This window comes from Streptomyces sp. NPDC001270 (assembly GCF_042896695.1).
Classification (GTDB): Bacteria; Actinomycetota; Actinomycetes; order Streptomycetales; family Streptomycetaceae; genus Streptomyces.
This window is the reverse complement of the sequence record NZ_JBIAXM010000011.1, coordinates 173,015-288,357: the sequence shown is the minus strand read 5'-3', so window position 1 is coordinate 288,357 and position 115,343 is coordinate 173,015. Positions and strand designations below refer to the sequence as shown.

Sequence of the window (115,343 nt, the reverse complement as noted above, 5' to 3'; positions counted from 1 at the left end):
AGACCGGTCCCCTGGCCGGTCAGGGCTGGGGGTATACCGGGATCTTCGCCAGAGGCAACGGCGGTGGCTTCCTCACCGAGCAGTTTCCCGACGCCTACAAGGCCGTATGGGACTTCTCCGGCGGCGTGGCCACATCCCGGCACGTACCCCACGTCTCCTTCACCGGAATCGTCCATCCCGGCCTCATGGGAACAGCGCCGAGCAAGTCACTCCTGGCCTCCTGGAACACCCGCGAGGCTGCGCTCATCGCGACCGACCCGGACCGGGTACCCCCGCTCGCACTGCCGCCACAGCCCGACTCCGCCATCCTCGGCAGCGTCCCTGCAGGCGAGTTCGACCGCATCGCCGCCGAAGCCGCGCGCACGGCACCGCCCCGCGAGAACGGCGGCAACCAGGACATCAAGAACCTGTCCAAGGGCACCCGGGTCTTCTACCCGGTGTACGTCGACGGTGCTCACCTGTCCGTCGGCGACCTGCACTTCTCGCAGGGCGACGGCGAGATCACTTTCTGCGGCGCCATCGAGATGGGCGGCTACCTCGATCTGCGCGTCGACATCATCCCCGGCGGCATGGAGACCTACGGCGTCGCCGAGAACGCCATCTTCCTGCCCGGCAACACGGACCCGCAGTACTCCCAATGGATCGCGTTCTCCGGGACCTCCGTCACCCTCGACGGAGAACAGAAGTACCTCGACTCTCATCTCGCCTACCAGCGGGCATGCCTGCACGCGATCGACTACCTGACAACGTTCGGCTACGCCCCCGAGCAGGCATACCTCCTGCTCGGCGCAGCCCCCATCGAGGGCCGGCTCTCCGGCGTCGTGGACATCCCCAACTCCTGTGCGACGGTGTACATCCCCACGGCCATCTTCGACTTCCCCATCGCCCCCAGCAGTGACGGACCCGTGAGGATCGACCCGGGACAAGGAGCGCCAAAAGCCTCATTCTGAACGCGACGTCGAACTCTCCGCTCGGGCTGGTTCGAAAGATGCCTCCGTGGCCGCAGCATCTAGTGCCTCGGCAGGCAACGTTTGCCCGTCAAGGAGCGGCGTTCGGTGCGTGCTCTGGGGGTCCCCCCTGCTCGAAGAGCTTGGGGGAGTGCCGGCCGGAAGTCCTCGTACTGGACGTACTTGGGCTTTCGGCCGGTGCGGCGAGTGGGGGTCCCCCCTGCTCGAAGAGCTTGGGGGAGCGTGCCTGGGGGTACCTCCCGGCCGAAGGCTGGGGGAGCGTCGCGACGGGGCGAACGTTGCCTGTCGGGGCACTAGGCTTGGCCGGTTCCGAGGGCGTTGCGCCCGAGTCGTCCTTGCGCGACCACGAGCGTATCGTCAGTGGTCAACTCGCCCCTCGGACACAACCACTGACGATACGCGGATGAGGGTCTCGACCTTACGGTCGCGGCCCTTGTTGTGTGTTCGTAGGTGATGGTGATCCCGAGGGCTTCGTAGAGTGGGTCTTTCTAGTCGGGGTCGGCCGTGTGGATGCGCTGTGCAATGTCTCCAAGACTGTCAGTGATCTTTCGGATCTGCTGGGCGTCGAGTGGGGATTCTTTCTTCCGGTTGAGGGCGGGGAGCGCGTCGAGTTTCTTCTGTGCTGCCTCTTTGTCTTGCTGTGCTGCGTTGATCCACTGGGTGACGTGCGGGTCCCGAAAACCCCATCCATGGCCTGTGACCTGCAGATCCTCCCGATCGTCACCACCGGCATCCGCGTGCCCCGCATGAACTCGATCACGGAACGCTGGATACAAACCTGCCGACACGGACCGCTCGACCGCACCTTGATCTGGAACCAGGCCCACCTGCTCCACGCGCTCGGCGAGTTCGAGTTCTTTTACAACCAGCATCGGCCTCACCGCACCCTGCACGGCGCGGCACCCCTGCGGCCGCTCCGCGAACCGATCACCGAACCGGACCGATTCGACCGCCTCGACATCCGCCGACATGACCGACTCGGCGGCCTCCTCCACGAGTACACACATGCGGCCTGACCAGCACGGACGTAATAATCGGCACCCGCACAATCCCGGTGACGAGTAGAACACCGGTACGAAGCCCAAACCAGGCGTTCACGAGAACTTACGAGCCTGGTGCGGGCCCCGGCACCGGACACAGTTGGGGGGACAGGCGCTTTTGACAGCCGCGAATGCCCTCACGACGGCCTCGGCGTGCTCTGCCGGCCAGCTGCGGATCAGGGCCATCAGGTCGAGGGCAGGCTGACAAGGCTCTGGAGCGAGTTCATCATCGCGCTCCGCGTAATCCTCCAGCTCCTGGATCAAGCAGGAGGTCAGCGCGAACATCGTGTACCACGTGTGGTCGACGACTGTGCCCCGCAGGAGGGCGAACAAGAGGAATCGCTGTTCGAATGTCAGTCCCGCTTCGCGCAGGATTTCTTGGATGCCTCGGACCCGTCGCAGCGCCTCGGTGAAATCCATGCGTGGGTACCGTTTCATCACCCGCCGCGCTTCACTCCGCATGGCAGTTTTGCCATGCCTCATAGTGAACCCATCAGTAGCGCGTGCCCACGCCTCGCGCCTGCAATCGGACACGACAAACGGTCTAGCATTTTGCTAGACGTGTGCGCGTCCTCTCGATGGGATCGCTTGGCCGGCAAACACCGTGACGGCGTGGGCGTCATATCGGCCCGGCTCAGGTAGGCACCGCTACCAGACGCGATGATACAGGGTCACGTTGGGCTGCGGGGCTCATTTTCCTCGGCAGCGGTGACTGGGGCGGGGAGTGATACATCGGAATCAAAACCGGCTGGCAACCGCTCACTGTTGCCCCTCCGCCGTCACCGTCCGATCCTCCCTGGTTGTCGCAGGATTGCGCGCTGCCATTTGGTCCCATTACGCCGGAACGAGAGCTGTGAGCATCAAGAGTGCGGTCAGGACAAATGACCAGGGGTAGTGCCTACAGCCGACCACCACACCGAATCCGACCGCGTCAAGGCCCGAACCCGCGTCGTAGGCGACATTCCCCAGGGCGCTCGCCGTCCCGTATCCGGAGGCCGGAACCGGGGAGTACGTCAGCCTGATGGTGGCGCTCTGGGTGACGCCGAAGCCAGCCCCGAACACGGCCGCACCCACAACGACCGGGACGGGGGAGGCCAGAGAGGGCAACACCGAAACGCGTTGCCGAGGAGGAACGCGTGAGGCTTGCCAGTCTCACCGGTGACGGGTTCGCCGCGGAGTGGAGGCGCTGGCAAACCCGGCGGTGCCCCCGGAGACCTGTACGTCACCGTGCACGTTCACGGCCGCCGCGCGGTATTCGGCCAGGTCCGATGGCTTTGTGCCATTCGTCGGCAACCCGTCTCCCACATCACTGGGGCGCGGCTACACAAGAAGGCTGGGGCAGTGCTCTGCTGTCCCGGTGGTCCGTCGGTGGGGGAGGTCTGGAGGGTTGCTGACCATCAACGTGGCGGTGCTGCTCGCGGTCATCGTCGTCTGGCGGCTGCGGCGGCGTACGGAGGCCCGCAGCCGCTTCGACGAGAAGCTGACCGTTGTCATCGTCCTGGCGCTGGGGGTCCTGATCGCACCCACCCCGGCGGGCCAGGGAATCCTGAACATCCTGGGGCAGCTCGCGAGCGGCGTCACGCAGGCCAGCCGGTGAGCCCCCGCGGGCGCAAGAGCAGTGCGGCGGCGACCAGGCGGCCGCCGGCACGGCGGCGCACCCGCAGGCCGGGCAGGCGGCAGCGCGCCGACGACCGACTGATCGGCCTCCTGGTGGCCGCCGTCTTCGCCGTCGCCCTGGTGGTGACCGCCGTCAACTGGCTGCTGGCTCACTGGTGGATCCTGGCCGTTGTCGGCGCGCTCGCGGTGTTGGCCGGTGGCGGCTGGCTGTACCACAGGCAGCAGGAGGCACGGTGGGAAGCGGTCCGCGTGCAGAGCCTGCGTTACGGCCTGTCCCAGCTGGACGCCCTCCATCACTCGCGGTTCGAAGACGCGGTGCGCGACCTGATGCGTCGCGACGGCTGCCAGGACGCGATCCGCGTCGGAGGTGGCGGCGACCTGGGCGCCGACGTGAAGGCCACCGACCCCTACGGGCGGCGCTGGGTGATTCAGTGCAAACACCGGCGCAACGGCCTCGCCGGCTCGCCCGTGGGCACGCCGGACCTCCAGGTCCTCAACGGCACGGCCCGCCAGGTGCACGGCGCCGACGTCGCGGTCATCGTGACCAACGGACGGGTCACCGCACCCGCCGTGAACTTCGCCAAGCAGCAGCGCCTCCATGTGGTCGACCGTCACACCCTCGGAGTCTGGGCATCCGGCTCACGCCCTCTGTGGGACCTGCTCCGTGCCGTCCCTCCGGCCTCGTAAGCCGGCGGCCGTTGCTATCTGCCCTTCGCGAGTTGGTCGACGCGGCCGACGGACAGCCCGAGTTGCTCAGCGGCCTTGGCCAGGGTGAGGGTCTGGCGGAGTTCGAGCACGGCCTGCTGCCTCAGTGCCTTGGTCCGGGTGAGGGGTTCGGCGATCGCCTCGGTCAGGGCTGCCTGCAGAGCGCGGGCGGCCTTGTCCCGGGCCACGGGGTCCTCGATTGCCTCGACGTCGGCGAGGGCCTGGTCGAACGCCTCGCTGTTGATGAGGTCTGCCGGTTGCGTGGTCATGGGCCGACTGTAGGGGACTCCAAGACTCATTTCTAGGGCACCCTTGACACTTTATAGGGCCCCCTATGAATTCGTGGGGCGCCGTCAGCTCCAGAGTGGTGGCCCGGCCCGAACCCCCGGCCCCGCCGGGAGTCGAACCGGGCTGCTGGCCTGACTGCTCGTCGGACAAGACCGATCACCACCCCCACCCACCCAGAGGAAGGCAGCATGACCGACCAGACAGCTACCGAAGCGACCGAGGCGACGGCCTGGCAGCAGAAGGTCTCCGACGCGATCGGCCCCGTCATGCTCCTGGGCCTCCAGGACGCTGAACTTCACGACGGGCCGGGTAGGCAGCGGATTCAGGATTGGGTGGGCTGGATCTCGAAGACTGTGGTCGGCGTCCGGGACGAGGAGCTGGCGCAGGCCCGCGCCGAGGTGGCCGCGGCCCGTCAGTTCGCCGTCAATATGCGGGAGTTCTGCTCTCCGCACGGCACACCGGTGCGTACCGCTTCCCGGTCGAGCCGGACCCGATTCGACTGGTCCGATCTCGACACCTGGGATGCAGCCTTGCGTGATGTGGCTGTCGTCTACGTGGTGCCCCGCGCGTGCCGGGCCCGGTGCACGAATTCGCGGTACGGGCCGAAGCCGCCGGCGTGCGTCAGCTGGTCCTGCTCTCCGGGCGCGGCGCGGACACCTGGGGCGACTCCACGTTCGGGCTGGACATGCGGTCGGCCGAGGACGCCGTGCGCGGCTCGTCACTGGAGAGGACCGTCCTGCGGGCGTCGAACTTCGCTCAGAACTTCGACGAGGACGTCTTCCACGCGCCGCTGCTCGCCCGGGAGCTGGCACTTCCGGCCGGGGAGGCCCTCGAGCCGTTCATTGACATCGAGGACGTCGCCGACGTCGTGGTCGCGGTGTTGACCGAGGGCGGCCGGCACGCCGGACGGGTCTACGAGCTGAGCGGACCGCGTGCGCTCAGCTTCGCTGAGGCCGTCGAGCAGATCTCCCGGGCGTCCGGCGGTCCCTCACCTACCAGCAGATCACGCCGGTCAGTGGAAAGACAACATCTCTGGTGGACCTTCGGTGTTCGCTTCAGACGCGAAGGCTTCACGTCTGAGGCGAACACGATCCGGCTGTCGAGGCGACTGGACAGCCGGCCGGCATGGCCGGTCCCGCGTGCCAGGCCGCGAGCGTCAGGACCAGGCCCCAGCCCTCGTTTGTCATCCGCACCTCATCCTCGACGGACACCCGGTAGTACGCCCTACTTCGGTGCCTGGAAGCCGCCGATCCTCTGCTCGAGCAATTCGGCCAGCCGCAGCGGGGTGCGGTCCTCGAACATCGGACCGATGAGTTGCACTCCCACCGGCAGGCCGTCGGGGGACAGGCCCGCTGGTACGGCGGTGGCGGGCAGGCCGGGCATGGTGGCCAGACCGGCCCAGACAAGCTGGTCGAGGTACGGGCACTCGACGCCATCGATGTCGATCCGGCGTTCCAACAGATCGGGGTTGTGGTCGTGCGGGAACGCGGGGGTCGGCGTGATCGGGCACACCACGGCGTCGAACTCGGCGAAGAGCTGCCGCCAGCCGTAACGGTGGAGCTCGCGACGGTCGTTCGCCTCGATCCAGTCACGGTGGCTGAACACCATCCCGCGCAGCCGTGCCGCGTCGAGACTGTGGTCGTCCGCGCTCAGTCCGGCGCCGCGGGTCCGAAGCTGCTCGTACGCTTCGACGGGAAAACGCGCAACGGAGCCCGAGAACAGCAACTGCGTGTAGAGCGTCGCGGCTTCGGCCAGGTCGGGCAGCAACGGAGTGTGCCGTTCGACGTGGGCGCCGCCGTCGACAAGTGCGTCGGCCACCCGGTTCACGCCGGCCCGCACAGCGGACCCGGTCGGAATGTACGGATGCTCGTCGAGGACCAGGACCCGGAAGTCGCTCAGCCGCTGGTGGCGTGCGAGCGGCAGCGTCAGGTCGTGCGCCACGCCGAGCGTCAGCGGGTCCGGCCCGGCCATGACGTCGAGCAGGAGCGTGAGGTCGCGGGCGGTGCGCGCCATCGGGCCGACGACGGCGAGGTCGAGGTCGACCGGCAATGCCTGCGTGGTTGGCGGGACCATACCGCGGTTCGCCACCAGCCCGAGTGTCGGCTTGTGCGCGTAGACACCGCAGAAATGCGCGGGGGTGCGCAATGAACCGCCGATATCGGAGCCGATGGACAACGCGCCGAATCCAGCCGCCAGGGCCGCCGCCGATCCACCGGACGATCCGCCCGACGTGCGAGCATGATCCCACGGGTTGTTGGTGGTGCCATAGATCTCGTTGAAGCTCTGCAGATCCCGCAGCCCCAAGGGCACATTGGTCTTACCGAGCACCACCGCGCCGGCGGCCCGGAGCCGCGACACCTGTACCGCATCCTCGGCCGGCACAAAGTCCCGGTACATCGGCATGCCCCAGGTCGTGGGCAGCCCGGCGATGTTGTAGGACTCCTTGACCGTCACCGGAATACCGAGCAGTGGCCGGTCCTCGCCGCGGGCGCGCGCATGGTCGGCACCGCACGCGGCGGCCCGCGCACGGTCGAAGTCCGGCACGCAGATCGCGTTGATCACCTTGTCGTCCCGCTCGATACGAGCGATTGCCTCGTCGGTCAGCTCCACCGATGTCACTTCACCGGCACGCAAGGCGGCCGCGAGTTCTTCTGCAGTCTGAAAGTTCCACTCCATGAATCCGACCGTACTGACCTCTGGAAGAGGTCATAAAATGCCGATTCGCACAACGGGATAGATGCCTCGATCCCGGCAGGGGACTCTGCGATGAGACCTCGTCGTCTTCGGGGGACAGACATGAATCCCCCTTCCGCCCGGAATTCGCTGTAGCTGCTGGTTGAGCGCTGCGCGACGCGGACCGGTGCGAACGAAGTCGAAGGCGGATCGCAGGTCGGTCCAGAGCGAGAGGGCCGCTATCAGGGCGGCGGTTTCCACGGTGCGGCCCTTCCATGCCAACTGCCAGATTCCTTGCCGTGCTGGAGCCGATCGCGCTCATGGACTGGCGGACGCCGGCCTGGCGGCAGGCGTCCGCGAAGGCCCGGCTGGTGTACTGCCCGGACTCAAGGGGTCGTTGCAACACCGGCTTGAAGGATCTCCCAGCGCATCGGGTCGCCGAGCGCTGCACACACGACGGGGAGAGTGGCCGGGGCCGCGTCGTTCAGGTGACGTGTGCTGGTTGATCACATGATGCCGAGGGTGATCAGTGGACGGTTGGCGTCGCGGGCGTGGTGGCGGAGTCCAGCGGCGATGTTCGTCTGGTCGATGAGTCGGAGAGCGCCGATGGCGAGGTTGCGCGGGGATGCCATGGCACGTGGAGCGGTGCCGGTGCGTATGCGGGAGGCGTCCTCGGCGTAGGTGGTGTCCCTGACGTGGTGGATCTTGTTTTCGATGCCCCAGTGGTCGCGGACGAGGCGGGCGATCTCGGTTGCGTCGGCCTGCTCCGTGGTCAGGTCGGTCACCCCGTAGACGCGTTCCAGGGTGACCTTGCCGGTGGTGATGATCCGTCGGCGGCGCACGGTCTGGACGGCCTGCACCGCGTGTGGGAACGCGATCCTGGTGACGGCGGCGGCTTTGATCCGGCGGATCTCGTCGCGGCCGTGAGCGGTGGCCCGCGTCTTGTCCAGGGCGGCACTTCCTGCCATGGCAGGGCCTTCAGCCACCCATGCAGGGTGGGCTGGTTGCCCTTGGTCAGCGCGATGTAGTGGGCGTGCTTGTCCTCGACGAGGAAGCGCGCGTGGGAGGTCTGCGAGTGGAGGGCGTCGAAGGTGTCCACCGTGCCGTGCAGGTCGAGCGGGGCGAGCAGGGGCTGGAAGACGGTGATCTCGTTGGTCTTGCCGTCCACCTCGCGTTGGGCGGTGACCATGCCTGTCCCTGTCATCGCGGCGAGCAGGTGGACCTGGGTGCCGTCGGTGCGGCGGGCACCGCGCACGGTCTTGCCGTCCACGGCGAGGGAGGGCAGGGGCCGGTCACTGTCGTTCTCCTCCTGGCCGGCGGCGCGTTCGCGCCCGGCGAGCCGGCTTCCGACGGCGGTGTCCAGTGCGTCGCCGTCGATGCGCTGGAGGACACGGCGCACGGTGGCCTCGGCCGGGGCGACGGGGCCGCGGTCCGGCTCCCGGCATGGGCCACCGAGCCGGGCCAGGACGTGCGGCGGGGCGTCGGCGGCCCACTCCGCGATCGCGGCCGAGGACTTCGCTCCGGCCAGGACCGCGTACGCGGCCAGGGACAGGACGAAGGCGAGAGGGCGGCGTCGGCCCTGGTCCCGTTGCGGATCGGGCACCTGAGCCGGGCAGGTCAGCCGGCCGGGGAGGTCGTCTGGAATGGTCGGTGCGGCGCCAAGGAGTTGGCCCAAAGGGCCCGGGATGAACAAGGATGAGCGGGCAGGCACGGTCTTCCGTCGCGGTGATCAGGGACTCGACACCTCATGATCACCGGAAGTCGTGCCTGCCTCCGCGTCAGCCCCGGCGACCACCCCGCGGTCCTGCCCCAGCTCCTAAAGCCGTATCAACCCGGACACACCGGCTGAACGACGCCGCCCTGGCTCATGGCATGTTCGAGCTTCGTGGTGTTCCGCAGGGTCTATCTCGCCTTTGCCTGCCTCCTCGGTCTGCTTCTCCTGCTCTCCCGTTCCCAACGAGCCAAGGACGTCGAGCTGCTGGCGCTGTGCCACGAAGTCGCCGTGCTGCGCCGCCGGCTCGGCACCCGGCCACAGCTGTCCTGGCCGGACAAGGCCATACCCGCCGCCCTCACCCGACACCTCCCCGCTTCGCTGCGCCGCACCAGGCTGGTCACCCCCGCCACCCCGCTCTCCTGGCACCGCCGGCCAGTCCGCCGGAAATGGAGACAGAAACCGGCGCGCACCGGCCGTCCGCCGATACCCGAGCAGCTCACCGGCCTGGTCCTGCGGCTCGCCCGCGAGAACAGCCCCTGGGGATACACCCGCATCCAGGGCGAGCCGGGCCGCCTGGGCCACTGTGTCTGCGCCTCCACCATCCGCCGCATCCTGCGTTCCGCCGGCCTCGATCCCGCACCCCGACGGTCAGGCAACGCGCCGACCCGGCGCGAGTTCCTCCGCGCCCAGGCAAGCGGACTCCCCGCGTCGGACTTCCTCCACGTCGACACGGTGACCCTGAAGCGGCTGTACGTCTTCTTCGTCATGGAGGTCGGCACCCGCACCGTCCACCTCCTCGGCGTCACCGCACACCCCACCACCGCCCGGGCCACCCAGCTCGCCCGCAACCTGCCGTCCGGCCTCGGCGAGCACGCCACCGCCTTCCGCTACCTGCTGCGCGCCCGGGACGCGAAGTACAGCGACACCTTCGACGCCGTCTTCACGAGCGAGAACATATCGATCTTGAAGAGCGCGCCGCAGGCAAGGAAGATGAACGCCCACGCCGAGAGATTCATGCGCAGCGTCCGCGCCGAGTGCACCGATCGGGTCCTGATCTGCAACGAGCACCACGCCCGGCGGGTCCTCACCGAGTACGCCGAGCACTACAACTCCCGGAGGCCGCACCTTGCCCTGCAACTACGTGTCCCTGCCGACGACCCGAACGTCATCCCGTTCCCGGCGCAGCGCGTCCAGCGTCACGAAGCCCTCGGCGGACTCATCCACGAGTACAGCGACGCATCCTGACGGAGGTCACGGGGAACTGACGAACGCCCAGATCAGAGGACATGCGGACGTATGGCACCCCACAGGCTCCGCACGCAGGCTCCCACCTGTAGCGATGACTTTGCGAGCCCCACACGTTGCCGACTGATCGGGAACCGTATCTGCCCGAGTGCTGGATTGGTGATCGAGCCCGCTGCGAGGTGGCGCATGTCCTGGCTGATCGAAGGCCGGTCCGCCGGTCATGCGGCGGTGGCGCCCAGCAGGAGGTCGAAGGCGTCATTCGCCTCGCGGAGCACCGCCGTCGCGTCGTGGCTGCCGAGGCGCCACGCCGCCTGGTAGCAGGCGAGGGTCAACTGGGCGGCGAGGACGGCGGTGGCCGGCGGGGTGCCGTGGTCGATCAGGTGTTTCTCGAGGAGGTCGGCGTAGTGCCGGGTCTTGCGGGTGTGCCGATCTTCGAGCTCGGGGTGCTGCTTGACCAGACGGTGGTAAACCGCGTAGTGGCCGGGGTTGCGGGCGGCCTCGGCGCAGATCACGAGCAGCAGCCGCCGAGATGTGGCCAGCGCCTGCGCGAGATCCTGGAGCGGCTCGGCGGGCGCATCGCGCATGGCCGCCGTGAGCGCGCGCAGGAAGTCGTCCTCGGTAGAGAAGACGACTTCCTGCTTGTCGCCGAAGTAGCGGAAGAAGGTGGTGCGGCCGATCTCGGCCCGCTGGGCGATCTCGTCCACGGTGACGACATCGAACCCCCGCTCCATGAAGAGCGCGAAGGCCGTCTCGATGATCCGTTCCCGGGTCTGGCGGCGTTTGCGGTCCCGCAACGACTCCACCGGAACCTTGTTCGTGCTCATTCGGCCAGGATATCCGCCCGGCCCGTCCGGCGGTCAGCGTCGACGAGGCGGGCGGCCTCGCGCCACAACTCCTCCTCGCGGGCCTCGTCGTGCGACTCTGGCGACGACGGGACGTTGCGGCCGCGATCGAGGTAGGACCCGGTCCGGGAAGTCAGCCCGGTCAGGATCGTCTCAGCGAGCCGGGCGCCCGCCTGCTGCGGCGTCATGCCCCGGCCGAGGAATCGCTGAAGCTGGAAGAAGCCGTTGAGCACGCCCCGCACGGGCCCCGGAGCGTGGCGGAAGAAATCGGTGCCCGCGACGAGCGCCGGATTGTAGGAGTAGACGCCGACGCTCTCGGGCAGGCGGCGGGCCAGCGCGTGGGTCAGGTAGATGACGCCGAGTTTGCTGGTCGCGTACGCCCGCCCGGCCTCCCGCGCTCCACCGGCACGAGGCGTGGCCAGTCGTTCCGGCGTCTCCCAGCGCGGCGGCGGCGTGGCGCCGAGCGTGTAGCGGAACTGCCCGAAGTGGCAGTCGCTCGAGGTAAGCACGATCCAGCCCGGACCGGTGAACCGGGGCAGCAGCTCCCTGACGAGCAGGTAGTGGGACAGCACATTGACCCCGAAGGTCATCTCGTACCCGTCCGTGGTGCGTTTCTCGGCCGTCGTGAGCGTCAGGCCGGCGTTGCCGAGATAGCCACCGAGCGGCGGCAGGTACCCAGTGTCGAGCCCACGCAGAATCTCCGCCACCGCCCGCCTGATCTCGGCGAGCGAAGCGAGGTCACAGTCCACGCCTGTGACCTCGGAAGCGCCGGTGGCCTCGGTGAGTTCCGCAGCGAGGCGTTCGCCGCCCCGGCGAGCCAGCACGACGTAGTGATCCTGCGGCCGTTCCCGGATCAGCAACTCGACGGACTCGCGGCCGAAACCGCGGGTCACTCCGGTCAACACGATGGTCCGGCTATCCATGACAGCCCCCTTGGTATCGAGTTCCATGTGGTACTGAGTACCGTATCATGTCGTGGTTCACTTCCCATCGAGCGACGAAACCGCAGCTGACACGCTGGCTGATCGACACCACGGTGACGGCGAAACCCAGATGGGTGCGCTCCTCTGAAGGGAAAGTGAGGAAGGACAGGAACCGTCGGCTTGTGGGGAGGCGTCCGCCTCGGCATGCAAGATCGATACCTCTGTCTCGCCCGTCACGGTGAAGCCACGCCCGACGAGGGCGAGCTCACAGAGGCTGGCCGACGGCAGGCAGAGCTGCTCGGCAAGCGCCTGGGCGGCGTACCGCTGACGGCCATCCACCACGGTCCGCTGCCCCGCGCAGTACAGACGGCCCGGCTGGTAGGGCAGCAGCTGGGTGCGGTGCCGCTGCGCGAGTCCGAGGCAGCAGGCGACGATGTTCCATATCCCGGAGCGAGACGAGCCCCCCGCAGAGGTCGCCGACGCGATGTCGGCGCGTTTCGCCTCTGCGTCGGCCGAGGAGGCTGCATGCGGCGCGGAGCTCGCCCGGCAGGCGGTCACGAAGTTCACCGGGCCGGATCACGAGGGGGATGCCCCTCGTCACGACCTTGTGATCACCCACGCGTTTCTCATCGCCTGGTTGGTGCGCGCCGGGATGGACGCCCCCGTGTGGCGTTGGATGGGCCTCAACCACGGCAACGCGGCGCTCACCGTCATCCGCTGCACCCCGGCCCGGCCCGGCCGGCGAGCGTCCTGGTCTACGACGACATGAGCCATCTGCCGGAGGACCTGCGCTGGACCGGGTTCCCCTCCCAACTGCGCACACCCTGAGGGCGAAGCGGCAGGTGTCACGTGAGCCGACCACGATGCTCGGCCGTCCCGTTGGGGCTGTGTTCGGTGGCTTCTCGTCTCTGCCGTGGTGCTGGAGGAGGGCTGGCGGATGGGCTCGCTGTTCGAGGAGTCGGAAGCGCGCGAGGCGTCGTCCGGGATCGGGTGGAGGAACTGGAAGCCGAGCTTGCTGGGCTGTCGGGAAAGCTGGAGTTGGTCCGGGAGAGCCTGGAGCGGTTGCGGATCGCGCGGGAGACGGTCGCCGAGGTGCTCGCGGAGATGACGCCGCAGAAGCCGGCAGTCGCGGTCGATAGCGACCGGCCGAGCGCGGGTGATTTGGTGGCGTCGGCGTATGCAGGGGCCGAGCGGCAGGCCATCGGGGTGTTGACCGTGCCGAACTGGCAGCCTGGGATGGGGACGGAGGTCCTGCCGCAGGTGTATCGGGACATCACGGAGGCGGTGGCGGACGCTGCGCCTGCCGGAAACCTCATCCGTGCAGTTCAGGTGGTGTGCCGGTACTCGTGGATGGCTTAGCCGAGGCGGTCTGTGCGTATATGTCCAGGCGGGTGGTCTGTCCGGGGTCCAGTGGTTCGGGGGTGGCGCGCAGGGGTGCCGTCTGGTTCATCGGCTGGTGGGGCCGGTGTACGTTGTGGTGCTGCTCGAACTCGCGGAGCGCGCGGTGGAGGTGGTGCTCGTTCCAGATCAAGGTCCGGTCGGGGAGTTCGTGGCGGCAGGTCTGGACCCGGCGCTCCATGACGGCGTTCATGCGTGGCATCCGGGTGCCGGTGAGGACGACCTGGAAGACGTCCTCCAGCTACCCGACGGGACTCCCGCCACAAGTAATGCCGAGCTGATCCGGGTCGCGCATGCCATGATCCAGGCATTCGGGCAGCTCCCATAACCGACTCCGCGGTGAGCCCGCGGCCGCGGCGGCATCCACGAGCTGCTCGACATCGAAGCCGCCCGGGCTACCGCCGACACCCTCACCACCCTGCACGACGACCTAGCCGCCGGAACCGGGATCTCAGGGCCGGCCGCCCGGCGAGCGATCCACGCCGCGGCCCAGGCTCCCGTTTTCACCGGGTCCATCCGCACGCACCGCCAGACCCGGGACATCCGGGGCAACTCGGTACTGGCCGTCTACGACAACCCGCACTCGTTCGTGATGTGCGTCTACAACCGCGACCGCACCCTGTGTCATCGCATCGATGTCACCGACGCCCCGAGCCTCGACCGCCGCGAGCCGGCGTGTGCGAAAATCGCGCGCACCGACCGCCACGCCGGCGAACTCGTCCAGCACGCAAAGAAGTTGGAGTAGCAGGCCGCCTCGGAGACCGTGCCCGGCCCGCTCGCCGACCGGCTCACCCGACGCGCCGGCTATCTTCGCCGCCACAACCGCGACTGTATCCACTTCGAGGAGCCGACCGCATGAGCCCCGTCGCACACGAGCGCGACCGCATTCGTGCCGCGATGGACCGCATCCTGCGAGGCACGCCCGAGCGCTCCAACGGCGCTCTGACGATCGTCGCCCTCGCCGTCGAAGCCGGTGCACCGCGCAACGTACTCACCCAGCGTCACACCGACCTGAAGAACGAGTTCTACGACAAGGTGCGCGCCCGCGGGGGCACCCCGGACAGCGAGCAGCGCCTACGCAAGCAGGTCCGCCGGCTCAAGGAGCTGCGGGCTGCCGACGTGCAGGAGATCGCCCAGCTCAAGGCCGACGTCGAGGCCCTCGTCGGCGCACTGCACCAACGACAGTCGAGAACCAACTCCTGTACCAGCAGCTAGCAGACCGTACAGCCCCGCTCCGCCTGCTGCCTTCTCACCGCCGACCGCAGGCCCCCGTCCAGAGAGCAGGCAACCCGAAGCCGAATTCGAGCGGTGAGGAACAGCCTCCGCCCGGGAGCTCCACTCACTGCGGCCACGCCACGAGGCATTGCGTGCGCTGCCGATCCCCGGCCTCGACGGGCGGCCGGCCCGTCGCCGTCCGAGACCTAGGGTCCTACGGGAGACCGGGAGCGTTTTAGCGCACCAGGAGATCGATAGCGACCTTCAGCCGGTCGAGGTAGAACTCCCGTGATGCGGCCTGATGCTTGAGGCCGATCGATGCGCTGATCATCGTCTGTGCGACCAAGGGGGCCGCGTCTTGTCCTGACTCGACGGCGATTGCGTCTGTGATCAATTCCTCGAAACGTCGCGGCGTGGTTTCGATGATCTCTCCGAGGAGGTCGGGGTTGTCCTCGATGACCGCCGCGACGTCGCGCGTCAGCGGGCCGATGTAGCGGCCTGCCCACTGGTCGAACGCTTCGACGAGGCGCTCTGGAAGAGGGCGGTCGGTCTCGGCCAGGACGTGTTCGACCGCTGTGATGTCCCGCTCCAGGGCCTGGGTGACCGCGGCACGGAACAGAGCCTCCTTCGAGGAGAAGAGAAAGTAGAGCCCGGGCCGGGAGATGTCCGCCGCCCGCGCCACTTCCTCCATCGAAGTCTTCCGGTAACCGAATCGCGCGAACGTGACCATCGCGTAGTCCAGAACCAGGGTCCGGCGATCGGTATCGGCGACTGTCGACGGCGGGCGGCCGGCATCGGGACTGCTCATGGAACGAGCATACGAGCGAGAACCGAACTATACAAATCAAGTCTAGTACGTATAGTCGCTGCCATGACTCACGCACTCATCTCCACGCCCTTCACCGCCTCCAGCACCGCGGACGAGGTGCTGCGAGGCGTCGACCTCGCCGGCGTCCGCGCGATCGTGACGGGAGCTTCTTCCGGACTCGGGATCGAGACGGCTCGTGTGTTGGCCGCTGCGGGGGCGGAAGTGACGCTCGCTGTCCGGAACACGACTGCGGGTGACGCCGTCGCTGAGACGATCGAGAAGTCGACCGAAGGGACCCGTCCCCGAGCCGTCCGGCTCGACCTTGCCGATGGGACCTCCGTCACACGATTCGTCGACGCGTGGCGCGGCCCGCTTCACCTGCTGATCAACAACGCCGGCGTGGTCACCGGTGGCCTCGAACGGACGCATGAGGGCTGGGAGCTGCAATTCGCGACAAACCATCTTGGCCACTTCGCCCTGGCCACCGGCCTTCATGACGCCCTGGCTCTGGGAGCGGCCGACCGCGACGGAGCACGGATCGTCTCGGTCAGTTCGACGGCGCACATGCGTTCCGGCATCGACTTCGACGACCTCCACTTCGAGCGTCGCGGCTACGACCCGCAGATTGCCTACGCCCAGTCGAAGACGGCGAACTCTCTCTTCGCCGTCGAGGCGACCCGTCTCTGGGCGTCCGACGGCATCGTCGCCAATGCGGTGAACCCCGGCGGTATCGCGACAGGACTGCAGCGGAACTTCACAACAGAACAGAAGGAGTCGCTCGCCGCGGCCGAGGCCGCCGGAGTCTTCACCTATAAGACGGTCGAGCAGGGGGCCGCCACCAGCATCGTCGCGGCCGTCGCCCCCGAGTTCGCTCACTCCGGAGGCCACTACCTCGACGATGCACAAGAGGCATACACCGTGCCGAACGACGCCGACCTCGCGCAGCACCCGCACGGTGTCAAGGAATGGGCGCTCGATCCCGCCATCGCCGAGCGCCTCTGGACTGTCTCGACCGACCTACTCCGCGCCTGATCTCTCGTGGTCGCGCAGATTCTCGCCGTTGCCGAGCTCGATAGATGGGTCTGTCAAACGAACGGGTCTGGCCCGTAGTCGGTGGGGACGCCGAGCAATTGTCCTTGATCATGATCTGGTGGGTGGATATCAACTCCCTTATGACGACCGTGTTTCCGGGACTTGCGGCGGTGGTCGTCGAGGACCTGACGGACCGCGGCGACGCAGTGGTGGTCGCGGCCCGGACCCGGGACGTGGCGGTGCCGTGTCCGGTGTGCGGGACGCCGACGGCGAAGGCGCACGGGTATCACCGCCGGGCGGTGAGGGACGTGCCGGCCGACGGCCGCCAGGTCGTCGTCCACCTGCGCGTACGACGGCTGGCCTGTCCGGCCCCGGGCTGCCGGCGGCAGACCTTCCGCGAGCAGATTCCCCGACTGCTGGAGCGCCCTCAGCGCCGCGCGGTGCGTCTTGCCTGGCAGATATCCCAGGTGGCGCGGGAGTTATGCGGCCGGGCGTGCTGGCCGTGCCCGTCTCCCGAAGCACCGCGCTGCGCCATCTGCGGCGCCTGCCGCTGCCGCAGCAGGCCATCCCGCGGGTGACCGGCGTGGACGATTTCGCCCTGCGCCGCCGCCACCGCTACGCCACGATCAGCACGGATGCCGAGACCGGCCGACGCGTCGCGGTCCGCCCGACCGCGAGGCGGCCACCCTGGAGTCCTGGCTGCGCGAACGTCCTGGTGCCGAGGCCGTGTGCCGGGACGGCTCGGCCACCTACACCGAAGCCGTCCGCCAAGCCCTGCCCGACGCGGTGCAGGTCAGTGACCGATGACACCTCCGGCGCAATCTCTGCGACACAGTCCAGCCCGAGGTCCGCGCCCACGCCGGCTGCCGGACCACCGTCAACCCGCCCCGCCCCGGCAAAGTACGCGAGCAGACCACCCGCGAACGCCGGAACAAGATCCACGAGCCCCCCGGCCAGGGCATCGGCCTGCCCGACTGCTCCCGCCGCCTCAACCTGGCCCCGAACACCGTCAAACGCCACGCCCGCATGCCCGAACCCCAGGCCCTGCGCATCCCCCCGCCTACCGGCCCACCCTCCTCGACCCCTACCGCGAGCACCCGAGCCGGGCAGATGCACGGACGCGCCGGATTCGACCTCCTCCACCACCACGCATCCTCCTGCCCTGACCGCTACTCGGCGTCACCACCGACTGCGGACCAGACCCAAACGAACGGTGTAATGAGGGTGGTTGGGGTAACTGACGGGCTGCGGAGAGCCGGCCGTCGAAGGTGATGTCGAAGGCGTTCGGAACGGTCTTCCAGCGCATGGTCCAGCGGGCCTGTCCCTTGCCGGTGGGATCGAGCGACATGATCGCCGTGTAGACGCACTTCAAGGCGGCCTGCTCATTGGGGAAGTGGCCGCGGGCCTTGACCGCCCGGCGGATCCCGGCGTTCACCGATTCGATCGCGTTCATGGAGTGTTCGGGCGCGGGGGCGATCCCGGCTTCCGGGAGGATCTCCCAGACGGTGGAGGCAGCCACCCTGACTTACAGAACAAGGAGTTCGCCGTGGATGCGGCGATATCCCCAGGTGGAGTTCTCGAGGGCGAGCCGCAGCACCAGCAGCCGGATGGAGCGCACGGTCCGGGGGCGGTCCAGGTGCTTTGGCCGGGACTGGGTCGCGTGGCGGCGAGCCGGCCGGGGGCGACGGCTTTCGCGACCCAGTGGTCCAGAGCCCGGCTCATCACGTCTTGTCGGAGGTAGACGGTCCGGGGGTGTCCAGGCCGGGGTGGAGGGACTGTTCCTGTTCCTTGAACTCGCAGCGGTGGTGGACCGTGTTGCGGATTGTCGCGGGCTGCATGGTGCGCCCGCACGTTTCACATCGCACCCGGCCGCGCAGCGCGTACGCCCGTTTCCCCTGTCTTCGTTCTCGCCCGGGGCGTTCGAGGTGCTGCGGTTGCGCGGGCACGCTGCTGGCGGATCTTCTTGACGGTGTCGAAGATCTGGGTGGGGACGATTGCTTCGTGAGCGGCTTGGTCGGACCACACCCACTGTTCAGCCGGGTTGTGCGTCATGCGGGTGCGATGGCCGAGGGTGACGTCGTCGATGTCGTAGAGGTGTTCCTCCTTGCGCTGCTTGTTCCAGATCTCGTAGCCGGTGTAGCGGGGGTTGATGAGGATGGCGCGTACGGCGCCCTGCTGCCAGGCGGCCTTCGGTGATGGTCACCACTTATCTGTCAACCACTCGCTGTTTGGCCGGATCAGCCGCTGCGCAGCCGTGTTCTGTCCGATAACTTTGCGCGTTGCAGACCAGACCGGCACTTCGCCCACCAGAAGGACGGACTGCACATGGCAGATGCGAAGGACGTTTCGTACGCCAGTGATCTGGTGGACCTCGCCGGTCTCGGCCAGGACTTCACCCACGACCCGTACCCGGTTTACGCGGCGCTGCGCGCTCGGGGCCCGGTGCACCGTGTACGGATGCCCGAGGGAGCAGAAGCGTGGCTCGTCGTGGGTCACGAGGCGGGGCGTGCGGTGCTGGCGGATCCGAGCCTGTCCAAGGACTGGTCGAACGCCGCCCAGGACCTCGGTCTGCCGAACCTGGCTGCCGGCCGGCACATGCTCAACTCCGACCCGCCGCACCACACCCGACTGCGCAAGCTGGTCGCGAAGGAGTTCACCCCTGCGCGCGTGCGGGCCCTTGAGCCCCGGGTGCAGGAAATCACCGACGGACTTCTGGACGCAGCGCTGGGCGGGGCCGGTAGCCGGGCTGACCTGGTCGAGGTGCTGTCCTTCCCGTTGCCCATCGCCGTGATCTGCGAGCTGATCGGCGTTCCGGCCCTGGACCGCGAGGCGTTCCGGAAGTGGTCCAACACTGCCCTGACGTCCAGGGACGCTGATGAGCGAGTGGCTGCGGCGGGCGCCGCGAGCGAATACATTGCCCAGTTGATCGCGCGTAAGCAGCGGGAACCTCAAGATGACCTGCTGAGCGCACTGATCCGCGTCACGGACGAAGGCGGCGACCGACTGTCGGCCGATGAACTGCTGGGCACTGTCTGGCTGTTGCTGGTAGCGGGTCATGAGACCACGGTCAACCTCATCTCCAATGGCGTCCTGGCTCTGCTGACCCACCCCGAGCAGCTCGCCGCCCTGCGAGCCGACCCCTCACTGCTGGAGAACGTGGTCGAGGAGACGCTGCGCTACGACGGGCCGGTGGAGACAACGACGTACCGTTTCACCACCAAGCCCGTCGACATCGGCGGCACAGTGGTGCCGGGCGGCGGGGAACTGGTGCTTGTGGCGCTGGCCGATGCCGATCGTGATACCGCGCGTTTTCGCGATGCCGATGGCTTCGACATCCACCGTGACGCGCGGGGCCACCTGGCCTTCGGCCATGGCCTTCACTACTGCCTGGGTGCGCCGCTGGCGCGCCTGGAGGGCCGGGTCGCGATCGGTACCCTGCTGCGGCGCTGCCCCGACCTCGCGCTCGATGCCGATCCTGTCACGATCACCTGGCGGGGCGGCATGCTCATCAGGGGACCGGAGCGGCTGCCTGTCCGGCTGCGGTGACAGCCGGGCCGACCACTCCGCATGAACGGCGTGCAGTTCGGTTGGCAGGCCGCTGGGCACTCGCTGTGTGGCGATGGGCTGGGCGAGTTCTCACGAGGAGACAGCGGCGCCACCCAGTTGATCAAACTGCCTGGCGGTACTCGCTGATGAGGCCGGTGACGGCTTGTTGGCATTCGATCCGGCTGGTGGGGAAGGGGATGACGTTCGGGTCGTCGAGTGGCGCCGGTTGATCTCGGCCTTGGTGGGCCCGTGCCCGTTGAAGGGGCGGGCATAGGCAGGGAGGATCCTCTCGGCGTGGTCGCGGTCGTAGATCAAGAGTCGGTCGGTGCACTCCTCGCGTGCCGATCGCACGCATCGTTCGGCGTGCGGGTGGCAGTTGGGACTGCTCGGGGGGATCTCGACCACGGCGATGTCCTCGTCGGGCAGCCACCCCAATGGCAAACGTGTCAATTACCACATGCCCCCGCCGCGCAGGTTGGACCTTCGCTACCAGTGCCCTGATCACCGTGCCCCTCGTCCGACGAGGGACGGGCGACGGTGGCCGCTGCCGGACGGGCGAGTTCAGCCCGATGGACAAGAGCGCGCGGGCCCCGAGTACGAGAGTGTGCAAGCGGGGGGTGAGATCGTTTCCACCCCCATGGTCACCATTATTCACTTATCGCCCCATGTGTTTACTCCGGCCTCTTGACGCACACCGAAACGGAGTGCACCCTTACCTAGGGAATTTCACCCCTCCGTCGAATCATGGCGGGTTCCTAGGGTTGGCGCATGAGCGAGTCAGTGCACAAAAGAGAATGCACACTTCCTTCGGACGGCACGGCACACACATCAGAGGACTGACCAGAGCGAACGTCCCGGAATGAGCCGGTACCTTCGCGTACTCTTTCCCCACTCTTTCCCCACTCTTCTCCGTCGCGAGTTTCCATGGCCATGGCCGATCGCCATGCTCTACTGCACCATCCTGCCGATGCTGATAACGTTGTCAGGGGCGGGCTACTCTGCCGAGAATCGTTGACTCTTAGGCATCTCTTGAGTAATTCATTACGTGATCAATACTTCACGAACGTGACCGAGAGAATCTGGGGTGGGCCATGAAAGCATCCGATGTGCTGATCAGCGGTCTGGGAGCCTTTCTGCCCGACCGGGTCCCCATCGGATGGGCGGTTGAACGGGGACTGATCGACCGGACCGCCGCAGAAGAATACGGAATCACGAGTGTGACTGTCGCGGGCGATATTCCCGCCCCCGAGATGGCAGTGCGGGCATGCCGTGAGGCGCTCGAACGAGCCGACCAGAATCCAGCGTCCCTCAGCTTGTTGCTCTACGTCAGCGTTTGGTATCAAGGCCCCCACGGATGGTGTCCGCAGTACTACGTGCAGAGGAAGACGGGCGCGGGCCAGGCCACCGCGGCCGAGGTCCGACAGGGCTGCATGGGCATGTTCTCCGCTCTCGAACTCGCGGCAGGCCATCTCATGGCCTCGGCCGAGCACGAGGCCGCCCTGGTCACCTCCGGAGACAACTTCACCTCAGAACTCCTGGAACGCTGGCGTTTCAGTCCGCATTTCGTCATGGGTGACGCCGGTTCCGCCGTCGTCCTCAGCCGACGGAAGGGTTTCGCCCGGCTCAAGTCCGTCAACGCGATCACGCTCCCCGAGTACGAGGCCATGCACCGCGGGCCCGAGCCCCTGTTCCCCCCGGGAGCCGGTCTGCCGGGCAAGCTCGACTTCGGCGAGTCCAAGCACCGCTGGCTGGACGGCCCGGACCGGGACCCGGCCGGCCCTCTGAAACTCGTGGCCGCGCAGGACGAACTCATCAGCCGCACACTCGACGAAGCCGGAATCGGGATGGACGACGTCTCGCGTGTCGCTTATGCCAACGGGTCACGGGAACGTGTCGAAGGACGCGCAATGATTCCGCTGGGCCTGCCGATGTCCCTTTCGACGTGGGAACAGGGCCGCACGGTGGGTCATATCGGCGCAAGTGATCAGATGGTGGCGCTCGAACAGCTTCTGCTCTCTGGTGAACTGCAACGCGGGGACCATTTCCTGATGCTCGGTGTGGGGCCCGGACTGAATATCGCATGTGCCGTGATCGAGATCATCGAGACTCCGCACTGGTCCGCCGCCCATTCGGCGACCGCTTCATGAAAGGCGTCTCATGGATTTCAGTCTGAGCGCTGCACAGCAGGAGCGATATGCGCGAATGCGGACAGCCGCGCGGGAACTTTCCCCCGGGTCTTCCACCGCCGGATTCCATGGCGACATCTGGAAGAAACTGGCCGGCCTCGGATTATTGGGTGCGGCTGTCCCGGAGGAGCACGGTGGCGCGGGCTTCGGTGCTCTCGACACGGCCCTCCTGTACGAGGGGGCGAGCGAGGGCGGCGCGGATACGGGGCTGCTCTTCGCCGCAGCGGCCCATCTCTTCGCCTGCGTCAGGCCGGTGCTGGAGTTCGCGCTCCCGGAGACCCGGAAGGAGCTGCTTCCCGCATTGTGCTCAGGTGAACTGACAGCGGGGAACGCCATGACGGAACCGGAGGCCGGATCGGACATCTCCCGGTTGGCGACCAGGGCCACCAAGGTCGACGGCGGATATCTGCTCGACGGGACCAAGAGCTTCGTCAGCAATGGCCCGGTCGCCGATCTCTACGTCACCTATGCGACAACGGATCCCGACGGCGGCTATTTCGGTTCCACCGCGTTCGCCGTGGACCGCGATTCCCCCGGGTTGGTCGCGGGAGAGCCGATGGAGAAGTCCGGCCTGACCGCCTGCCAGGCCGGCGAGGTGCGGTTCACCCGGTGCTTCGTGCCGGACGACCGGGTGCTGGGAAGCCCCGGTCAGGGGCAACTGGTGTTCCAGACGTCGATGCAGTGGGAGCGTTCCTGCCTCTTCGCGATCTACCTGGGCCAGCAGGAACTGCTCATTCGGCGATGCGTCCAACACGTGCGGGAACGACGGCAGTTCGGAAAGCGACTCGCCGACCTCCAACCGGTCGCGGACCGGCTGGCGGACATGAGGCTGCGGCTGGAGAGCGGACGGCTCCTGCTCTACCGCGCCTGCGCCGCGATCGACGACGGCCAGGACCCCGCCCTGTGGGTCGCCATGGCGAAACTGGCCGTGTCCGAGGCCGCGGTCGCCACCTCACTCGACGCCGCCCGGATCTTCGGGGGCCGCGCCTTCCTGACGGAGTACGGAATCGAGGAACATGTGCGCAACGCCGCCCCCGCCACCACCTTCTCCGGCACATCAGACATCCAGCGTCAGCTGATCGCCCGGGAGATGGGACTGTGAGCCTCTACAGCCTGGTGGTCGACGCTGCGGCCCGGACGCCGGACGCGCTCGCGGTGTGCGACCTTTCCACCGGCCTCAGTTACGGCGAGCTGGACGCGCGCGCGGACACGTATCTGGCGGCGCTGCGCGGGCGCGGCGTCCAGCCGGGCGACCGCGTCCTGGTGTGGACGGACAAGACGGCCGAATCGGTGGCCGTGGCCCAGGCGGTGCTGCGGTGCGGCGCGATCCATGTTCCCGTCCCACGGGGCAATCCCGGAAAGCGGGTCGCCCAGATCGCCGCGGACGCCCGCCCGGCTCTGATCGTCACGGACCATGGTGATCACGTCGCCGACTCGGTCTCCGTGTCCTGCGCGGATCTCCTGGAGGAGGCTGCGTACGCTTCGGCCGCCGCCCACCATCCGGTCCGGCCGGCCGACCCGGCGTACATCCTCTACACCTCGGGGTCGACAGGGACGCCGAAGGGCGTCTGCCTGAGCCACGGGAACGCGCTTGCCTTCGTCGACTGGGCCTGCCGGGAGCTGGAGGTCACCGCGGCCGACCGGCTGGCGAATCACGCCGCGTTCAGCTTCGACCTGTCGGTCTTCGACCTCTACGGAGCCTTCCGGGCAGGCGCGTCGGTACACCTCATCGGCGAAACCCTCGCCCAGGCCGCGGAACCGCTGGTCGGCTTCCTGCTGGAACGCCGGATCACGGTCTGGTACTCGGTGCCGTCCGCACTGGTGCTGATGGCCGAGTACGGCGAGCTGCTGGAGCGCGGACCGGGAGCGCTGCGCGCGTGCGTCTTCGCCGGCGAGCGGTTTCCGCTGAAGCCGCTGAAGGACCTGCGCCGCGGCTGGCCCGGCGTCCGCATGCTCAACTGGTACGGCCCGACGGAGACCAACGTGTGCACCTCGTACGAGGTGACGGCTGCCGACCTCGCGCGCACCGCGGCCGTCCCGATCGGATCACCCGTCGCAGGCGACACGGTGTCGCTGGACGACGGCGAGATCGTGGTCAGCGGCCCGACCGTCATGCTCGGCTACTGGGGCAGTAAGCCACAGGCCGGACCGTACCGCACCGGTGACCTCGGCCGGTACGACGCCGACGGCCTGCTGGAGTACCGGGGCCGCGTCGACGACATGGTGAAGGTCCGCGGCTACCGGATCGAGCCGGCCGAGATCAACAGCGTGCTCGTCACGCACGAGGCGGTACGCGACGCGGTGGTGCTCGTCGTGGGCGCGGGTCTGGACGCCCGGTTGCACGCCTTCGTGGTCCCCGAGACCGGCTGTGCGCCCGAGTTCGCGGAACTCCGACGGCACTGCTCGGGCTTCCTGCCGCCGTACATGACCATCGACGCGTTGCACACGGTCAGCGGCTTTCCCCGTACCCCCAACGGGAAAGTCGACCGCGCCGCGCTCGGCGGCCTGGTGACGCGGGGAGCGGGCGTATGACGGGCGGAGCCTGGGAGGTCTTCTGGTCGACGCTGCCCGCCGAGCCCGGAGCCGCCCTCTGGGACTCGTCGCCCCGGCTGACCGCGGAGCGGCATCTGCCGCTGTTCCGCGGCCACGCCGACCCGTCGCTGCCCCTGCTCGACATCGGGTGCGGCAGCGGACGGCAGACACAGTGGCTGGCTCGGCACTTCCGGCGGGTCGTCGGACTGGACATCGCCGAGGCCGCGGTGGAGCTGGCCGCCGCGTCGCACCCGGCGCCCAACGTCGCCTACCGGCGCGCCGACCTGCTCGACCAGGCCACCGCGGCGGCTCTGCACGCGGAGTTCGGCGACACCAACGTCTACATGCGTGGTGTGTTGCATCAGCTCGCCCCGGACGACCGCACCAGGATGCTGACGACCATCAGGCTCCTGCTCGGCAGGGCGGGGGTCCTGTTCGCCCAGGAGCTGACCGAGCGCACCGGCTGGTACGTCGCCGAGCTGCTCGCCGACGGCGCACAGCTGCCGAAGACGGCCGGGCTGGCGGCCCAGTTCGACTTCGGCGCCCGCATCGCCCCCGCTCACGACGGGCGCCTGCGGCTGCTGTTCGAAGGAAACGGATTCGAGGTCGTCGCCGACGGCGACATCTCCCTGCACACCACGGAACGCACATCCGGCGGACCTCCGCTGGAGCTGCCGACGAGGTACATCGTGGCGCGTGCAGCGACACGGCCCTGACACCCGGAGGAACCATGACGGACCTTGATCGCTCGACGCTGCTCGACCAGTTGCTCCGCTATGTGAGAGAGGAGCTCGCGACGGGCGTGCCATCCGACCTGATCACCGCCGACAGCCAGCTGCTGGAGCTGGGGGTGCTGGACTCGGTCCGCACCGCACGCCTGTTGGCGCACATCCGCACCACGTACGGCGTGCGCGTTCCGCCGGTGCACATGACCGGCGAACACTTCCGCACACCGGCGACGATCACCGACCTGATCCTTCGCCTCGGCTCGCAGACCGCGTCCCTCTGACAGGAGAACAGATGACGTACGACTACGACATCGGCATCATCGGCGGCGGCCCGGCGGGTTCCACCGCCGCGTCCTACCTGGCCAAGGCGGGTCTGTCGGTCGCGGTCTTCGACAGTGAGTTCTTCCCGCGGGAGCACGTGGGCGAGTCCCTGGTGCCGGCGACCACGCCGGTACTGCTGGAGATCGGCGCCATGGAGAAGATCGAGGCAGCGGGCTTTCCGCGCAAGTACGGCGCCGCGTGGACGTCGGCCCACGCGGACGATGTGGACCCGCTCGGCTTCCAGGTGCACGACCACGGCCTCGGGGCCGCCGACGTGCTGTTCAACGAACGCGATCAGCTCGGCGTGGACCGCGACTACACCTTCCACGTCGACCGCGGCCAGTTCGACCACATCCTGCTCAAGCACGCGGAGAGCCTGGGAGCGAAGGTGTTCTCCGGGGTGCGGGTGCGCGGCGTGGACTTCGCCGACACCGCCCGTCCCGTGCTGCGGGTCGGACTGGGCGGGACGACCGCGGAGGTGGCCGTACGGATGGTCGTCGACGCCAGCGGACGCGGCACCCTGCTGGGACGGCAGCTCAAGGTCAAGGTGCCCGACCCGGTGTTCAACCAGTACGCCGTGCACAGCTGGTTCGAGGGACTCGACCGGGAGGCCCTGGCGAACGACGAGAACCAGGCCGAGTACATCTTCATCCACTTCCTGCCGCTCAGCGACACCTGGGTGTGGCAGATCCCCATCACCGACACGATCACCTCGGTCGGGGTCGTCACCCAGAAGGCGCGGTTCAGGGAGGGCAAGGACGATCTCGAAGGCTTCTTCTGGGACTCGGTGGCCAGCCGGCCCCTGCTGCACGACGCGCTGAAGAAGACCGAGCGGGTCCGCCCCTTCAAGGCCGAGGGCGACTACAGCTACGGCATGCGCAAGGTGTGCGACGACGGGATGGTGATGATCGGCGACGCCGCCCGGTTCGTCGACCCCATCTTCTCCAGCGGTGTCAGCGTCGCCATGAACAGCGCCCGGCTGGCCTGCGCCGACATCATCGCCGCGGCGGAGGCCGGCGATTTCAAGGCCGCCCGGTTCGAGAACTACGTGACGAAGCTGCGGCGCGGCGTGTCCAGCTGGTACGAGTTCATCTCCATCTACTACCGCCTCAACATCCTGTTCACCGCCTTCGTCCAGGATCCCCGCTACCGGATCGACGTCCTGAAACTGCTCCAGGGCGACGTCTACGACGAGCAGGAGCCGGTCGCGCTGACGAAGATGCGCGAGTTCATCGCCGCCGTGGAGGCGGACCCCACCCACCTCTGGCACCCGCTTCTGGGAAAGATGAAGGTGTCCCTCAGCTCCCGGGCGTTGTTCTGACCGCGCCGTGGGCGGTTCTGTTCGACATGGACGGAACTCTCGTCGACACCGAAGTGCTCCTGCTCGAAGCCCTGTCGGCAGTACTCGGGGCGTCGGGCGTGCCGGCCGCGGCGATCAGGCCGGAGGAGCTGCGGGGGCGCGGTGTCGCCGAGAACCTGGCCCGGTTGAACGCTCTCGCGCGAGCGCCGATGACCACACAGGAGCTGTACGCCCGTGTCAGCAGCCGCATGCTCGACCGGCTGCGTCCGGGGATCACCCCGCTGCCCGGAGCCGTCGGCCTGCTCCGGGCACTGCGGCGGGCACGCGTTCCGTGTGGGCTGGTGTCGTCCTCGTACCGGGCGATGGTGGACGCCGTCCTCCCCTCGCTCGGTGCGGCCGAGTTCGCCGTGACCGTGGCCGGTGACGAGGTGCGGTGCCCGAAACCTGACCCCGAGTCGTATCGCACCGCCGCGGCCCGGCTCGGCATCGCGCCGGGGAACTGTGTGGTCGTCGAGGACTCGTCCGCCGGGCTCCGGTCCGGACGGGCCGCGGGGTGCGTCACGGTCTCGGTCGCGCCGACAGCGGAACCGGTGGACCTCGGCGTACCGGGTCTGTCCGGACTGACCGTCGAACGGCTCGCTCGCCTGGTGGACACGGGGGCCGCGCGCACCGGCCACCGGGCCGCCGGATGAGAGGGGACAGGAGGCGATGAACCGTTGGGGCTCCTTCGGCAGCCGGCGCCGCCGGCGTGGCGACGGGCAGGGCGATGTCTGCCCCTGCGGGGTGTGCGTCGCTCGGGGCGGACCGGTGGCGCACAGCCGCGTACGGCGGCCGGCGTGCGACGCACGCTGCGGTCCCGGCACCGCCACGCCCTGAGGCAGCTCGCCCGGTTCCTGGACCCGGCGTCGTGAGACCTGCCGGGCACCGGGGTGCGGCGGACGCCGCACCCCGTCCGACTCATAGCAGAACTCGTAGTAGAACTCGTGGAAGAAAGTGGTGCATCGCCGTGAACGGACCCTGGCTCTCGCGCGTCGGGCGGGGCATGACGCCCATGCGTCTCACGTGGACACCGGCATGAAGCCGGCGAACGTGTTCCTCGCCGGCCTGGGCTGCTGGCTGCCGACCGCCTACGCGGCGTCCGAGGCGGTCGCCGCGGGCCTGTACGACGCCACGGTCTTCGCCGAGAGCGGTCTGCGCAGCGTGCTGATCGCCGGGCCCGAGTCACCGCCCGACATGGCCGTGCGGGCCGCACGCACGGCGCTGAGCCAGTCCCCGGGCGGGGCCGCCGCGATCGGTACGGTGCTGCACGGGTCGACGTTCTACCAGGGGCCCGAGATGTGGTCGCCGTCGGCGTACATCATGCGGGAGCTGGGCATCACGGGGGCCACGAGCACCGAGATCCGCAACGGGTGCAACAGCATGCTCACCGGGGTCGAGCTGGCCGCCGGCCTGCTGTCGTACCAGCCGGAGAGCCGACCGGACATCCTGCTGACCACGGCGGACAACTTCAACTCGCCGTTGTTCAACCGGTGGGACAGCGGGCCGATGGGCGTGATCGCCGCCGACGCGGCCAGCTCCGTGGTGGTCAGCCCGGCCGCCGGCTTCGCCCGTGTCGATGCGGTCGTCTCCCGGGTCTATCCGGAGTTCGAGGCGATGGCGCGCGGCAACGAGCCGCTGTTTCCCCCCACCGGGTCCGCGGGACGGCGGATCGACACCGTCGAGCGCGCCCAGCAGTTCAACGAGCGGGTGCGGGAGGTCGGCGGGATGAGCGTCGCCGACGGCTTGGCGAAAGCCTGTTCCGAGACGGCGCTCGCCGCCCTGGGCGAGGCCGGACTCGAAGCCTCCGAGCTGCGCTGGGTCCTGGTGCCCAACGGCGACGAGATGACCACCCGGAACTGCATCATGGACCCGCTGGACCTGCACGTCTCCCGCTCGCAGTGGGAGTTCGGCCGCGGGATCGGGCACGCCTCGGCCAGCGACCAGCTCATCGCCCTCGACCATCTGCTGCGCACCGGGCGGCTCGACGAGGGCGACCACGTCCTGCTGTTCGGCGGTGCTCCGGGCTGGTCGGCCGTGGCCGTGGTCCTCACCATCTCCGAACTGCCGCCCTGGACCCAGTAGTTGACGATGCCGACAGGAGGTGCCGTGTGACGGCGCAGCAGCAGCACCAGACCGCTCCGCAGCCGATCGCCATCGTGGGGATGGCGTGCGAGTTCCCCGGCGCGGACGGCGTCCCGGCGTTCTGGAGGATGCAGCTCGACGGGGTCGACGCCACGGCGGACGTCCCGGCCGACCGGTTCCCCATCGACGCGTTCTACGATCCCCGGCCGCGCACACCCGGACGGATCGTCAGCCGCCGGGGCGGTTTCCTGCCCGACATCCGGGGCTTCGACGCCCACTACTTCGGCATCTCCGGCCGCGAGGCGAGCCACATGGACCCGCAGCAGCGGCTGCTCCTGCAGACCGCCGCCGCGGCCGTGCGGGACGCCGGCCTGACGCTGGACCAGCTCGCGGGGAGCCCGACCGCCGTCGTCGTCGGACAACGGACCGCCGAGTACTGGGACATGCTGCGGGCCGCCGGGGCGCTGGACATCTACGCCAACACCGGCACATCACGCAGCGTCCTGTCCGGCCGCCTGTCGTTCTTCTTCGATCTGCGCGGCCCGAGCACTTCCGTCGACACCGCCTGCTCGTCCTCACTGGTGGCCGTGCACCAGGCGTGCGCCGCACTGCGCGGCGGGGAGGCGACCCTCGCCCTGGCCGCGGGGGTCAACCTGGTGATCACGCCGGAGGAGAGCATCACGTTCTCCCAGGCGGACATGCTGTCCGCGGACGGCCTGTGCAAGTTCGGCGCCCACGACGCCGACGGCTTCGTACGCAGCGACGGCGTCGGCGTCGTCGTCCTCAAGACGCTGGCGCAGGCCGAGGCGGACGGCGACCGCGTCCACGCGGTCATCCACGGCTCGGCGGTCGAGAACGAGGGCCGCAGCAGCGGGTATCTGATGACCCCGTCGCAGACCGCTCAGATCGACACGATGAGGCACGCCTGCTCACGCGGCGGCATCGACCCGCGCGCCGTCGGCTTCGTCGAGGCACACGGCACCGGCACGCCCACCGGCGACCCGATCGAACTGCGCAGCCTGGACGCGGTCTACGGCACCGGCGCGGGCCGCTCGACCGCGGACCCGGTGCTGGTCGGCTCCGTGAAGACGAACATCGGACACACCGAGGCCGCCGCCGGCATCGCCGCACTCATCAGGGCGGCGCTGTGCGTGGCACACGGCGTCGTCCCGCCCAGTCTGCACAGCGGCCGGCTGACCGACGCGGTGGACTGGGACAGCATGGCGCTGGAGATCCCGCAGACCGCCCGCGACTGGGGCCGGGACGGCGCCCCCCGGTACGCCGCCGTCAGCTCGTTCGGCATTTCCGGCACCAACGCCCACGTCGTCCTCGGCGAGCACCGACCCGCGGCCGTGCCGCCGCCCGCCGACGAGCCGCGGCCGCACCTGCTCGCGCTGTCCGCTCAGACGCCCGCCGCGCTGCGTGAACTCGCCGCCGCCTACGCGGACTTCCTCGGGCCCGAGGGGGAGGGCCGCCGGCACAGTCTGCGCGACGTCAGTTTCAGCACGCTGACCCGGAGCACCCATCACCGGCACCGCATGACCGTGCTCGCCACGGAGCACGACCAGGCCGCCCGACAACTGCGCAAGGGCCGGCCGATCGTCGCCGCCAAGCCCGGCGCGCGGTGGAGAACCGTCTTCGTCTTCCCCGGCCAGGGCTCCCAGTGGTCCGGGATGGGGCGCCGGCTCCTGCGTACCTCCTCGGTCTTCCGGGAGACCGTCGAGGAGTGCGACCGGCACGTCCGCGCCGAGCGCGGCTGGTCGGTGATCGAGCACCTGGCCGCCGGCGACGAGGCGGGCTGGCCGATCGACGTGGTGCAACCGCTGCTCTGGGCAGTCGAAGTCGGTCTGGCCGCGCTGTGGCGGTCGTGGGGCGTAGCGCCCGACGTGGTGATCGGCCACAGCATGGGCGAGGTCGCGGCCGCCTGCACCGCGGGCGCGCTCACCCTGGCCGACGGCGCGGCGGTGATCTGCCGCCGCAGCGCCCTGCTCAGGGAGATCGCCGGCGCCGGGTCCATGGCCGCGGTCGACCTGCCCGCCGACGAACTGCGACGGGAACTCGCCGATGTGCCGGACGTCGACGTCGCGGTGAGCAACGGCCCGCGGCGCAGCATCATCTCGGGCCGCACTCCGGCGGTGGAGAAGGTGCTGGGCGCACTGTCCGAACGGGACGTCTTCACCAAGATCGTCAAGGTGGACGTGGCCTCGCACAGCAGTCAGGTGGACCCCCTGCTGGACGCGCTGCGCGCCGCCCTGGAGCCGGTCCGGCCCCGTAGAGGTCATGTACCGCTGCGTTCGACGGTGACCGGGGAGGTCCTGACCGGCGAGGAGCTGGACGCCGACTACTGGGTGCGCAACCTCCGCGACGAGGTCCGCTTCCACGCGGCCGTCGACGCCGAGACCGCCTCTTCCCGGACGGTGGCCGTCGTCGAGATCAGCCCGCACCCCGTGCTCAGCGCGGCGGTGAAGGAGTGCCTGCCCGCGGACCGCACCGACGACCAGGTGGTGCCGTCGCTGCTGCGCGACACCGACGACCTGACCGCGCTGCTGACCTCCGTCGGCCAGCTGTACCAGGCCGGATACCCGGTGCGGTGCGACGCGCTGTTCGACAGACCGGCCGCCTACGTGGGGCTGCCCTCCTACCCCTGGCAACGCGCCGAGTTCTGGTTCGAGCCGACCGCCGGGACGGGTACGACGAGCCCCGGCTCGTACACCGCGACGCCGACGACAGGAGGCACAGGTACGCCGGCCGGGGCGGACGTCCCGGGCGGACACCCGCTGCTCGGCGCGCACACCGTCCTCAACGACGGCGCGCACCGCTGGGAGGGCCCCCTCGACCTGGCGCGCAACGCCTACCTCCTGGACCACCAGGTGCAGGGTCTGGTCATCCTGCCCGGCACCGCGTACCTGGAGCTGGCGGTGGCCGCCGCCGCCCAGGCCGTCGGTGTCGATGTCGTCGTCAAGGACGTCCGCTACGACAAGGCGCTCTTCCTCACCGCTGAGGCCCCGCCGCTGCTGCGGGTCACGCTGCGGCCGGCCGGGCGGGGGTGGGTCTTCGACGTCGCCACCGCCGACGGCACCGAATGGACCCGGCATGCCCACGGCCGGGTGGCGGAGGCGCCCGTCGGCACACGCATGCTCGAAGTCCCCGAGGACCCGCTCGGGCAGATCGCCGAACGGGTCCCCGAGCACCTCACCGGCGCCGAGTTCTACCGCCGGTTCGCGGCCCGCGGCAACGACTGGCACGGCGTCTTCCGGGGCATCGGGCAGGTGTGGCGCGGCGACGACGAGGCGCTGGCCGAGATCGTCGTCCCGGACCGCCTCTCCGGTCACGAGCCGTATTACGTCCATCCCGCGGTCCTCGACGCCTGCGGACAGGTGCTCGCGGCCACCCTGCCCGACTCGGCCGTGCCCGGCGAGCAGCATGCCTTCGTCCTGGGTTCCATCGACGCGTTCCGCCGGTACGGGCCGCTGCCGCTGACCGGCACCCTGTACAGCCACGTGGTGCGGCACGACCTGACCGCCGAGTCGTTCAGCGGTGATGTCGTCATCCGCGACGAGCGGGGCACGCTGCTGGCCGAGTTCCGCGGCCTGCGGATCCGCTGGCTCATGCGGCGGGAGGAACCCGGCCCGCTGACCGACTGGTTCTACCGGCCGAGGTGGATACCGACCCCCGCACCCGGGGCACTGCCACAGGCGGCGGCCGGAGCCTGGCTGGTGTTCGAGGACGCGGACTACGGGCCGCGGCTCGCACCGGCACACGGCGCGCGGATCGCCGTACGGCCCGGGGACAGGTACGAGCGCGGTGACGACGGGACGTATCGCGTCGACCCGTCCCGTCTCGACGACTACGCCCGGCTGCTGTACGAGGTCGGACGTGACCACCCGGAGGGCATCGCCGCCGTGGTGCACCTGTGGAGCCTGCGGGCGCCGCGGCCGGTGGGAGAGGTCCCGCTGGGCCTTGGCAGCGCGCTGCTCCTGGACCAGGCGTTGTCCATGGCACGGTGGGACGGCCCTCTTCCCCGGCTCGCCCTTGTCACCCGGGGCGCCGAGACGGTCACGGACGCGGACGGGGCGCCGGATCCGGAGCAGTACGCGGTGTGGGGCTTCGGACGTACGGCGGCGAGCGAACTGTCCGTCGTCCGGCACCTCCTCATCGATCTGGACCCGGCCCACGGCGCGGAGCAGACCGAGGCGCTGGCCCAGGAGATCGCGGCCGCCGACGGCGCCGAGGACCAGATCGCCCTGCGGGCGGGCACCCGGTACGTCCTGCGGCTGCACCGCACCTCACCGGCGTCCGGCCCCGATGACGGCACCGAGACCGAGCCGGCCCACGACCGCCGCATGGGCCCGGTGCGCGCGGCGACCGCGGCGCGGCCCCCGGCCGCCGACGAGGTGCAGATCGCCGCGGCGTACGGCGGAGTCGGCTTCAGCGACGTGCTCCAGGCGGCCGGGGCCCACCCGGACCGGGACGACGACGGCCTGCCGGGCTGGGAGACCGCCGGTGTGGTGACGGCCGTCGGCACCGATGTGCGGGGACTGGTCGTGGGCGACCACGTCGTCGCCGTCGCCCGTCCGGGAGCGGCCACGCGGGTCCTCGCCGACCGCAGGCTGACCCACCGCCTGCCCGACGGACTCTCTCTCGCCGAGGCCGCCACCGTACCGATCCCCTACCTGACCGCCTGGTACGGCCTGATGGAGCTGGCCGCGCTCCGCGAAGGGGAAAAAGTCCTCATCCACTCGGCCACCGGCGGCGTGGGGCTCGCCGCGATCCAGGTGGCCCGGCGCCGCGGCGCCGAGATCCACGCCACCGCAGGCAGCGAGCAGCAGCGGGCTCTGTTGCGAGCGATGGGCGTCACCCATGTCGCCGACTCCCGGGGCGACTTCGCCGGTCCGCTGCTGGCCGAGACCCGGGGCACGGGGATGGACGTCATCCTCAACTCGCTGACCGGAACCGCCGTCGACCAGAACCTCAGCATGCTCGCCCCGTACGGGCGCTACGTGGATCTGGCCGAGCAGGATCCGGTGGACGGCCACCCGGCCGGTCCTGGCGGCCTGCCGCGCAACGGTTCCTTCCATGTCCTCGACATTGCCGCCTTGTGCCGCGAGCAACCCGAGCGGGCCGGGACGCTCCTCGGCCGCCTGCTGCGCCTGATCGCGGTCGGCGAACTCGCGCCGCTGCCGGCCGAGGTGTACCCGCTGGACGCCGTCGGTCCGGCGTTCGACGACATGATCGGGGCCCGGCAGGTCGGCAAGGTGCTCATAGATCTGCGGACGGCCCCGGTGGCCCCGCCGACGCCCGCGCCGGCGGGGCCCGCGCCGACTCGGATGCGGCCGGACGCCACCTATCTGGTGACCGGCGGTGCCGGCGGCATCGGCTCCGAACTGGCCCGCTGGCTCGTCGCGCGCGGCGCCCGGCACCTGCTGCTCACCGGCCGTTCCGTGCCCGGCACGGCCTCGCCGTCGGGGGGCGACATCGCCGCCCTGTCGGAGGAGCTGCGCGGCCGGGGCGTCGAGGTGCAGTACGCCCCGGTGGACGTGGCGGACGAACGGTCGATGCGCCGACTGGTCGAAAACCGTCGCGCCGCCGGCCGTCCGGCGGTCCGGGGCGTCTTCCACACCGCCGGCGTGTTCATGTACAAGCCGATCGGCGACACCACCCTGCGCGATGTGGAAGCCGTGCTGCGGCCCAAGCTGGAGGGCGGCCGGGTCCTCGACCGTCTCTTCGAGGACGACCTCGACCACTTCGTCCTCTTCTCGTCCGGGAACGCCCTGCTGGCCTCGCCGTACGTCGCGGCGGCGGCCGCCGCCAACGCGGGCCTCGACGCGATCGCCCGCGGCCGCCGCAGCCGTGGCCGCGGGGCGCTCGCGGTGAACTGGGGTTTCTGGACCGACCGTGGCATGGCCGCGAGGGCGGGTACCGAACTCGGGCGGGATCTGATCCCGCGGGGCATGACCGGCTTCACCTCCGCGGCGGGGTTCGCGGTACTGGATCACCTGCTGGCCACAGGCGCCGGGGACACCGTGGTCATGCCGGTGGACTGGGCGCAGTGGCGGGTCACGTACCCGGTTGCGGCCGCATCCCCGTTTCTGCGGGACCTCGTCGACGACGCACCCGCACGCCGTGCCACCGCGGCCCCGCCCCCTCCGCAGGGAGCGGCGCGGGCCCGGCCGGAGCGCGCCGCACGGCCGGCCACGCCGACGTTCCCCGTCCCGCGGCCGGAACCCCTCACACCGCGCCCGCAGGCGTTGCCCACCTCCGGGACCGCGTCGGGGACCGCGTCCGGAACCGGGACGGCACGGGCCGGGGCGGGAACCGGACGGGAGGCCGACGGTACGGACCGTGCGGCCGGTGCGGCACCAGCCGCGGATCGGGCGGAGCTGTTCCGGGCCGGGATCGCCGCCATCCTGCACGTCGACTCCGAACACCTCGACCCGGACCTGGATCTGACCAGCCAGGGCCTCGACTCCCTGATGGCGGCTCAGCTACGGCAGGAGGTGCAACGCTCGCACGGGGTGTTGCTGCCGGTCGGCAAGATCCTCAGCCGGGCGACGCTGCGTGAGCTGACGGATCAGCTGCTCGCCGCGGCACGACCGGAGTGACGGTGACTCCCGGTCGTCGCCGGCGCTCCGCCGACCGGCGCGGCCCCGACCGGCGCTCCGGGCGAGCGGGAAGACCACCCGCAGGGGCGGCACGCCGGCCAGGACGCCCCGTCGGTCGACGACGGCCGGGACACCTCCTCACGACCACGCTTCCACGGCTCTGGCGCGGTCACGAATCACCCGCTCCGCGGCGTACTCCCGGTCGGGCGGGGTCCGGGGTGTGCGAGGCACGGCTTTTGCGGTCGTGGACCCCTCGCCGTCCCGTGCTCCGAGCGGGAGGCCGTGCCTGCCGACGCACCATCCGAACCTTCCACGGAACGCAGCACTTGCCGAAAAGGGGATGCCGGTGAGCACCGACTCCATGGTCACTCACGTCGTCGCAGCTCTCGCGCTGGTGATCACGGCCTCATGGGCCTTGGGGGCAGCGGCCCGCAAGCTCCGTCAGCCACCCGTCGTCGGGCAGTTGCTCGTCGGGATCGCACTCGGCCCGAGTCTGCTCGGACTGGCACCGGGCGGAATGTACGACACTCTCTTCCCGGAGCAGATCAAGCCGATTCTGACGGCGCTGGCACAAGTGGCGCTGGCGCTTTTCCTCTTCGCCGTCGGCTACGAACTCGATCTCGGCCAGCTTCGCCACCACCGCGCGGTGACCACCGTCTCGTTGAGCGCGTTCGCGCTGCCGATGCTGATGGGGGCCGGCATCGTCGTGCTCCTTCCCGGAAGCTTCCGCTCCGTCAATGGCGGTCACCCGATCGACGCGACCTTCACCCTCTATATGGCAGTCGCCCTGTCCATCACGGCGGTTCCCGTCCTGGCCAGCATCATCAGGGACCAGGGGTTGGCCGGCAGCCGGCCGGCCACGATCGCGATGGCAGCCGCCGGCGTCATCGACGCATTGAGCTGGCCCGTGCTCGCCGTCTGCCTCATCGGCGGCGAGGGCGGCTCCCTGGGGGACTGGTTCACCAGGATGGCGCTGCTGGCGGCCTATCTACTGGTAATGATCTTCGGCGTGCGGCGCGTGCTGGTGTGGTGGATGAACCGGCCCGGCGCCCTGCTGACCAACCCTGTCCCCATCGCCACCGCGTTGACACTGGCCTCGGCCTGGGCCACCAGCGCGCTCGGGCTGCACGTGATCTTCGGTGCGCTGTTGGCCGGCATCATCATGCCCCGCCAGCGCGACGGTGCTCCGGACAGCCAGGTACTGCGGCCCTTGCAGGAGACCGGGGGCCTGCTGCTGCCGGTGTTCTTCACCATCTCAGGAATGTCGGTGCAGCTCAGCGGACTGCACGCTTCCGACCTGCTGCTCCTTGTCGTGCTGTGCATCGTCGCGGTGGTCGGCAAGGTGGCCGCCGGCGCGCTGTCCGCCCGGGGCAGCGCCCGTCTGCCGTGGCGGGACTCGCTGCTGATCGGCGTGTTGCTCAACACCCGAGGTCTCACTGAACTCATCGTGCTGAACGTGGGGTTGCAGGCCGGAGTGATCGGCCCGCGGCTCTACGCGCTGCTCGTCATCATGGCACTCTTCACCACGGCGGCCGCCGGGCCGCTGATCGGCCCGCTGCACCGCCCGGCCGACGCCTCCCCTGACGCGCCCTCCGGATCCCGCGGGGACGGCGACAAGACAGCGGGTGCCCGCCCCGGCTCCGGGCAGCCTCCCATGCCGGACACCGAGCCGACGCCGCAGCCGTAGGACAGGTGCCGGGCGGCGGGCACGCGACCGGTACGGACACCTGCGCACGGTGGGGCCGAGCGGTTGGTTCCCAGCCCACTCGGCCCCGCCAGTGCGTGCTCGCGGAGGACCTACCGGCGCTCGGAGACGGCCGACGCGGGGCGCGCGGGGCTCAGCTCCGGCTCGGCGGAAGGCGCCGCGGACGTACGGCGCTTCGCATGGGCGTGGCCCGTCAGGAGCAGAGCCCCGACGGCGAGGTACGCCATGCCGATGCAGACCATCGCCGTCCAGCCACGGGCCTCGAACACGGCGATGCCGACGGCCGAACCGATCGCCCCGCCGGCGAACAGGGAGAAGATGTAGACCGTGTTCAGCCGGGCACGGATGCCGGCGGGACCCGTGAACACACGGGTCTGGTTGGCTATCTGGGCGCTCGTGGTGCCGTAGCCCAGCAGATTGCAGCCGATCATCAGGGCCGCCAAGGACTCGCCGCCGAGCAGGAAGACCACGAAGGCGGTGCCGGCGGAGGCCAGCGCCATCGCGTTGACGGCGTCGGGGCCGTAACGGTCGGAGAGCCGGCCGGAGTAGCGGGCCGCCAGAGCGCCGGGCACGCTGCTGAGGCCGAACAGTCCTGCCGCGGCCGGTCCGAGCTGGAGGGGCTTCTCGGACAGGTGGAAGGCGAGTGTGGCCCAGAACGACGAGAAGGCCGCGAAGCTCATCGAGCCGAGCAGGGCGGACAGCCGCAGCGCGGGATGGCGCAGGACGAGCGGCGGGATGGAAGCAAGCAGCTTCAGATAGCCGGTCGTTGTCGCACCGGCGGCCGGGCTGCGCTCCGGCATGTAGCGGGGCAGGACGAGCAGCAGGCAGCCTGTGGCCAGCGCGGCGGCGAAGTAGTCGACGCGCCACGTCCCGGTCACCTCCGAGAGAGCCCCGGAGACGGTACGGGAGAGCAGCGCCCCCAGCGTCAGTCCGGTGCCGATGGCACCCAGGGCCCGGCCGGTCCGGCCCTGGGCGGACATCGACGCGATGGTCGGCATGATGACCTGCGGGACCACTGTGGTGGTCGACAGGACGAAGGTCGCAAGGCCCAGCAGCGCGATCGAGGGCGCCAGTGCTCCGGCGAGCAGGGCCAGCGCGGTCACAGCGAGCAGGATGGTGGTCAGGCGGCGCAGCCGGACGCGGTCGGCGAGGGGGACGATCGCGATGATGCCCAGCGCGTAGCCGATCTGGCCGGCCGTCGCGATGATGCCGGCGGCCGAGGAGGAGATGCGCAGGTCCCGTGCGATCTGTTCGAGAAGCGGCTGGGTGAAGTAGATGTTGGCGACGGCGATGGCGGTGGCGGTCGCGAAGACGGGGACGGTGCCGCGCTTCACGCCCGGGACGGTGGACTGTGCACTCACAGCGGCTTCCTACGGAGTCGGGGAGTGGGGAAAGGGGGGAAGGAGGGAAGGGGAGAGGGGGGGAGGGAGCAGGGGCCCAGGTGGGACGGCGAATTCCAGGGGCCCCTGCGAGGTGTGGATCGGGTGGGTCAGCGGCGGGTGAGTTCGCCGTCGACGAGGCGCCACAGGTGCAGCGGGTTGGCCTCGCGCAGCGGCTCGGGCAGCAGGTCGTCGGGGAAGTTCTGGTAGGTGACGGGGCGCAGGAATCGTTCGATCGCGGTCATTCCGACGGAGGTGAAGCGGGGGTCCGATGTGGCCGGGAACGGCCCCGTGTGGACGGACGCGAAGGACACCTCCTGCGGCATCGAGAAGTTGTTGATCACGATCCGTCCTGTACGGCGCTCCAGAACCGGCAGGAGTTCCGCGGCGGCGGTGTGGTCGCTCGGGTCGGCGTGGAGAGTGGCCGACAGCTGTCCTCTGAAGGCGCGGGCCGCCTCGTGGAGTTGGTCCAGTCCGGCCAGCCGGACCAGCAGGACGGCGGGGCCGAACACCTCTTCACGCAGGGCCGGTTCGGCCAGCAACTGCTCTCCGGTCACCTCGTACAGCAGGGACTGGCCTTCCCCTGCGCGCAGTGGTGCCGGTCCGGCGCCGATCCGGGTGGCGTCGCGCTCCTGCATCCGCCGCACGTTGCCGATGTAGGCGTCGTGGATGCCGGGGGTGAGCATGGTCCGCGCGGCGGTCTTTTCCACCTCGGCCCTTGCCGCGTCCCGCAGTTCGTCGAATCCCGGCCCTTCGACGGCGAGGAGGACGGCGGGCTTCAGGCACGCCTGCCCGACGTTGTACTGGGCGCGCTGGGCGAGACCGGCACCGATCTCCGCGCCGCGGGCCGCCAGCGCGGCGGGCAGGACGAAGGTCGGGTTGACGCTGGTCATCTCGGTGAACACGGGAAGGGGTTCGGGACGCTGCTGGGCCCGTCGGTACAGGGCTATGCCGCCGCCCTCGGACCCGGTGAAGGTGACCGCCCGGACGAGGGGGTGGTCCACCAGTGCTTCGCCGATCTCGTTGCCCGCCCCTCGGATCAGCGAGAAGACACCTTCGTGCAGTCCCGCTTCGGCGACGGCCTGCTGGATGACGCGGCCCTGGATCTCGGCGGCCCCGGGGTGGGCGTTGTGCGCCTTGAGGATGACGGGGCAGCCGGCGGCCAGCGCCGACGCGGTGTCGCCGCCGGCGACCGAGTAGGAGATGGGAAAGTTGCTCGCGCCGAAGATCGCCACGGGTCCGAGGGCCACCTTCTGCAGCCGGTGGTCCATGCGTGGGGTGGGCTGCCGGTCCGGCCGGGCGGGGTCGAGGGCCGCCTGGAGGAACCGGCCCTGACGCACGACGGTCGCGAACTTGCGGAAGTTCGCAGCCGTGCGCAGGGTCTCCCCCTCGAACTGGGCGGCGGGCAGTCCGGTCTCCAGCGACGCACGTTCGGCCAGCTCGTTCCTGACCGCTTCGAGCTTGTCCGCGATGAGTTCGAGGAACGCGGCCCGCTCGGCCAGTCCGGTGTGGCTGTAACTGTCGAACGCCTCGTCGGCCAGGCGGACCGCGCGGTCGGCTTCGGCCGTGCCGCCGAAGGCGAACTCGGGCTCGATGACCTCGCCGGTGGCGGGGTTGAGTGCCTTCATCGTGCCCTCGGTGGCGGGCACCCGGGCCGCTCCGATCAGCAGGTCCCCGGTCAACAGGTCTCCGGCCGGTGTCATGACCGCGCCCCCCTGAACGCCGCGGTGATCTCGTCCGTGGTGGTGATGGCGTGGGCGAAGGTGGGGCCGTTCAGCTCATGGGCGGCGTGCATCATCTCAGGGAGGAAGGCGGCGGTGGCGTCCCGGACCAACGTCACGTGGTAGCCCAGCTCCGTGGCGAAACGCGCGGTGGCCTCGATGCAGGTGTTGGCCAGCAGGCCCACGAGCACCACGTGGGTGATGCCGTGCTGCTTGAGCTGGAAGTCCAGGTCGGTGTTGGCGAACCCGCTCGACCCCCAGTGCTCGTGGACCACCACGTCGCCCGGCTGCGGCTGGAAGTCGGGGTGGAACTCCCCGCCCCAGGAGCCCCGGGCGAAGTGGTGCATCTTCTGGATCTTGCGCTGCGAGGGGCTCGGGAAGTCCCAGGCGTCGTAGTCGCCCGGTTCCCAGCGGCGGTGCGGCACGAACATCACGCGCACACCGGTCTCCCGGGCCGAGCCGACCACCGAGCGCAGGTGGTCCAGCAGACCGACCTCGGTCGCCACGGGCTTCAGGTGCGGCCAGACCTTGCCGCCCTCGGAGATGAAGTCGTTGAAGGGGTCGATCATCAGAACCGCGGTGTGGCGGGGGTCGTAGGTCTCGGACATGGCTCCTCCGAAAGCTGGATGATAAGAAACATCTAGATTCAGGATTATCTTCATCATCCTGAAAGTCAAACGGGGAGCCGGGAAGATCTCCGGTAAGGGGTCCGCGGCATCGCGTGGCCGCCCAGTCCCTGCCGGTCGACGTGGCCGTCTGCGCCGCGAAAGGGTCGTGATGCGGCCGCAAGAGATCCGCGGAAGAAAGGGCCGCTGTCGCCCGATGCTCCGTCTGCGGGAGCCCTCACGGGGGCGGTGCCGCCCCCGTGAGGCTCGTTCACCAGGTACTGCGCGTACCGGTCGGGCCGGTTCGGGTCTTCCTCACCGGTGCGCTTCTCGTGCTCGTCGTGGGTGACGGCCGCGCGGGGGCCTCACCGGGGCGTGCGCCACGCCGGGCAGGCCGGGATTTCAGGCGCGGGGCTCGCGTTCGAGTGGCTGCGACAGAGCGGCCTTGGCCTGCTTGGTCGCCTCGTCGGCAAGGACTTCGCCCAGGTCGTGCGCCAGGGCCTGCATGGTCTGCTCGGCCACGTCGACCGCGCTGATCTTCGGATCGGTCACCCAGGCGCTTAGCTCGGTGTCCACGAAACCGGCGTGGACCCCGACCACCAGGGTGCCCTGTTCGCGCAGTGCCTGTCGCAGGGCGTCCGTCAGGGACCACTGTGCCGCCTTGGAGGCGGCGTAGCCGGGGAAGCCGGGCTGGCCGACCCAGGAGGCCAGCGACAGCATGTTCACCAGTGCGCCCCCGCCGTTCCGGGCGAGGACTGGGGCGAATGCGCGCGAAACGGTCCATGTGCCGAAGTAGTTGACCTCCATCGCCTGGCGCGCACCGTCGAACGAGCCGTCCCAGAGATTGGTGCCCGCGCCGCCGACGCCCGCGTTGTTGATCACGATGGAGACATCACCGGCGAGGGCGGCGGCCTCGGCGACCTGCTCCGGACTGGTGACGTCCAGCCGCAGCGGGGTGAGGTCCTCGTCCACGACTGCCGCTGGGTCACGGATACCCGCGTACACCTTGCTCGCACCGTGCTCGATCAGTGCACGGGCGAACGCCCGGCCGATGCCTCGATTGGCCCCCGTGACCAGCGCGACCGATCCCTTGATGTCCATCGTTCATTCCTTCGCTGTCCAGCGATCCGGCACGGCTTCCGCCTTCGGCTGCATGGGCGGCCGGCCGGATCTCGGGCGTGAGAGCGGTCATGCCTCCGCGGACAGGCGACTCGCGGTGGCTCAGCCCGTGGTGCCGACGGCGAGGGACGTTCCCACTCTGGATTAAGTTCATCATCCAGACTACGTCGACCGTCCTCCTTGTCAAGCGCGGGCCGACGGGAGCAGCGCCCAGGGCGGCGGACGGCCCGAGGGGATCCATCGGGTACGGCCTTGCCGGGTCGCTCGTCGGGGAAGGGGGTCGCTTGGCCCACGGAGGAGGGATCGCCCTCGCCGCCCTGCGGGGAGCGGGACCGTGCGGTGCGAGCGCAGTACGGTGGCGGGTCCGATGGCGCAGGGTGAGAATGTCCGCGTTCTTGGCGCGGTCGCTCATCGGTAATAGCCGCAGCGCGGCGAACGCGTTGGTGAGCGTCCGGCAGGCGGGACGAAGCAACGTGCTCATCCTGCCGCGGTACATGACAAGCCCTTGCGCTGGACGGCTGACATTCTCCGCAGGTGCAGCCCGTAACCGCAGAGCAGGCGCAGGCCGACGAGGACACCGCACGCGGCGTGCGCATGCCTCAGGAGTGAGTGACGAGTCCTGTTCCTTCGCTCCACTCGCCGTCGTCGGCCTTGGTGAAGACGAGGTAGTAAGTACCTGCGGGATATTTACCGAAGTCGGCTCGCTGACCCTTGGCGCACTTGAGGGTGGAACCCGTCATGACGTTGTCCTTGCCCCATAGCGAGCGGACCAGATTCACGTGGAACGACGCATGATTTCTACGATCGCAGGAGGTCACCGTGAAGGTCGAGGCGCCGTACTTCTGGTCCCACTTCTGACCTTCAAGACGATAGTTGAAGGTGAAATGCACCTTCTTCGTGGCGGCGGCTGCCGGGGTTGCCTGGGCCACGGCGATGGTTGCGACGCACAGTACCGTTGATCCGACGCGCCCGAGGCGACGCCAAATTTTTCCAGTTGCGAGCATTCACCTTCTCCTGGTCTCATGCGGCTGATGTCAGCTTGGCAGGAGTGTCAGAAGCGGTAAATCCCTCATTCGAGTGCGGAGGTGGCGGCTTGTCGGCCCACCCGAATTCATGCCTACGGGGTTGTTGATTCGCCTTCTTGGCCTCTTCCGCGTGCGACAGCGGCATGAGCAGCCCAAGGAGTCGGAGGAGGGGCGGGCAGATCATGCGCGCGGGCCCGGCACATTGGTGTGTGTGCCGGGCCCGGTCATCTGGTAGTCGATCAGCGGTCGTTGAGTCCCTTGTCCACCGCCGCCGTCAGCTCGCCGTCGGCCGTGTCGCCGTCCAGCGACCAGAACATCGCGCCGCCCAGGCCCAGCTTGCGGGTGTAGGCCGCCTTGGTCTTCAGCACCTGCGGGTCGTCGTACGTCCACAGCGTCGTGCCGTCGAAGAGCCACGCGCTGCCGTTCCGGCGGTCCCGGTGCACGGTGTACGTACCGGAGGCGGCCAGGCCCTTGAGGACCTTGTAGTCCTCGGAGCCGTCCGCGTACGTGCCCTTCGCCGGACCGGTGGCCGGCTGGCCGAGACCGTCGCCGCCGCCGCTGACCCCGGTCCAGCCCTGCCCGTAGAACGGCATGCCGACCACCAGCTTGCGCGGCTGGGCGCCCCTGCGCACCCAGTCCCGGACCGTCTGGTCCACGCTGAAGTCGCCCGGCGCGAACAGAGCCGACTGCTGGGCCGTCGTGGCCTGGCCCGACACGTGGTAGTCGTACCCCTGGAGGTTCACGAAGTCGACGTCCCGCATGATGCGCGGGATGTCGAACCCGGCGTCGATCGCGCCCGGCGCGGCCGGCACGAACGCCGACAGGTCGTAGTGCTTGGCCTTCTTGCCGCGCGGCGCCCGGCTCTTGGCGTACGCGTCGAGCTGGGTGCGGAACTCGTGCACGAGGGCGGTGAAGTTCTGCTTGTCCTCGGGCCGGTGGACGGTGTCCGTGTCACCCGGCGAACCGGGCCACTCCCAGTCCAGGTCCACACCGTCGAACAGCCCGGCGGCCGAGCCCGCGCCACCGCGCGCGCCGTCGGCCGGCAGGTTGCCCTTGATGTACAGGTCGATGCAGGACGCCACGAACTTCTTGCGTGAGGCGGGGGTCAGGGCGGCGTCGGAGAAGTGGGTCGACCAGCTCCAGCCGCCCAGTGAGATCAGCACCTTGAGACCGGGGTGCTTCGCCTTGAGTTCTCGCAGCTGGTTGAAGTTGCCGGCGAGCGGCTGGGTGTCGGTGTCGGCTACGCCGTCCACGGAGTTCTCGGCGTCGAGGGGGCGGGCGTAGTCGGCCCAGGCGTCGGCCTCGCCCGGCACGTTCCCGGTGAAGCACTCGCCGTCGGCGTTCACGTTGCCGAAGGCGTAGTTGATGTGCGTGAGCCTGGCTGCCTGACCGCTCGTGTCCAGGTCCTTGACCTGGTAGTCGCGGCCGTACACGCCCCACTGCGTGAAGTAGCCCACGCGCTTGCCGTACTTGGCGGTGGCGGTGGCGGTGGCGGTGGCGGCGTGCGACTCGGCGGCGACGGCCGTGTGGGCCGCCGGGGCGAGGACGGCGAGCAGAGACAGGGAGCAGGTGGCAACGGCCAGTCTTCCCAGGGTTCTTCGCATGGGTGGGAACGTATTGGTATGGACCATTGCCGTCAAGAGTGCCGCGGCCCGGTAGTGCCTCAAAAGGGATTCAGTGGCTGTGATCTGGGGTTTTGCCGGGCCGTCAGCTTGCTCGGGGGTACTCGTTGACGGGTCCCGCCACGGCTTGGCGGTGTCGGATCCGGGTTGTCGGCAGGGCTCCGTCCGGCCCGGGTGGGGACGGGCGGACGGGGCGAGACTCGGTCCCGCCCCGTCCTGTCAGCCGTGTGTGGGTGCCGTCAGCGCAGCGTGTACACCGTGGCGATGGTCTGCCTGACGGTGTTGCCCTGGCTGTCGGTCGCGCTGACCCGCAGTCCGACGCCCTTGGCGGCCTGGTCCCGCCGGGGGTTCTTGATCGTTGTGGTGAACGTGTTCTTTCCAGCGGCCCTCGTGGTCACCGGCTGCCAGGTGCCGCCCCCGTCGAAGGTGGTCTCCGCCTTGAGGGAGGTCACCTTGGGCAGGGCGGTGAGGCGTGGCTGGTAGTGCCGACGACGGTGATCTCGTGGTTCTCCCCGGCCTTGACGGTGTTGTCCAGGGCCAGATCGAAGTCGTAGCGCAGGAAGATCAGCGGCTCCCGGCAGGCCGCTTCGTTGCTGCCGACCACGTCACCCATGCACGGGCTCAGCTCGGGGGCGTCATCCTTGGCCGCTTCGGCGGAGGTGTACTCCCAGACCGTCCTGACGTCGTTGGTCTTCGCCTCGAACGTGTACCGGGCCGACTTCGCCGGCAGGCCGTAGGAGCGCAGCAGGCCGCAGTCGAGCGCTTCGGCCGCAGCCCCCGCGAACCGCTCCTCCGGCAGCCCGGTGACCGCGCGCAGCGTCGCGTGGTCGGCCGGGCCGGACAGCACCGACACCGCGTAAAGGACAGTGCGGGTGTCGGGCCTGAGCCGCTGGACGCGTTCGAGCATGTGGTCGCGGATCGGCTGCGGAACCTCGATACGGTCCAGTCGGCGCCGTGCCCACCCGCCGTCCCGGCGGATCAGATCGGCCCGGTCGTGCATCAGCCGCACCGATTCCTCCACCGCCAGTGGTACGCCCTCGGTGCGTGCGCGCAGAAACGCCGCGAACTCGCTCGAAACATGCCCGCCGGCCAACATCGACGAGACGAACGAGGCGGTCTCACCGACATCCAGCGGCCCCAGCGTCAGCCTGACCGGACGGGCGTCGGAGGGCAGCCGGGAGGACAGCCACAACAGCAGGGAGTCCGGCGGCACTTCGTCCCGCCGGAAGGGCAGCACCACGCTGACCGGCTGCGGTCGGCGGGAGACCAGGAACAGCAGGAATTCGAGGGTCGCCTCGTCGGCCCAGTGGACGTCCTCCAGCGCGAGGACCGCCACGTCGAGCCGACCGAGGACCTCGACGAAGGCACGGCACAGCCGGTGCCGGGCAGCGGTGGCGTCCTCCAGCGCGTCCGGAGCCGGCGGCAGGTCGTCGGCCCACTCGGGGAACAGCGGCCGCAGCGCCCCGCCCGCTCAGCCGCAGCCTGGCAACGTTGTCGACGCCGTCGCGCACGGCGTCCAGCACCGCCCCGAGCGTGTACGGCACCCGCAGTTCCAGGCAGGCACCGACCAGGGCACGCCGCCCCCGCTCCGCCTGGTACGCCAGGAACTCGCGCAGCAGCCGGGTCTTGCCGATGCCCGCCTCACCGTCGACCAGGACGACCACGGGGGTGCGTCCGAACGCCGATCCGAGCGTGTCCAGCTCACCGGCCCGGCCGACGAACCGCGGCGGGGACAGCACCGGGAGCCGACCGCCATCCGTGCGGGCCCCTCCAACCACCGCCATGTCCCCTCAGCGGGCCGCCAGTACGCAAGCGCCGACTTTATCCCCGGGAGATCATGTGGGGGGAGGCGTTGTGGCTTTCACCCGTGGAAGGGAAGCCGCCCAGGACGCCGTCCTCGCGCGGCTCGCCGTGGCGGAACCGCCACGGCGACGACCGGCGCCTGCGCGCCGGGGTCGGCGCGCTGGTAGTCGTTTCATCGGCTTCCAGAACGACCTGCGGTGCCACTGCCGTTCGGTGCCTCTTCGGCCGGTCAGCGGGACGCGTTGCGGTACTTGCGCACCGACAGCCAGGAGAACAGCGCCAGGATCAGCAGTGACCAGAGAACGGATGCCGCGACCGGATGCTGCATCGGCCAGGCGTGCGCGACGTCGGCCCCGGGGTTGCCGAACAGTTTGCGGCAGGCCTGGACGGTGGCGCTGAACGGGTTCCAGTACGCGACCGCCTGCAGCCAGCCCGGCATGGTGTCGACCGGGACGAAGGCGTTGGAGATGAAGGTGAGCGGGAAGAGCCAGATCAGGCCCGCCGAGGTGGCCGCCTCCGGGCTGCGCAGCGACAGGCCGATCAGCGCCCCGATCCAGGAGAAGGCGTAGCCCAGCAGGAGCAGCAGCAGGAAAGCGCCCAGCGCCCTGAACACCCCTTGGTGCACCCGCCAGCCCACCAGAAGCGCCACCGACGCCAGCACCAGCAGGACGAAGGCGCTCTGCACCACATCGGCCAGGGTCCGCCCGGCGAGCACCGCCGAGCGCGCGATGGGCAGCGAGCGGAAGCGGTCCACCAGGCCCTTGGACATGTCGTCCGCGATGCCGGCCGAGGCCCCCTCCACCGCGAAGGCGACCGTCTGGGCGAAGATCCCGGCCATCAGGAACTCCCGGTAGCCACCGCCCGGCACCCTGATCGCGCCACCCAGCACGTACGAGAAGAGCAGCACGAACATCACCGGCTGCATCAGTCCGAAGACCACGATCTCGGGTATCCGGGTCATCCGGCGCAGGTTCCGCCGGGCGATCACCCAGGAATCGTGTGCCATCCGGACGACTCCGCCGCGGCGCTGCGGGGTCGCGTGTCCCGCCGCTCGGCTGGTGACGATCGCCATGGTCATACGTCCTTCCCAGGGTCGGCCCCCTCGGGCGCGTGGCCGGTGAGGGAGAGGAAGACGTCGTCGAGCGTCGGCCTGCGCAGGCCGATGTCGTCGATGAGGATGCCCCGCCTGTCCAGCTCGCGGATGACGTCGGCGAGCACCCGGGCGCCCCCGCTCACCGGCACCGTGATCCGCCGGGTGTGCTGCTCCACGCCGAGCGGGCCTTCGCGGTACGGGGTGAGCGCCGCCACGGCCGCGCCGATCAGCCGGCGGTCGTGGACCACCACCTCCACCCGCTCACCGCCGGTCCTGGCCTTGAGGTCGTCGGCGGAGCCGCGTGCGATCACCCGGCCGTGGTCGACGACGGCGATGCCATGGGCCAACCGGTCGGCCTCCTCGAGGTACTGGGTGGTGAGCAGCAGAGTGGTGCCCTCCACCGCCAGCGTCTCGATCAGCTCCCACAGCGCCAGACGGTTGCGCGGGTCCAGACCGGTGGTGGGTTCGTCGAGGAACATGACCGGTGGCCGCACGACCAGTGCCGCCGCCAGGTCAAGCCGGCGGCGCATACCGCCGGAGTAGGTCCTGGCCGGGCGGTCGGCTGCTTCGGCGAGGTCGAACCACTCCAGCAGCTCCCGAGCGCGCGCCTTGGCGTCCCTGGCCCGCAGTTGGTACAGCTCGCCGACCATCCGGAGGTTCTCCCGGCCGGTGAGGTACTCGTCGACCGCGGCGGACTGACCGCACAGGCCGATCAGGCCGCGCACCCGGCCGGGATGCCTGAGCACGTCGACCCCCGCGACCTGGGCGCTGCCCGCGTCGGGTCGCAGCAGCGTGGTGAGCACCCGCACCGCGGTGGTCTTGCCGGCGCCGTTGGGGCCCAGCAGGCCCAGCACCGCGCCCTCCCGCACGTCCAGATCGACCCCGTCCAGAGCCCGTATGCCGCCGAAGGACTTCGTCAGGCCCACGGCCCGGATGCCTGCCTCCATATGCGTCTTCCTTCTCCGGGTGGCCGCCGGTCGAGCGCGGTGGGTCACCGTCGGCAGCGGAACCCCCGCTCCGCTTCCCCGACGGGAGGCAGCCCACCGCCCCGGACCTCCGGGGGTCCGCCCGGCCCGCGGCGCGCGACCGGGTCGCCGACCCGCCGGCCGGCGCCGCGGTCGCGGCCGGTGGATCGCGGTGGTCCACCCCCGCCGGGATCGTGCGCCTGTGCACCGCCCGGTCGGCACCGGTGGGCCTTCGGCCCGCGGTCCCTGCGGATCACCTGACATGGTCGGCCGCCAAGGCCCGGCCACTGGACGAGTACCCCTATTGGTCATATGTGCCCGGAATGCGAACCAGTCGGGTCTGGTGAAAACATGGAAGTCCGATCGGCGGCCGTCCCGGGTCGGACGACGGAATCCACCGGATCGTCCGCGCCGCCGGCCGGACCACAAGGGCCCCGGCCCTCGACGGCTCCCCGCCCGTCGGCAGGGCACCGCCCCATCGGCCCACACATCTCGCAGCAGGATCAGCGCCGGTCGCGGTTCTCCGCCGAATCGAGGTGGCACCAGTGGATCTCAGGATGTCGATCGAAGATCGGGAAGAGTTCCTGGCAGGCATGCACATCGGAATCCTGGGGGTGGACGATCCCCGTGGCGGCGGCGGTGGTCCGTTGCTGGTCCCCCTGTGGTACTCCTACCGGCCCGGCGGGCAGGTGACGATCCAGACAGGGCGCAAGACACTGAAGGCCCGGCTCATCCGCGACGCGGGGCGGTTCAGCCTCTGCGCACAGGACGAGGCGGCCCCCTACCGCTACGTCAGTGTGGAGGGGCCGGTGACGGCCGTGACGGACCCACTGCCCCCGGCCGAACACGAAGCGCTGGCCCACCGGTACCTGGACACGGACACCGCGGCGGCGTACCTGGCCGCCAACCGCCGGCAACTGACCGACGACGTCCTCATCCGCATGCGGCCCCAGAGGTGGCGGACGGCCGACTTCTCCGCCTTCGCCGCGGAATTCGACGCGTAGTCCTCCGGGCCCGGGCGGTGCGCGCAGGACAGACGGGTTCTTCTCGATGCTCACCGACACGAAGACGTATCCGGCCGCGGCGGCCTGGAACACCGGGCCGACGTGCTACCCGCGCGATCGCTGTCTGCACGAACTGTTCGACGCCCAGGCGGAGCTCCGCGCCCGGGCCACCGCCTCCGTACAGGACGGCCGGAGCATCAGCTACGGCGAACTCAAGATCCGCTCCGACGCGCTGGCCGCCCGGATGCACGAGTCAGGGGTGCGCCACGGCGACGAGGTCGGCGTGTGCGGAGGCCGGTCCCCGGAAGCACTGGTCGCCTTCCTGGGCGTCCTCAAGGCCGGTGCCGCGTACGTGCCGCTCGACGACTCCTCACCGCCCGGGCGACTGCAGGCGATGGCCGAGGACGCGGGCGTCCACACCGTGGTGACCCTGCCGGGCAGCATCTGCCGCATCCGGCGCGTGCGCACCCGCATCGACCTGGGCGGCCTGCCGCCCATCGCCCCGGCTGTGGTCCCGCAGGTCGACGTGGACCCCACCGACTGCGCCTACGTGATGTTCACTTCGGGCTCGACCGGCCGCCCCAAACCAGTGGCGATCCCGCACCGCGGCGTGGTCCGGCTGGCCTCCTCCGACCGCGTCTGGCAGCGTCCACGACCCGGCGAACGCGTACTGCACGCCTACGGCCTCTCCTCGGACGCCTCCACGATCGAGATCTGGTCCCCGCTGCTCGCCGGCGCCTGCATCGTGATCGCCGGTCAGGAGGAGCTGCTGTCACCGGACGCCCTGGAAGCGCGGCTGCTCGCCGACCGGGTCAGCGTCGCCTATCTGACCACCGGGGTGTTCCACCACATCGCGCGCACCAGACCGGGGGCACTGCGGTCCCTGCGGTTCGCCTCGGCCGGCGGTGAGGCGATGGACCCCCAGCTGGCCCGCGCGATCCTGGCGGCCTGCCCGGACACCACCGTGGTCAACTTCTACGGTCCGACCGAGAACAGCGTGGTCTCCACCGCACACCTGGTGCACGACCTCCCGCCCGGGCAGACGGCGGTGCCGATCGGCCGTCCGCTGGAGAACTCCACCTGCTACGTGGTGCGCCCGGACGGCGGGCTCGCGGACGTCGGCGAGGAAGGTGAACTCCTGGTCGGCGGGGACGGGCTCGCCCTGGGGTACCTCGGTGACCCCGAACTGACCGCCGAGCGCTTCGTCGACAACCGCTTCGAGCCCGGAACACGCCTCTACCGCACCGGTGACCGGGTGGTCCGGCGGCCGGACGGCCTGCTGGAGTACCGGGCCCGCACGGACCGGCAGGTCAAACTGCGCGGACATCGCATCGAACCGGACGAAATAGAGGCGCGGCTGCGGGCGGACGACGCGGTGGGCGAGGCCGTCGTCCAACTGGAGGACGGCACCCTGATCGGCTACGTGACACCGGCCCGCCCGGGTCAGGTGCTACCCGCGGACCGCATCCGCGGCAGGCTCGCCCAGTGGCTGCCCGCGGCCGCGGTGCCCGCGCGGCTGGTGGAGGTCGCGCGGTTCCCGGTGACCGCGGCGGGCAAGGTGGACCGCCGCCGGCTGCGCACACCCGCGACCGCCCGAGCCGTCACCACCCCGGTGCGGGAGGAGAACTCCGGGCCGGGACCGACGGACACACTCGCGCGGGTGTGGCACGTGGTGCTGGGTACGGACCCGGCACCCGGTGACAGCTTCTTCGACATCGGCGGCGACTCCCTGCTGGCGGCCGAGGTCGTCACCCGCACGCTGGCCGCCTTCGGACTGGACGCACGACACGGCCGCACACTGATCCACAGTCTGCTGCGCTCCCCGACCCTGGAGGACTTCAGCGCTGCCGTCGCCACCCTCACCGTCGTCAAGGACCAGCAGGGTGAGGCACTCGCCGCCACCGGCCCCGTGGACTTCCGCGCCGAGGCACGGCTGGGCTTCACCCTGCGCCCGTGCCACGGGCCGCAGCCGGACTGGCAGTACCCCAGGGAGGTACTGCTGACCGGCACGTCCGGCTTCGTCGGCGCCTTCCTGCTGGACCGGCTGCTGCGCCGCACCGGCGCCCGGGTGCACTGCCCTGTGCGAAGCCGCGACCCGGCACACGCCCGGCAGAAGGTGATGCGGAACCTGGCCCGCTTCGGCCTCACCGCCGCGGAGGCCGCCGACCGCGTCGTCTGCTTCCCCGCCGACCTCGCCGAGCCCGGACTCGGCATGGAACCGGGCCGTGCCGACGAACTCGCCGTGACCCTCGACCTGGTGGTCCACGCGGCCGCACAGGTCAACTTCCTCTACCCCTACGAGGCGCTGCGCCCCGCCAACGTGGAGGGCACCAGGCAGCTCATACGCCTGGCGGCGGGGCGCCGTGTGCCCGTGCACTTCCTGTCCACCATCGCGGTGCTGGCGGGCTTCGGCACCGCGGGCGTACGGCACGTCGACGAGGATCTGCCGCTCGATCACGCCGACCGGCTCACCATGGGCTACGCCGAGAGCAAGTGGGTCGCCGAAGAGGTGCTGCGCGGCGCCGCGGCCCAGGGGCTGCCCGTGGCGGTCCACCGGCCGTACGAGATCACCGGTGACCGGCGCACCGGCGCGTGCAACACCGACACCGCGATCTGCTCGCTGTTCCGGACGATCAGCGAGACAGGGCTGGCCCCCGACATCCCGCTGCCGCTGGACTTCGTCCCGGTGGACTACCTCGCCGACGCGGTGGTGCACATCGCCACGACGCGTCGCACGACCGACCGGACGTACCACCTGACCAACCCCTGCCCGGGCAGCCTGGGCGACATGCTCGACCGGATGGACACGGCCGGCCACCGGATCCGCCGGCTCCCCTACGAGGAATGGGTGGGCGAACTCGTCCGCCACGTCGCGCGGAACCCCACGAGCCCCACAGCCCCGTTCGTCTCGCTGTGCGTGGACCGCTGCAAGCAGGCGGACATCTCCGTCAAGGAGATGTACTTCGAGGGCACCTTCCCGACCATCGGCCGGGCCAACGTCGAGCACGACCTGGCCGCCGCGGGCCTGCACTGCCCGCCTGTCGACACGGAACTGCTCGACCGCTACCTGGAGTACTTCTACGCCACCGGCTACATCGAGCGCCCGCGGCCCCGCGACCCGGAGAGGGGGCGAGCATGACCCCACAGCCACCCGGCGCGCGGGATCCCGCCCCGGAAGCGGACGCCGCGGATGTCCTGGACTTCCCGCTCCCGCCGCCCGGGACGATGGGACCGCCCGAGGAATGCGCGCGGCTGCGCGCCAGATGCCCCGTGGCCAGGGTCAGGCTGCCGATGGACGCGACCGCCTGGTACGTCACCCGGTACGCGGACGTCCGGGAAGTGATCGCGGACCCCCGCCTGATCAGGCCGGCCATCAACGACTGGCCGGCCCGCCCCGGCCCGGCCGCCGACGACGGGCCGCGCCTGGTCACCATGGCGGAACTCGAACCTCCCCGGCACCTGGCGCTGCGCAGGGCCGCGGCTTCGGCGTTCAGCTCCCGGGCCGTCCGGGACCACGTGCCGCGCATCCGGGAACTGGCCGAGCACTTGCTGGACGCGTTCCAGGAAGCCGGCCGGCCCGGCGATCTGGTGGCCGGATACACCGAGCCGTTCCCGCTGCTCGTGCTGTGCGAGCTGGTGGGCATACCGTTCGAGGACCGGGACTGGTTCCTCCCGGTCCTGGCCGCGGCCCTCGACACCATGGTGACCTCGGAGGAAGGACGCGAGGTCACCGATCTGCTGCGCGCGTACACGGCCGGGCTGATCGCACGGAAGCGGAGCCGGCCCGGCGACGACGTCCTGACCCTGCTGGTGAGCCGGTGCGAAGACGGGACACTCACCGACGACGACGTGATGGCCTTCGGGCTGTCCATGCTCACGGTCGGCTTCGGCATCAGCAGCTTCTTCCTGGCCAACTCGGTACACACCCTGCTGGCGCGGCCGGAGCGGTGGGCCCGCCTGCGGGACCACCGCGACCTCATGCCCGGTGCCGTGGAGGAACTCCTGCGCTACCTGCCGGTGATGAACGGCACCCTGCTGCTGCTGGCCACCGAGGACATCGACGTACGCGGGCGGACGGTCCGCAGGGGCGACGCCGTCATCCCCGTGCTGGCCTCCGCCAACCGCGACGGGAGCGTGTTCGCCGACGCCGCCCGGCTCGACCTGTGCCGCGCGGACAATCCCCACCTCGCCTTCGGCCGGGGAACCCACAACTGCATCGGCGCCCACCTGGCACGCGCCGAACTGACCGTAGGACTGGAGGCGTTGCTCGACCGCTTCGCCCGGCTGCGTCCGGCCGACGGGCAGGAGCCCCGCTGGGACGACCGGTCCGTCACCAAGTCACCGCTGACCCTCCCGGTCAGCTGGTGAACCGGCCCGCCGGCCCTTCGCCCCCGACCGGGCCCGGCCCACCGCCCGTGCACACGACCAGGGGAGGCTCACCCGTGAACACGACCCCGGAACCCGCCGTCGACGTGCCCGTCATCGACATGCCCCTGCCGCCTCCGGGCACCATGGGACCGCCCGAGGAGTACGGCCGCCTGCGCCGGGAATGCCCCCTGGCCAAGGTCCGGTTGCCGATCGGCGCCACCGCCTGGTACGCCACGCGGTACGACGACGTGAAGGAACTGGTCGCCGACTCCCGGCTGGTCAGGCCGAGCATCACCGACTGGCCGCCCCGCCCCGGTCGGACCCCCGGTGACGAACCGGGCCTGATCACGATGATGGAACTGGAGGGCCCCCGGCACGCCGCCCTGCGCCGGGCGCTGAGCGAGCCGTTCAGCGTCCGGTCCGTCCGGAGCCGACTGCCGCGCATCCGGCGGTCGGCCGACCGGCTGCTCGATCCGCTCGTTAGCGGCGACCAGCCCGGCGACCTGGTCGTCCGGTTCCTGGAGCCCTTCCCCGTCCTGGTGATGTGCGATCTGGTGGGGATCCCCTGCGAGGACAGCGAGTACTTCCTGCCCAGGGCGGACGCCGCGCTGGGGGCCCTGCTCACGCTGAAGGAGGGCCGCGAGGCCACCCAGCAACTGCGCGCGTACGTCATCGCGCTGCTCGACCGCAAACGGCGCGAGCCCGCAGACGACATCCTCACCGGACTGGTCCACGCGTGCGGGCGGGGCACCCTGGACCACGAGAGCGCGGTGAGCTTCGGGCTCTCCATGCTCGTCGCCGGCTACCGGACGAGCACCATGTTCCTGGCCGACGCCGTGCTGACCCTGCTGACCCTGCCCGGCGCGTACGCCCGCCTGCGGGACCACCGCGACCTCATGCCGGGCGCGGTGGAGGAACTCCTGCGCTACGTGCCGGTGATGAACGGTGTCGTGGTCCTCCAGGCCGTCCAGGACATCGAGCTGCACGGCCGGACGATCCGCGCCGGCGACGTCGTACTGCCCGTCCTCGCCTCGGCCAACCGCGACGGGAGGACGTTCGCCGACGGCGACCGGCTCGACCTGTGCCGTGCGGACAATCCCCACCTCGCCTTCGGCCGTGGAGCGCACAACTGCATCGGCTCCCACCTGGCCCGGGCCGAGATGACCGTGTGCCTGGAAGCACTGTTCGACCGGCTTCCGGGCCTGCGTCCGGCCGAAGGCCACCACCCCATCTGGGAGGACGAGTCCCCGAGCAAGTCACCGCTCACCCTCCCCGTCAACTGGTGACCCGACGACGTCACGGCTGCCTTTCCGCACGGCGGCGCCGATGTCGTCCGCGGGACGCGGACGGCGCACACCTGACGTGAGCGCCCGGTCCGTCCGAGGCCGCGGGCCGTCCGTCGTCGACCCCGGCTTCCTGGCGGATCCGGCAGCCGGTGGAGACGGCCACCGTGACTGCCCGGTTCGGCCGTCGGCGAGGAGCCGACCCGCGCTATCGCGCCTCCGAAGGCGGGCACCACGCCTGTCCCTCGTTGCTTCCCCGACGCCCGCAGAACCCCAACTGCTGCGGCCGCTGGGCGCCTTCCACACGCTGGACGGAGATGAGTTTGTCGAGCGGAACCTGTCGGCCCACCGCACCCCCGAAGTCGATCCGGCCGCTCTCCCCGTCGAGCGCGGCGGAACCGTGGATGCCGTTCAGCGCGTACCAGACCGCGGCCGGGGTCAGAGGGGTGCCCGGGGCGGTGTCCTGGAGGCGGGCGATGGCCTTGAGATAGAGGTTCGCCGCGTCGAAGGCGAGGGCCGCGTGTCCGTCCAGAGAGGTGTCCTGAACCTGACGGCATTCGTCGGGGAACAGTTCCTTCATGGTGCTGTACAGGTCGCTGGGCCCGTCGCAGGAGGCCGAGCCGACGGTGAAGTCGAGGAACTCGTACGGGACGCGCGGGAATGCCTTGCGCCGCTCCGGGTCGGCCCCGAGGCGGGCCACGTCGTCGCCGCCCAGGAACCTGGGCGGATTCGTCCCGCAGGTGTCATTGGTGGCACCGAGCACGGTCTCGAAGTCCTCCGACCTGCCCGCGAAGAACACCAGTCCCGGGTAGCCGCAGGCCTGCTCGCCGATCGTGCGCGCACCCGGTCCCGAGGGAGCGCCGACGGGCGCGGGGGAGGGCGTGTAGCCCTGCTGGTCCACCTGGAAACCCGCCTGCCGGAAAGCCGTGACGGCGTCCGCCCGCAGGTTGGCGCTGTACTCGTCGGTCGTGTCGAGGGAGTACACGACGCGTACCGTGCGCTCGTCGAGTGCCTTCTGGTCGGCGAGATGGCCGGCGTACGCGGCGGCGATCGCGGCCTCCCGTCGGTTCTGCGGTGAGACCTGGTAGTAGAGCGCGGAGTTCTCCGGGAGTGTGTCGGCGGACAGCGTGGTGGCGACCATGGGGAGTCCGACCCGGGTGAGTGCGGCGATGGTCGTGATCGTGGCCTTGCGGCTCTGGTCGAGGCCGGTGACGCCGACGATGGTCGGGTCGGTCCGCATCATCCGTTTGACCGTGCTCGCGACATCGGCGCCGAACCGCATGCCGGAACCGGCGGCGGCCGGGAAGATCCGCAGGACGGGCTCGGTCTCCCCTTGCTTGTCGAGCTGCCGCCGCTGGGCGCTCGCCGCGCCCTGCAACTGCTCACGCGCGTACGACAGCGTGTTCGACGTCTCTCCGATGGGACTGCTGAGCAGGGCGGACAGATGGACGAGGGTGACGAGCCGTCTGCCGGGGTCGGCAGCGTGCCTGCGCTCTGCCTCCTCGTTCTGGCGGGCGATGATCGAGAGGGTCTGCCGTACCCGCGGGTCGGTGGATCCGAAGGCGAATCCGTGCGGGGCGACGCCGATGCATTCGTCGGTCGACTCCCGTTGCAGGGTCCGTGCGTCCGGGTCGGAGCGGCTCAGTCCGCAGTGCTGCCACCGCCACTCACCCTCTTTCGCGAGGCCGTAGGTGATACCGCCGGCGATCAGTACGACCGCGAGGACGAGGGAGACCACGGTGGCCGTGCGTCCGGCCCAGACCGGGGGCTGGGACACCTGGAGCCGGCGGGCCACGGACGTGCGCTCGTGCTGGGCGTCGCGCCCGGGATCGTCGTCCGGCAGCGGCGCGGGCACCCTCACCGGCAGGAACCAGAAGTCCGTGTCCCGCCCGCCCGCCGCGTTCCGCAGCCGCTCGCACCAGGCGTCGTACACGCCGAGTTCGTCCGTCAGGCTCCGGACCCGGACGGATTCGACCTCCTGCTCCGGCCGGCTCGCCACGACGAGCAACGGGTCGAAGGCGCCCGTGTCGTTGCGTACCTCGGCGAGCAGACGCAGGACTTCCAGCCCGCCGTTGTGCTCGCTGACCCCCTTCAGGAACGCCACGCAGTACGCCGTACGGCGGTACGCCCGCCGTCGCCACGGCCGCCGCCGGTAGGCGTCCCGCAGGTCCGCCAGAAACGCGTTGATCATCAACTTGCTGATCTGTTCGGGGTCTTCGCGCCCCCATCGGGGCTGGGTGAGCCGTACGGCGAACCCGATGAAGTTCCCGGGGTCGGCCGGCGCCATGTAGGGCTGGTGCAGCAGCCACCTGTACTCGCGGCCCACCCCACGCCACACCCGGAACCAGATGATCGGCAGCAGGTGCAGTCCGAGCAGATACGCCCACCACGGCACGTTCCCTTGCAACGCGACCTCGGTGCTCGGGCTGCGCATGAACCCGAACAGCCGTCGCCGCTCCAACTCACGGGCGCGCAGCCGCCGCAGCACGATCTGGCCGTGCTGGCTGTCGGGCAGCCGGACCGTGTCCGTCATCTCCAGGAACCAGTTGACGAGCCCCAGCCTCCGGAAACGTACGCTCCTGTCGTGCCCGTAGGACACGGACGAGTACTCGCCGGCCAACTGGACGAGGAGGCGCCTGCACAGTTCGGCGCGCTGCCAGTCGGGGGTCAGGTGGTTCGGGGCCGAGGGGTCACCGCGCTGGGCGACGACCTCGTCCCACTTCTGGTCGAGGTCGACCAACTCCTGGGGGACGGACCGGGGCTGGGCAGCGTGCATCGCCCCTGCGATCTGCTCGGCGAGACCATCCTGCTCGTCGCCGAGCAGTTGGATGATCGGGATGCCGTCCCGTTCCGGGACCTCGCCTGGCACTTCACCCTTGCTCGGCCTGTGCACGAGCCGGTCGAGGAGGGCGAAGAGCCGGTCGGCGTGTGCGAAGACGGGTTCCACGGGCACCATGGCTTCCTCGATCACCCGGTGGTCCACCGGAAGCGGGTCATCACCCTAACCATCAGGGGAACGCGCTTTCCCGCGTGTTATCAAGCCTTCACCTTGCGCCGGTCGCAGTGGAGCGGACGGATGAGTCGCCGTCGGGAGTCATCGCCGGGACGGACGGAGCGCGCGGGTGGCCCGGTACAGCGGCGCGGTGAGCACCCGTGCAGCATCCCAGTGACTGTGACGGCTCCGCACGCACCCTCCCGCCTGAGGCGATGCCCAAGACCTGGGGCAAGATCACCGGCACCGTTCGAGCGGTCCTGCGACTTCCCTGGCCGGTCACTGACGTCCGAAGAACTCCACCTCGGCGATGGCGACCCGGCGGTCCTCCCGGGCGGCGTAGGCCGCGTTCACCGTCAGCCGCACCCGCGTCACGTCCGTCCCCCGGACGTCGAAGCTCTGCTGACCGGGCGCGTCGCTGAGGTTCAGGCTCTCGGTGGTGCGCTCGCCCTGCGAGGAGACCAGGGTGACGGTGATCCGCGACGGCCGTGCCTGGCCGAGGAACTCGTCCGGCTTCGTCGAACTCCCGGATGTGATCAGGAGTTTCTGCAAGCGCACCGGCCGTTCGAAGTCGGCCTCCAGATACTGCCCCGTGCCGGAGCCCGGGACGGCGGGCGCCCAGTAGCGGTTGCTGAGGCTGTCGAAGGCCGCCTGCGCCCGGTGGGACGGCGTCTGGCTGGAGGCGCGTACCTGCGCGGGGTGCAGCGGCTTCGGGTCACCGGCGTTGTCCTCCGCGAAGGTGAACAACTGGGTCAGCTGCGCGCGGGCGAACCAGGCCGCGACGAGGAGGACGACCAGCACCACCGGCAGCGTCAGCCGCGGCCGGCGCCACACCCGGCGCCCGGGTCTGCTTCCGGCGGCCAGCGGGCGCCGCTCGCGGCGCGGCAGGATCCGGCGCCACCAGGGCGGCCGGGGGGCCTGGACGGGGGGCCGCGCGGGATCGAGCAGTGCACCGCAGCGTACGCACAACCGCCGGTCGTGCGGATTCTCGGCACGGCAGTCCGGGCAGGGGCGGCCGGGGTGCCGCGGCGGGGTGTCCGGCCGGGGCGGTGCTTCGGGCGGTGGGTCCGCGGGGCTGCCGGTGCGATGGTCCGGTGCGTGGCCGGGCGGGTGCCGCGGCGGGTCGTCGGGCCGCCGCGGAGCGATGTCCGGGGGCGTGGCGGGCGGCGGCGGCCCCGTCCGCGCGGCGGGGGGTGCCGGCGTGGCCGGGGCGGTGGCGTCGGACGAGGGCGGGGCCGGCGGCGGCGCCTCGGGGGGCGGGGCGACGGCCGGGCCCGCGTCGGGAGCCGGCTGCCCGGTCCGCTCCTCGTCCTCCCACGCCAGAAACGCCTGGCAGGACGTGCAGAAGCGGGTACCGGGCGGATTGCGGTGGCCGCAGTCGGGACAGATCATCACGCACCCGCCCCGTCCGCCGCCACGACCTCCACCTCGTACCCGACGTGCGCGGGCACCTCGGTGGCCACCAGCCGCTCCAGCCGCGCCCGCGTCGACGCCACGGCCTGCGCGTCCGCCACTCGCAGCCGCACCCGCACCCGGGGCAGCGCCGAACCGGGCAGCGCCGACCCCGGCTCACCGGACCAGGACGTGGCGCCGCTCTCCCTGATCTCCGGTTCGATGCCCGTCTCCACCCGGATCGCCGCGGCCAGCCCCGCCCGGGTGCCCCGCTGACGGTGCCGGGCCACCGCACCGGCCACGACGGCGCGGCGCCGGCCGACCGGTCCTTCCCCGTCCGCCTCCGCCGCCACCCATCCCGCCAGCCACGCCAGCAGGTCCTCGGGCGCGGTGCGCGGATCCAGGTGTGCGGGCAGGTTGTCCAGGGTGAGCAGCACCGGCGCCAGCACCTCGTCCAGCGCGCTCAGGAACCCCTCGACGAAGGGCTGGTCCAGATAGACCGCGGGCAGCTGATGCAGCAGCGGGTGCGGCGTCGGCAGTCCGGGAAGTGGTCCGCGCACGTCATGCCTCCCTCACCCGCAGCTGGTGTTCATAGCTGAACACCAGTGCGTGCCGGTCGAGTTCGATCCTCGTGGCGGCCTCGCCGCGCTGTCCGGTGACCGGGTCCGCCGGGAACAGCCGGACGTCCTCGACCAGGTCGACCCCGGACACCCGTTGCAGCACTGCGAACACCTCCCCGGAGTGCACCGGCCGGCCGAACGGCCAGCCCGCACCCTCCGGCCCGCCGGTCAGCGGATTGAAGTAGCCGTACAGTGCGGCCAGCGCGGCGTCCCGCAACCGGTCGGCCGCCACCCCGCGGCCCGGCACCACCGAGGCGACCACGGTGACACCCTGGTAGTAGGGCGGCTCCACGACCAGCCGGGTGCCGATCGGGCGCCGCTCGTCCAGGTACGACGCGATCATCGCGAGGGTGTCCTGAGGCGGGATCAGCTCCTGGAACCTGATCCGCCCCTGCTCGTCGTTGCGACCGGCCGGCACCACCAACAGCCTTACGCCGCCCGCCTGTTCGGGTGACTCCCCGGTCCCGGCCGGGCCCGCCGGGACGCAGGCCACCCGGGCCGCGTCCGGCGCCACCTCGCGCGCCAGCAGCTCGTAGTCGCGCGGCACCACCGCCCGGTGCAGGGTGCGCAGCGTCATCGGCCCCCGCACCCGCGCGTTCTCCACCGTCTCGCCGTCCACCCCGCCCAGCGCCGGACGGCGGTTCTCCACCCGTGCCACGAACGGCAGCGAACTGCGCAGCACCCGCAGGGCACCCCGCGCCACGTTGCCCCGCCGTCCGCCGCCCGTACGGTAGGACCGCACCCGCACCGGGGCGCCCTTCGGCGGCACCGCGCCGTACAGCCGCAGCGAGCCGTCGGGCTCCCGCACGGCCGGGCCGAAGTCCACCTGGCCGGAGTTGGGGTCCAGGGTGATGTGCCGGTCGTACGGGGTGGAGTGCGCGAAGTCGTCCACCCGCGTCCACTCCGCCCAGCCGTGTCCCTCGGCCACCTCCACGATGAACGGCTCCTCGCCCGCCACCACCGGCGGCCGGGCCACCTGGAACCCCTGCCCGGCCACCCCCTCCGACAGGCCCAGAACCTCCGCCACGACGGTTTCGGCGTGCGCGGCCTCCACCGTGCCGCCGATCGTGAACGCACTCGCCCGACGGACCGTCGGGGACGCCACATAGGCGGGCTGGCCGGCCACGGCCTCCACCAGACGGCAGCGCAGCCAGCCGCCGGTGTGCGCGGCCACCACCGAGGTGGTGTGCGCGGCGGGCACGTGCAGGATGACCTCGCCGGCCTTGTTGAACCCGCCGGTGTCGTCCTTCTCGACCTCGCACACCGCCCAGGCGGCGCCGTCCCACGCCTCCCAGAGCAGCGGCGGGCGGCGCGGATCGACCCCGACGCCGTCCACCCGGCAGTCCAGGCGCAGCACCACCGCGCAGCCGGGCACCGGCTGGGACAGCCCGACGTACAGGCAGTCCCCGGGCGTGGGCGTGCTGCCAAAACACGGCACGTCGCGACCGAGGGCCAGCTCCTCCGACCGGTCGGCGGCCGTACCGCTGACCGGCCAGGTGACGAGCTGGGACAGCGCGCACGGCACGACCGACAGATCCCGGCCGGTGGTGAACACCACCGCCTCCTCGGTCTCGGTGCGCACGGTGGCCACCTCGGTCCCGGCCGCGACGCGCACGGTGTCGGGCTGCGGCGCGGACAGCCAGAACGTGGTCTGTGTGCGGGCGGCCGTCGGCGGGTACAACCGCACCCCGATGAGGTCCAGGAAGGCCAGGTAGTTCTTGTCCGGCACCCGGTTCAGCCGGTAGACGAGCTGGTCGACCATGGTGGCGAACGCCTCGATCAGCGTGACGCCCGGATCGGAGACGTTGTGGTCGGTCCACTCGGGGCAGCGCTGCTGCACCAGCCGCTTGGCCTCGTCCACCAGTTGCTGGAAGCGCCGGTCGTCCAGGTCGGGGCTGGGGAGCGTCATGGGGACCCCTCGCCGTCCGGGATCACATAGAACGGGAAGACCAGGTTGCGCGGATCGTTGGTACCGCGCACCGCGTACCCGATGTCGATGTAGAGCACCCCGTCGTCCGCCTCGTCGAACCGCACGGCGACGTCCGCCACCTCGATGCGCGGCTCCCACCGCTCCAGCGCGAGCCGTACCTCGTAGGCGAGCTGCCCTGCCGTGCCCGCGTCCGCGGGCGCGAACACGTAGTCGCCGAGCGCGCACCCGAATTCCGGGCGCATCGGCCGCTCACCGGGCGAGGTGGCCAGGATCAGCCGGATCGACTCCTCGATCTCCCGGTCGTCCCGGACCAGCGCGATGCTGCCGGTGGCGTCCGTGCGCGGCGGGAACGCCCACCCCGCGCCGATGAACTGCCGGCCCATGCCTCACCCTCCGATCTGCACGCTCGGGCACCCGGACGTGATCGGCGAGCCACAGCCCGCCGCGTCGCCCACCCGGGCGGCCGGCCGGCCGCCGATGAGCACACTGGAACTGCCGGGCGGGGCGAGGGCGGACGGGGCGTGCGCGGCGGGCGAGGAGCACTGGTGCGCGGTGCCCACCGTGGCCGCGGGCCGCCCGCCGATCAGCACCGTGGGTTCTCCGGTCGGGCCGATCACCCCGGGATGCCCGGTGGGATCGCCGACGCGTGCGGCTGCTGGCATGTGCTGAGCCCCCTGCCTGGTCCTCATCCGTCAGTGCCGTGCCGTTCAGTTGATGCGCACCATGGGCGCGTTGACGGTCAGCGTGCTGCCGCCCCTGAGTTCGGTGCGGGTGGTGCCGTCCACCGCCACCTGGTTGCCCCGCACCTCCACCGCGCCGCCGGTGGACAGCTTCACCTGGCCGGTGCCGCCGTCCACCTGGACCCCGGTGCGGGCCGTGAGCTTCACCGAGTCACCGGTCAGCTCCAGCGTGCCGCCGCCCGCGTCCAGCGCGACCCCGCTGCCCGCCTTGATCGAGACCTGCTCCTTCGCCTCGATCTCCACCGTGCCGTCGCTGTGCACCACGATGGTGGTGCCCCGGCGGTCGAGACTGATCCTCAACTTGCCGTCGCCCGTCACGAGCCGTACGCCCTGCGGGCCGTTCGCCGTGTCCAGCAGCTCCAGCTTGTTGCCGCCGCGGGAGCCGAACGCGCGCTTGTTGACGGCGCCGCTCGTGGGGTCGACGGCCTCCGCCTCCTGACCGTCCCCCTGGCCGCCCTGACCTCCGGCCTGCCCCGCCCCGCCCTGCTGCCCCGGCTTGTCCTGACCGTTGAAGAGACCGGCGAGTACATAGGGACGGTCCAGGTGCCCCTGCTCGAACCCGACCAGCACCTCGTCGCCGACCTCGGGGATGAACGCCTCCCCACCGCCGGTCCCGCCCGCCTGCGCGGTCCGCGCCCAGTCACTCGCGTACTCGTCGGACAGCCACGGGAACCGCACCTTGACCCGGCCCAGACCCTCCGGATCCTTGGTGTCCGTCACCGTGCCGTTCGCCAGCCCCGAACACCGGGAGCCCGCCCCGGTGCCGGCCCCCGGCCCGCCGCCGGTCAGCCCGAACAGCGAACGCTCCTGCTGCCCGGAGACCGTCACCCAGGTCTCGTAGCCGCGGACCGGATCGAACACGTGCCGCGAGGACGTCACCGTGTACCGGCCCGCGAAGGGCGCGCCCACCCCGGCCAGCGTGACCGCACCACCCGCCCGCACCTCGGGATTGCCCCGGATCACCGCCTCCAGTTCGGCGAACGACCCCGCGATCCGCGCGGCCAGCGACTTCGCCGCCTGGTCCACCCGGGCCTGGTTGTCGTACGGCGCGTCCGACACCACGAAGTCCGCCGCACCGAACGGCCGCGCCACCTCGGCGGCCGTCACCCCCAGCTCCAGGGTCGCCGTCCCACCCGCGTCGGCGCGGCCGACCAGCGGCTGCTTGGCCCGTACGTCCCAGCTCCGCACCTCGACCGCCGACACCTGCTCGGCGGCGGACACCCCGGCCCGGCAGCGCAGCAGGTTGTCGCCCATCTCCAGGACCAGGGGATCGCGGTCGGCCCGCGCGGACGTCTCCGGAGCGCCACCCGCCTCCGGGGGCTTGACGACGTGCAGCCGACCGTCCGTCACATGGATCTGCGCGCCCGCCTCCTCCACCAGTGCGCGCAGGAACTCCCAGTCGCTGACGTTCGGTTGGGCCACGTGCTCCAGCACCGGGCCCGCCACCTCCACCGTGCCCGGCTGCAGCCCCGCACGCCGCGCCACCCGGACGCAGATGTCGGCGAGCGTCATGTTCTGGTAGCCGGCCACCCGACGGCCGCGGAAGAGGCGGTGCGACTCGTCCAGCCCCCGCACCACCGTGAAGGTGCCCGTGTCGTCGATCTCCACCTCCAGCGCCGTCACGCTCCCGGTGAACAGCGGACGCGGCGAGGGACCGCCACCGGCGCCGGCCAGCAGCCGCACCTGGGTACCGATCCGCACGCCCGCCTGGTCCAGCAGCACCCGACCGGGGTCGCGGAAACGCAGCACGAACAGGTCCGGCAGCGTACGACTGTCGTCCACATACCCCTCGACCAGGGTGTTCGCCACAGCCGGCGGCAGCGGACGGCCGTCGAACTCCACCACCAGGACCTTGGCGACGCTCTGATTGACCATGACCGGCCTCACCGACCCCCGTCGTGTCCGTCGCCGCCCCCGCTGCGTTCCAGCTCGTCCGGCGCGGGAAGCAGCAACTCGCGCCCCTCGGGCAGACGCATCGGATCGTCGATCCCGTTCGCCTCCGCGATCGTCCGCCAGGCGGCCGGGTCGCCGTACTCGCGCCAGGCCAGCAGCGCCAGCGTGTCCCCGGCGCGCACCCGGTGCACGCGGCGCGCGTGCAGCGCTCCAGAGGTGGGGTTCTGACCCGGGGTCTCCCCGGTGATCTCCTCCATGGTGACCTGGCACACCGCCCGGATCGGCACGCCCGAGGTGGTGAACAGGGTGTACTTCGCCTGCACCTGGCTGACGTAACCGGGGAAGCCGGTGAGCCCGCCCCAGTGGAAGACCACCCAGGGCGGCGAGGCCCGCTGCTGCTGCCGCGTCTCGCTCGTCGGCACACAGCACGCGAACAGCTTCTCCACCGCGGTCACCACGCTGGTGTCCTGCGTGTCGCTCGCGTCGAAGAACATCTCCACCGTCAGCTTGCTGGGCTGCGGCCCCTGGTACTCGGGCGGTCCCGCGCTCTTCGCCCCCTTGGCCGGAGTCCGCTTCCAGGCCGCCGCCTTGGTCAGGGACAGTTCCTTGGGATTGAACTGGAAGTCGATCCGGCCGCAGGGCGCGCCCGGCGTCAGACTGCCACCCGGCGGCGGGGTGCGCAGCTCCAGGTACGCGTGCTCCAGCTTGGGCCTGGCACCGCCCTTGACGGCACTCGTCCCCGCGCCCGCCGCGCTGAACGCCACCGGAGAGCCCACCGCTCAGCCCTCCATCACATAGCCGTGGTGGGCGATCTCGATGGTCTCCGTCGCGACCTTGGGGGACTCCGGGTTGAACGCGGGACCGGTCCAGCGCACCGGCACCACCTCCAGCAGCCCCCACTGCGCCACCTTGCGGCCGTCGCCGGTACGCGCCTCGATGTGCGCCGTCCTGCGCTTGATGCCGGTGGTCATGCTCGCGAACCACTTGGCCACCTTCTCGGTGTCCCGGGTCAGCGGCCTGGACAGCTTGATGTTCGGGTACTTCAGGCGGGTGGGCAGTTGCCACAGGTGGCCGTTGTTGCCGCCCTCCTCGCGCTGTTCGAGCACCACCTCGCAGCCCAGGCCCTCACAGGTGTTGAACGAGCCCAGCTCGATGCCGTCCACGGTGACGACGAAGCAGACGCTGACCGCCGGGTCATCGGTCACGGACATGGCGTACCTCTTCTCTCCGCACTCGTCAGTGCCTGGTCTCTCGCCCCACTCGTCAGCGTCTCGTCAGTGCCAGGTGTCGATCAGCCGGCCGGCCCGTTCCCGGTCCAGCCGCAGTTCCGCCTTGAGCAGCCGGCTCAGCGGCGCGAACAGGGCCCGGACCAGTTCGTCGTCCACTTTCGGCGTGCCTCGCCCGGAGCCGCCGGACGCCGGGTCCTGAGTCTGCTCCCCGGCGGCGGTCGATGCGGTGCCCGAGCTGTCGGGAAGGGGTTCGGGCGCCGGCTCGGTGGACGCGGCCGGAGGATCGGGCGGGTCGGGCGGTTGCGGAGGCGGCGGCTCGGAACCGGACGCGTCACGCTGGACGGCCGGGGGGAGCGGCGGCGAGCCCGGCGGCGGCCCGTACGACAAGGGCCCCACGGCCGCAGCGGGCGGCGAGTGGAACACCACCGAGCCGTCCACCATGCGCTGGGCCACGCCCGCGGTGACGGCCACCGCACCGGCGTCCGGCAGCGAGCGGGACACCGTGGGGGCGGACGCCCGTGCGGCCGGCCGCACGGGAGCCGCCGCCGGAGCGACGGACCGCTGGGCGGACGGCACCGGGGAACGCGCCGGCGCCGCTCCCTCCGCAGGCGCCGGATCCGCTCCCGCCGTCACCGCCCGGCCGCCCTCCGGCCCGGACGACCACCTCAGCGGTACGACGCGCGGCCCGGCCGCTCCGGCGCGGGCATCCGGCGCGCCCTCCGCGGCCGACTCCAGCACCCCGGAGAAGAGCGGCACCGACCGCTGCGCGACGAGCGGCACCACGGGCTCCGCCGCCGGAGCCGGTTCGGCCGGCACCGGCGTTCCGTCGGCGGCGGCCCGCTGGATCCGTACGGGCAGGGCGGTGCCGGTGCCGGTGCCAGTGGTCGGCCGGCTCGGCTCCGGTGCTGGTGCTGGGCCGGGGTCCGTGGTGCGCACGACGAGCGGACCGTCGGCGAGCAGCGGCCTGGACGGCGGGTCCGCCGGCGGGGGGAACCCGGACTCGTCCGGAGGCAGGGGACCGCCGGTGCTCTCGGCGGGCTTCCGCTGGGCCGTGGGCGGCAACGCGCTCAACGGCTCGCCCAGGCCGAAGCCGTGCGGGCGCGCGGAACCCGGCTCCGTGACCCGCTGCACCGGCGGCGACGCCGACGAAGGCGCCGACGATACCGGGGGCGGGGGGCCCTCCGCTGCCGTAGCGGGCAGCGGCCCCTCGACCGGCACGCGGTCCAGCTGACGCAACGGCATGTCAGGAGACCGGGCCGAGAGCAAGGGCGCGGCCGTGCCCACGGCGTCCGTACCGCTCGCCCCGGATGCGGGGCGCGGGCCCTCGGACGCACCCGCACCCCCGGCTCGCTGCAACGGAACGACCGGGAGCCGCAGTTCACCGCCCGGACCCGACGGGCCCGACTCCCGCGTCCGGCCCGGGGCGTTCGGGCGCACCTCACGGCTCACCGTCGGCGCCCCGGCGGCCGGGCTCGGCGCCACGAGCCCGTGACCCAGCCCGGACGGCGCCTCCGGACTCACCAGATGGCCGAGCGGAGTGAAGAACGACGTGTCCCGCCAGGTGTCCAGGGAACCGCGGAACCCCACCGGATCCGTCACCAGGGCGGGCGCGCCCACCGTACGCTGCAACGGCGGCACCTCCCGCCACCCCGGGGCGCTCACCTCCGGCACGCTCGACGCGGCAGGGTTCTGCGCACCGCCGCCACGCCGGCGCCCTCCGGTCAGCCAGGCCGGCCATCCCATCCGCGTCACCGCTCGTTCAGCCGGGCGACGTGCTGGACGTACCGCAGCCGGTCCGGGTGCTCAAGGTCGAGGATCTGGTCGAGGGACCAGTGGAAGTGGTAGGCGAGGTACGCGACTTCCTCATGGAGCCGGTCGGTCGCGTACGTCATGATTCCCCCAGGCGACCACCACCGGACAGGTCCACCGCGAAGTGCTCCTGGCACGAGGGGCAGGTGACCGCGGCGCGGGTGTGCCCCTCGGCGTTGATCCGGCGGTAGAAGTCCTGGAGGAAGGCGAGGTCGGAGGCGAACAGGTCCTCGACGACGCCGGGGTGGACGTCCTCGATCGCGCCGAGCCGCACGACCACCCGCGAGATCAGCACCACCGACAGATAGGCGGAGTTCTCCCGGACCCGGTCGTCCCGCAGCGGCACCAGCTCGTCGCGCGCGGTCGCCAGCCGCATGACCCCGCTGCGGTGCACGGTCCCGGACTCGTCCACGTATCCGCGCGGCAGCTCGAAGGGGAACTCGGTGCGCAGCGTGTCGACGGACCCGCCGTGCTCCCCCTCCGTGCCGTTCTGCGCGGAAGCCGCGATCGTACGGCGCATCAGTCGACTTCCACGCTCTCGTAGGTGATCGACAGCTTCTCCGTCAGCACGGAGGTGTCACCCGCCTTGAGCGTGCTGATCTCCAGCGACTTGGGCCACGCGTTGATCAGCTTGTAGCGCTTGATCGGAATGCCCTCGTAGTCGTAGACGATGATCGAGCCGTTGCGGCGGGCGTTGACCATCTTCCCGAACCGGGAATCCTTGATCCACCGCTCGAAACTGTTGTCCTCCGTCAGACCGCGGGTGACGGTGACCTCACCGGCCTTGGGACGCCCCGGCAACTTCTTGATCGCATACTTGCCGTCGGCCGTGTTCTGCTTCAACTCGATGACGTCCTGCTCCATCTTCAGACCGCTGACCTCGGTGATCTGCTTGATGAGCACGCTGTCGAATTCGAGGCCGAAGGAATGTCCTACGGAACTGTCCAGCTCGGGGAGCGGCATGCCAGCCTCCTAGAATCCGTCCGTCGTGAGGGCCCTCGCAGCACTCACCGTCACTCGTCGATCCCGCCCGACCCCGCCGACAGCTGGGCGAGCCGGAACACCACGAACTCCGCCGGCTTGACCGGGGCCACCCCGACCTCGCAGATGACCTGGCCCGCCTCGATGGACTCCGGAGGGTTGGTCTCACGGTCGCACTTCACGTAGAACGCCTCGTCCGGGGTCAGCCCGAAGAGGGCGCCCTTGCGCCACTCGTTGACCAGGAACGCCGAGATGGTGCGCCGGATACGGGCCCACAGCGCGTCGTCGTTCGGCTCGAAGACCACCCACTGGGTGCCCGCGAGGATCGACTCCTCCAGGTAGTTGAAGAGCCGCCGGACATTGAGGTACCGCCACGACGCGTCGTCGGCGAGCGTGCGCGCACCCCATACCCGGATGCCGCGACCGGGGAAGGCACGGATGCAGTTGAGCCCGATGGGATTGAGGAGGTCGTGCTCGCCCTTGGTGATCTGCGTCTGCAACCCGACCGCGCCGCGCAGCACTTCGTTCGCCGGCGCCTTGTGCACCCCGCGCGTCTCGTCGTTGCGCGCCCAGACCCCCGCGACATGCCCGCTCGGCGGCACGAAGGAGTCGCGGCCCACAGCCGGGTCGAACACCTTGATCCACGGGTAGTAGAGCGTGGCGTACTTGGAGTCGAAACCGGTCGTCTCCTGCCGCCACGACTTGATCTGACGCGGACTCAGTCCGGGCGGCGGATCGAGGATGGCGATACGGTCACCCATCGCCTCGCAGTGGGTGATCAGCCCGCGCTGCACCGAGACGACCGTCTCAAGGTCCAGCGCCCCCCGCTGGTAGGCGCTCATCAGGTCGGGCGCGGCCACCATCGTGACCTCTTCGACGGCCTCCAGACCGCCGAACCCGGTGCGCCGGTCGGGATCGCCGACGTACGAGTCCGTCGACAACGTGCCGGGCACCGCGACGGCCCCCGCGCCCGGCCCGGCTCCGGGCGCCGCCGCCAGCGTCACGGACTGCACCTCCGGCCGGGCCGGCGCGGCCCCCTTGCCGGACTCCTCCAGCCGGATGAGCCCGGACCGGGCCCTGACCTGGGTGGCGACATTGTCCTTGCTGCGCTTGGTGGTCACGGACGGATACGTCTCGGCGACCTCCCCGTCCCGCTTGACGACCAGAGTGAAGACGTCCTGCGGCGGATCCTCGCCCTCGGGGTCGGCGACCTCGACGGTGATCTCACCGGTGACGCCGGGCAGCGCCTTGACGACATACGGTCCGAGCCGCGCCGTGGACCCCGCGGCCCCCTCCTTCGCCGCTCGCGCACCGGCCTCGTCCTGATCCTCCTCCGCGCCGCCGATCCGTACGACGTAGCAGATCCCGCCGCCGTTGGCGAAGTACCCGTAGACGGAGGAGGCGAGATAGGTCCCCTCGACGAAGTCACCGAAGACGGTAGTGAACTGCGTCCAGTTGGTGATCAGCGTCGGCTCGTGGAACGGGCCCTTCTGCGCGAACCCGATGAAGGCGGCGACCGAGGTGCCGACCCCCTCGATCGGCCGCGACCCGGACTCCACCTCTTCGACGTAGACGCCCGGGGACAGGTACGACGGCATGTGAGTCTCTCCTTGGCCGGGGAACGCCCGCAATTCTCGCCACCGGTGCGATCACCGGGAACGGACACACGGCCGCCCACCCGTGCACCGGCCACTGCCCGATGAGGCAACGCCTTCGTGCTGTTCGGCCCAGCAGGCGCTGCCCCCACCCGTGTCCTCCCGCACTGCGTACCCCGTTCACCGCCCCCGGACCCTGGTGCGACGGCAGGGCCATGCGCGTCGCGTGCCGGCTGTCCGGGGAAGTGGTGGGCCGGGAGGGCGGATGAAGGCGGTTCCGGAGAAGGACCCCGGCGCTGCCCGTGCCAGGACCACTCCTGCGAGTACGGACGTCTCCCGTACGACGGCGCCACCGGAACGCCCGCCGGGCGACCGCCCCGCCCCCGCACCCGGCCCGCGCGACCTGCAGCGGCTGCAGCGCGCGGCGGGCAATGCCGCGGTGTCGCGTCTGGTGGCACAGCGTTACACCGCCCCGGTGAAGCCGTCTCCGGCGCAGGCGGCCGGGTTCCGCAAGGTCAAGGCCGACGTGGCGGCCAAACGCGCGAAGATCGCCGTCCACGCCCCCGCCGCGGCCGAGTCGAAGTCGGCGCAGGACGCGGCGGTGGCGCCGCCGGACGACAAGGAGGCGCAGGGCAAGGCGGCGAACGCGGAGAAGATGAACGCGGCGAAGCCGGGCGAGTTCAACAAACAAGCCTTCATCGACGCCGTGAACAAGGCGATCGAGGCGCAGGCGCCGAAGAACCTCGACGACGCCGACAAGTTCTCCAAGTCCGGCAAGGCCGACAAGATCAAGGACGAGGTCGACGGCAAGGTCTCCGACGGCAAGGAGTCCTCGGCCAAGGACATCGACACGGCGACGAAGGCCCCGCCGGACACGTCGGCGGCCAAGGACAAACAGATCACCCCGATGTCCCCGGACCAGCCCCCGCCCAACCCGGGCGCGCCGTCCGCGACGGATGCGATCCCTGAGAAGCAGCCCGCTTCCGTGACCGACTTCTCCGAAGGTCCGGCGCAGAACGACCAGGCGTTGGCGGACGCGGAGGTCACCGAGGACCAGCTCGCCAAGGGCAACGAACCGGAGTTCGACCAGGCCCTGTCCGCGAAGAAGACCGCCGAAGCGGACTCCGTCAAAGCCCCCGCGAAGGGCCGGGCGGCCGAGGCCCAGCAACTCTCCAGCGCGAAGGCGGGGGCGGCGGCCTCCGGCGCCCAGGCGATGAACGCGCTGACCGCGACCCGTGCGTCGGCGGGCAAGCAGGTCGACGGCGGGAAGGGCGAGACGAAGTCGAAGGACGAAAAACGGCGGGCCGAGGTCACGGCCAAGCTGCAGAAGGTCTACGACTCCACGAAGAAGGACGTGGAGGAGACCCTGTCCGGTCTGGACAAGAAGGTCGACACCGCGTTCACGACGGGGGAGAAGGCGGCGCGGGACGCGTTCACCGCGGACCACAAACGCCGGATGAAGGCGTACAAGGACAAGCGGTATTCGGGCTGGACGGGCAAGGCCCGCTGGGTCAAGGACAAGTTCGCCGGCCTGCCGGAGGAGGCCAACAACCTCTACCAGGAGGCCCGCAAGCTCTACGTCGCGAAGATGCAGACGGTCATCTCCTCGGTCGCCGACGTCATCGGCGCCGAACTCGGCCGGGCGAAGGCCCGCATCGCCAGGGGCCGCACCGAACTGAAGGCCGAGGTCGACAAACTCCCCGCCGACCTGCGCCAGTTCGGCGAGGACGCCGCGAAGGACTTCGCCGGGAAGTTCGACGACCTCGAAGCAACGGTCAACGAGAAGTCCGAACAACTGGTGCAGGACCTGGCCCAGAAGTACACGGCGGCCCTGAACAAGGTCGACGAGGAGATCAAGAAGCTCCAGGAAGCCAACAAGGGCCTGATCGACAAGGCGAAGGACGCAATCGTCGGCGTCATCAAGACGATCAACGAACTGAAGAACCTCCTCCTCGGCATCCTCGCCAAGGCCGCCTCCGCCATCATGAAGATCATCAAGGACCCGATCGGGTTCCTCGGGAACCTGGTACACGCGGTCGGCGCGGGCCTCAACCTGTTCGTCACCAACGTCGCCGAGCACCTCAAGACCGGGGTCGTGTCCTGGCTGCTGGGCACCGCGGTCAAGGCCGGCCTCGAACTCCCGCAGAAGTTCGACCTCAAGGGCATCATCCAGCTCATCGCCTCCCTCCTGGGCCTGACCTGGGCCAACATCCGCGCCCGCATCACCCGCAAGGGCGTCCCCGACCAGGCCGTGTCCGCCGTAGAACAGTCCGTCCCAGTCGCCCAGAACCTCGCCCGCGAAGGCCCGGCGGGCGCGGTCAAGGAAATCACCGAAGAGGCCGGCGATCTCAAGGCCACCATCCTCGAAAAACTCACCAGCTATCTGATCCCCACGGTCATCATCGCGGGCATCACCTGGATCATCTCCCTCCTCAACCCCGCCTCCGCGTTCGTCCGCGCGGTCAAGGGAATCATCGACATCGTCACGTTCATCGTGAACCAGGGCGCCCAGATCGTGGAGTTCGTCAACGCGGTCCTGGACGCGGTCATCGCGATCGCCAACGGGGGTTCGGCGGGCGTCCCCAAGATGGTCGAAACGGCCCTGGCCGCTTCCGTCCCCCTCCTCATCGGCTTCTTGGCCTCACTTCTCGGCATCGGCTCGCTTGCCAACAAGGTCAAATCCGTCTTCCACGCTGTGGCTCGCCCGGTGAACCGCGCTATCGACAAGATCGTCGGCTTTATCGTCAGGGCAGGAAAAGCCCTCTGGAAAAAGATCAAGGGTAAGAATAACGGCAAAGATCAGGGCAGCCGAAAAGACGAGAGAAAGCCCGAGGAGAAACGGAAAGACCTGCAAAGTGGGCTTGATGCGGCAGACCGACTCGCAATCAAAAAACTCCCCATCGAGGAAATAGAACCCAAACTTCCGCCAATTAAACGGCAGTACAACATGGCAGAGTTGAAGGCGGTGATCGACAGCAAGTCAGAAATCGACCAGAAAATTCACTTCGAGGGGAAGGTTAACCCTGGAGGTCAATCAACCCCCAGAACTATTCCTCTCAGGGAATACAAGAAATATAACGCAAAGAGCCTCGGTGGAGATCATTTTACCGGCCTCTTCTCCGACTTCCCCGCCGCGGCAAAAAGCTTGTATGCAACCGTCACCAGTACCACGAAACACCCGGCAAATGAAGAGTACGGGCATCCCAATGGAACTGTGCCGTTCCCGGGGGTAGGTACCGGAAGTGACAGGTATACCGTCACCGACAAAAAGACTCCTGGTAACGCAAACACGAAAAAATGGCAAGGCGCCATGGATTCTCGGCGCGACAAGATAAAGAAAGAACTCAAAAAGAAGAATCCGAGTCAGTCCAAGGACTGGATAAACAAAACGGCAATGGCCCAGGTGGAAAGGGAGATTAATGCGAAGTATGGAAATAGGTACAATGGAATGCAGTGGCAGGACTTCTATCTCGTGGGGTGGAACGAGCATCACATTCACCCTGCCAACTGGGATGGTCATGAGACATCCGGGCAGAATCTCATCTACATTACGGTGACCGAGCACTATCCATTCACTACTTATTTTGCCGACCGAAAAAACGATATCACGAATGAACTGAAGTCACAGGAGGGTCAATCCACATGAACCTCGACGACTTGGTCCAGGAAGCGCAGGGGGAAGGAGTCGGTGCCACCGCCGCCGCCGAGGAAATCGGCAGAATCGGGCCACGCGCTCTCCCGTCAATCCTTGATGCCTTGGATGAGCCATGGCCCAAGGCCGGTCAACTGGGACTCGCACTTGAGAAGATTTACTCCTCGTCGAGCCTGGATGTGATTGAAGAAGCCTTGGATTCCGATATCGATTTGGCATTCGAGGCAGCTGTCAAAACTGTCTGCTCACGGGAAGGCGAACGAGAAACGCATCTGCTGATCTCGCGCTTGACGGACGCCGAAGAACTGGTGACACGACGCGCTCAAATCGCCGAAGCTTGCGGGTACTCAAAAAATTCCAACCTTATCCTCCCCTTGGAGACAACTCTCGATCAGTCACTGATTCTTGAAAGGGAGGAAGATGAACCGCCGAGGCTGATAGTAGCCTGCGTTGTCGCCCTAGCCAGACATGGACGATTCCAGTCCGGGTCTGAATTGATCCCGCTCGTGACCGATCCTTTCCCTCCTACACGTGCGCTGGCCGCAGAGGCATTTCTCATCGCAATTTCAACAGGTATGATTTCGTTGCTCTCTGGGCTGGTGACCGACGTGGATTACGACGTTCGCCTGCTAGCGATCGAGGCGCTGTCTATGATTGGCCTCCCTGCCTGCGTCGGTGCTCTGACACCCGCACTAAAGCACGAGGATAATACCGCACGGAACAATTGTCGAATTTCGATAAACGACATTCTGGGGACGGATTTTCCTGACCGGTCAGAGAGTTACGATCGTGCGATCGTTGATTATTGGCGTGAGAATGTTACACGCTTCGATCCGCGCAAGCGCTACCGCAACGGCGTTCCTGCAACCGTTTCACAACTTATCGATCGACTGGCCCCGCAAAATCCAAGATGCGCAGAGGCGTGTCGGGAGATCACGTTTCTCACTGGCTATCAATTGAATCCTGGGGAAGTGCTAGGAGAAACTGTTCAAGTTGAACTTCTCGATCATTTTAGCTCACCCGGAGTCATCTACAGATGGGGGCGCGAAGTTCACGCTGATCAGATCCTTTAAAGATCGCCCGATGTTGCACGAGCAACGTCCACGAACTCAGTTTTGGCTCGCCCAGCGGACTGTGGCGGCTCCGGCCGGCCGAGTACCTCCGGCTCCTCCGCCCGTATCGCCTGGGCTCGAAGACATCCTGGGCCGGCGCGCCCTCATGCCTCGGCGTCCGCCCGCAGGAAGTCCTCCACCACCCGGATCAGGTCCAGCGGGGTCTCGTCCATCGCGTAGTGGCCGCACGACGGCAGCTCCGCCAGTTCGGCCCGCAGGAACCAGCGCATCCAGGTGGCCCGCTGCAACTCGGCGGACAGGGCAGGGTCCAGGGCGCCCACGACGGCGAGGGCGGGCACGGGCGAACCATCGATCTGGTCGTGGAAGTCCTCGCCCGCCCAGGAATCCAGCCAGGCCCGGAACGCCTTGGCGTCGCTGCGTTCGACCGAGCGGCGCACCATGCGGTCCAGCCAGCCTGCCGGGCGCCGACCCCCGGTGGTGGTGTCGAGGATGATCCGCCGGTTCTGCGGGGTGTGTGCCGCCGCGGCGAAGAGTTCCCACTGCTCGGGCGGGAGGGGGAGGCCGGACGCGGGGACCGGCGACACTCCCACGATTCTGCGCACCCGCTCGGGCGCGGCGGCCAGCGTCCGCTGGATGACGGAGCCGCCCATCGAGTGACCGATCAGCGAGAATCGCTCCCAGCCGAGCCGGTCGGCCAGCGCGAGCACATCCTTGGCTCCCTCGGCCGTGGTGTACGAGCCGACAACGTCCCGGGCTTCGCCGTATCCGCGCAGGTCCACCACCGCGTACTGGAACGAACCGAGGTCGAGGTCCGGCAGCACGGGGGCGTAGGCGGAGCGGTCGGCGAGCCAGCCGTGCACCGCGATCACTTTGTGAGGGCCGTCGCCGTGCAGTTCATGGGGCAGGACAGACAATGCGGTCACGCTGGCTCCCGTCGCCGTACGGAGACAAACCGGTCGGTCACCGGCCGACCCTGGACCACGGTCGTGCCAACTCCGAGTCCGCGCAAGGGGCCGGGCTGAGGGTCCACCGTCTTGCCGCAGAAAGCGCGACCTTCTCCTACTTCATGTATTAGATTGATGCCATGAGTGATGACACCAGCTACGGGGTGGGTGAGGGCCCCACCGCCAACGTCTCCGTCAGCCTCCACTCGGGCAATATCGCGGCCGTCCGTGCGCGCGTAGGGAAGCGGGGCTTCTCCGCCTACGTCGACGCAGCCGTTCAGCGCCAGATCGAGCGGGACAACCTCGCAGAGCTGACCAACGCGCACGAGGAGGAACACGGGGCGTTGAGTCAAGCCGAGGTCGCCGCCGCCCGAGCGCTTCTGCGGGGCGACGCCGATGGTGCGGAGAGCGCCGCCTGATGGCTCGGTCCGGGACGCTGGTACTGGACAGTGAAGGTCTGTCCAAGGTCGTTGCTGACGACCGGCAGGTCATGGCGCTGCTCCGTGGGGCGGAGCAGGAGGACATGCGGGTGGTCGTCAGCGTTCTCACCCTCATCGAGGCCCACCACCGGAAGGTGAACGCCGCCCGGTTCAACTGGGTGGTGTCCAGGCTGACGGTTGAGCCGGTGAGCGAGGAGATCGGGCGCTCGGCCATGAAACTGCTGACCGACTCCGGGTTTCATGGGCACAAGTACGCCATCGACGCCGTCGTGGGGGCGACCGCGTTGCTGATGCCGAAACCTGCGGTGATCCTCACCTCGGACCCTGAGGATCTGGGGCTGCTGTGCGGGGACCGGGTGCGGATCATCAAAGTCTGAGCATGAGGGTCTGCGAGGCGCCGTGCCTCACGCCAGCAGCCCCAGGTACGGCCCGAACTCCGACGCCAGTGTCAGGCGGCCCAGCTTCTGGTACTCGCGCTGGACCGCGTGGATCAGGTCCGCCATCGTCACCGGGGTGCCCGACTCGGCGGCCAGGTAGGCCGCCGTCACCGCCACCGAGCGGATGTTGCCGCCCGACAGTTCGAAGGAGTCCGCGCAGAAGTCCAGGTCCAGGTCCGCGGTGCGGGGGAGGAGCGGGCCCAGGCAGCGGTCCCAGAGGGTGCGGCGTTGGGGGGCGTCGGGGACGGGGAAGTCGACGACCAGGTCCAGGCGGCGGGTGAAGGCGTCGTCGAGGTTGGCGCGGAGGTTGGTGGCGAGGATCGCCAGGCCGTCGAAGGTCTCCATGCGCTGGAGCAGGTACGCGCTCTCGACGTTCGCGTAGCGGTCGTGCGCGTCCTTGACCTCCGAGCGCTTGCCGAAGATCGCGTCGGCCTCGTCGAAGAGCAGTACGCCGTTGATGCCGGCCGCTTCGGAGAAGATCCGTTCGAGGTTCTTCTCCGTTTCGCCCACGTATTTGTCGATGACCGTGGCCAGGTCGACCGTGTAGAGGTCCAGGCCCAGGTCCGCGGCGATCACCTCGGCGGACATCGTTTTGCCTGTGCCCGAGTCGCCCGCGAACAGGGCCGTCACACCTCTGCCCCGGCCGCCGCCCGGACGCATGCCCCACTCGCCCAGGACCCGGTCGCGGTGGCGGGCGCGGGCGGTGAGTTCGCGGAGCTGGGCGAGCGTGTCCGGCGGGAGGACGAGGTCGGACCAGGTCACCGCCGGTTCGATACGGCGGGCCAGGCGGTCGAGGCCCGCCGCGTTCTGCGAGCGGGCGCCGGCGCGGATGTGGTCCGGGAGGAGGGTGCCGCCGTCCAGCGTCGCGGTCTGAGAGGCTCCTTGGGCGGCCCTGGCGATCTGGTCGGGGGCGAGGAGGAAGGGAGAGAGGAGGTGCGTGAGGTTCAGGTGCGGGGGGATGGGGGCGGGGGACGCCTGCGTCCAGAGGGCGGCCCGTGTCGTCGGTTCCACGCGGGGGGCGTGCAGGAGAAGGGGTGGGCGGGACGACCATGCCGCGTCCCACGGCACCCGGCCGATCAGGACCACGGGGACGGGGACGTCCGTCACCAGGCGGATGATCTCCGTCTTGTCCGGCTCCCGGGTCAGGGCGTCCAGTGGTGCGCACACCAGACCGGCACCGGTGAGCCGGGCCTCGCGGGCCAGGACGCGTACCGCCTCGGCGGGGTTCGGGTCGCGGGCCAGGCGGTCCAGGTCCACGCCGAGGACACCGCGGCCCGCGCGGGCCAGCGCGGAAGCGGCGAGCGCCGTCCCCGCGCCGCCCTGCTCCTCGCGCAGGTACGCGAGCGGGACCCCGGTGGTGAGGGCGCGGGCGAGCCCGGACGGGTCGCCGACGCCCGGCACGTCCTGCCAGGGGACCAGAAGGTCCACGATGCGCGGGTCGGAGGTGTCGTCCCCGAGGAGGTGGGCCGTGACCCGGTCGGGGATGCGTAGTGCGCGGGCGAGGAAGGGGCGGTCCTGGTCCTCTACGAGCAGGAGGCCGCCGGTGCGGAGCGGTGCCTGCGGGGACAGGCGTGACCTGGCTCCCGCGTCGGCCGCGGACAGGCTGCACAGGCCGAGGGCGAGGCCGGTGGTGGGGCGGCGGCGGGTGACGTCGTCGTTCAGGTAGCCGTAGAACTGCTCGAAACGGTCGTCCAGATCCGGGACGAGCGCGATCAGCAGGATCTCGGTGTCCAGTGCGGAGAGGCCGAAGTCCTGGGCGAGGGTGCGCAGCCGGGTGGGGCGGCCTGCCGCTTGCGCTGCGTCGGCCCGTGACTCCGCTGCGGCCAGGAAGGCCGCGTCGGTGTCGTCGGGAGCGGTGACCGTGAGGTGGCGGCCGTGTTCCAGGAGGCGGTGGATCGTCTCGTCGCTCAGGTACAGGCCGCGGAACGCGTCGTCGGGCGCCGGGTCCGTGAGCTGCCGGGCGTGGACCGCCCGCCGTACGCGCTGCTCGACGAGGATCGCCCGGTCGAGGAGATGGCGTAGGCCGGGGTCGGGGACGTGCGGGTCCGCGGCTGCGGGGAGCGTCATTCCGTGTGCTCTTCCGCCACGCGCGACGCGATGCCGCCCCGGCGGGCTCCGTACACCGGCAGGTGCCTGCCATCCGGCGTCCGCTGGGTGGCGCCCGGGGGCGCGAGTTCTTCCGTGGGCATCTCGCCGAAGCCGAGCTGTACGCCGTCCTCGCCGACCTGCGGGCCCGCCGGATAGACCGGGGACTCGGTGACCGGCACGCTCACCACCAGGTCGAGCGAGGGCTTGAGCTCGCCGCCGAGGGCGCTCCACACATCGGCGAACGACCGGTCCTCGGGCGGTGGCAGCGCGACCGTCATGGGGACGGAGACGCCGATCTCACCGAGTGTGCCGGTGAGTTGTCCGGCGGGCAACGCCTCGTACCGCAGCAGACAGGACAGGAGCGAGGAGAGCAGGCGGTGCTCGTCCTCGGGGCGTTTGGTCCACGCGGTGATGAGATACGACAGCTTGAAGTAGCGCGGCGGGCGGCGCCGGGCCACGATGGTGCCCTGCTCGTCGTACTCGTTGAGCAGACCGCGCTCACGACGGCGCATGTCCTCCCGGATGTCGTACAGGTACAGATTGACGGTGGGGGCGTTGACCTTGGCGGCCCAGTCGCGGGTGGGGGCGTCGAAGACCACCGCCACCTGGCCGCCCACCAGGGCGTCCGTCCGGAACATCGTGCGCAGCGCCTCGTCGACCTCGTGGATCACGGCTCGTCCCTACCTCCGGCCCGCGAAGTCCGGTGGCTGGAGGCTGTGTTGCACGACCAGCACCGGTTTCGTCAGCCGGCCCAGGCCCCGCACCTGGGCGCGGAGCGTACGCGGCCCGGTCTGGTCCTTGCGCAGCACCAGCACCTGTGCCTCGAAGGTGCCGTCCGGGCCCACCCGTACGGCCGACTGTGCCGCCGTGATCCCCGGGTTCCAGCTGAGCGCGACCGTGCGGCCGGGAGGGAAGTCCTTGCCGCGCGCCACCACCACATCGCCGGGCCTCGCCACCTGGGGCGTGACGGTCAGCTTCGGCTGGAGGACGCGGAAGCGGGCCGTGTCGGTGTTGTTCGTGTTCCGGGGGTCGCGCGGTGAGCCGGTGACCGAGGCCCGGACCTCACCGCTGACGGCGGTGTCGTAGACGGCGGTCTGGGTGACGAGGACACGTCCGCCGGGCGCGATGGTGCAGGGTTTCGCCCGGGTGCAGTTCGACAGGGCGGACAGGGTACGCCCGCGGGTACCGTCGGCGCGCGGCCAACTGGTCGTGAGGACGACGTTCTTGGCCGCCTTGGGGCCCGCGTTGGTGAGGGTGAAGCCGGCCCGTGTCGTCAGACCCGTGTAGGTGGGGACGGGGGACGCGGTCGCGGTGACGGCGACGTCCGCCTCGTTCGGCGTGGGGGCCGGGGTGACCGTGAAGGTGGCCGTGCCGGTCCCGGTGTTGCCGGACGAGTCGGTGGCGGTGCAGGTGACCGTGGTGGCGCCGACCGGGAAGCGGGAGCCGGAGGCGGGGTCGCAGGTGACCGGGAGCGCGCCGTCGGTCGCGTCCTCGGCGGTGGCGGTGAAGTCGATGACGGTGCCGTTGCTGCCGGTGGCTTCGACGGTGCGGTCGTCGACCGTGACGACGGGGGCGGTCACGTCGTTGACGGTGATCGTGATGTGCTGCTGGTAGTCCTCGGGGGTGGGATCGCCGCCGCCATCGCCACCTCCGGTCTGGCCGCCGTTCTCGTTGCCGCCGTTGTTCTGGCCGCCGTTCTGGTCCCCGCCGTTCTGATTGCCGCCGTTCTGGTCCCCGCCGATCTGACCGCCCCCGTTCCCGTCCCCGCCGATCTGCCCTCCGTTCTGATCTCCTCCGTTCTGGTTCCCGCCTCCGTTCTGGCCGCCATTCTGGTTGCCGCCGGCCTCGCCACCGGAGCCGGTGGTGGTACCGCCGCTCCCGTCGGCACCGCCCGCCGTGATGCCGGCGATCACCCCACCGATGACCCCACCGATGACACCGGCGTTCCGACCGCCGTCGGCGCCGCCGATCAGGCCGGCGAGGGCCCCGCCCAGAGAACCACCGTCCGCCGCACCGCCCCCGGACGTACCACCGTTCGTGCCACTGCTCGTGCCGCCGTTCGTCCCACCGCCGCCACCGTCCCCACAGCCGTCGGAGCCGCTGATGGCGCCGCCGAGTACCCCCGCGAGCAGCCCTCCGTTCCCGCCGCTGTCGGTTCCGCCGACGCCGCCCGCCGCCAGCCCGGCGATGGTGCCGTCGCCGCAGCCGCCGGATCCGCTGGTCAGCCCGCCGGCCGCGCCGGCGGCGAGACCTCCGTTGCGGCCGCCGTCGGTTCCGGCGACCACGCCGCCGATGGCCCCGGCGATGGTTCCCGGGGCCGAATCCCCGCCGCCGCTGCTGCCGTTGCCATCGCCGCTGCCGCCGTCGGAGCCGCCCTGGAAGCCGTCCGTGTCCTCGGCGGCTGAGCCGGGCGCGATCCTCTGGCCGCGGAACTCGCGGGCCGGCAGCACGTCGACGGGTGCTTGTCCGCTCGGCGGCTTGCCGTCCAGGAGGAACTGGACGGTGCAGCTCAGGGTCATACCCTGCGGGGCGTCGCCAGCCACCGTGATGGTCTCGTCGAAGTCGGCGGTCTCCCCGCTCGTCACACGTCGGCTCGGCGGGTTCAGCGTGACGGAGAGGGCGGGATCGCAGCTGACCGCCTGATGGGTGACGGTGGTGGGCAGGTTGGTCAGGCCCTGGGCGACGGTGTCGGCGACCTGGTCCGCGTCGATGTTCTGGAAGAGTCTGCCGCCGGTGGCCTGGACGACGTCGGTCGCCTGGTCGGGGTCGTGGGTCGGCTCGCGGTTCTGGTCGGGGCCGTTGCCGTTGTCCCCGTTGCCGTTCAGACCGTCGCCGAGGTCGGTCGCCACGTCCACGCCGATGACCCGCGCACCCACGTACGTCAGGGAGTTGACCGCGTCGGTGAGGGTGTGTCCCTTGCTGGGGTCGTGACTTGAGGCGTCGCCGACGAGCACCACGACGGGGCTCGCGCCGTCCCGGAAGACGGTCTGCCCTTCCGCCCCGTTGCCGATCTCCCACAGCGCGTTGATCCAGTCCTCCGCGGGGCCCGGACTGTACGAACCCCGGTCGGCGGTGAGACGGTCGACGCCCCTCTGTACGGCGGCCAGGTCGTCCGTGAGTCCCTGGAGCACCGTGAAGACACGGGCTCCGTCGACCTCCTGGTCTCCGTACGTGGCCACGGCGAAGCGGGAGTCGGGCTGTTCCTCGCGCACCCGGTCGGTGATCAGGCCCAGGTTCGTCTGGACGTTGTCGATGGTGGGCTGCATGCTGCCCGTGCCGTCCACCAGCAGGACGACGTCCGGCCGGGGCGGCACCACAGGCGTACGCACACGCTTGTCCACCGCGAGCGAACCGCCCGGGTCCAGCGGCTCGTCCACCACGGCGGGGGTCACCGCCGGCTGCGGGGCGGCGGCCGGTACGTCCCCGGCGGCGCTCGTGACGACGCCGGCCACCAGGAGCAGTACGGCGGTCAGCACGCCGATGTGGACTACCTGAGGAGGCGCGCCGGCAGGTGGGCGCCGGCGCCGGAATCCCCGTACAGAACGCACTGAACACCCCACTCAGGACTCATGACCGGCCCGAACGGCCCACTCCGGACTTTCACGATCGGCGCGCTTGGACTCCCACCCTCGCGGATCGCCGGCACCCGAAGCAGAGGGGGCGAGCCAGCCCTTAGGGAAGGGCCGGCTGCCCTATGAGGCACCGCGGGAACTACCCGCGCGTGATTCTCATATCAACCCCTGTCGCAGCGCATACGCCACCGCGTGCGAGCGGTTGCGCAGGCTGAGACGGGACATGACGGCGTGCAGTACGTTTTTGATGGTGCGCTCGGAGTAGGAAAGCTTCAGGGCGATGTCGGCGGTGTCGTACCCCTCGGCCACCAGGCGCAGTACCTCGATCTCGCGTGCCGAGAGACCGGTGAAGGTGAGCCCGTGCGGTGAGAGCACCTGTCCCTGGAGCCGTCCGACCTGTTCGAGCAGGCTTCCGAGCAGGTCGGGCGGCACCCGGCCCTCGCCCTTCGCCACGGAGCCGATCACCTGCACCAGGCGTTCGGGGGTCGCCTCGGAGCGTCGGACGACGCCGACGAAGCCGCATTCCGCGGCGTTCACGAGTTGCTGTTCGTCGATGTGGGTGGTGACCAGTATCCCCCGCGCGGTACTGGTCCGCTGGATCTGGCGCAGCAGCCGTAACGCGTCCTCGTCGACGGCGTCGAGGACGACGACCACCACCTGCGGTGAGTCCCCCTCCTCCCATTCGATGACCTTGACTTCAGGCCGGGTGCGCAACTGGCTGGAGACTCCGGCCTGCGATACGGGGTCCTGGGCGCGCAGCGCCACTGTGATGCGTTCTCCGTTCGTCTGCAACACGTCGCTCTCTCCCCTCGGGCGACTGAGGGAGAACGCCAGGGATAAGTGAAAAGATCGCGAACACGACTTCACCACATTTCATTCGCATGCGTCTCCCTTTATCAACTGGCCCACAGTAATGCCCTGGATTCCACAAGGGAATTGCCGGTGCCTCACCGGGCATCGGCATTGCCCGAAAGTGTTCCTGTGCGGCCGGTCTTGGTAGGTCGTGGCGGACAATACGGTGCGCGGCATGAGTGTTTCGGCGAACCTGGACGAGTCTTCCGTCACCGTTGAGCCCGGCGGCGAGGCGGATCTTGCGGTGCAGGTGCTCAATTCGGGGACCATCGTTGAGGAGTGCCGGTTCGAGGTGGTCGGGCCGTGCGCCGACTGGGCCACGGTGGAACCGGCGAGTCTGTCGCTCTACCCGGGCGCGACCGGCAGCGCCACCGTCACCTTGCGTCCGCCCCGCACCTCGCAGGTGGTGCCCGGCGAGACACCGCTCGGACTGCGGGTGGTGCCGACGAGCGACGGCGCCGAGACGGCGGTTCTCGAACGGAGCGTGACCGTACTGCCGTTCACCGAGATCACCTCGGAACTGGTGCCGCCCGGTTCGAGCGGAGCGTGGCGCGGGCGGCACAAGCTGGCCGTGGACAGCAGGGGCAACACACCCGTCACGATCGCGTTGAGCGCGCGGGGAGCGACCGAACGGTCGCGGCTCGCCCTCGATCCGGCCGAGGTGGAGATCCCGCCCGGCCAGGCCAAGTTCGCCGTGCTGTCCGTGCGTCCCGCCAAGCGGCTGTGGCGCGGAACGCCGATCACCCATCCCTTCCAGGTGGCGGTGACGCCCCGGGCGCGGGAGGGACAGGACCCGTACCAGCCGGTGCTGCTGGACGGTTCCTACGAGCAGCAGGCCATCCTGCCCCGCTGGCTGCCCCGCGCCCTCGTCGTGGCGGTGCTGCTGGCGGCCGCGCTGGTGGGGCTCTGGTACTCGGTGCTGCGGCCCACCGTACGTTCGGCCGCCCGTGAGGCGGTCACCCCGCAGGTCGTCGAGTCCGCGGCGCGGCAGGGGAACGCCGGCCCGAACGGCGGCGGCGACAACGGACAGGGTCAGGAAGCGTCCGGCGGTGGCGGGCAGGCGGGCTCGGCCGGTTCCGGCGGCGCGTCCGCCTCCCCGGGCGGCAGCACTACTGCCGCGCCCGGTGTGCCCGGCGGGTCCGAGCCCGGTGGAGCCGCGGTGCCGTCGAGCGCCCGGGTGCAGGTGCGGGACGCGGTGGGGGGCAGCGCCACCCGGCGGACCGCGTACGCGGTCCCGGACGGCAGTACCTTCGAACTGACCGACATCGTGGTCCAGAACCCGCAGGGCGACGCCGGCACCCTGGTCATCTCCACCGACGACGGGCAACTGCTCAACCTGGCGCTGGAGAACTTCCGTGACTCCGACTACCACTTCGTCACCCCTGTCGAGGTGCAGTCGGGAGGCCGGATCACCATCGCCGTCAGCTGCCGGGAGGTGGGCAAGCCGGTCAAGGCCCCGGCGCCGTCCCAGTGTTCGGAATCCCTGTTCCTCGGCGGCAAGATCTCTACGAAGGCGCAGGCGGGCGGCTGACCCACGGCGGGTACGGACGCACCTGCCGGACCTGTGCCGTGGGTGTGCGGCCGTGCCCTTCGGTCATGCCTCGGGCGCGGGCTCCTCCTCTTCCTCGTTCCCGTCCTCCGTCGCCCGCTGCACGAACGCCCCCTGCACATCCGCCGGTTCCTCGTCCTCGTCGGCGGCCTGACGCTGCACCGGGGCGGTGGCGGCGGGAGCAGCGGACGGCGCGGCCTCGGCGGGTGCCGCGACGGGCACCGGGGCGGGGGCGGCCAGCACGCGGTCCGCGTTGGCCGACGCCTCCTGCTCGAAGCGGTCGGACGGTTCGCTCACCCGGATCCCGCCCGGTTCCTCCGTGCCGTCCACCGGGCCGTTGCGCTGCTGGATGACATGGGTCAGTTCATGGGCGAGCGTGGTACGGCCCTGGTGCGAGGCGGGATCGTAACTGTCCCGCTGGAAGACGATGTTGTCGCCGACCGTGTAGGCGTGGGCGCCGACCTCCTGCGCCGACTGGTGTGCCGCCGATCCGGTGTGCACGCGCACGGAGGAGAAGTCGGCGCCGAGCCGGCCCTCCATGTCCGTGCGGGTGTCGGTGTCCAGGGGCTGACCGCCGCCGGACGAGACCACGTCGTGGACGCTGGAACGGGACTCGCGCCGTTCCGGCTCCGGTTCGGCCTCCCGCTGGAGCGCCGCGCCGACGGCCGCGTTGCCGACCGTCCGTTGCAGGGTGCTCATCCCGGACCGGCCGATCACCTCCGTACGCCCGGTGGCGGCGGCCGTCAGCAGGTGCGGAAGATCCGCCGACGGCTGGTCGTGGGTCTCCCGGGCCGCCCTGACGGACTCGTCGTGCTCGTGTTCCTGTCCCTGATCGTGTGCGCGCATCTGCCGCTCCCCGGAGAATGCCGGACGTTCACTCCCAGCGTCGCGGGCCGGTCCGGTTCCCGTCCAGGGGCGCACGTGGTGGGGAAGGGCAGCCCGGATTGCCCCTTCGGGCAAGGCACCGTCCACGCGTGGACCGCCGCGCTTCCCGGCGCCGGCGGCCCGCCGGTCCCGGTGGCGGGCCAGAACACGTCCGGGAACCGGGCGAGGCAGTCGGGCGCCCGGCCCGATGAGGATCTCGGCGTGCCTCGTCGCGGTCGACCGGCACGCCGGGGCAGGGCAAGTCGCGCGAAGGCCCGCAGGGCCATCGGACAGGTCATCCGAACACACACGAGAACGGATCATCCCGACCACGGACAGCATCCAGATCGACACCGGTGAAGGTTTTTCGGCGTGCTACGGGGGTCCGGATGCCGCCCATGAACTCGATCACGGAGTGGCGGGCGCGGACGGCGGTGTGGTCGTCGCCCGCTGTAGCCGTGCCGGCACGCAGGGGACAGAACGGTGGGCGGCCCCCGTCCACGGCGGCTGGATTTCCGGCCGACTCGGAAACGCGAGATCCTGGTGGGACGCCGATCCCCGATCCGGCGAACAAAACGCGGGCCGGAGCGCATCTCACGCTTCGTCGAGCCCACCCCATGCTGATACGGCCCAGACCGCGACGGGTACCGTCGCGTCTTCTGAAAGGAGGCCGGGCGATGAATCTCCCGTCGTACCGTGACCGCAGCAGCGCGGCAGCAGCGCCGCGACTGCCCGGGCGGGCCAGGCACGCACGCAGACTGAGCACCACGGCCGCCGTGGCGGTGGTGCTCCTGGCGGGCTGTGGCACGGGCGCCCCCATGGCGGCGCCGCAGGCCGGTGGCTCCCGCGCGTCCTCAGTCCCGCCCGCCGCGCTTTCCGCCTCCCCGTCGCCCTCGTCCCGCGCTGCCTCCCCCGTGCCCAGCGCCGCCCCTGCCACGTCCCTCGCTCCGGACCTCACCGCCACCGCCACCACGTGCACCAACAGCACGAAGCTGGCCGGGTGGTCGAACCGCCGACTGGCCATGCTGACCATCGCCGTCCCGGTGTCGGAGACCTCGGTGTCCGACGTCACCTCCGAGGTGAGCGCCGGTGCGGGCGGTGTGCTGCTGTTCGGCAGCAAGGCACCGTCCGACCTCGGAGCCCGGCTGAAGGCCCTGAAGTCCCATGTCCCCGGTAACCGTGGCCTGTTGGTGATGACCGACCAGGAGGGCGGCGGCATCCAGCGCATGGCGAACCTCGTCGGATCGCTGCCCTGGCCCGCGTACATGGGCAAGCACTGGACCCCGGCCCAGATCCAGCAGAACGTCAAGAAGGTCGCCACCAAGATGGCGGCGGCCCAGGTGAACATGGACCTCGCGCCGGTGGTCGACGTCGACGGCAGGAACGTGGCGCCCAGCCGGACCAACCCCGACGGATGGCGGTCCTTCAGCGGCAACACCTCGGTGGTCTCCAAAGCCGGTGTCGCGTACATGAACGGGTTGCGCGACGGCGGCGTGATACCCGTCGTCAAGCACTTCCCGGGCCTCGGCGGCTCCAGCTACAACTCCGACTTCGGCCCCGCCCGCACCCTGCCCTGGTCCACCCTGCAGAAGGTGGGCCTCCCGCCGTTCACGGCGGCCATCAAGGCCGGTGCCCCGGCCATCATGGTCTCCAACAACGTCGTACCGGGTCTGACCACCAATCCGGCGAGTCTCTCCCCGACCGCCATCGGTTCCGAGCTGCGCGGCAAGCTGGGCTTCAAGGGTCTGGTGGTCACCGACTCGCTCAGCGCCAAGGCGATCTCCGCCGCCGGCTTCAGCATCCCCGGCGCCGCCGTGCAGGCCCTCCGCTCGGGCGCCGACATGGTCATGTTCGACCTGGGGGGCAATGTCGGCTCCCGGACGTCCTCGATCGCCTCGGCGATCACCAACGCGGTGGCCGACGGACACCTCGCCCGCAGCCGCCTCATCGACGCGGCACAGCACGTCCTGGCCGTCCGGCACGTGAATCTCTGCTCCTGAGCGCGCCGCCGGGCCACCGGCCCGGCACCCAGGGAGGCCGCGCACCACGGCGGACCCGGACGTGCGACACCCCGTGCGTTCCACGGTGTACGACCTGGTAATACGTTTCCCATGCTCTCTTCCCCGCCACCGCCCGCCGCCGCACCCGAGACCGTCGCCGCACCCGCGACCGCCGTACCCGTCGTCGCCGCGGACAGGGCCGTCTCGTGCACGGCGACCGCGGCCCTCGGCGGGGGCGGACGGCGATGAGGTCCCCTTCCGTATCTCTGCGGAGCCTGATACCGGCCGTCTTCCTGCCGACGCTCGTCTTCGAGATCGGCGTGGGCGCACTCGCGCCGGTGCTCGCGCTCAACGCCAGAGCGCTCGGCGCCTCGGTGGGCACCGCGGGCCTCGTGCTCGCGCTGCTCGGTGTGGGACAGATCCTCGCCGATGTCCCGGCCGGGGCTCTCGCGGCCCGGGTCGGCGACCGGAAGGCCATGCTCATCGCCGCCGGGATCGCCGCGGTGACGCTGGCCGCGGGCGCCCTGTCCAGAAGCGTCTGGCAGGTCGCGCTCGCGGCGACGGCCACCGGCGCGACCAACGCGGTCTTCAACCTCGCGCGGCAGGCTCACCTCACCGAGGTCATACCCGTCGAACTGAGGGCGAGGGCGCTCTCCACCCTCGGCGGCATGGTGCGCGTCGGCGCGTTCATCGGCCCGTTCATCGGCGCGGCCGTACTGACGGCCCGCCCGGTCCATGACGTGTACTGGCTGGCCCTCCTGTGCACGGCCGTGACCGTCGTGGTCCTGCTGATCGTGCCCGACATCGCCGAACCGGCGCCGACGGGTCCGGCGGGCGGCTCCGCGCCGCTCCCGGTGCGCTCGGTGGTACGTGCTCACCGCAAGGTCTTCCTGACCCTCGGCGTCGCCGTCGTGCTGGTGGGATCCGTCCGGGCCACCCGGCAGACCGTCCTGCCGCTGTGGGCGGAACACCTGGGCCAGAGCGCGTCGTCCACGAGCGTCATCTTCGGGATCGCCGGACTGGTCGACACCCTGACCTTCTACCCGTCGGGAAAGATCATGGACAGGGCCGGACGGCTGTGGATCGCCGTGCCCTCGATGCTCGTCCTGGGGCTGACCCAGGCGGCTCTGCCGCTCACCCACGGTCTTGTCACGCTGACCGTGGTGGCGATGCTCATGGGTTTCGGCAACGGCATCGGCAGCGGCATCCTGATGACGCTGGGCGCGGACGTGGCGCCGCCCCGAAGCCGCTCCCAGTTCCTCGGCATCTGGCGGCTGTGCGCCGACTCCGGAAGCGCGGGCGGCCCCCTGATCGTGTCGGCCGCGGCGTCCTTGGGCAGTCTGGCGGCCGGCATCGCCACGATGGGCGGCGTGGGGGTCCTCGCCGCCGCGGCTCTGCTGCGCTGGGTACCGCGCTATTCCCCGTTCGCGACGACCGGCACCCGCACGGCACGCACCGTGGCCGGGAAAGCGACGGCCGTGTCCGAGGGGGCCGAGACCTGACCGGCCGGGCGCCGCTGCCCGTGCCGCCCGGCCGCCGCACCGGCGCCGCCCGCCCCCACCGCGCACGCCGCCCACGCGCCGTGCGCGCTCACGGACCCGAATGGACATGCGCCGCCCACAGCGTGGGGGTGCCGGGGTACCGGTCCCGCAGCCGGCGGGTCGCACGGTGCAGGGCGTGGGCGCTGAGTTCGGCGCGGGGCGGGGTCGTTCCCCGGCCGGTGAGATGGCCGTAGAAGTCCGTCGCCAGCTCGATGGCCGTACGGTCGTCGACGGACCACAGGGTGCCCACGACGTGCCGGTAGCCCGCGAGCTGGAACGCGGCCGTGATGTGGAGTGCCTCGTCGGCCAGGTGCGCCGCGGTGACGCTGGTGTCGCAGGCGGACAGATAGGCGAGCGCGACGTTCAGATGAAGGTTGCTGATGTCCGTGACGGTCAGCGGCGCGCGGGTGTGGTCGGCCAGGATCAGCCGGCTGCGCCCGGGGTCGGTGCCATCGGCCAGCGCATGGCAGGCGAAGTGGACGATCTGATGGCGGTGCAGGGCCGCCAGGACCTTGTCGCGGGTCGGGTCGGCCACCAGATGGGCGTCCGGGACGAGAGCGCTGATCGCCCGCGTCTCCTCGCGGACTCCGGGCAGGGGACTGTCCGGGTCGTCCGGTACCGGCACGATCACGGTGCTCGGCGGGGCGGCGGTGGCACCACGGGCGTGCTCCAGGGCGCCGACCGTGGTGGTGTACGACGAGACGACGCGGTCCAGCACCGTGCGCGGAGCCGCCGCCGTGCCCGTACCCGCCTCGTGGTTCTCGGTGTGGTACCCGGCCGCGTGCAGCGGGAGGAAGGCCAGGATTCCGACGGGGCACCACCAGAGCCTGGGCCACGGTTCGCCGGCCGCGGGGCGGGACGTGTGGCCCAGCCGGGTCAGGACCGGTTCGGCCACGGCGTCCCACAGCCATTCCAGGACGTCGAGGATCTCGCGCTGTGCCGTGATCCGCCGCTGCGGGTCGATCCCGTGGTCCGCGGCGTCGACGTGAGCCCTGCGCAGCCGGTTCGCCCGGTCGTACGCGTCCGCCTGGGTCAGGCGCGGCAGGGGCACGGCCTCGACGGGCGATCCGGCCGCCGCGGTCAGGACGAGCGCGTCACAGCGGGTGCCGCTGGTGCTGACGAAGACGATGGGGCCGTCCTGCGCCTGACGCGCCAGCCGCGCGGCGGCCGGCGCCCGCATGAATTCCTCGAACCCGGGCCGCGTACGGATCCGCCCGAGCAACTCCTGCCACGCCTCGTGGGCTTCGCCGCGCTCCGCGGACAGCCGCCGCCCCGACCTGCGGCCCGGCCCGGCCCCGCCGCCTTCCGCGGGCTCCCGCTCCGCCGCCCGGTCCGGCGGGTCGAGTTCGGCGAGACGGGTGCGCAACCGGTCGAGTTCCCCGGCGAGTTCGGGGGCACACGCGCGCAACCGGATCTGCTCGGCGCTGCGCAGCGCCAAGACGTCGGCGGCGAGGATCCCGCGGGTCTGTTCGAGCAGTTCGACGGCTCGCACGGGCCGGCCCGCATGCAGGGCGGCGGCCGCCGCCTCACCCGGCAGTTCGTTCAGCCGGCTCAACTGGTGCTGCCGGTCGGGCCGGACGAGGCTGCGCGGAGCGAAGGTGTCCACCAGCCCGATGGCGTCCTCGATGGCCCGCAGCCCGGCCCCGGCGTGGCCGGGAGCGGCCCCGGCCGCCCGCGCGTACCGGCGGTACCCGGAGATGCGCAGGAGGGTGGTGGCCGCCTGACTGTCGCCGGCCTCGCGGTAACAGCGAAGCGCCTCGTCGAGCAGCTCCGCCGGTCCGCCCCGTTCGACCTTGACCTCAAGGGCGTGCCCGAGGTTGATCAGGAACTCCCCGCGGTCCGGGTGGTCCAGGGGGGTGACGCGCACCGCGTCGCGGGCGGCCTGAACGCCTTCCTCCAAGACCTCGGGGCTGAGCAGGGGCATCGTGCGGAACAGCCGGGAAAGGGTGCCCGCGAGGGGACTGTCGAACTGCGCGGCCTCCCGGACGCTGACGGATCCCGCGTTCTTGAACGCGATCAGCAGGACGGTCGCCAGGCTGTTGAGCTGCGCCCCGGTGCCGGGATGGTCCCGGGGAGTGAGCCTCAGTGCCTCCCGCGCCAGCGTTATCGCCTCTTCGAGCACCGCCATGTTCTCGGTGCCCTCGTACTGCATCCGCAACAGGCTCACCAGGCCGATCAGACGCCCGGCCCGGGCGGGGTGGCTGCCCGGCGTGGTCCGCACGGCCTGCCGCTGCATGTCGACCGCGTCGTCGAGCAGTTCCGGGTCCTCGGTGCGCATCCACAGGATCTGCAACGTGCTCGCCAGGTTGTTGAGGTACATGGCACGCCGGGGGTGCCCGGGCGGGATCAGCGCCACCGCCTCCCGTTCGGCCCGGATCGCCTCCTCCAGCAGTTCCATCCGGTTGACGCGAAGATAGAGGGACCGGACGGCGCCGCCGAGACCCGTCAGGTACCCGGGCCGGGCGGGGTCGTCCTCATCGGCCAGGGTCACGGACTCCCGGCCGGCTTCCACGGCGTCCTCCAGATCGCCCATGTGCGCGGTGCGGGCGAACAACCGCTGGAGTGCGGTGCCGAGATGGGCGAAGCCGGGGCGGCCACGGGCGAGCCGCACCGCCGCGCGCTCGGTGGTGATGGCCTCCGCGAGCACGCCCTGGTCCCGGGTGCGGGCGTACAGGTCCCGGAGGCAGACGCCCAGGTCGTTCAGGCGTACCAGGCGGTCCTCGTGGTCAGGTGCCGTGCGCGCCGCCGCCGCGCGGAAGAAGGTGGCGGCGGTCCGCAGGTCCTGCAACGTTCCGGAGCGTCCGAACGCGATCACCATGCCGGTGGCGCGGTCCGCCAACGCCTCCGGCCCCTCGTGCACGAGCGGCGCCAGCCCCGGTTCCGTCCGGAAGGCCGTGCGCAGCGGCTCGGGCACGAGGTCGGGATCGGCCCAGTAGACCGGCAGCATGAAGCGCAGGACCGCGTCGAGGTCACCCATGTGTCCGCGCTGGGCGAGCACGTGGGAACGCAACCAGTGGTACCGGCCCAGGGTCCGGGCCGCGACGAGGTCGGTCTCCGGTTCGACGACGGCCGCGAGGCCGGCGGCGGCGCCTTCCGCTTCCTGGGACAGGACCCGGGCGGGATCCGTGACGGAGCGGTCCAGGCGCTGCTGAAGGGCGGCGAGCGCCGCCTGACGGTCCGGCACAGCAGATCCCCCGCTCCGCGATCGGCACCTGTCCCCAGGATCGTAGCCGTGGACGGGCCGACGCGGTGTAACCTCCGCTCTGCTCGCGTCTGTTCGTGCGCGAGGAGCCATGGCCGGGCGGGGAGGGACGGTGGGCGTGGACGCGGAGGTTCGCGGACGGGTCGAGGCACTGTGCGCTCAGCTCAGTCGCTGGCCTTCGGTACGGGAGACGATCGCCGGGGGCGGGGCGGGGGATGCGCTCGACGCGTTGATGACGCTGCTGAGAGACCGTGCGGAGCCAGACCCGGCCCGGGTGGAGGCACTGCTCGACGCGATCGACCGGGCCGCCGCCCAGAGTGGTCTGGCGGGCCTGACGAGCGGAGTGCGCGGCCCCGTTCCCCCGCTGCCCCGGGGAATCCGTCCCGCCCCCGGACCGCTGGGCTGGACCTGCCCCCTGGGACGCTGCTCACGGGTGGTGCTCGCCGGCGAGAGCACGGACACCCCGGTCTGCGCCGCCGCCGGCCCCGACGCGAACGGCATGACCCCGTACGTGCCCCGCCCGGGAACACTGTGAACGCGTTCCTGGCGGAGCTGGCCACCAAGCTGATGGACCGCTGGCTCACCGCTCTGGTGGCACCCGGAATGCTCTGGGTCGCCGTGCTCGTCGCGACGACGCGGCTGGGCCAGGACGCGCCCTTCGCGTTCGAGCGGCTGAGCGCCTGGCTGGACCGGCTCGCCCGGTACCCGGCCGTGCACGCGCCCGTGGTGGTCATGCTGCTGGCGGTCGCCGTCGTGCTCGCCGGCGGGGCGGTCGGGCTGCTCGTGGGTGCCCTGGGCGGCCTGGTCGAGCGTTGCTGGGCCCTTCCCGGCGACCTGCCGCCCGCCGCCTGGCTGCTCAAGGCGCGCCGTCGCCGATGGGACCGGGCGACGCTGCGGCTGCGGACCGCTGTTCTGGGCGCCGTCGAACGCGGCGCCGACGGGGCCGACACCCGGCGTGCCGACACCTTGGTCCTGCGGCGTCAACGGCAACGCGTCCGGCTGGGGCAGAGCCGCCCGGTGCGGCCCACCCGGATCGGGGACCGGTACGCACGAACCGCCGAGCGGGTACGGCAGGTCAACGGCTTCGACGACCTCGCCCTGGTCTGGCCCAGACTGTGGACCGTGCTGCCGGACTCCCTGCGTGCCGAGATCACCGTCGCCCGGGACGGCACCAGTGATGCCGCGCGGCTGTTCGGCTGGGGCGCGCTCTACCTCGTGCTCTCGGCATGGTGGTGGCCCGCCGCCCCGCTCGGGGTGGCCGTCCTCGCCGTCGCCACGGTCCGGGCCCGTTCCACGACCGAGAACCTGGCCGACCTGATCGAGACGGCGGTGGACCTGCACAGCGCGGATCTGTCCGCACGCCTCGGTCTGCCGGCCGCGTCCTCACCCGCCGCTGCCGGACATGCGATCACGGCCCGGCTGAGCCCGCGCTGAAACGGCCGCTCCACGGCCGGTACCGCCCGCATCGTGTACGAGGCGATCCGCAGGGCTGTGGCGGCAGGGGAGAATGGGATCATGACCAGGTGCAAGAATTGCCGTGTGCGGAAGCGCCGTTGGCCCCGCTCCTGCTCCGGGTGCGGCTCGGAGCCGGACCGGGCGTCCGTGGTCGCGGAGGCCACCGACGTGGCTGTGGCGTATGGACTGCTCGGGTGGATCGGGCGAGGCGTCATGGGAGTCGTCCGGCTGGTGCTGCGTATCCTCGGCTGACGCGTTTCAGCCGGCCAGGCGTGCCGGTCGGAGGTCAGCCGGGCCCTGCTGTGGAAGCCGGCCTCCTGAGCCGCCCCCACTTCCGGAGCCGGAGCGAGGACGACTGCCGCGCATCGGGAGGACCGGGGTCGGCTGGGCAGCCGTCCGGCGCCGCTGCCCCGACGGGCGACGACACCACCGCGCTCGGGTTGAGGCCGGGCGGAGGACGCCACCGCGCTCGGGCCGAGGGCCGGACGGAGGACGCCACCGCCTCCCCGGCGCCGCCGCCTACAAGGGGATGTCCACCCGCAGTTCGGCCTGTGACGGCCGCACCAGTACGGATTGGGCGCGCGGGGGGTGGTCGGCCGCCGAGACGACCAGGGTGTGGGAACCCGGCAGCAGGCCGAGCCGGTAGCGGCCCGTTTCTTCCGTGTAGGTCTGGGCGATCCGCTGACCGCGTGCGTTGATCACGGTGATCCGGGCGGAGCAGCCGCCGGGGTGGGCGCGGCAGTACACCGTGCCGCCGACGGACACCGTGGCCGTGCTGTCCGTCCCGGCCGTGGCGGCGGCCCCGGCGGGCGCCCCGGTGGGGTGTACGGCCCCGGTGACCTGGGCGGCCGGGGACCGTACCGGGCGTGGCCCGTCCCGGTCCGCCGCCGGAGCGGGCGCGGGCCGCCGCACCGGGCCGAGTCGCCCCGGCTCCCGGTCGGTGCCGGACGCCAGGGGCAGGCCGCTCTGCTCGGCGAAGCCGGCGAGTGCCGTGTCGAGCGCCTCCAGTTCACGCAGGGCGGTCTGCAACCGCTGGGCGCGGGGACCGGGGGAGGCGGGCCGCACGTCCGCCTGAAGTTCCCGCACGAGCGGGCCGACGGGACGCCAGACGCCCTGGGCGGTGCCGTTGGCGAGGTGGTGGTCGAGCGCGCGCAGCGAGTCGGTGAAGGCATGGGTGATGAGCCGGACGCGTTCGGAGAGCCGCGGGGAGAGGTCGATGTCGATGTCCGCGGCGGCCGCGAGGGCGCGGGCGTGTCCGGCGGCCGTGGCCAGCAGTGCCAACCGGTGCTGCGGCCGGCGTCCACGCACTCCGAGCGGCATGCGCACCAGCGGCCGGGACACCTCGTTGACCTGGAACAGCGCGACGTCGACGGCTCGCGCCGCACCTCGCAGCCGCACCGGGCTGTCCGGTTCCTCCCAGCGGGCCGAGATCTGGGCGAGGAGATTCTGGACCGCCTGGACGTACCCGTGTTCCGCCTCGCGGACGATCGTCCGGGTGGACAGCGGGAAGATCAGCGCGGCGCACGCCGAGGCCACCAGGATGCCGATGCCGTTGTCCAGGAGGCGTTCGCCGAGCAGGTGATCCATGCCGCCGTCCGGCGTGGTCAGGCCGTAGAGCTGCACCAGCGCGACGACCAGACCGGTGGTCCACAGGGCGTAGGCCCGTTGCATGCCCCAGGAGCCGAAGGAGAGTCCGAGGACGATGACGGCGAGCGTCCAGTAGACGTGGTGGTGGCCGATCAGGTGGAGCAGAAGCACCCCGATCGCCGCGCCGGCGGCGGTGCCGGCCATACGATGGCCGAACTTGCGCAGCCGTTCGGGCGTGGTGTTGGTGCCGAACAGCGTGATCATCACGCCGATCAGACCCCAGTAGAACCGCTGCGGGTCGATGGCGTCGGCGATCGGACAGACGATCGCGGCGGCCACGCCCGCGTGCAGCGGGGCGCGTACGAAGGGCACGGCCCGCTGCCAGCCGCTGCCCGTGCGAGCGGTGAGCGCACGCCGCATCGGCGCGGCCGAGCCGGGGATCCGGTTGTTCTCCAGCGCGACGGCGGAATGGAACGGCACCGCGGCGGGCGTGTTCGGTGTCCGCCTGCCCAGGGTCAGCCAGCTGACCAGGGAGCCGGTGAGGGAGTCGAGGGACTCCGCGACCCGGCGGGCGAGCGCGGCGCACTCCGCGTCCCGGGGATCGGCCCGCGGGTTCCGCAGGATCGTGTCGGCCTGCTCGCGGATCATCTCCACGGCGGGCCGCAGTCCGTCGGCCCGGGCCGGCGGGGTGTCGCGGGCCAGCAGCAGACCCACCACCAGCGCCCGGCGCAGTTCTTCGGGCGGCGACTGCGCGGCGAGCGCCAGGACCGCCCTGCCGGTTCCGCGCAGGGCGAGTTCCGCGTCGAACAGATGGCGGTGCAGCAGTTCTGCCACGACGGGGTCGGCGGCGGCCTCGGGCTGCGCGAGCCGTGCGTCGATGGTGACGGTCACGATGTTCAGGCGGCGCAGGGAGCGGTTCATGCGGCGCTCCACCCGCTTCAGGTCGGCGTCGGGGTCGAGCGCGTCGACGGTGGTGTCGGCGAGGCGGCGGGCCTCCACGACGAAGGTCCGCTGGGTGCGGAGCAGGTCCTCCCGCGGCATCGGGTAGCACAGCAGCAGCCGGCCGGCCAGCACGGCCGCCGCGGACACCAGGGCGACCGCGAACGCCTTGCCCACCAGGGCGGTCGGGATTCCCGCCATGGTGCCCACCAGCAGACCGTTGAACATCATCATGCCCGTGAGCAGCCCCAGCGGGCCGAACCGGGCCAGCAGGAACGCCACGGCGAGCGCGGCGACGTTGAGGGAGATCTCCAGGGTGCGGTCGCCGTGCAGGACCGCGGCCAGCCAGAGCACCGCGGCGAACGGGAACGGCATCCACAGGATGGCCTTGGCGAGTTGCTGCCAGCTGTTGCCGGACACCGCGAAGGCGCTCATCAGGCCCATCATCCCGGCGACCATCATGCCGATCATCGACGGCACGGCGAGGGCGTGGGCCATGCCGTGGCCGACAGCGAGGGAGGTGACCATGGCGACCAGCGTTCGCCAGCCCGCCTGCAACTGCCCGAGTCCGGGGTCGGTGACCAGTACCCAGTCCCACCACCTGTGCGGACCTGCCACCCGGCGGGGGGCCAGGCCGACCCGCACGGCCCGGGGAGGTCGCGCCCCCTTGGCGGGATCGGCTTCCTGCCGGGCGGTTCCTGGGCTGGTCAAGTGGGCTCCGATCCGGTGGCTTCGGCGAGCGCGGCGACGGCCGGCCGGCTGGCGTACCCGGCGCGCTCTCCCGCGTCGGCGGTGATGGTGTGCGGTGCGTTCAGCAGGACGGCGGTCTTCCGCTGCCGCCCTGGTCGGGGCGGCCGGTGCCGGGCAGGGACGAGGGGGATCTCCGCCGTGCTCCGGCCGGCCGTACGACGTCGGCACGCGGACTTCGGAGCATCCGGCGGGGTGACCTCATCGTGACCTCATCGCGGCCGGTCCGAGACCCCGGCCCGCGGCGACACCCGGCACGGTCCGGTGAAGTCGTGTGAACGCGTACCGCACGCCGTGCCCGCCGCGCTGCCGACGCGGCGGCCGTAGGAGGGCCGCTGCCGACGCCGGAAAATGCATGCATATGGAAATTATATCTCCGGTGATTTTCCGCTCCGGCGCCGGGGCGGAGTGCGGGACTCGTCCCGCGGCGGGAAGCGGAGCCCACCGGGCCGCGGTCCGTATGCCGGGTACACCTCGGACGGTCGTGACGACCTGTTCGTACGACAGGTTCGGCGAGCACGGGAACCAGGCGTCCGGGCCCGGGCGGCCGATGCCGACGACCCTCAGCGGGCGCCGGTGCCGGTCCTCCGGTCCGGCGGCGCGAGCGGGAAAGCCGCACCGCTGTGATGGCCGGGCAGGCCACGGGACGGCGCGGCCGCACTCGGACTCGGCGTCCGGGACGTGGCTGCTCGCCTCGCGGACATCCGTGACCTCGACAGGTGCGATGCCCGGCGGGTCACGCGAGCGTGGTGCGCCGCAGATCGGTCTCCAGCACCCGGCAGACGGGGACCCGGTCCGGCTCGGGCCAGGCATACCGTGCGCACGGGTGGTCGGCGCGGGGGCAGAGCAGGACCGGCTCGTAGGGACGGTCGGTCGCCAGGCCCGCCGGTGTCAGCATCGAGACGTCGCGGGTGCGGCCGAAGACGCCGAGGGCGTCCTGGGCCGCGCGCAGCGCGCGGTGCACGGCTTCGAGCGGAGCGGCCGGGTCCGCACCGGTGCGCAGGGCGGCCAGGAGCGCGTCGAGCCGGGCCGGGCCGTCGGCCGGTCCTCGTTCCAGGGCCGCGCGGACCTGGTCGGCGTTCTCGCAGACGTACGCGATCCCGTCGGCGATCTGCTCCGGCGTACGGCTTCGGCCTGATCCCATGAGTCGTCCCCCGGACGGTCGTTGCTTCCCTGGGCCGCTGGCGCAGGGACTCGCCATCGTACGATGGGGGACCGCTGCGACAAGGGGGACCGGGTGCGTCGCGACGAATGCCTGGCGTCATTGAGCGATGTCCTGCGACGGATCAGCGACTCGGGTGACCCGTCGCTCGCCCTCCGGCCGGCCGTCGACGCGCTGGCAGCCGAACTGACCGGGCTCGTCGACGAGTCGGAGCAGTGGGATCTCGACGCCAGGTACCTGCTCGGCTGGCTGAAGTGGTACCAGTTCGAAGCCTTGCCGCAGGGCCAGGGCAGGGCGGCGGCCGTGGCGGCGCTGGACCTGCTGACGCCGGGCGCGATTACCATCGGCGTGCGGGAGTTCCCCGGACCGCTGCTGCCCGCGCTGGCGGACCGGGTCGTGGCGAGGTCGGCCGCCCTGCTCCAGCACGCCGCGGCCGGCCCGGACGTGAGCCTGCTCTCCGATGTCGTCGATCACTGGATCCACCTGGTGAACGCCACCCCGCACGGGCATCCCGACCGGCCGCAGCGCCTGACGATCCTCTGCGGCGGGCTGCACACCCGCTTCGCACGGACCGGGAACCCGCAGGACCTCAAGGACGCCCTGGCCACAGGGAGGCGAGCGGTGCAGATCGCCTCCGGGCACCGCGATCTGGGGATGTGCCTGTCGAATCTCAGTGCCGTGCTCAAGGCCCGGTACGAGCACCTGCACGTCCCGGCCGACCTGGACGAGGCCGTGGCCGTCGCGCGGCAGGCCGTTGCCGCGGCCGAGGGGCATCCGGGCCAGGGCGCGGCCCTGACGAATCTCGGCGCGATGCTGCATACCCGCTTCGGTCTCACCGGCGCGGGGGAGGACCTGGACGAGGCGACGGCGGCGACCCGGCGGGCTCTCGACACCATGCCCCCGGACAGCCCCGACCGGGCGGCCGTCCTCAACAACCTCTGCACCGCGCTGCTCAGCCGGTTCGCGCGCACCCACGAGCCCGGGGACCTGGACGAAGCCGTGCGGGCCGGCGGCGGGTCGGTGGAAGCCGGCGCGGGCCATCCCGACCGGGGGCGGTACCTGGCGAGTCTGGGCGAGGCGCTCCGGAGGCGGTACGGGCAGAGCGGCGCGGCCGCGGATCTGGACGAGGCCGTGGAACAGTTGGAGCAGGCCGTCGCCGCCTCCGCGGCCCACCAGGACGAACTGGGCGCGCGCCACGCCGAACTCGGCAAGGCCCTGCAAACCCGTTTCGAACGGACCGGCACCGTCGCGGACCTGGACCGGGCGGTGGCCGTGCTGCGCCAGGCGGTCGCCGCGACACCCCCGCAGCGCCGCGACCGCGCGTCCCGCCTGCTGGATCTCAGCATGGCGGTACGCCTGCGTTTCCTGCGCACCCGAGCGGCGGCGGAGGGCGACGAGGCGGTGGACCTGGCCCGTGAGGCCGTCGCGGCGGTCGGGGACACCGAGCCCGGCCGGCTGGCGCTGATGCTCGTCAACCTCGGCTCCGCGCTGCTGGTCCGCCACGAGCGGACCGGCTCGGCGGCGGATCTGGACGAGGCCGTCGCGTCCTGCCGCCGCGCGGTCGAGACCGCCGACGGCGGCGGCACCCTGGGCGAACTCCACCTGACCGTCCTCGACCAGGTGCTGTGGACGCGGTTCTCGCTGTCCGGTACGTCCGACGACCTCGACGAGACGGTGGCCACCAGACGGGCCGTCACCGACCGGACGGCCGTCGGCCACGCCGAGCGGAGCACACGCATGAGGGACCTCTCCGCCGCGCTGCTCGTCCGGTTCATGCGCCAGGGACGGCCGGCGGACCTGGACGACGCCATCACCGCCGACCGGGCGGCGGTGGAAGCCGCGGCGGACGACCACGAGCGCACGGCCGGTCTGGCGAGCCTCTCCAGCGCGCTGTACATCCGCTACCTGCGTAGCGGTGCGAGCCGGGACGGGGACGAGGCAATGGCCTTGGGCCGCCTGGCCGTCGAGGGACAGGACGGCACCCGGGCGGAAGGACCGATGGCGCTCCAGAACCTGTCGAAGATGCTGCTGACCCGTTCGCGGCGGACCGGATCGCTGCCGGACCTGGACGAGTCGGTCAGCCTGGCCCGCCGCGCCGCCGAAGCGTTCTCGGGGACGCCCGGGACCGGCGACGGCCGGGACGGGAGCATCCTCGTCGTCGGCCCCCGTCCCGGCGGGCACGGTCGGCTCGCCCTGGGAAGGGCCGGCGGCGACGACCTGCCGCGGCACCTCGCCAGTTGCCTCATCGAGCGGTTCGAACGGACCGGTTCGACGGCCGACGCGGACGACGGCATCCGGGTGCTGCGCCGGCATCTGAAGACCTCCGCCGTCGACCCCGCGGAGCGGGTGGGATGCCTGACGTCCCTGAGCATCGCGCTGAGGCTGCGCTTCGGGCGGTCCGGAGAACGAGCGGACCTCGACCAGGCGGTCGAGTTCGCGCGTACTGCCCTCGACACGGCCCCGGCCGACAGCCCGGAGCACGGCGTGTGCCTCGGATCGCTGAGCAACGCCCTGCACATGCGGTTCACGCGGTACCGGGACGCGGCGGATCTGGACGAGGCGGTCGGGTTCGGCCGCCGCTCCGTCGAATTCCACACGGCGGACGAACCGGACAGCGCGCAGAGCCTCATGAACCTCTGCGACGTGCTTCAGTCCTGTTTCCAGTACCTCAAGGACTGGCAGGCGATGGACGAGGCGGTGGACTGGGGGCGCCGGGCGCTCGAAGCGATCGGCACCGGGAACCGCAGCCGTCCGAAGGCGCTGCTGCTGGTGGGAACGGCACTGCACGCACGGGCCCAGCGCACGGGGGAAGCCGCCGACGGCGACGAGGCGCTGCGGGTCCTCGGAGAACTGGTCCGCTCCGAGTCGGCGCCGCCGGGATTCCGCATCGAGGCCGCGCGTCTCGCCGCCGGACTGGCGGCCGCCTCGGACCTGGCCCGGGCGGCCGACCTGCTGGAGACCGCCGTTCTCCTGTTGCCCGAACTCGCCTCGCACCGCCTGCGCCGCCACGACCAGGAGCATGCCATCGAGTCCGTCGGCGGTCTGGCGGACACCGCTGCCGCCCTCGCGCTGGCCGACCCGACGCGCCCGCCGCCGCAGCGGGCCCGACGCGCCCTGTCCCTGCTGGAGGCAGGACGCGCGGTCCTGTTGAGTCAGACCCTGGACACCCGCGGCGACCTTGCCGAACTCCACCGCGTCCACCCGGCGCTCGCGAGCCGCTACGCCCAACTGCGCGACCGGGTCGACCGGTACGCCGAGCCCCTGCGGGCCGCCGACACCGGGGCCGACACCCTCGACGCGCCCGCCGACCCGGCCGCCCGGATGACCGAACTGCTCCAGCACATCCGCACCTTGGACGGGTTCACCGCCTTCGCCCTGCCGCCCTCCCTCGACGCGTTGCGGTCCGAGGCCCGACAGGGCCCCATCGTCAGCTTCAACGTCCACGACCTGCACAGCCATGCCCTGCTGCTCACCGCGGACGACGTCACCGTGCTGCCGCTGCCCGCCCTGACCCCGCTCACGGTCATCGACAAGGCCAACACCTTCCACCTGGCACTGCGCGATGCCACCGATCCCGCCGCCGACCGCATCGCGGCCCAGCGAACGCTCACCGAGGTGCTGGCCTGGCTCTGGGACAACGCCGCCGGACCGGTCCTCGACGCGCTCGGCCACCGCACGGCCCCGCCCGAGGGGACCGCCTGGCCACGGGTGTGGTGGGCGCCGAGCGGGCGCCTGGGCCTGCTGCCGCTGCACGCCGCCGGACACCATGACCAGCCCGGCACCGGACGCACCGTCATGGACCGCGTCGTGTCCTCCTACACGCCCACCGTCCGGGCGCTGCGACACGCCCGGCAACGCCAGACCGCCGCTGGTCCGCACCGTTCGCTCATCGTCGCCATGCCCACCACCCCGGGGCTGCCGCAGCACGGGCGGCTCCAGCACGTGGCGGCCGAGGCCGGGTCGGTCGCCGGGCTGCTGCCCGACCCCCTCAGCCTGATCGAACCGGACCCGCGCTCCGCCGCCGTCCCGGGCGACCCGGCGCTTCCCACGCACGACCGGGTCCGGGCGGAACTCCCCGGACGGTCCGTCGTGCACTTCGCCTGCCACGGCGAGTACTCCCTCGACGACCCGTCGGCCAGCCGGCTCCTGCTGCACGACCACGCCCGCGCTTCGCTGACCGTCGGCGACCTGGCCGCCGTCGACCTCGAAGGCGCCCAACTCGCCTACCTGTCGGCCTGCCACACCGCCCTGAACGTCGCCGACCACCTCATGGACGAGTCGATGCACCTGGCCGGCGCCTTCCAACTCGCGGGCTTCCCCCGGGTGGTCGGCACCCTGTGGATGGTGGACGACGAGGTCGCCGTCGAGATCGCCGAGGATTTCTACTCCGCCCTGCGCGACCCGCGGACCGGGACGCTCGACCTCACTCGTGCCGCCCACGCCCTGCACCGCGCCACCCGCGGGCAGCGCGACCGGTACCCCGGCACACCGTCCCTGTGGGCCGCGCACCTGTACACCGGCGCGTGAGGCGGATCAGTCCGTCCCGAGGACGATCCGCCGGAGCGAGGACAGGTACCGTACGGTCGGATCGTTGCCGTATGACAGCGGGCCGGGCTGGAGCACCCGCGCGCCGAAGTCCGCGGAGTCCGGCCGTGGACCGTGCACCCCGTAGGGGGTGCCGTCGCCGTTGACGTCGGGGGACGTGGCGTACACCTGACCGGCGCCCCGCAGCCCGCCCGCCGTGTCCGTGCCCGCGGACGCACTGCCGAGGAATACCGTCGCGTCGACGTCCAGGGGTACGTCCCGGGCCGCGAACCCCACGACCAGGCCGCCGTAACCGTGCCCGACGACCGTGATCCGCGCCCGGTTCCCCGGGTCCCGGAACCGTGACGTCACCCGGAGTCCGGCGACGAACCCGGCCAGCCGGGCCGCGGCGCCCGCGGCCGGGGCCGGATCGCGGGCCTCGTCGGGCAGCCGGGGTGCCAGGTAGTCGGCCCAGGTGATGACCGAAACCGTGTCGTCGTCCGGTGCCGACGCGATCTGCTGGTAGAAGGACTCGGCACGCAACAACAGCGCGTCGGGCGCCGTCACGCCGATACCGGGGATCAGGACGACGACACAGCGCGCCTGGTCCGGGTCGTTCCGTGCGACGATCATCCGTCCGTCGGGGGAGAATCCGAGGAGAAGGATCCGGTCCTGGCCGGCTGAGTCGTCCGCTGCCTCTGAGTGTTCCGCCCGTGCCATGCCCCCGGAGTCTGCCGAAGGGCCGTCGGAAACACAAGGCGGCCCGCCGGAGCCGGTCATGGCTCCCGGACACCGGCAACCCTCCCTGACTGGTGCGGAGTTCGGGCGGACATGGCCGGCGGGTCGGTGCGTAGGTGCCGGGTCAGCTCCGTGCCGAGTTCCTTGGTCAGCGGCCCGGTGCGGTCGATCCCCAACTGGTCGGCGAGGCCGGTGCCGTGCAGGCGGACGGCGGCCTCCAGGAGCGTGGCATAGGTGTCCGTCGCCGCCCGGGTCCGCGCCCGGCTGCTGACGGCGAGGGCCGCGCTGATCAGCGCGGCCGGCCACCAGAGCACCGCCACGGGCAGATAGAGCAGCGACCACGCGGCCAGGGCGGTGGCCCGGGTGAGGGACTCGCGGGCGGCGGTGATCTCCGCACGGGGCGCGTCGGGCAGGATCAGCCACAGGTGGGGCCAGACGGCGGCGAGATCGAGGCGGTACTGCCGGTCCAGCCGGACGGCGACCGCCTGGATGCGGTCACCGCACCAGGTGGGCCGGTCCGGACGTTCGACGGAGACCGAGGCCATGCCGCGATGGGCGGCATGGCGGTCCGCCGGATCGGACCACCGGCCCAGGGCCAGGGCGCGGGCCGCTTCCTCGCGCTGCCGGTCGTAGTGGTGTGCGGCCGTCTCCCAGTGGTCCCGCCTGCGCCTGACCCGCAACTCGGCCGCCCGGCGCAGCGGGAGGGGCCAGGCACGCCAGTCGGCGGCGAGCCACAGCCGTTCCGCGAGGGCCCCGAGGGCCTGGGCGGCCAGTCCCGCGGCGCCGGCGCCCGCCAGCACGGCGGCCAGTACGACGGCCTGTCCGCCGGCGTCACCGACGACCGGGGTACGGGCCCAGGCACCGATCCGATCGGCGAGGCGAGCGGGATCGAAGGGGTGCGTATGGCCGAGCGCGTGGGCCGTGGCCAGCACCGCCAGGTAGAGGGCACCCGGCAGGACCAGCAGCGAGAACCACCGTTCGGCCAGCTTCTTTCCGATTTCGGACAGCAGGCCGCCCATCTCAGCACCGCCTCCCGCGCGACGGCCGGCCACCGGATGCGCCCACGGTGGCGTCCACCGCTCGCGCCGGCCGCCGCGGGGACCCCGCGCCGACCGGACGGCCGCACACCTGCGCCGAGTCGCCGCTGCGCCCGAATGCCACCTCGGGCTCGTCGGCCATGTGCTTCCTCCAGACGGACGGGCGCCGCCCGGTGCGGCGCGAGGCCGACACGAGGCGCGAGCCGGGTCGTTGCGACCCTGGAACGATAGCGCCGCGGTCGATCGTCGACCGGGTGTTCTCGTGGCCGGTCGGCCCTGCGCACGGCGACCGGCGCCCCGCCGTGACCCCCGTCCACGTGCTGCTGCGTTCCTGTGTTCCCGCGCCCACGTGTTTCCGCGTTCCCGTGTGTCCGTGTTCCCGCCGGTCCTGCTGGGTATCCCTGCTGGTCCCGTGCCCCAGTCGGTTCCGTGTCTCTCCCTCCCGTTCCGACGACCGTATGAGGAGCCATGTCCCAGCCCCGTACCGCAGTCGCCCGTCCCGTGATCGCCGTGGCCGGTCTCGGCATCGAGTCGTCCACGTTCTCCCCGGCCGTGACCGAGGCCCCCGCCTTCCACCCGCAGCGCGGCGCCGACGTACTGGACCGCTATCCCTTCCTCGCCCCCGGTGAGCCGCTCGGGGAGGCCGCCGACTGGCGTGGCGCGCTGGTCGGCAAGGCGCTGCCGGGCGGCACCGTCACGGCCGCCGCGTTCGCCGAACTCTCGGCCGAACTGCTCGTAAAACTCGGGGAGTTGGGGCTGGTCGACGGTCTCTGGTTCGACATCCACGGCGCGATGACCGTGGCCGGCCTGGACGACGCCGAGGCGGAGCTGCTCGCCCGCGTCCGTGAGGTGGTGGGCCCGGACGTACTCGTGTCGACGTCGATGGACCTGCACGGCAACGTCTCGCGCGACCTGGTGCACCGCAGCGACCTGATCACCTGCTACCGCACCGCCCCGCACGAGGACGCCATGGAGACGAAGGAGCGCGCGGCGCGCAACCTTGTAGACCTGCTGGTGAGCGGGGCGCCCCGCCCGGTCAAGGCATGGGTGCCGGTGCCGGTGCTGCTCGCCGGGGAGCAGACCTCCACCCGGGTCGAACCGGCGCGGAGCGTGTACGCGGCGGTCGAGGAGGTGGCCGCGCTGCCCGGTGTCGTCGACGCCGCGCTGTGGGTGGGGTACGCCTGGGCGGACGAGCCGCGCAACCGGGCCGCCGTGGTCGTCACCGGACCGGATCCGCGGGCGGTCGCGGACGGCGCGGAGCGGCTGGCCCGCGGCTTCTGGGCGGCCCGGCGCGACTTCGCGTTCGTGGCGCCGACCGGCACCCTCGACGACTGTCTGGACACGGCGCTGGCGGCCACCGCGCGCCCCTACTTCATCAGCGACACCGGGGACAATCCGACGGCGGGCGGCGCCGGGGACGTCACCTGGGGACTGGAACAGGTACTGGCCCGGCCGGAGTTCACGGATCCGTCCGGGCCGGTCGTCATCTACGCGTCCCTGCCGGGGCCTGCGGCGGTCGAGACGGCGGTGCGGGCCGGAGTCGGCGCGACCGTCACGGTGACCGCGGGCGCCGGGGTGGACGACCGGCACGCCGGGCCACTGACCCTGACGGGCGTGGTCCACGCGGTGCGGCACGGTGACCGGGACGCGGAGACGGAGGTCGTGCTGCGGGTGGGCAGCGTTCTGGTGATCCTCACCCGGCTGCGCAAGCCGTACCACCACGAACACGACTTCACCCGGCTGCGGCTTTCGCCGCGGGAGGCGGCCGTCGTCATCGTCAAGATCGGCTACCTGGAACCCGAGCTGTACGCCATGGCCGCCGACTGGAAGATGGCCCTCACCCCGGGCGGCGTCGACCAGGACCTCACTCGGCTCGGCCACCGCCGGATCCACCGCCCGATGTACCCCTTCGACCCGGCCATGCCCGACCCCGACCTCACGGCCCGTCTGATCCCGCCCGCCGACTCGGCCCAGGAGGCGTGACGCGCCCCACCTGCCCGGTCAGGGACGAGTGGAGCGCGCCGTGCGACGTGCCCGCGCCGCACTCGCGGCGGCCACCGCGCTCACCACCGGCCGCCAGCGGTCCAGGCCCGGCACGCGCAGGCCGACGACCTTGCCCGCGTCGTCGGCGCGGCGGAGCGCCACCGCCGCGCCGAAGTCCGGGTCGGCCTCGAAGCCGGCCGCCTCCTCGGGCGTCATGGCTCCGCCCTGGCAGCCGAGGGTGCGGGCGCTCTCCGGCGAGAGCGCGAGGCCCGGGTCGGTGGCCACGAGATAGCGCTTGGCGGGGATGTGCAGGGCGACGAGGCGGGCCACCCGCTGCCCCAGCAGCCCGGCGACGGCCGCGGCCCCGTGCTCGCCGTGTCCGGCCTCGTCACCGGGACACAGGCGGTGCCCGAGGTCGTGGACGAGCCCGGCGATCTGGAGTTCCTCGTCGTCCGGGTACCGCTCGGCGAGGACGGCGGCGACCTGGAGGCCGTGGCTGAGGATGTCCACCGGATCGCCGGTGCGGTCCGGGGTGTCCCAGGCGTCCTCGCAGTCGGCCAGCAAGGACATGAGCCCGTCCACGGACTCGACGGACTGGGTCCGGTTCAGGTTCATGCGGCCAGGCTGCCGCAGCCGGCCCAACGGCGGGTGTACGCGGATCGTCGGCACGGCGGCGGTCCACGGTGGCCGGTGCGTCACCCGGCTTGGTCACCCGGCTTGGTCACCCGGCTTGGTCACCCGGCTTGGTCACCTGGTTCGGTCACGCGGCCTGGCCGTGCGGTCTGGTGACAGGCGTGGCGGGCGGTACCGCGGAGCCGGTCCCCTCGGCGGCCCCGCCCACTCCGTGGTCAGCGGGAGAGCAGTTCCCGCAGTCCCGAGTTGCGGCGAACTTCTCGTCCCGGGCCCTACCGGCGTCCTGCCACCCCATTTTCGATCTCACCCGTGAGCGAAGATAGCACAAAACGGCATTATTTGATCAAGCCGGTTCGTCCAGGTTGTCGTCCACCGCGTCGTCCACCCTGATCAGATGCACGGACGTGCTGGACCAGTCGCCGGCCGGCAGGTCGGGGGTGAATCCGTACCCGGTCAGTACGGCCGCGTGATGCACGGTGCCGGTCGCCGTGTCCCGGTAGCGGGCGGCGGGATCAAGGCCGGCCGGCCTGAGGACGGGCCGCGGCGTGCCATGACGGGGGCCCCGCTGCCACACCAGCACGAACACCTCCCGGCGGTCCCGGGTGACGTACTGCACGGCGGTCGGCCCGTCGTCGACGGGACCGCGCAGCCGGTACTGGATGCCGTGCTGCACGATGTGACGGACCTTCTTGTACTGCGCCACCAGCGCCGCGCCCTCGGCGAGTTCCCCGGGTGTCCACCGGGTGAGGTCGCCCCCCACGGCCAGCACCCCCGCCATCGCGACGTGGAAGCGGTAACGCAGCGGCACCGAGCGGTGGGTGAGCTGGTTGGGCACGTCCGTCACCCAGGCCGCCATCACCCGCGCCGGGTAGAGCTGGCTGAAGCCGTGCTGGATGGAGACCCGGTCCGCCCCGTCGGTGTTGTCGGACGGCCACGCCTGGTCCGTACGGGAGAGGATGCCGAGGTCGACACGGCCGCCGCCGCCGCTGCACGTCTCGATCCGCAGCCCGGGGTGGTCCGCGCGCAGCCGGTCGATGACGCCGTAGAGGTTGTGGACGTACCGCGTCCACAGCAGGTCGTGGCCGTCCTGAACGGCAGGCCAGCCGGCCTCGCTGAAGGCGCGGTTCATGTCCCACTTGAGGAAGTCGATCCCGTGGTCCGCGACCAGCCGGGTCAGCCAGCCGTACGCCCACCCGGCGACGTCGTCACGCGCGAAGTTGAGCACCAGCTGGTTGCGCAGTTCGGTGCGGGTGCGGTGCGGGAAGTGCAGCACCCAGTCGGGGTGCGCGCGGTAGAGGTCGCTGTCCGGGTTGGTCATCTCGGGCTCCACCCACAGGCCGAACCGCATCCCGAGCCGGTGGACCTCCGCGGCCAGCGGGCCCAGCCCCCCGGGGAACCGCTCGGGGTCCGGTGTCCAGTCACCGAGTCCGGCGGTGTCGTCGCGGCGGCCCCGGTACCAGCCGTCGTCGACGACGTAGAGTTCCACCCCCAGCTCGGCCGCCCGGGCCGCGAGCGCCTTCTGGCCGGCCTCGTCGACGTCGAAGCCGGTGGCCTCCCAGGAGTTGAACAGCACGGGGCGCGTCTCGTGCGGGTGCGGCAGCACGTGGGCCAGGACGTACGCGTGCCAGGAACGGCTCGCCGCGCCGAAACCGCCGTCGGTGTACAGGGCCGCGAACCGCGGGGTCGCGTACTCCTGGCCGGGGCCGAGGGGCAGCTCCGTCCCGTCCTGCCCCGCGCCGCCGGTGCAGCACGTACGCCCGTCGGTCGTGCGCTGCACGACGAGGTGCCAGCTGCCGCTCCAGGCCAGCGCAGCGCTCCACACCTCGCCCCGGTCCTCGGTGGCGTCGCCGGCGTCCAGCATCACCCACGGGTTCGCGTGGTGGCTGGTGATGCCGCGCCGGCTGGTGAGCACAGTCTCGCCGTGCGGAACCCGCTCCCGGTGCAGCAGACTCTCCGCCGACCACTGGCCGGTGACATGGCTGAAGCGGTAGTCGTCGCGCGGCGGCAGCGTCCAGGCGGCGGAGTCGGCGCGCAGCGCGGTGATCGGCTCCTGTCCGGTGTTGCGCAGCACGGTCCACCGCTCGATGACGTCGCTGTCGTCGTGGACCCGGTAGTGGAGGGTGACCGCCAGGGGGTAGTGGCGGTCGCGGAACTCCAGGGCGAGTTCGGTCGTGCCGGGCGCCGGTTCGCCGACCGAGTGGCCCAGGGGTGCCCACTCGAAGGCCCGGGTGCCGTCGGCGAACCGCACCCGGAGGGAGGGCGCCCCGTACCGGGCCCCGCCGTCCACCGGCAACTCCTCGCCGGCCGGGGAGCGGCCCTCGAAGCTGCTGATCTCCCCGGTCGGGGGAGGGACCAGCCGGCCTGCCGCCGTGCGGGGCAGCCGAGGTCCCCAGGCGAGGTGGCAGGGCGCTCCCGTGTCATCGATCCGCAGCGCGTACGACGTGCGCGCGGTGGAGAGCAGCCAGACACCGGAGGCCGGGTCGAAGGAGATCTCAGACATGGGTCCTCACGTTCGGAGAGTGCCGCACAAGGAGCAGTCCGCAGCCAACCGTGCCTTTGATCAAGTGTCAACGTCCAGACGGCTTCTGCGTTTTCCAGGAGGAGCAGGGGCAAGTCGCCGACTTCGAAAGGACTTGGCTTTTTTTATTGACAGTGAAAAAGAACCAACCTAGGTTTCCGGCCATGCGCTCGACCCCCTCCTCCGAGGCGGTCCCGGCGATGACGCCGGCCGCTTCCCTGGTCTTCACCACCCTGCTCTCGCACGGCCCGCTCACCCGGGCCGAGACGGCGCGGCGGACCGGGCTCTCCGCGGCCGCCATCACCAAGGCGGTTCGTCCGCTGATGGAACTCGGCTATCTGGTCGAGGGCGCGGACGAGGGGGCGCGGCCCGCTGTGGGACGTCCGGCCAGCCTGGTCTGGGTGGACGCGGGGAGGGCGCTGTTCATCGGGATCAAGGTGACGGGCGACGAGATCATCGCCGTGCTGGCCGACCTGTGCTGCCGGATCCGGATCCCCCGGCACGTACGGCTCACGGACCGTGAGCCGGAGGCGGTGCTTCCCGCGGTCACCGCCCTGGTGCAGGAACTCCTCACGGAGGCCGACGGATTCGGGGTGCCGGTGCGGGGGCTGGGCATCGCGATCTCCGGCGATGTGGACCGCGCGGCCGGTGTGGTCCGCTACTCGCCCTTCCTGGAATGGCGGGACGTACCGCTCGCCGACATCGTCGGGACCGCGACCGGGCTGCCGGTCACGGTCGACAACGACGTGCGGGCCCTCACCGTCGCCGAGCACTGGTTCGGGGCCGGGGTCGGGCTGTCGGACTTCGCCCTGGTGACCGTCGGCGCCGGCATCGGCTGTGGCCTGGTGGTGCACGGACGGGTCGTGTCGGGCGCGCACGGCGTGGCCGGCGAGATCGGGCACCTGTCCCTCGACCCGCTCGGCCCGCTCTGCCACTGCGGCAACCGGGGGTGCGTGGAGGCGATCGCCGCGGACCCCGCACTGCTCCGCGGGGTGCGCGAGGCCACCGACCAGCAGGTGACGTCCGCGGCCGAGGCACTGGACCTCGCGCGCGGCGGCGATCCCGGTGTCCGCGAGGTCTACGCACGGGCCGGTGAGGCCATCGGCAAGGCCATCGGCTCCCTGGTGAACCTCCTCGGTCCCGAGCGAGTGATCATCTCCGGGGAGGGACTCGCCGCCTACGACCTCTTCGCCGACGGCATCCGGGACGCGTTCGCCGCGTCGGCCTTCGGCACCGCTTCGCAATGCGACGTGATGACCCGCCCCCTGCCCTTCGCCGAGTGGGCGCGCGGGGCCGCGGCCACCGCGATCCAGTCCTTCATCGGATCAGACACGTACGAGGAGGAGCGATGACGCCGCCGAGCCGCAGCCTCGGACCACCACAGGGACCCCCGGCCACCTCCGCGCCGACCGATCCCCAGCACGCCCCCCGCACCCGACCCGACCTCACCGCGGCACCCGCTCCCGCGACCGCGATCCCCGCACCGCCGGCACGCCGCACGCCGCGACGGAAGCCCCTCAGCGGACTCACCCCCGGCTCGGGCAAGGGCTGAGCCGCCGCCTCGGCACCCCGGCGGTCGGTCACCCGACAGCCACGCCCGGCGGCCCGGCCGCAACACCGCCGGCCCCTGCCCGGAACACCGCCCGTCCCCCACCGGGTACCACCGCGCGATTTCGCTCACCCACCTCCAGGAGGCCCGACCCATGCGGTCATCCTCGTTCAGAGCCCTGCGCGGAGCCCTCGCCGGCTCCCCGCGCCGTACCCTCAGAGCCACGCTGGTCCTGGCCGTGACGGCCGGACTCGCCGCGGCGGTCCCGGTCACCGCCACCCAGGCCACCGCCGCCCCGGCCCGGTCCACGACCGCGGCCGGCACGTCGACAGCCGGCATGGCGGACGCCGCCTCCGGCCTCGCCGCCAAGCCCTACATGGGCTGGTCCAGTTGGAGCATGCAGACCTCCAGCTACCCGGGCCTGAATCCGGACGGCAACTACAGCTACCTCACCGAGGCGAACGTCCTGAAGCAGACCGACGCCCTCGCCACCACGCTGAAGAAGTACGGGTACGACCACGTCAACATCGACGCCGGCTGGTGGATGGACAACAACTGGACGCCCGGGTACGACCAGTACGGCCGCCAGACACCCGATCCGGTCCGCTTCCCCCGCGGCATGAAGGCGGTCGCCGACCACATCCACGCCAAGGGCCTCAAGGCCGGCATCTACCTTCCCGTCGGTCTGGAGAAGGGGGGATACGGTGACGGCAAGCTGCCGATCTGGAACGCCCCCGGCTGCACCACCGCCGACATCGTCTACCCGGACCTGCGCACCACCAACGGCTGGGACAGCGCCTACAAGCTGGACTTCGACAAACCCTGCGCGCAGAAGTACATCGACTCGCAGGCGCAGATGCTGGCGGACTGGGGCTACGACTTCCTGAAGCTGGACGGGGTCGGCCCGGGCTCCTTCAAGTCCGGTGACAACTACAACAACGTCGCGGACGTCGCCGCCTGGCACCGGGCCATCGCCGACACCAAGCGCCCCATCCACCTCGAAATCTCCTGGTCGCTCGACATCGCGCACGCCGCCGACTGGAAGAAGTACTCCAACGGATGGCGCATCGACACCGATGTCGAGTGCTACTGCAACACCCTCGTCACCTGGGAGAACTCGGTCAACGACCGGTGGAACGACGCCCCGGCGTGGAGCCGCAAGGCGGGCCCGGGCGGCTGGAACGACCTGGACGCGCTCGACGTCGGCAACGGGGACATGGACGGCCTCACCAAGGCCGAGCGGCAGAGCTACATGACCCTGTGGGCCATCAACAAGTCGCCGCTGTACACCGGTGACGACCTCACCAAGCTGGACAGCTACGGCCTCTCGCTGCTGACCAACGAGGAGGTCATCGCCGTCGACCAGAACGACTCGCCCGTCGCGCGTCCCGTCACCCCGATGGGCGACCAGCAGGTCTGGGGGACCAGGAACTCCGACGGCAGCTACACCGTGGCCCTCTTCAACCTCGGCAACGCGCCCGCCTCCGTCACGGCCGACTGGGCTTCCTTCGGATTCACCGGCGCGGCATCCGTGCGCGACCTGTGGAGCCACCAGAACCTCGGACAGTACAAGAACAAGATCACCGCGACGCTGCCCGCACACGGCTCACGGCTGTTCACCGTCACACCCGGTGGCACCCGACCGGCGACCACCGGCTACGAGGCCGAGTCCCCGGCCAACACCCTGACCGGCAACGCCTCCGTCGCCGGCTGCGACTCCTGCTCCGGCGGCAAGAAGGTCGGCAACCTCTACCTCGGCAGCAAGCTCCAGTTCAACGACGTCACGGTGAAGAAGGCCGGCATCTACACCGTCAACGTCGCCTACGTCAGCGGCGACCCCCGCTCGGTGACCGTCTACTCCAACAGCGGCCACGGCACCAGCCTGAAGTTCCCGTCCACGGGCGACTGGGGCACGGCCGAGACCGTCAGCGTCCAACTGGCGCTGAAAGCGGGTTCCAACACCATCACCTTCGACAGCGGTGGCGACTACGCACCCGACATCGACAGGATCGACGTACCCAAGTCCGTCTGACCCCTCCCGCGGGGCCCGGTGACGACACGACCGGGCCCCGCACCCGGGGACCGTCCCCCGCCCCCACACGGTCCCGCAGCATCCCGGCGTGCCCACGGCCGCCGGATGCGCCCCCGCACACACCCGACGGCCTGTTCCCGTCGTTCCCGCAGCGCCGTTCCCCGGACATGGAGTGCACAACGTGGACATCCAGCACACCGAATCGCGCGACGATCACCCGAGCCGCAGAGGCTTCCTCACCCTCGCCGCCACCGCGGGTGTGACCGCCGCCCTCGCCGGTCTGCCCGCCTTCACCGCTTCCGCGGCCCCCCTCCGCCCCACCTCCTCGCCCCTGCTGCCGGCGGCCGCCGCCGCGAAGAACCAGCTGTGGTGGCAGGCCCCCGGCTCCCCCAACTCGATGATCCAGCAGGGTCTGCCGGTCGGGAACGGGCGCCTCGGAGCCCTCGTCAGCAACGACCCCTCCAGCGAACTGCTGACGATCACCGACGCCACCCTGTGGACCGGCGGCCTCAACGACACGCTCCAGAGCGACGGCCAGTTCCCCTACGGCCGCGCGGACTTCGGCTCCCTGACCCTGCTCGCCGAACTCACCGTCGACATACCGGGGCACGACCTGGGCACCGTCGGCAACTACCGTCGCACCCTCGACCTGGCCCAGGGCCTCGTCAACGCCTCGTACGACCTGGCCGGCGTCACCTACCAGCGGCAGATCTTCGCCAGCCGCCCCGACGACGTCATCGTCCTGTACTTCTCCCAGCGGGGCGGCGGCACCTACACCGGTACCGTCTCCCTCGCCGGCACCCACGGCGAATCCACCACCGCGGACGGTGCAGGGCGCCACGCCTCCTTCGGCGCCTCCTTCGCCAACGGCCTGAAGTACGGCGCGGCCGTCACCGCGTACAGCAGCAGCGGCACGGTCGCCGTCGACGGTACGTCGATCACCTTCAGCCGCTGCAAGGACCTCACCGTCGTGGTCGGCGGCGGCACCGACTACGCGCCCGACGCGGCCGCCGGGTTCCGCAACCCCTCCGTGGAACCCGAGAGCCTGGCGCGCACCAAGGTCCTCGACGCGGCACGGCACTCCGCGACCACCCTGCTGTACACCCATGTCGCCGACTTCCGCCCGCTGTTCGAACAGCTGGACATCGACCTCGGCACCTCGTCCGCCGCACAGCGCAAGCTGGACACCTGGGGCCGGGTCCAGGCGCGCTACCGGGACGACGTCCCCGACCCGGAACTGGAGGCCGCCTACCTCCAGTACGGCCGCTACCTGATGATCTCCGGGTCGCGGGGCAGCCTGCCGATGGGCCTGCAAGGACCGTGGCTGGACGGCAACGACCCGGACTGGATGGGCGACTACCACACCGACATCAACATCCAGATGAACTACTGGATGGCCGACCGGGCCGGCCTGTCCGGCTGCTTCGACGCCTTCGCGGACTACTGCGTCGCGCAACTGCCCTGCTGGACGGAGGTCACCCAGCGGCTGTTCAACAGCTCCAGCAACCGGTACCGAAACTCCAGTGGCGAGATCGCCGGCTGGACCGT

At 70.9% G+C, this 115,343-nt stretch carries 85 protein-coding genes and 9 pseudogenes (2 of these 94 running past the window's edge); 44 read left to right on the top strand and 50 right to left on the bottom strand.

Annotated elements, in window-relative coordinates; genetic code table 11:
* Both fmdA and ACFY2B_RS20835 read left to right on the top strand, forming a co-directional pair.
* Positions 1 to 950 carry the 3' portion of a formamidase gene (fmdA, locus tag ACFY2B_RS20840; RefSeq protein WP_390764564.1) on the top strand. It extends 301 nt beyond the left edge of the window, so only the last 950 of its 1,251 coding nucleotides appear in the window; the start codon falls outside the window, past its left edge; its stop codon occupies positions 948 to 950.
* Positions 951 to 1,678: 728 nt separating this feature from the next.
* A pseudogene (locus tag ACFY2B_RS20835) lies at positions 1,679 to 1,984 on the top strand (integrase core domain-containing protein); the annotation flags it as partial.
* 78 nt (positions 1,985 to 2,062) lie between these two features.
* Here ACFY2B_RS20835 and ACFY2B_RS20830 read toward each other — a convergent pair.
* Positions 2,063 to 2,428 carry a hypothetical protein gene (locus ACFY2B_RS20830; RefSeq protein WP_390764563.1) on the bottom strand — a complete coding sequence of 122 codons (366 nt, stop codon included), beginning with the start codon at positions 2,426 to 2,428 and terminating at the stop codon, positions 2,063 to 2,065.
* Positions 2,429 to 3,395: 967 nt separating this feature from the next.
* On the opposite strand from ACFY2B_RS20830, the gene ACFY2B_RS20825 reads away from it, so the two are divergent.
* Positions 3,396 to 3,605: a hypothetical protein gene (locus ACFY2B_RS20825; RefSeq protein ID WP_099934957.1), complete on the top strand. Its 210-nt coding sequence runs from the start codon at positions 3,396 to 3,398 to the stop codon at positions 3,603 to 3,605.
* Positions 3,602 to 4,328: pseudogene (locus tag ACFY2B_RS20820) on the top strand (restriction endonuclease); the annotation flags it as partial. The gene ACFY2B_RS20825 and the pseudogene ACFY2B_RS20820, both read left to right, overlap by 4 nt.
* On the opposite strand, the gene ACFY2B_RS20815 reads toward ACFY2B_RS20820, so the two are convergent.
* A complete protein-coding gene (locus tag ACFY2B_RS20815; RefSeq protein ID WP_390764562.1) occupies positions 4,327 to 4,599 on the bottom strand; it encodes a hypothetical protein in 273 nt (90 codons plus the stop codon). The pseudogene ACFY2B_RS20820 and the gene ACFY2B_RS20815 sit on opposite strands and share 2 nt — an antisense overlap.
* A 447-nt stretch (positions 4,600 to 5,046) precedes the next feature.
* Between ACFY2B_RS20815 and ACFY2B_RS20810 the strand changes: the two are divergent.
* Positions 5,047 to 5,629 (top strand): annotated as a pseudogene (locus ACFY2B_RS20810) (SDR family oxidoreductase); the annotation flags it as partial.
* 213 nt (positions 5,630 to 5,842) lie between these two features.
* Here the strand turns inward: ACFY2B_RS20810 and ACFY2B_RS20805 are convergent.
* From ACFY2B_RS20805 to ACFY2B_RS20795, 3 genes are all read right to left on the bottom strand, one after another.
* Positions 5,843 to 7,294, bottom strand: a complete 1,452-nt coding sequence (locus ACFY2B_RS20805; protein ID WP_390764561.1) for an amidase — start codon at positions 7,292 to 7,294, stop codon at positions 5,843 to 5,845.
* Positions 7,295 to 7,797: 503 nt separating this feature from the next.
* Positions 7,798 to 8,133 (bottom strand): hypothetical protein, encoded by a 336-nt coding sequence (locus ACFY2B_RS20800; RefSeq protein ID WP_390764560.1) that lies wholly within the window; start codon positions 8,131 to 8,133, stop codon positions 7,798 to 7,800.
* Positions 8,073 to 8,894, bottom strand: coding sequence for an ISAs1 family transposase (locus tag ACFY2B_RS20795; protein ID WP_390764559.1), 822 nt, complete (start codon positions 8,892 to 8,894; stop codon positions 8,073 to 8,075). Before ACFY2B_RS20795 ends, ACFY2B_RS20800 begins: the two co-directional genes overlap by 61 nt.
* A gap of 282 nt (positions 8,895 to 9,176) precedes the next feature.
* On the opposite strand from ACFY2B_RS20795, the gene ACFY2B_RS20790 reads away from it, so the two are divergent.
* Entirely contained in the window at positions 9,177 to 10,250 is a 1,074-nt protein-coding gene (locus ACFY2B_RS20790; protein ID WP_390764558.1) for an integrase core domain-containing protein, read from the top strand.
* Between the two features lie 218 nt (positions 10,251 to 10,468).
* Here the strand turns inward: ACFY2B_RS20790 and ACFY2B_RS20785 are convergent, their stop codons facing one another.
* Together ACFY2B_RS20785 and ACFY2B_RS20780 are read right to left on the bottom strand one after the other, a co-directional pair.
* Complete coding sequence (locus tag ACFY2B_RS20785; protein WP_390764557.1) at positions 10,469 to 11,074, bottom strand: TetR/AcrR family transcriptional regulator; 606 nt, start codon at positions 11,072 to 11,074, stop codon at positions 10,469 to 10,471.
* Entirely contained in the window at positions 11,071 to 12,042 is a 972-nt protein-coding gene (locus tag ACFY2B_RS20780; RefSeq protein WP_390764556.1) for an SDR family NAD(P)-dependent oxidoreductase, read from the bottom strand. The genes ACFY2B_RS20785 and ACFY2B_RS20780 overlap by 4 nt, the downstream gene beginning before the upstream one ends.
* Positions 12,043 to 12,219: 177 nt before the next feature.
* Here ACFY2B_RS20780 and ACFY2B_RS20775 point away from each other — a divergent pair.
* Both ACFY2B_RS20775 and ACFY2B_RS20770 read left to right on the top strand, forming a co-directional pair.
* Positions 12,220 to 12,843 (top strand): annotated as a pseudogene (locus ACFY2B_RS20775) (histidine phosphatase family protein).
* A gap of 162 nt (positions 12,844 to 13,005) precedes the next feature.
* Positions 13,006 to 13,374 carry a hypothetical protein gene (locus tag ACFY2B_RS20770; protein ID WP_390764555.1) on the top strand — a complete coding sequence of 123 codons (369 nt, stop codon included), beginning with the start codon at positions 13,006 to 13,008 and terminating at the stop codon, positions 13,372 to 13,374.
* Here ACFY2B_RS20770 and ACFY2B_RS20765 read toward each other — a convergent pair.
* Entirely contained in the window at positions 13,328 to 13,594 is a 267-nt protein-coding gene (locus tag ACFY2B_RS20765) for an integrase (protein ID WP_390764597.1), read from the bottom strand. The two genes, ACFY2B_RS20770 and ACFY2B_RS20765, sit on opposite strands and share 47 nt — an antisense overlap.
* Between ACFY2B_RS20765 and ACFY2B_RS20760 the strand changes: the two genes are divergently transcribed.
* The 3 genes from ACFY2B_RS20760 to ACFY2B_RS20750 all read left to right on the top strand — a co-directional run bounded on the left by ACFY2B_RS20760 (position 13,481) and on the right by ACFY2B_RS20750 (position 14,628).
* Positions 13,481 to 13,741 (top strand): hypothetical protein, encoded by a 261-nt coding sequence (locus tag ACFY2B_RS20760; protein ID WP_390764601.1) that lies wholly within the window; start codon positions 13,481 to 13,483, stop codon positions 13,739 to 13,741. The genes ACFY2B_RS20765 and ACFY2B_RS20760 overlap by 114 nt on opposite strands.
* A 264-nt stretch (positions 13,742 to 14,005) precedes the next feature.
* On the top strand, positions 14,006 to 14,158 hold the full coding sequence (locus ACFY2B_RS20755; protein ID WP_390764554.1) for a hypothetical protein: 153 nt from the start codon (positions 14,006 to 14,008) through the stop codon (positions 14,156 to 14,158).
* Positions 14,159 to 14,268: 110 nt separating this feature from the next.
* A complete protein-coding gene (locus ACFY2B_RS20750) occupies positions 14,269 to 14,628 on the top strand; it encodes a hypothetical protein (protein WP_390764553.1) in 360 nt (119 codons plus the stop codon).
* Between the two features lie 235 nt (positions 14,629 to 14,863).
* Here ACFY2B_RS20750 and ACFY2B_RS20745 read toward each other — a convergent pair whose 3' ends face one another.
* On the bottom strand, positions 14,864 to 15,436 hold the full coding sequence (locus tag ACFY2B_RS20745; protein WP_390764552.1) for a TetR/AcrR family transcriptional regulator: 573 nt from the start codon (positions 15,434 to 15,436) through the stop codon (positions 14,864 to 14,866).
* Positions 15,437 to 15,499: 63 nt separating this feature from the next.
* On the opposite strand from ACFY2B_RS20745, the gene ACFY2B_RS20740 reads away from it, so the two are divergent.
* Positions 15,500 to 16,468 carry an SDR family NAD(P)-dependent oxidoreductase gene (locus tag ACFY2B_RS20740; protein WP_390764551.1) on the top strand — a complete coding sequence of 323 codons (969 nt, stop codon included), beginning with the start codon at positions 15,500 to 15,502 and terminating at the stop codon, positions 16,466 to 16,468.
* 149 nt (positions 16,469 to 16,617) lie between these two features.
* Positions 16,618 to 17,607 (top strand): annotated as a pseudogene (locus ACFY2B_RS20735) (ISL3 family transposase); the annotation flags it as partial.
* A 110-nt stretch (positions 17,608 to 17,717) separates the two neighbouring features.
* Here the strand turns inward: ACFY2B_RS20735 and ACFY2B_RS20730 are convergent.
* Positions 17,718 to 17,924: pseudogene (locus ACFY2B_RS20730) on the bottom strand (transposase); the annotation flags it as partial.
* Positions 17,925 to 18,322: 398 nt separating this feature from the next.
* Positions 18,323 to 18,646 (bottom strand): annotated as a pseudogene (locus tag ACFY2B_RS20725) (recombinase family protein); the annotation flags it as partial.
* 147 nt (positions 18,647 to 18,793) lie between these two features.
* Here ACFY2B_RS20725 and ACFY2B_RS20720 point away from each other — a divergent pair.
* The 11 genes from ACFY2B_RS20720 (at position 18,794) to ACFY2B_RS20670 (ending at position 37,491) form a co-directional block, all read left to right on the top strand.
* Positions 18,794 to 20,014, top strand: a complete 1,221-nt coding sequence (locus tag ACFY2B_RS20720; protein WP_390764550.1) for a cytochrome P450 — start codon at positions 18,794 to 18,796, stop codon at positions 20,012 to 20,014.
* 1,091 nt (positions 20,015 to 21,105) lie between these two features.
* Entirely contained in the window at positions 21,106 to 22,161 is a 1,056-nt protein-coding gene (locus ACFY2B_RS20715; RefSeq protein ID WP_390764549.1) for a ketoacyl-ACP synthase III family protein, read from the top strand.
* Between the two features lie 55 nt (positions 22,162 to 22,216).
* Positions 22,217 to 23,302: an acyl-CoA dehydrogenase family protein gene (locus ACFY2B_RS20710; RefSeq protein WP_390764548.1), complete on the top strand. Its 1,086-nt coding sequence runs from the start codon at positions 22,217 to 22,219 to the stop codon at positions 23,300 to 23,302.
* Positions 23,299 to 24,732, top strand: coding sequence for an amino acid adenylation domain-containing protein (locus ACFY2B_RS20705; protein ID WP_390764547.1), 1,434 nt, complete (start codon positions 23,299 to 23,301; stop codon positions 24,730 to 24,732). The genes ACFY2B_RS20710 and ACFY2B_RS20705 overlap by 4 nt, the downstream gene beginning before the upstream one ends.
* A complete protein-coding gene (locus ACFY2B_RS20700; protein WP_390764546.1) occupies positions 24,729 to 25,448 on the top strand; it encodes a class I SAM-dependent methyltransferase in 720 nt (239 codons plus the stop codon). Before ACFY2B_RS20705 ends, ACFY2B_RS20700 begins: the two co-directional genes overlap by 4 nt.
* A 14-nt stretch (positions 25,449 to 25,462) precedes the next feature.
* Positions 25,463 to 25,741, top strand: coding sequence for an acyl carrier protein (locus tag ACFY2B_RS20695; protein WP_390764545.1), 279 nt, complete (start codon positions 25,463 to 25,465; stop codon positions 25,739 to 25,741).
* 11 nt (positions 25,742 to 25,752) lie between these two features.
* Complete coding sequence (locus tag ACFY2B_RS20690; RefSeq protein ID WP_390764544.1) at positions 25,753 to 27,102, top strand: NAD(P)/FAD-dependent oxidoreductase; 1,350 nt, start codon at positions 25,753 to 25,755, stop codon at positions 27,100 to 27,102.
* Entirely contained in the window at positions 27,045 to 27,773 is a 729-nt protein-coding gene (locus ACFY2B_RS20685) for an HAD family hydrolase (protein WP_390764596.1), read from the top strand. Before ACFY2B_RS20690 ends, ACFY2B_RS20685 begins: the two co-directional genes overlap by 58 nt.
* A gap of 382 nt (positions 27,774 to 28,155) precedes the next feature.
* A complete protein-coding gene (locus tag ACFY2B_RS20680; protein WP_390764543.1) occupies positions 28,156 to 29,202 on the top strand; it encodes a ketoacyl-ACP synthase III family protein in 1,047 nt (348 codons plus the stop codon).
* Positions 29,203 to 29,228: 26 nt separating this feature from the next.
* A complete protein-coding gene (locus ACFY2B_RS20675) occupies positions 29,229 to 35,804 on the top strand; it encodes an SDR family NAD(P)-dependent oxidoreductase (protein WP_390764542.1) in 6,576 nt (2,191 codons plus the stop codon).
* 346 nt (positions 35,805 to 36,150) lie between these two features.
* Positions 36,151 to 37,491: a cation:proton antiporter gene (locus tag ACFY2B_RS20670; protein WP_390764541.1), complete on the top strand. Its 1,341-nt coding sequence runs from the start codon at positions 36,151 to 36,153 to the stop codon at positions 37,489 to 37,491.
* A gap of 110 nt (positions 37,492 to 37,601) precedes the next feature.
* Here the strand turns inward: ACFY2B_RS20670 and ACFY2B_RS20665 are convergent, their stop codons facing one another.
* From ACFY2B_RS20665 to ACFY2B_RS20615, 11 genes and pseudogenes are all read right to left on the bottom strand, one after another.
* Positions 37,602 to 38,870 (bottom strand): MFS transporter, encoded by a 1,269-nt coding sequence (locus ACFY2B_RS20665; protein WP_390764540.1) that lies wholly within the window; start codon positions 38,868 to 38,870, stop codon positions 37,602 to 37,604.
* A 128-nt stretch (positions 38,871 to 38,998) separates the two neighbouring features.
* On the bottom strand, positions 38,999 to 40,591 hold the full coding sequence (locus ACFY2B_RS20660) for an aldehyde dehydrogenase (NADP(+)) (protein WP_390764539.1): 1,593 nt from the start codon (positions 40,589 to 40,591) through the stop codon (positions 38,999 to 39,001).
* Positions 40,588 to 41,217 carry a cysteine hydrolase gene (locus tag ACFY2B_RS20655; protein ID WP_390764538.1) on the bottom strand — a complete coding sequence of 210 codons (630 nt, stop codon included), beginning with the start codon at positions 41,215 to 41,217 and terminating at the stop codon, positions 40,588 to 40,590. Before ACFY2B_RS20655 ends, ACFY2B_RS20660 begins: the two co-directional genes overlap by 4 nt.
* A 399-nt stretch (positions 41,218 to 41,616) precedes the next feature.
* A complete protein-coding gene (locus tag ACFY2B_RS20650) occupies positions 41,617 to 42,315 on the bottom strand; it encodes an SDR family oxidoreductase (RefSeq protein WP_390764537.1) in 699 nt (232 codons plus the stop codon).
* Between the two features lie 617 nt (positions 42,316 to 42,932).
* Positions 42,933 to 43,337 carry a hypothetical protein gene (locus ACFY2B_RS20645; RefSeq protein WP_390764536.1) on the bottom strand — a complete coding sequence of 135 codons (405 nt, stop codon included), beginning with the start codon at positions 43,335 to 43,337 and terminating at the stop codon, positions 42,933 to 42,935.
* Positions 43,338 to 43,597: 260 nt separating this feature from the next.
* Complete coding sequence (locus tag ACFY2B_RS20640; RefSeq protein WP_390764535.1) at positions 43,598 to 44,962, bottom strand: glycoside hydrolase family 18 protein; 1,365 nt, start codon at positions 44,960 to 44,962, stop codon at positions 43,598 to 43,600.
* Positions 44,963 to 45,219: 257 nt separating this feature from the next.
* Positions 45,220 to 45,432 (bottom strand): hypothetical protein, encoded by a 213-nt coding sequence (locus ACFY2B_RS20635; RefSeq protein ID WP_390764534.1) that lies wholly within the window; start codon positions 45,430 to 45,432, stop codon positions 45,220 to 45,222.
* On the bottom strand, positions 45,429 to 46,316 hold the full coding sequence (locus ACFY2B_RS20630; protein WP_390764533.1) for a hypothetical protein: 888 nt from the start codon (positions 46,314 to 46,316) through the stop codon (positions 45,429 to 45,431). Before ACFY2B_RS20630 ends, ACFY2B_RS20635 begins: the two co-directional genes overlap by 4 nt.
* A gap of 172 nt (positions 46,317 to 46,488) precedes the next feature.
* Positions 46,489 to 46,764, bottom strand: a pseudogene (locus ACFY2B_RS20625) (ATP-binding protein); the annotation flags it as partial.
* A 248-nt stretch (positions 46,765 to 47,012) separates the two neighbouring features.
* A complete protein-coding gene (locus ACFY2B_RS20620) occupies positions 47,013 to 47,855 on the bottom strand; it encodes an ABC transporter permease (protein WP_390764532.1) in 843 nt (280 codons plus the stop codon).
* A gap of 2 nt (positions 47,856 to 47,857) precedes the next feature.
* Positions 47,858 to 48,823, bottom strand: coding sequence for an ATP-binding cassette domain-containing protein (locus ACFY2B_RS20615; RefSeq protein ID WP_390764531.1), 966 nt, complete (start codon positions 48,821 to 48,823; stop codon positions 47,858 to 47,860).
* A gap of 575 nt (positions 48,824 to 49,398) precedes the next feature.
* On the opposite strand from ACFY2B_RS20615, the gene ACFY2B_RS20610 reads away from it, so the two are divergent.
* The 4 genes from ACFY2B_RS20610 to ACFY2B_RS20595 all read left to right on the top strand — a co-directional run bounded on the left by ACFY2B_RS20610 (position 49,399) and on the right by ACFY2B_RS20595 (position 55,499).
* Entirely contained in the window at positions 49,399 to 49,845 is a 447-nt protein-coding gene (locus ACFY2B_RS20610; RefSeq protein WP_390764530.1) for a pyridoxamine 5'-phosphate oxidase family protein, read from the top strand.
* A gap of 46 nt (positions 49,846 to 49,891) precedes the next feature.
* On the top strand, positions 49,892 to 52,984 hold the full coding sequence (locus ACFY2B_RS20605; protein ID WP_390764529.1) for an amino acid adenylation domain-containing protein: 3,093 nt from the start codon (positions 49,892 to 49,894) through the stop codon (positions 52,982 to 52,984).
* Positions 52,981 to 54,213, top strand: a complete 1,233-nt coding sequence (locus ACFY2B_RS20600; protein WP_390764528.1) for a cytochrome P450 — start codon at positions 52,981 to 52,983, stop codon at positions 54,211 to 54,213. Before ACFY2B_RS20605 ends, ACFY2B_RS20600 begins: the two co-directional genes overlap by 4 nt.
* Positions 54,214 to 54,287: 74 nt before the next feature.
* Positions 54,288 to 55,499, top strand: a complete 1,212-nt coding sequence (locus tag ACFY2B_RS20595) for a cytochrome P450 (protein ID WP_390764527.1) — start codon at positions 54,288 to 54,290, stop codon at positions 55,497 to 55,499.
* Between the two features lie 205 nt (positions 55,500 to 55,704).
* Here the strand turns inward: ACFY2B_RS20595 and ACFY2B_RS20590 are convergent, their stop codons facing one another.
* The 14 genes from ACFY2B_RS20590 to ACFY2B_RS20525 all read right to left on the bottom strand — a co-directional run bounded on the left by ACFY2B_RS20590 (position 55,705) and on the right by ACFY2B_RS20525 (position 70,680).
* Positions 55,705 to 58,467, bottom strand: a complete 2,763-nt coding sequence (locus tag ACFY2B_RS20590; RefSeq protein WP_390764526.1) for a hypothetical protein — start codon at positions 58,465 to 58,467, stop codon at positions 55,705 to 55,707.
* 300 nt (positions 58,468 to 58,767) lie between these two features.
* Complete coding sequence (locus ACFY2B_RS20585; RefSeq protein ID WP_390764525.1) at positions 58,768 to 59,880, bottom strand: NADase-type glycan-binding domain-containing protein; 1,113 nt, start codon at positions 59,878 to 59,880, stop codon at positions 58,768 to 58,770.
* On the bottom strand, positions 59,880 to 60,440 hold the full coding sequence (locus ACFY2B_RS20580; protein ID WP_390764524.1) for a phage tail protein: 561 nt from the start codon (positions 60,438 to 60,440) through the stop codon (positions 59,880 to 59,882). The genes ACFY2B_RS20585 and ACFY2B_RS20580 overlap by 1 nt, the downstream gene beginning before the upstream one ends.
* Before the next feature lies 1 nt (position 60,441).
* Positions 60,442 to 62,409 carry a putative baseplate assembly protein gene (locus ACFY2B_RS20575; RefSeq protein ID WP_390764523.1) on the bottom strand — a complete coding sequence of 656 codons (1,968 nt, stop codon included), beginning with the start codon at positions 62,407 to 62,409 and terminating at the stop codon, positions 60,442 to 60,444.
* Positions 62,406 to 62,813, bottom strand: coding sequence for a GPW/gp25 family protein (locus ACFY2B_RS20570; RefSeq protein WP_390764522.1), 408 nt, complete (start codon positions 62,811 to 62,813; stop codon positions 62,406 to 62,408). Before ACFY2B_RS20570 ends, ACFY2B_RS20575 begins: the two co-directional genes overlap by 4 nt.
* Before the next feature lie 3 nt (positions 62,814 to 62,816).
* A complete protein-coding gene (locus ACFY2B_RS20565; protein ID WP_390764521.1) occupies positions 62,817 to 63,092 on the bottom strand; it encodes a PAAR domain-containing protein in 276 nt (91 codons plus the stop codon).
* 45 nt (positions 63,093 to 63,137) lie between these two features.
* Positions 63,138 to 65,045, bottom strand: coding sequence for a VgrG-related protein (locus tag ACFY2B_RS20560; RefSeq protein ID WP_390764520.1), 1,908 nt, complete (start codon positions 65,043 to 65,045; stop codon positions 63,138 to 63,140).
* A gap of 8 nt (positions 65,046 to 65,053) precedes the next feature.
* The gene (locus tag ACFY2B_RS20555) at positions 65,054 to 65,839 is read right to left on the bottom strand and encodes a LysM peptidoglycan-binding domain-containing protein (protein ID WP_390764519.1); all 786 of its coding nucleotides are present in this window, start codon (positions 65,837 to 65,839) and stop codon (positions 65,054 to 65,056) included.
* A 3-nt stretch (positions 65,840 to 65,842) separates the two neighbouring features.
* A complete protein-coding gene (locus ACFY2B_RS20550; protein ID WP_376530681.1) occupies positions 65,843 to 66,274 on the bottom strand; it encodes a phage tail protein in 432 nt (143 codons plus the stop codon).
* 63 nt (positions 66,275 to 66,337) lie between these two features.
* Complete coding sequence (locus ACFY2B_RS20545; RefSeq protein ID WP_390764518.1) at positions 66,338 to 67,954, bottom strand: hypothetical protein; 1,617 nt, start codon at positions 67,952 to 67,954, stop codon at positions 66,338 to 66,340.
* An 86-nt stretch (positions 67,955 to 68,040) separates the two neighbouring features.
* The gene (locus ACFY2B_RS20540) at positions 68,041 to 68,184 is read right to left on the bottom strand and encodes a DUF6760 family protein (RefSeq protein WP_389020040.1); all 144 of its coding nucleotides are present in this window, start codon (positions 68,182 to 68,184) and stop codon (positions 68,041 to 68,043) included.
* Positions 68,181 to 68,621: a hypothetical protein gene (locus tag ACFY2B_RS20535; protein WP_390764517.1), complete on the bottom strand. Its 441-nt coding sequence runs from the start codon at positions 68,619 to 68,621 to the stop codon at positions 68,181 to 68,183. The genes ACFY2B_RS20540 and ACFY2B_RS20535 overlap by 4 nt, the downstream gene beginning before the upstream one ends.
* Positions 68,621 to 69,064: a phage tail protein gene (locus ACFY2B_RS20530; RefSeq protein WP_189820284.1), complete on the bottom strand. Its 444-nt coding sequence runs from the start codon at positions 69,062 to 69,064 to the stop codon at positions 68,621 to 68,623. Before ACFY2B_RS20530 ends, ACFY2B_RS20535 begins: the two co-directional genes overlap by 1 nt.
* Before the next feature lie 50 nt (positions 69,065 to 69,114).
* The gene (locus tag ACFY2B_RS20525; RefSeq protein WP_390764516.1) at positions 69,115 to 70,680 is read right to left on the bottom strand and encodes a phage tail sheath family protein; all 1,566 of its coding nucleotides are present in this window, start codon (positions 70,678 to 70,680) and stop codon (positions 69,115 to 69,117) included.
* 262 nt (positions 70,681 to 70,942) lie between these two features.
* Between ACFY2B_RS20525 and ACFY2B_RS20520 the strand changes: the two genes are divergently transcribed.
* Both ACFY2B_RS20520 and ACFY2B_RS20515 read left to right on the top strand, forming a co-directional pair.
* Positions 70,943 to 74,323 carry a hypothetical protein gene (locus tag ACFY2B_RS20520; RefSeq protein WP_390764515.1) on the top strand — a complete coding sequence of 1,127 codons (3,381 nt, stop codon included), beginning with the start codon at positions 70,943 to 70,945 and terminating at the stop codon, positions 74,321 to 74,323.
* A complete protein-coding gene (locus ACFY2B_RS20515; RefSeq protein ID WP_390764514.1) occupies positions 74,320 to 75,402 on the top strand; it encodes a HEAT repeat domain-containing protein in 1,083 nt (360 codons plus the stop codon). Before ACFY2B_RS20520 ends, ACFY2B_RS20515 begins: the two co-directional genes overlap by 4 nt.
* Positions 75,403 to 75,545: 143 nt before the next feature.
* Here ACFY2B_RS20515 and ACFY2B_RS20510 read toward each other — a convergent pair whose 3' ends face one another.
* Positions 75,546 to 76,325, bottom strand: coding sequence for an alpha/beta fold hydrolase (locus tag ACFY2B_RS20510; RefSeq protein ID WP_390764513.1), 780 nt, complete (start codon positions 76,323 to 76,325; stop codon positions 75,546 to 75,548).
* Between the two features lie 161 nt (positions 76,326 to 76,486).
* On the opposite strand from ACFY2B_RS20510, the gene ACFY2B_RS20505 reads away from it, so the two are divergent.
* Both ACFY2B_RS20505 and ACFY2B_RS20500 read left to right on the top strand, forming a co-directional pair.
* Positions 76,487 to 76,765 (top strand): hypothetical protein, encoded by a 279-nt coding sequence (locus ACFY2B_RS20505; protein WP_390764512.1) that lies wholly within the window; start codon positions 76,487 to 76,489, stop codon positions 76,763 to 76,765.
* On the top strand, positions 76,765 to 77,163 hold the full coding sequence (locus ACFY2B_RS20500; protein ID WP_390764511.1) for a DNA-binding protein: 399 nt from the start codon (positions 76,765 to 76,767) through the stop codon (positions 77,161 to 77,163). Before ACFY2B_RS20505 ends, ACFY2B_RS20500 begins: the two co-directional genes overlap by 1 nt.
* A gap of 27 nt (positions 77,164 to 77,190) precedes the next feature.
* Here the strand turns inward: ACFY2B_RS20500 and ACFY2B_RS20495 are convergent, their stop codons facing one another.
* The 4 genes from ACFY2B_RS20495 to ACFY2B_RS20480 all read right to left on the bottom strand — a co-directional run bounded on the left by ACFY2B_RS20495 (position 77,191) and on the right by ACFY2B_RS20480 (position 83,678).
* Positions 77,191 to 79,290, bottom strand: coding sequence for an ATP-binding protein (locus ACFY2B_RS20495; protein WP_390764510.1), 2,100 nt, complete (start codon positions 79,288 to 79,290; stop codon positions 77,191 to 77,193).
* A complete protein-coding gene (locus ACFY2B_RS20490) occupies positions 79,287 to 79,982 on the bottom strand; it encodes a DUF4255 domain-containing protein (RefSeq protein WP_390764509.1) in 696 nt (231 codons plus the stop codon). The genes ACFY2B_RS20495 and ACFY2B_RS20490 overlap by 4 nt, the downstream gene beginning before the upstream one ends.
* Before the next feature lie 9 nt (positions 79,983 to 79,991).
* Complete coding sequence (locus tag ACFY2B_RS20485; protein ID WP_390764508.1) at positions 79,992 to 82,787, bottom strand: HYR domain-containing protein; 2,796 nt, start codon at positions 82,785 to 82,787, stop codon at positions 79,992 to 79,994.
* A gap of 252 nt (positions 82,788 to 83,039) precedes the next feature.
* Positions 83,040 to 83,678 carry a response regulator transcription factor gene (locus ACFY2B_RS20480; RefSeq protein ID WP_376530653.1) on the bottom strand — a complete coding sequence of 213 codons (639 nt, stop codon included), beginning with the start codon at positions 83,676 to 83,678 and terminating at the stop codon, positions 83,040 to 83,042.
* Positions 83,679 to 83,910: 232 nt separating this feature from the next.
* On the opposite strand from ACFY2B_RS20480, the gene ACFY2B_RS20475 reads away from it, so the two are divergent.
* The gene (locus ACFY2B_RS20475; RefSeq protein WP_390764507.1) at positions 83,911 to 85,266 is read left to right on the top strand and encodes a hypothetical protein; all 1,356 of its coding nucleotides are present in this window, start codon (positions 83,911 to 83,913) and stop codon (positions 85,264 to 85,266) included.
* 63 nt (positions 85,267 to 85,329) lie between these two features.
* Here the strand turns inward: ACFY2B_RS20475 and ACFY2B_RS20470 are convergent, their stop codons facing one another.
* Positions 85,330 to 86,130, bottom strand: coding sequence for a DUF4157 domain-containing protein (locus ACFY2B_RS20470; RefSeq protein WP_390764506.1), 801 nt, complete (start codon positions 86,128 to 86,130; stop codon positions 85,330 to 85,332).
* 695 nt (positions 86,131 to 86,825) lie between these two features.
* On the opposite strand from ACFY2B_RS20470, the gene ACFY2B_RS20465 reads away from it, so the two are divergent.
* From ACFY2B_RS20465 to ACFY2B_RS20455, 3 genes are all read left to right on the top strand, one after another.
* The gene (locus ACFY2B_RS20465; RefSeq protein ID WP_390764505.1) at positions 86,826 to 88,148 is read left to right on the top strand and encodes a glycoside hydrolase family 3 N-terminal domain-containing protein; all 1,323 of its coding nucleotides are present in this window, start codon (positions 86,826 to 86,828) and stop codon (positions 88,146 to 88,148) included.
* Between the two features lie 111 nt (positions 88,149 to 88,259).
* A complete protein-coding gene (locus ACFY2B_RS20460) occupies positions 88,260 to 88,397 on the top strand; it encodes a hypothetical protein (protein WP_390764504.1) in 138 nt (45 codons plus the stop codon).
* Positions 88,394 to 89,650, top strand: a complete 1,257-nt coding sequence (locus ACFY2B_RS20455; protein WP_390764503.1) for an MFS transporter — start codon at positions 88,394 to 88,396, stop codon at positions 89,648 to 89,650. The genes ACFY2B_RS20460 and ACFY2B_RS20455 overlap by 4 nt, the downstream gene beginning before the upstream one ends.
* Before the next feature lie 88 nt (positions 89,651 to 89,738).
* On the opposite strand, the gene ACFY2B_RS20450 is transcribed toward ACFY2B_RS20455, so the two are convergent.
* Positions 89,739 to 92,873: a CHAT domain-containing protein gene (locus ACFY2B_RS20450; RefSeq protein WP_390764502.1), complete on the bottom strand. Its 3,135-nt coding sequence runs from the start codon at positions 92,871 to 92,873 to the stop codon at positions 89,739 to 89,741.
* 136 nt (positions 92,874 to 93,009) lie between these two features.
* On the opposite strand from ACFY2B_RS20450, the gene ACFY2B_RS20445 reads away from it, so the two are divergent.
* From ACFY2B_RS20445 to ACFY2B_RS20435, 3 genes are all read left to right on the top strand, one after another.
* Positions 93,010 to 93,426 carry a hypothetical protein gene (locus tag ACFY2B_RS20445; protein ID WP_390764501.1) on the top strand — a complete coding sequence of 139 codons (417 nt, stop codon included), beginning with the start codon at positions 93,010 to 93,012 and terminating at the stop codon, positions 93,424 to 93,426.
* Positions 93,423 to 94,325, top strand: coding sequence for a hypothetical protein (locus ACFY2B_RS20440; RefSeq protein WP_390764500.1), 903 nt, complete (start codon positions 93,423 to 93,425; stop codon positions 94,323 to 94,325). Before ACFY2B_RS20445 ends, ACFY2B_RS20440 begins: the two co-directional genes overlap by 4 nt.
* Before the next feature lie 105 nt (positions 94,326 to 94,430).
* A complete protein-coding gene (locus ACFY2B_RS20435) occupies positions 94,431 to 94,598 on the top strand; it encodes a hypothetical protein (RefSeq protein ID WP_390764499.1) in 168 nt (55 codons plus the stop codon).
* A gap of 267 nt (positions 94,599 to 94,865) precedes the next feature.
* On the opposite strand, the gene ACFY2B_RS20430 is transcribed toward ACFY2B_RS20435, so the two are convergent.
* The 3 genes and pseudogenes from ACFY2B_RS20430 to ACFY2B_RS20420 all read right to left on the bottom strand — a co-directional run bounded on the left by ACFY2B_RS20430 (position 94,866) and on the right by ACFY2B_RS20420 (position 98,763).
* The gene (locus ACFY2B_RS20430) at positions 94,866 to 97,583 is read right to left on the bottom strand and encodes an FUSC family protein (protein ID WP_390764498.1); all 2,718 of its coding nucleotides are present in this window, start codon (positions 97,581 to 97,583) and stop codon (positions 94,866 to 94,868) included.
* Positions 97,584 to 98,096: 513 nt separating this feature from the next.
* A pseudogene (locus tag ACFY2B_RS20425) lies at positions 98,097 to 98,189 on the bottom strand (nitroreductase family protein); the annotation flags it as partial.
* A 166-nt stretch (positions 98,190 to 98,355) separates the two neighbouring features.
* Positions 98,356 to 98,763, bottom strand: a complete 408-nt coding sequence (locus ACFY2B_RS20420) for a hypothetical protein (protein WP_390764497.1) — start codon at positions 98,761 to 98,763, stop codon at positions 98,356 to 98,358.
* 63 nt (positions 98,764 to 98,826) lie between these two features.
* Here ACFY2B_RS20420 and ACFY2B_RS20415 point away from each other — a divergent pair, with 63 nt between their 5' ends.
* The gene (locus ACFY2B_RS20415) at positions 98,827 to 103,308 is read left to right on the top strand and encodes a CHAT domain-containing protein (protein WP_390764496.1); all 4,482 of its coding nucleotides are present in this window, start codon (positions 98,827 to 98,829) and stop codon (positions 103,306 to 103,308) included.
* Between the two features lie 6 nt (positions 103,309 to 103,314).
* Here the strand turns inward: ACFY2B_RS20415 and ACFY2B_RS20410 are convergent, their stop codons facing one another.
* Positions 103,315 to 104,025, bottom strand: a complete 711-nt coding sequence (locus ACFY2B_RS20410; RefSeq protein ID WP_390764495.1) for an alpha/beta hydrolase — start codon at positions 104,023 to 104,025, stop codon at positions 103,315 to 103,317.
* A gap of 56 nt (positions 104,026 to 104,081) precedes the next feature.
* Positions 104,082 to 105,062, bottom strand: a complete 981-nt coding sequence (locus ACFY2B_RS20405; RefSeq protein WP_390764494.1) for a hypothetical protein — start codon at positions 105,060 to 105,062, stop codon at positions 104,082 to 104,084.
* A gap of 486 nt (positions 105,063 to 105,548) precedes the next feature.
* Between ACFY2B_RS20405 and ACFY2B_RS20400 the strand changes: the two genes are divergently transcribed.
* Positions 105,549 to 107,063, top strand: a complete 1,515-nt coding sequence (locus tag ACFY2B_RS20400; RefSeq protein WP_390764493.1) for a M81 family metallopeptidase — start codon at positions 105,549 to 105,551, stop codon at positions 107,061 to 107,063.
* An 18-nt stretch (positions 107,064 to 107,081) separates the two neighbouring features.
* Here the strand turns inward: ACFY2B_RS20400 and ACFY2B_RS20395 are convergent, their stop codons facing one another.
* Positions 107,082 to 107,678, bottom strand: a complete 597-nt coding sequence (locus ACFY2B_RS20395) for an HD domain-containing protein (protein WP_390764492.1) — start codon at positions 107,676 to 107,678, stop codon at positions 107,082 to 107,084.
* A 361-nt stretch (positions 107,679 to 108,039) separates the two neighbouring features.
* Entirely contained in the window at positions 108,040 to 110,196 is a 2,157-nt protein-coding gene (locus ACFY2B_RS20390; protein ID WP_390764491.1) for an alpha-galactosidase, read from the bottom strand.
* A gap of 182 nt (positions 110,197 to 110,378) precedes the next feature.
* Here ACFY2B_RS20390 and ACFY2B_RS20385 point away from each other — a divergent pair, with 182 nt between their 5' ends.
* The 3 genes from ACFY2B_RS20385 to ACFY2B_RS20375 form a co-directional block, all read left to right on the top strand.
* The gene (locus ACFY2B_RS20385; protein WP_390764490.1) at positions 110,379 to 111,566 is read left to right on the top strand and encodes an ROK family protein; all 1,188 of its coding nucleotides are present in this window, start codon (positions 110,379 to 110,381) and stop codon (positions 111,564 to 111,566) included.
* A 351-nt stretch (positions 111,567 to 111,917) separates the two neighbouring features.
* Entirely contained in the window at positions 111,918 to 113,795 is a 1,878-nt protein-coding gene (locus tag ACFY2B_RS20380; protein ID WP_390764489.1) for an alpha-galactosidase D, read from the top strand.
* Between the two features lie 181 nt (positions 113,796 to 113,976).
* Positions 113,977 to 115,343: the 5' portion of a glycoside hydrolase N-terminal domain-containing protein gene (locus ACFY2B_RS20375; RefSeq protein WP_390764488.1), read on the top strand. It continues 1,051 nt past the right edge of the window; only the first 1,367 of its 2,418 coding nucleotides appear in the window; its start codon is at positions 113,977 to 113,979; its stop codon lies off the right edge, out of view.

Coding starts and splice junctions, on each gene's coding strand:
- ACFY2B_RS20830 (WP_390764563.1), bottom strand. CDS start 2,428: ATGGATTTCACCGAGGCGCTGCGACGGGTCCGAGGCATCCAAGAAATC.
- ACFY2B_RS20815 (WP_390764562.1), bottom strand. CDS start 4,599: ATGACCACGCAACCGGCAGACCTCATCAACAGCGAGGCGTTCGACCAG.
- ACFY2B_RS20805 (WP_390764561.1), bottom strand. CDS start 7,294: ATGGAGTGGAACTTTCAGACTGCAGAAGAACTCGCGGCCGCCTTGCGT.
- ACFY2B_RS20785 (WP_390764557.1), bottom strand. CDS start 11,074: ATGAGCACGAACAAGGTTCCGGTGGAGTCGTTGCGGGACCGCAAACGC.
- ACFY2B_RS20780 (WP_390764556.1), bottom strand. CDS start 12,042: ATGGAACTCGATACCAAGGGGGCTGTCATGGATAGCCGGACCATCGTG.
- ACFY2B_RS20765 (WP_390764597.1), bottom strand. CDS start 13,594: ATGGAGCGCCGGGTCCAGACCTGCCGCCACGAACTCCCCGACCGGACC.
- ACFY2B_RS20755 (WP_390764554.1), top strand. CDS start 14,006: ATGTGCGTCTACAACCGCGACCGCACCCTGTGTCATCGCATCGATGTC.
- ACFY2B_RS20750 (WP_390764553.1), top strand. CDS start 14,269: ATGAGCCCCGTCGCACACGAGCGCGACCGCATTCGTGCCGCGATGGAC.
- ACFY2B_RS20745 (WP_390764552.1), bottom strand. CDS start 15,436: ATGAGCAGTCCCGATGCCGGCCGCCCGCCGTCGACAGTCGCCGATACC.
- ACFY2B_RS20740 (WP_390764551.1), top strand. CDS start 15,500: ATGACTCACGCACTCATCTCCACGCCCTTCACCGCCTCCAGCACCGCG.
- ACFY2B_RS20720 (WP_390764550.1), top strand. CDS start 18,794: ATGGCAGATGCGAAGGACGTTTCGTACGCCAGTGATCTGGTGGACCTC.
- ACFY2B_RS20715 (WP_390764549.1), top strand. CDS start 21,106: ATGAAAGCATCCGATGTGCTGATCAGCGGTCTGGGAGCCTTTCTGCCC.
- ACFY2B_RS20710 (WP_390764548.1), top strand. CDS start 22,217: ATGCGGACAGCCGCGCGGGAACTTTCCCCCGGGTCTTCCACCGCCGGA.
- ACFY2B_RS20700 (WP_390764546.1), top strand. CDS start 24,729: ATGACGGGCGGAGCCTGGGAGGTCTTCTGGTCGACGCTGCCCGCCGAG.
- ACFY2B_RS20695 (WP_390764545.1), top strand. CDS start 25,463: ATGACGGACCTTGATCGCTCGACGCTGCTCGACCAGTTGCTCCGCTAT.
- ACFY2B_RS20690 (WP_390764544.1), top strand. CDS start 25,753: ATGACGTACGACTACGACATCGGCATCATCGGCGGCGGCCCGGCGGGT.
- ACFY2B_RS20680 (WP_390764543.1), top strand. CDS start 28,156: ATGAAGCCGGCGAACGTGTTCCTCGCCGGCCTGGGCTGCTGGCTGCCG.
- ACFY2B_RS20660 (WP_390764539.1), bottom strand. CDS start 40,591: ATGACACCGGCCGGAGACCTGTTGACCGGGGACCTGCTGATCGGAGCG.
- ACFY2B_RS20655 (WP_390764538.1), bottom strand. CDS start 41,217: ATGTCCGAGACCTACGACCCCCGCCACACCGCGGTTCTGATGATCGAC.
- ACFY2B_RS20650 (WP_390764537.1), bottom strand. CDS start 42,315: ATGGACATCAAGGGATCGGTCGCGCTGGTCACGGGGGCCAATCGAGGC.
- ACFY2B_RS20645 (WP_390764536.1), bottom strand. CDS start 43,337: ATGCTCGCAACTGGAAAAATTTGGCGTCGCCTCGGGCGCGTCGGATCA.
- ACFY2B_RS20640 (WP_390764535.1), bottom strand. CDS start 44,962: ATGCGAAGAACCCTGGGAAGACTGGCCGTTGCCACCTGCTCCCTGTCT.
- ACFY2B_RS20620 (WP_390764532.1), bottom strand. CDS start 47,855: ATGGCGATCGTCACCAGCCGAGCGGCGGGACACGCGACCCCGCAGCGC.
- ACFY2B_RS20615 (WP_390764531.1), bottom strand. CDS start 48,823: ATGGAGGCAGGCATCCGGGCCGTGGGCCTGACGAAGTCCTTCGGCGGC.
- ACFY2B_RS20610 (WP_390764530.1), top strand. CDS start 49,399: ATGTCGATCGAAGATCGGGAAGAGTTCCTGGCAGGCATGCACATCGGA.
- ACFY2B_RS20605 (WP_390764529.1), top strand. CDS start 49,892: ATGCTCACCGACACGAAGACGTATCCGGCCGCGGCGGCCTGGAACACC.
- ACFY2B_RS20600 (WP_390764528.1), top strand. CDS start 52,981: ATGACCCCACAGCCACCCGGCGCGCGGGATCCCGCCCCGGAAGCGGAC.
- ACFY2B_RS20585 (WP_390764525.1), bottom strand. CDS start 59,880: ATGATCTGTCCCGACTGCGGCCACCGCAATCCGCCCGGTACCCGCTTC.
- ACFY2B_RS20575 (WP_390764523.1), bottom strand. CDS start 62,409: ATGACGCTCCCCAGCCCCGACCTGGACGACCGGCGCTTCCAGCAACTG.
- ACFY2B_RS20570 (WP_390764522.1), bottom strand. CDS start 62,813: ATGGGCCGGCAGTTCATCGGCGCGGGGTGGGCGTTCCCGCCGCGCACG.
- ACFY2B_RS20565 (WP_390764521.1), bottom strand. CDS start 63,092: ATGCCAGCAGCCGCACGCGTCGGCGATCCCACCGGGCATCCCGGGGTG.
- ACFY2B_RS20560 (WP_390764520.1), bottom strand. CDS start 65,045: ATGGTCAATCAGAGCGTCGCCAAGGTCCTGGTGGTGGAGTTCGACGGC.
- ACFY2B_RS20550 (WP_376530681.1), bottom strand. CDS start 66,274: ATGTCCGTGACCGATGACCCGGCGGTCAGCGTCTGCTTCGTCGTCACC.
- ACFY2B_RS20540 (WP_389020040.1), bottom strand. CDS start 68,184: ATGACGTACGCGACCGACCGGCTCCATGAGGAAGTCGCGTACCTCGCC.
- ACFY2B_RS20535 (WP_390764517.1), bottom strand. CDS start 68,621: ATGCGCCGTACGATCGCGGCTTCCGCGCAGAACGGCACGGAGGGGGAG.
- ACFY2B_RS20530 (WP_189820284.1), bottom strand. CDS start 69,064: ATGCCGCTCCCCGAGCTGGACAGTTCCGTAGGACATTCCTTCGGCCTC.
- ACFY2B_RS20525 (WP_390764516.1), bottom strand. CDS start 70,680: ATGCCGTCGTACCTGTCCCCGGGCGTCTACGTCGAAGAGGTGGAGTCC.
- ACFY2B_RS20520 (WP_390764515.1), top strand. CDS start 70,943: ATGAAGGCGGTTCCGGAGAAGGACCCCGGCGCTGCCCGTGCCAGGACC.
- ACFY2B_RS20515 (WP_390764514.1), top strand. CDS start 74,320: ATGAACCTCGACGACTTGGTCCAGGAAGCGCAGGGGGAAGGAGTCGGT.
- ACFY2B_RS20505 (WP_390764512.1), top strand. CDS start 76,487: ATGAGTGATGACACCAGCTACGGGGTGGGTGAGGGCCCCACCGCCAAC.
- ACFY2B_RS20500 (WP_390764511.1), top strand. CDS start 76,765: ATGGCTCGGTCCGGGACGCTGGTACTGGACAGTGAAGGTCTGTCCAAG.
- ACFY2B_RS20495 (WP_390764510.1), bottom strand. CDS start 79,290: ATGACGCTCCCCGCAGCCGCGGACCCGCACGTCCCCGACCCCGGCCTA.
- ACFY2B_RS20475 (WP_390764507.1), top strand. CDS start 83,911: ATGAGTGTTTCGGCGAACCTGGACGAGTCTTCCGTCACCGTTGAGCCC.
- ACFY2B_RS20470 (WP_390764506.1), bottom strand. CDS start 86,130: ATGCGCGCACACGATCAGGGACAGGAACACGAGCACGACGAGTCCGTC.
- ACFY2B_RS20465 (WP_390764505.1), top strand. CDS start 86,826: ATGAATCTCCCGTCGTACCGTGACCGCAGCAGCGCGGCAGCAGCGCCG.
- ACFY2B_RS20460 (WP_390764504.1), top strand. CDS start 88,260: ATGCTCTCTTCCCCGCCACCGCCCGCCGCCGCACCCGAGACCGTCGCC.
- ACFY2B_RS20455 (WP_390764503.1), top strand. CDS start 88,394: ATGAGGTCCCCTTCCGTATCTCTGCGGAGCCTGATACCGGCCGTCTTC.
- ACFY2B_RS20420 (WP_390764497.1), bottom strand. CDS start 98,763: ATGGGATCAGGCCGAAGCCGTACGCCGGAGCAGATCGCCGACGGGATC.
- ACFY2B_RS20415 (WP_390764496.1), top strand. CDS start 98,827: ATGGGGGACCGCTGCGACAAGGGGGACCGGGTGCGTCGCGACGAATGC.
- ACFY2B_RS20410 (WP_390764495.1), bottom strand. CDS start 104,025: ATGGCACGGGCGGAACACTCAGAGGCAGCGGACGACTCAGCCGGCCAG.
- ACFY2B_RS20405 (WP_390764494.1), bottom strand. CDS start 105,062: ATGGGCGGCCTGCTGTCCGAAATCGGAAAGAAGCTGGCCGAACGGTGG.
- ACFY2B_RS20400 (WP_390764493.1), top strand. CDS start 105,549: ATGTCCCAGCCCCGTACCGCAGTCGCCCGTCCCGTGATCGCCGTGGCC.
- ACFY2B_RS20395 (WP_390764492.1), bottom strand. CDS start 107,678: ATGAACCTGAACCGGACCCAGTCCGTCGAGTCCGTGGACGGGCTCATG.
- ACFY2B_RS20390 (WP_390764491.1), bottom strand. CDS start 110,196: ATGTCTGAGATCTCCTTCGACCCGGCCTCCGGTGTCTGGCTGCTCTCC.
- ACFY2B_RS20385 (WP_390764490.1), top strand. CDS start 110,379: ATGCGCTCGACCCCCTCCTCCGAGGCGGTCCCGGCGATGACGCCGGCC.
- ACFY2B_RS20380 (WP_390764489.1), top strand. CDS start 111,918: ATGCGGTCATCCTCGTTCAGAGCCCTGCGCGGAGCCCTCGCCGGCTCC.